The organism is Aliiroseovarius sp. PTFE2010 (assembly GCF_049943335.1).
In the GTDB taxonomy this organism is placed as follows: Bacteria; Pseudomonadota; Alphaproteobacteria; order Rhodobacterales; family Rhodobacteraceae; genus JBNFVY01.
The window spans coordinates 1-110,444 of sequence record NZ_JBNFVY010000001.1 but is presented as its reverse complement, the minus strand read 5'-3'; the positions used below and the strand labels follow the sequence as shown (position 1 = coordinate 110,444).

Genomic DNA, 110,444 nt, shown 5'->3' with positions numbered 1-110,444 from the left:
GGAATGGCAGACGCTTTTACCTCGAAAGCTATTGGTGATGCACCGAAAGATGCGCGCAACCAGACCATTCATGTCCTGGCGCTCAGCGCGACAAAAACCGCCGATGCGCTTATCGATCCAAAGCTGGTGCTTAGCTGGCTAATCAATGCGCTTGGTGCGCCTGGTTATCTCACCGGGGTTCTGGTGCCCATTCGAGAAGCCGGCGCGCTTCTGCCGCAGCCACTTGTTGCGCGTGTTGCCCGCAAGCGCGAAGGACGAAAGCAATTCTGGGCGCTCGCGGCTGGCGCGCAGGGGTTGGCGGCACTGTCCATCGGCGTGTTCGCCTTGACGACCGATGGGGCCGTTGCGGGCTTTGGGATCGTTGCTTCGCTATTGGTATTGGCCTTGGCCCGATCTGTCGCTTCGACAACCTACAAAGACGCCTTGGCCCGCACGGTTGACCAAGGGCAGCGTGGCAAGGTGACGGGCTTGGCCGGGGGGATCGCAGCGGCCGCGGCATTGGCCTATGGGGCCACGATGGCGTTTGGGGTGTTTGGTGACGTCACTGTCGCAGTTGTTGCTGCGTTCATTTTGTTGGCGTGCGTGCTGATGCTGGGTGCCGGCGTGATGTTCATGGGCCTGTCAGAGCGACCGAAAAAGGGTGAAAGTGCGAAACTGGTGTCATGGTCAGACTACCTGACCCCGTTGCGCAAAGATGCCCAATTTCGACAGTTCATTACCGCGCGGGCCTTCCTGACTGCGACGGCGCTCGCCCCTCCGTTTCTTATTGCTCTGACGCATTCCGAAGGCGCAAGCCTGACCAGCCTTGGGCCATTGGTAATTGCATCCGCTGCGGCAGCAACGCTGTCGGCGCCGCTATGGGGGCGCGTGTCGGATGTGTCCAGCCAGCTTTCTTTGGCGGTGGGCGGGTTTGCTGCTGCGGCCGCCTACGCGACTGCCGCTGTGATCGGCTGGGGGGAAGAAACGCAGGTGTCGCTGATTTGGGCATCGGGGATCATGTTCCTGGGGCAAGTTGGATACAACGGCGTGCGGTCCGGCCGGGCGATTTACCTGACGGACATGACGACCGACGCCAACCGCCTGACCTATACCGCTGTCAGCAATATGATTATCGGTCTTGTGCTGGTATTGGGTTTGGGCTTGGGTGTGGTGTCTCACATTGCCGGACCTGCATTTACGCTTGCCGTCTGCGCAGCGCTTTCGATTGTTGGCGCGGCCGTGGCTCTCAAATTGAAACGACTTGAAACAGCCGGCACCTGATCATGACCGAAATTCTACTGACCGCCGGCGAAGCCTATCCGGCCTTTGAACGTATCGTGCGCGACGCGCGCGACGAGGTCGTGATATCGATGCGAATCTTCGACGTCGCGACGCGGCTGTTCGGGGAAACGGATCTGGGCGAAACATGGGCAGATCTGATCGCGGCCAAGCTTGCAGAAGGTGTGCGCTTTGACATCACGATAGCAGATTTCGACCCGGTTGCACGGCCTGCCATGCATCAGTATTCTTGGGACTGCCGCGCACGCCTGAAGGACGCTGCCAAGGCGAACCCGGAAAACTTGACTGCGCGGGTCTTGCTCCACCCTGCCCGCGTCAGCTGGATTCACAGGCTAAGTTTGCGCCCGGTGTCCAAAGCCAAGCTGGTTGAGGAATGTGAACGGCTGAACAACCTGCCCAAAGCTGATCGCGACGCGCAATTGGACCTGATGCCGGGATTTTGCAAATTGGTTGTCAGGGGCAAAACGCTACGCCCCAAGCGCTGGCCGCCGCCGCCCTTGGTCCCCGCTACGCACCACCAGAAGCTGGCCGTCGTGGACGGCGAGGTGCTGTATATCGGCGGGCTGGATTTGAACCCTCGGCGTTACGACACCACCAAACACGATCGTTCGGCTGACGACACGTGGCATGATGTTCAGGTCATCGTGCGCGATGAACGGGCCCAGTCGGCCCTGGTCCACTTGCGTGAATTTGCGCGTAGTTGCGCCGGGGCAAAACCGAAAGCGACGCCGGGTGTGCTGCGCACGTTGTCCTGCCGCGATAATTCCTTTGCGCGTCCCCTGTCCCCGAAAGAAGTTCTGACCGAATTGGAAGACGCCCATGTTGCGATGATTCAGAACGCCCGCGAATTCATCTATATCGAAACACAATTTCTCAGGTCATCCGTGATCGCGGATGCTTTGGTGGATGCTGCGCAGAACGGAATAGAGGTTATTCTTCTTTTGCCATCTGCGCCCGAAGAAATCGCATTTGACCAAAGCCGATCTCTTGATAGCCGGTACGGCGAAAAGTTGCAGGCAGACGCGTTGGATCGGCTTCGCAAAGCATATGGCGAACGGTTGTTTGTCGGCTCACCGGCGCGCCCAGTCGCAGCGGATGGGGATCGCGACACGCTCTATGGCGCTGAAATCATTTACATTCACGCCAAGGTCATGATCGCTGATGGTACATCGGCATTGGTGTCTTCAGCCAATTTGAACGGTCGCTCCATGCGATGGGATACGGAAGCTGGCGTGACCCTGAACGACGTTGAAAGCACAGAGCTTTGGCAGCGCTCAATCGCGCATTGGTTCCGCGGCGCCGCACCGGGCAAAATGACGCGCGCGTCCGAGTGGACGCAAGCCGCGCATGAAAACCAACAGAAACCGCCACAAGAGCGCCCCCATTTCGTCCTGCCACATGACAACAAGCCCGCGCGGGAAACCGGTGTCGGTATTCCGGGGTTCCCTGAAGAGCTGGTTTGATCCGCGGCACGGCCCCTGGAAGGCCCAGTGCAAACGATGCGCACAGCACAGGATCATGAGCATCCAGAAGAAGCGCTTGTCGACCACAATAGTGGAAAATGGTGCCCAGGAGAGGACTCGAACCTCCACGTCCATACGGACACTAGCACCTGAAGCTAGCGCGTCTACCAATTCCGCCACCTGGGCAGGTGTCGTGGAGCCGCGATTTATAGGCGCGTGCGCATGGTGTCAACGTCTGTTCTGCGCGTTTCTTTGCTTTTCATTCGCGACTTGTTCATTCGCACCCGGAAAGCTATTGAAAAGGCTATACAGTGTTGGAGAGACTTATGGCGAATCTGGTCACGATTTATGGCGGTTCGGGCTTCGTTGGTCGCTACATTGCCCGGCGCATGGCCAAACAGGGGTGGCGGGTGCGTGTGGCGGTACGGCGCCCGAATGAGGCGATGTTCGTCAAGCCCTATGGTGCAGTTGGCCAGGTAGAACCCGTTTTTTGCAACATTCGTGACGACGCGTCTGTGCGCGCCGTGATGCAAGGGGCTGATGCAGTTGTGAATTGCGTCGGCACATTCGATGCCTCGGGCGCGAATAATTTCGACGCGGTTCAGCATGAAGGCGCCGAGCGGATCGCCCGCATAGCGGCCGAACTGGGCGTCGAACGAATGGTGCATATATCAGCGATCGGTGCTGACAAGCAGAGCGCCAGCAAGTACGCGAAATCCAAAGCCTTGGGCGAAGAAGGTATTCTGGCGGCTATGCCAGACGCCATGATCCTGCGACCCTCGGTGGTGTTTGGCCAGGAGGACGCGTTTTTCAACCGCTTTGCAGCTATGGCCGGTATGGGGCCTATTTTGCCGCTGATTGGTGCCAAAACCAAATTCCAGCCCGTTTATGTCGATGACGTCGCTAAAGCTGCGGTCATGGGGGTCACAGGCAAGGCGGCTGGCGGTATTTACGAGCTGGGCGGACCGGACGTTTCAACGTTACGGGAACTGGTCCAGCAAATTTTGGATGAGATTCAGAAAAGGCGGCTTGTCGTGAACATGCCATTTTGGGTCGGCAAGATCATTGCCGCTTTGCTGACACTTGTACAAGGCATCACCGTCGGCCTGTTCAAGAATAGGGTCCTTACGCTGGATCAGATCAGACAATTGCGTCAGGACAATATCGTGACCGGCAAGACCAAAACATTCGCTGATCTTGGTATTGTGCCTGTGTCGTCTGAGGCGGTGACGCCTGATTACCTTTGGAAATATCGCCCGTCTGGGCAGTATGCTGCAGTCAAGAACTCGGCGAAAAACCTGCGCAAGTCTGCCTGATGTCCGATCAAACACTGGTTGCGGGCATTCTGGGGCTGCTGGAAGGTCTGACCGAATTCATCCCCGTATCGTCAACCGGGCATGTGCTCTTGGCGGGCCATTTTCTGGGCTTCAATAGCGCGGGCAATACGTTTGAGGTGGTGATCCAACTCGGCGCGATTCTGGCGATATTGGGGGTGTACGCCCGCAAGATCATAGACACGACGGTGACGCTGCCCAGCAGTGCGCAATCAAGGCATTTCGCAGCTTCGGTGATCATCGCCTTTCTGCCGGCCGCCGTCATCGGTGTGATGGCCCACGGGTTCATCAAGAACGTTCTCTTCGAAAGCCCGCGCGTGATTGCGACAGCTCTGATCCTCGGGGGCATCGTCCTATTGTTTGTGGATAAGCTCGTTAAGAACCCGACCCACACAGACGCTGAAAGGTTTCCTTTGCCAATGGCGTTAATCATTGGTTTTATTCAGTGTCTTGCGATGGTCCCAGGGGTATCACGGTCGGGCGCGACCATCGTCGGGGCGTTGGCCCTTGGCGCGGACAAGCGATCAGCGGCAGAATTTTCGTTTTTCTTGTCCATGCCGACAATGCTCGGTGCGTTCACTTACGATCTCTACAAAAATCGCGAGATTTTGGATTCTGCGGCGATGGGGGATATCGCTGTGGGTTTTGCGGCTGCATTCGTGATGGCGCTGTTCGTTGTTAAGGGCCTGTTGGGGTTCGTATCACGCCATGGCTACGCCCTGTTTGGATGGTGGCGAATCGCTGTTGGCTTACTCGTATTCTGGGCGCTTTGATTGAGTTGCACGCTAATACGGAAGCATTGCTGACTTATATTTGCTGTAAAAACAAAGACTGACGACGGTAAATCGTCATTTGTCACATATTATGTCATACATACTGACTTTTCTTTCCGGACCTGCGTGGTAAAAGGCGCGGAGGAATTAGGAGATCTGACATGGCAAAAGAGCCAATGCTCAAGTTTGTGAGCGTGAGCCGCGACATGCCCGAAAAGCGCGACGCCGGTGACCGCAAGCAGGACTTTCACGAGATCTATGCGGAATATGCCCAGGCCAAGGCCGAAGAACAGGCCAGTCGGTGCAGCCAGTGCGGTGTGCCCTATTGCCAGAGCCACTGCCCCCTGCACAACAACATCCCCGACTGGCTGCGTCTGACCGCGACCGGCCGTCTGGAAGAAGCCTATGCCATCAGCCAGGCGACCAACACGTTCCCCGAAATCTGCGGCCGCATCTGCCCGCAGGACCGCCTGTGCGAAGGCAACTGCGTGATCGAACAATCGGGCCACGGCACCGTGACGATCGGGGCGGTCGAAAAATACATCACTGATACCGCTTGGGAAAACGGCTGGGTTCAGCCCGTCAAACCGGTGCAGGAACTGGACCAGTCGGTCGGCATCATCGGCGCGGGTCCGGGCGGTCTGGCCGCGGCCGACATGCTGCGCCGCGAAGGCGTGCAGGTCACAGTCTATGACCGTTATGACCGCGCGGGCGGATTGCTGACCTATGGCATCCCAAGCTTCAAATTGGAAAAAGACGTGGTCATGCGCCGCATCGACCAGCTGGAAAAATCCGGCGTCGAATTCGTGATGAACTGCAACGTTGGCGAAGACATCAGCTTTGACGCAATCCGGGGCAAGCACGACGCGGTGCTGATCGCCACGGGTGTCTACAAAAGCCGTGATTTACAAGGCCCTGGCAGCGGCGCCGACGGCATCGTGCGGGCGATCGACTACCTGGCCTGTTCGAACAAGGTGTCCTTTGGCGACACGGTCGAAGACTATGAAAACGGCCAGTTGAACGCCCAGGGCAAAAAGGTCATCGTGGTTGGCGGCGGCGACACGGCAATGGACTGCGTGCGCACCGCCATCCGGCAAGGCGCGCAAAGCGTCAAATGCCTGTACCGCCGCGACCGGGCCAATATGCCGGGCAGCCAACGCGAAGTGCAGAACGCCGAAGAAGAAGGCGTCGAATTCGTGTGGCTGACGGCGCCCAAGGGCTTTACCGGCGACCAGGTCGAAGGCGTGATGGTGCAACAGATGCGCCTTGGCGCCCCCGACGTGTCGGGCCGGCGCGCGCCCGAGGTTCTGGAAGGCGCCGACTATGTCGAAGACGCCGATCTGGTGATCAAGGCGCTGGGATTTGAACCGGAAGAACTGCCCACCCTGTGGGGCGTGCCGGACCTGGAAGTGACCCGCTGGGGCACGATCAAGGCCGATTTCCACACCCATGCCACCAACCTGCCAGGCGTCTATGCCTGCGGGGATATCCAGCGCGGCGCAAGCCTGGTCGTCTGGGCAATCCGCGACGGACGCGAGGCGGCAGCCGCGATGCTGGACTATATGTCAAACGCCTCGGCCGTGGCCGCGCAATAGGCCGCGCCCGCCTGTCTGCCATTCGTCTGCCATCGGTCGGCAACGCGTCAGCAGGCTGTCGGACATCTGTCGGGCAAAGTGTCGGGCAGAAAAAACCGGATGGGTCAGCGGATCTGACCGGTTATGCGCAAACGTTAAACAAAGGTTACGGCCCACGCGGGCCGGGCCATGGCGAAACCCAGGTCAGCAAAGGACCCATGCCATTGGATACGGCACGACGGATCAGCGAAAGAACCGCACCCGGACAGGTTGACCTGCCGGTCGATCCGCCTTTGCGCATTCAGTACCTGCCGGGCACCAACAAGGTGCTGGTGGTCAGCATGTCCGGGGTCGGAAACCACCGCCAGGAAATGCCCCCGCCAGAATTTTTCGGCACGGCGTCCGACGGGGGCAACCACGTGTTGTTCGTGTCGGACATTTCGCGCAGCTGGATGAACGGGCCGGGCGTGGCCGACCAGATCGTCAGCGCGATCAAACTGACCGTTGGCGCGCACGGGATCGACCGCGTCGTGGCGATCGGCAATTCGATGGGCGGCACCATGGCGCTGATATTGCCAAATCTGACACGGGTTGATGCGGTTCTGGCGATTGTGCCGCAGTTTTCCGCCCGTCAGAGCCGGGTGCCCGAAGAACGGCGCTGGAAGTTCTTTCGCAACAAGATCGAAACCTGGCCGTTCGAAGCGGTCGAAGCACTGCCGGGCCCGCAAACCGAAGTCACCATCCTGCATGGCGGCACCGACGACGAAATCATTCATCTGGACCGCTTTCCGCGGGCCAGCCATGCCAGGCACTACGTGTTTCCCGACGGCAACCACCGGCTTGCCGATTGGCTGCGCAGGCAGGGCCGGCTGGGCCACATTGTGAAATACGCCATCCAGGGCAAGCCCCGCGTCGTGCGCAACGGCGTGGAATCGGTGGGCGGGATAACCCGCAAAGCCTTTGATGACGACAGAAATGACCGCTCTATTCAGGAGACGAGACCATGACCAAATTCGATACAGACTGGGCCCGCCAGGAAGAGGCGAAGCGCAAATGGATGGCCGAGAACAGCCTGTTCCGCGAAGACGATGAACATTCGTCCTGCGGTGTGGGTCTGGTCGTGTCCATTGACGGCAAGAAATCGCGTCAGGTCGTGCAAAACGGCATCGATGCGCTCAAGGCGATCTGGCACCGCGGCGCGGTTGATGCCGATGGCAAGACAGGCGATGGTGCGGGCATTCACGTGCAGATCCCTGTGCCCTTTTTCTACGATCAGGTCGACCGGACGGGTCACAAGCCACGCCGCGACGAATTGTTGGCCGTGGGTCAGGTGTTTTTGCCGCGCACGGATTTCGGCGCGCAGGAAACGTGCCGGACCATCGTGGAAACCGAAGTCTTGCGGATGGGGTATTACATCTACGGCTGGCGCCATGTGCCGGTGCAGATCGAATGCCTTGGGGAAAAGGCGAATGCCACCCGCCCCGAGATCGAGCAGATCCTGATCAGCAATTCCAAGGGTGTCGATCAGGAAACATTTGAGCGCGAGCTGTATGTGATCCGGCGCCGGATTGAAAAGGCCGCCTTTGCCGCCGGCGTGCGCGAAATGTACATCTGTTCGCTGTCCTGCCGGTCGATCATCTACAAGGGCATGATGCTGGCCGAACAGGTGGCCGAATTCTATCCCGACCTGCTGGATGAGCGGTTCGAAAGTGCATTCGCGATCTATCACCAGCGGTATTCGACGAACACGTTCCCACAGTGGTGGCTGGCTCAGCCGTTCCGGATGCTGGCCCACAACGGTGAAATCAACACGATCAGGGGCAACCTGAACTGGCTGAAGAGCCACGAGATCCGCATGGCGTCGAGCACGTTTGGCGACATGGCCGAAGACATCAAGCCGATCGTGGCGCATGGCTCGTCCGATTCCGCCGCGCTGGATGCGGTGTTCGAGGTGTTGGTGCGGGCGGGCAGAAGCGCGCCGATGGCCAAGACGATGCTGGTGCCGGAAAGCTGGTCGAAGACCGCCGAAGAACTGCCGCAGGCGTGGCGCGACATGTATTCCTATGTGAACAGCGTGATGGAGCCGTGGGACGGCCCGGCCGCGCTGGCGATGACGGACGGGCGCTGGGTTTGCGCCGGGCTGGATCGCAACGGGCTGCGCCCCATGCGCTATGTGGTGACGGGCGACGGGCTGGTCATTGCGGGCAGCGAAGTGGGCATGGTCCCGACTGACGAAGCCACCGTTCGCGAAAAGGGCGCGCTGGGCCCGGGGCAGATCCTGGCCGTGGATATGGCCGAGGGCAAGCTCTACCACGACAAGGATATCAAGAACCTTCTGGCCGACAGCCAGCCCTTCAGTGAATGGGTCTGCAAGATCAAGGAACTGGACGACGAACTGACCGGTGTGCCCGAAGAGCCGCTGTATACCGGCGAAGAGCTGCGCAAGCGCCAGATCGCGGCGGGCTATTCCATCGAAGAGCTGGAACAGATCCTTGCGCCGATGGCCGAGGATGGCAAGGAAACGCTGGCCTCGATGGGGGATGACACGCCCAGCGCGGTGCTGAGCGAAAAGTACCGCCCGCTGTCGCATTTCTTCCGCCAGAACTTCAGCCAGGTGACCAACCCGCCGATCGACAGCCTGCGCGAATTCCGCGTCATGAGCCTGAAGACACGGTTCGGTAACCTCAAGAACGTGCTGGACGAAGACAGCAGCCAGACCGAAATCCTGGTGCTGGACAGCCCCTTTGTCGCCAACGCCGAGTTCGAAGCGCTGAAGCGGCACTTCAACGCCCCGATGACGGAAATCGACTGTACCTTCCCCGCTGACGCTGGCCCCGGTGCCCTGCGCGCAGGGTTGGACCGTATCCGCGCCGAGGCCGAGGACGCCGTGCGTTCGGGCGGCGGCCATATCGTGCTGACCGACCAGCATCAGTGCGACGGCAAGGTGGCGATGCCGATGATCCTGGCCACGTCGGCGGTGCATTTCTGGCTGACGCAAAAGGGCCTGCGGACCTTCTGTTCCATCGGTGTGCGCAGCGCCGAATGCATTGATCCGCACTATTTCGCCGTGCTGGTCGGCTGCGGCGCAACCATCGTGAACGCCTATCTGGCCGAAGACAGCCTGGCGGACCGGATCGACCGGGGCCTGCTGGATTGTTCTTTGACCGAAGCGACCCAACGCTACCGCGCGGCGGTGGATGCCGGGCTGCTGAAAATCATGGCCAAAATGGGGATTTCTGTCATATCGTCTTATCGCGGCGGGCTGAACTTTGAGGCTGTGGGCCTGAGCCGGGCGATGTGCGCCGAATTCTTCCCCGGCATGCACAGCCGCATCAGTGGCATCGGCGTGAACGGGATCCAGAACAAGCTGGAACAGGTGCACAAGCTGGGCTGGCTGTCCGGCAGCCAGGTTCTGCCCATCGGGGGGTTCTACAAGGCGCGCCGCTCGGGCGAGACGCACGCGTGGGAAGCCCAGTCGATGCACATGTTGCAGGCGGCGTGTGACCGCGCCAGCTATGAGATGTGGAAGCAGTTCAGCGCCAAGATGCAGTCGATGCCGCCGATCCACCTGCGCGACCTGCTGGCCGTCAAGCCGCTGGGCGACGCGATCCCGATCGAACAGGTCGAAAGCATCACCAGCATCCGCAAACGCTTTGTGACGCCGGGCATGTCGCTGGGCGCGCTGTCGCCCGAAGCGCACAAGACGCTGAATGTCGCGATGAACCGCATCGGCGCGAAATCCGACAGCGGCGAAGGCGGCGAAGATCCGGCGCATTTCGTACCCGAATCCAACGGCGACAACCCGTCGGCCAAGATCAAACAGGTCGCCTCGGGGCGGTTCGGCGTGACGGCGGAATACCTGAACCAGTGCGAAGAGCTTGAGATCAAGGTGGCCCAGGGCGCCAAGCCCGGCGAAGGCGGGCAACTGCCCGGCATGAAGGTCACCGACCTGATCGCGCGGCTGCGCCATTCGACCAAGGGCGTGACGCTGATTTCACCGCCCCCCCACCACGACATCTATTCGATCGAAGATCTGGCGCAGCTGATCTATGACCTGAAACAGATCAACCCGCGCTGCAAGGTGACGGTGAAACTGGTGGCCTCGTCCGGTGTGGGCACGATTGCGGCGGGTGTGGCCAAGGCCAAGGCCGACGTGATCCTGATTTCCGGGCACAATGGCGGGACGGGCGCTTCGCCCGCAACGTCGATCAAGTTCGCCGGGCTGCCGTGGGAAATGGGCCTGACCGAAGCGCATCAGGTTCTGGCCATGAACAACCTGCGTGACCGCGTCACCCTGCGCACCGATGGCGGTTTGCGCACGGGCCGCGATATCGTCATGGCCGCGATGATGGGGGCCGAAGAATACGGCATCGGCACCGCGGCGCTGATCGCGATGGGCTGTATCATGGTGCGTCAGTGTCAGAGCAACACCTGCCCGGTCGGCGTTTGCACGCAAGACGAACGCCTGCGCGCCAAGTTCACCGGCAACGCGGACAAGGTGGTCAACCTGATCACCTTCTATGCCCAAGAGGTGCGCGAGATCCTGGCCAGTATCGGTGCGCGGTCTCTGGACGAGGTGATCGGGCGCGCCGATCTGCTGACGCAGGTCAGCCGCGGGTCGGCCCATCTGGACGATCTGGATCTGAACCCGCTGCTGATCACCGTCGATGGCGCGCATAACATCACCTACGACCGGTCCAAGCCGCGCAATGCGGTGCCCGATACGTTGGATGCGCAGATCGTGTCGGATGCGGCGCGGTTCCTGAACGACGGCGAAAAGATGCAGCTGTCTTATGCGGTGCAGAACACGCTGCGCACCGTCGGCACGCGCACGTCCAGCCATATCGTGCGCCAGTTCGGGATGCGCAATTCGCTGCAATCCGATCACCTGACGGTCAAGCTGACCGGTTCGGCCGGGCAATCGCTGGGCGCTTTTGGCGCGCCGGGATTGAAGATCGAAGTATCGGGCGATGCGAACGACTATGTCGGCAAGGGCCTGTCGGGCGCGACCATCGTGGTTCGCCCGCCGATGCATTCGCCGCTGGTGGCCGATCAGAACACGATCATCGGCAACACGGTGCTGTACGGTGCGACAGACGGGTATCTGTTCGCAGCGGGCCGGGCGGGGGAACGCTTTGCGGTCCGAAACTCGGGCGCGAAAGTGGTGATCGAAGGCTGCGGGTCGAACGGGTGTGAATACATGACCGGCGGCATCGCGGTGATCCTGGGGGCGATCGGGGCCAACTTTGGCGCCGGGATGACAGGCGGTATGGCCTATATCTATGATCCCGATGGCGTGGCCGAGGGTCTGATGAACATGGAATCACTGGTGATTGGCCCGGTGACGGTGGATCACTGGAAGGTACAGCTGCGCGAGCTGATCGAACGCCACGTGGCCGAAACCAAATCAGCCAAAGGCGCCGAAATCCTGTCGCATTGGCAGGGCGAACTGCCCAATTTCGTGCAGGTCTGCCCGAAGGAAATGCTGGTTCACCTGCCGGTACCGCTGACACTGGAAGAAGGGGCTATTCCGGCGGAATAAGGCCTGTTGCACGCGCCGTGACCCAGCCCGCGTCCCTTGTGGATGCGGGTTGGATCGGTTGCACGAACATGTTGACGCATCGCGCCGGATGGTGACTATTTTCACCCGTGGCAAAAACCCCGAGCAAAAAAGAAACAGCCAAGGCAGCGCGCCCCCGTCCTGTGCGCCCCCGACCTGTGCGATGGGCGGTCAAATGGGCCGTGCGCGCGGTGGGGGTGGCAATCGTTCTGGTGGCGCTCTGGATCGGGGCCTATGCGGTGCTGCCGGTGCCTTCGACGCTGTATATCCAATCTGAAGTGCGCCGTTTGGGCGGGGTAGACTATGAATGGGTGCCGGTTGACGATATCGCCCCGGTGATGCTGCGGTCGGTCGTGGCGGCAGAAGATGCGAATTTTTGCAACCATTGGGGGTTCGATGTCGCCGCGATTCGCGAGGCGATAGATGATGGCGGGCGGCGCGGCGCGTCGACCATCAGCCAGCAAACGGTCAAGAACGCGTTCCTGTGGCATGGGCGCAGTTGGCCGCGCAAAGGGCTTGAGGCCCTGATGACGCCGGCCATCGAAGCGGCATGGAGCAAGCGGCGTATCCTGGAAGTTTACCTGAACATCGCCGAATTCGGCGAAGGTATCTTCGGGGTCGAAGCGGCCGCGCGAAACTACTTTCGCGTCGGCCCCGAAGATCTGACTGCGGATCAGGCCGCGCTGCTGGCGGCCATTCTGCCCAGCCCCAAGACCCGCAATGCCGCGCACCCCGGCCGTTTCACGCGCAATCGCGCCATCCAGATCCGTTCCGGCGCGCAGACCATCGCCGCCGACGGGCGCGCCGCCTGTTTCGAGGATTGAAATCGCGGGTGGAAACCGGCATCTAGGGTGCACCTAATTCGCGAGTTGACCCGCATGATACGCCTTTTCCATGTTCCGCTGTCCCCGTTCTGCCGCAAGGTGCGCCTGGTGCTTGCGGAAAAAAAGCTCGAGGTTGAGCTGGTCGAGGAACGGTACTGGGAGAAAGATCCAGATTTCCTGCGTCGCAACCCGGCCGGCAAGGTGCCCGTCCTGCGTATGGATGGCATGACCATGTCGGAAAGCACGCCGATCTGTGAGTATATCGAAGAAAAATACCCCGAACCGGCCCTGATGCCCCCCAATCCCGAAGCCCGGTACGAAGTGCGCCGGCTGGTCAGCTGGTTCGACGACAAGTTTCACCAGGACGTGACGTCGAACCTGCTTTATGAGCGGGTGAACAAGAAGATCACCGGCGAAGGCTACCCGGACTCGCGCAATGTCAAGGCGGGGGCCAAGGCCATTCGCTTTCACATCGACTACATGGCCTGGTTGCTGGACCAACGCCGGTGGCTGGCAGGGGACGCGATCAGCCTGGCGGATTTTTCCGCAGCGGCCCATTTGTCGTCGCTGGACTATATCTCGGATGTGGATTGGCATCGGTCCCAGACCGTCAAAGACTGGTACGCCAAGATCAAATCGCGCCCCGCGTTTCGCGCGGTTCTGGCCGACACGGTGCCGGGATTTCCCCCGCCCGCACATTATGCCGACCTGGATTTCTGATCCCCGGCGCACGCGCAAACATAGGGGTAAACCGTGTCTAGTGCACTGAAAAAGGCACTTTTTCAACGGGCCACCGAAGAAGGCTTTGCCGCCATGGGGGTGTGCCGGCCCGATGCCATTGCCCATGCTGGCGACAGGTTGCAGGAATTCGTAGACGCCGGGATGCATGGCCAGATGGCGTGGATGGGCGAACGCATGGCATGGCGCGGCAACCCCGCGGCGCTGTGGCCCGACGCGCGTTCGATCATCATGTTGGCCGAGCCCTATACACCCACGCACGATCCGATGGCGGTGCTGGGCAAACCGGACAAGGGGGCGATTTCGGTCTATGCGCAGAACCGCGACTATCACGACGTGGTCAAAAAGCGGCTGAAACGGGTGGGGCGCTGGTTGCTGGATGAGGCGGCAAAAAGCGGCTCTGACACGGCGCAAATCAAGGTTTTCGTGGATACCGCACCGGTCATGGAAAAGCCCTTGGGCGCGGCGGCGGGCCTGGGCTGGCAGGGCAAGCACACCAACCTGCTGGGCCGCGAATTGGGCAACTGGTTCTTTCTTGGCGCGATCTTTACCACGCTTGATCTGCCGACCGACCCGCCCGGGATCGAACGGTGCGGATCCTGCACGGCCTGCCTGGATGTCTGCCCGACGGATGCGTTCGTGGCACCGTTTCGGCTGGATGCACGGCGGTGCATTTCGTATCTCACGATCGAGCACAAGGGCCCGGTCGATCCTGCGCTGCGCGAAAAGCTGGGCAACCGGATCTATGGCTGTGACGATTGCCTTGCGGTGTGCCCGTGGAACAAGTTCGCCGTGACCGGGCGCGACGCAAAACTGGCGGCGCGCGCCGACCTTGTCGAACCGGAACTTGGGGCGCTCAGCCGGTTGGAAGATGCCCAATTTCGCAGCCTGTTTTCCGGATCGCCCATCAAGCGGATCGGGCGCAACCGGTTCGTGCGCAATGTGCTCTATGCGATCGGAAATTCCCTGGAACAGAGACTGATTCCGGATGCCGAGGCCCTGTTTGATGACCCGGACCCCGTGGTGGCCGACGCGGCCCGCTGGGCGGCCGGGCGGCTGGGGGACAAGCCATGAAGGGCATCGGGTTCAAACTGATGCAGGTGCTGATGTTCACCATCATGACGGCCTGCGTCAAATGGGCGGCTGCGCGGGGGGTGCCACCGGGTGAAACGGTGTTCTTTCGGTCGCTGTTCGCGGCGCCGGTGATCATCGGCTGGCTGGCCCTGCGGGGCGAACTGGGCACAGGATTGAAAACGGACAATCCGTTGGGCCATGTCTGGCGCGGGCTGGTGGGCACCGTCGCCATGGGCTGCACCTTTGCCGGGCTGGCGCTGCTGCCCCTGCCCGAGGTTACGGCCATCGGGTTCACTGCGCCGCTGCTTGTGGTTGTGTTTGCTGCGATGTTCCTGGGCGAACGGGTCGGGGTGTTCCGGCTGACCACCGTGGCGCTGGGCTTTGCCGGGGTTCTGGTGATCCTGTCGCCCCGTTTTGCGATTGGCGGGGTCGATGACACGCGCGCGGCGCTGGGGGCGATGATCGTGCTGATGGGCGCGATCTTTGCCGCCCTGGCGCAGATTTTCGTGCGCAACCTGACCCGCACAGAAGGCACCGCGACCATCGTGTTCTGGTTTTCGATCACGGCGACCGGGCTGTCGCTGCTGACCTTGCCGTGGGGCTGGGTATGGCCGGGCTGGACCGTTGTCGGGGTGATGATCCTGACCGGTCTGGTGGGCGGGTTCGGGCAGATTTTCCTGACGTCGGCCTATCGCTATGCGGACGCGTCGCTGGTTGCGCCATTTGAATATGCGTCTCTATTGCTGGCGCTTATCGTCGGATATGTCGTGTTTGCCGAATCGCCGACCCCACCCATGCTTGCCGGGGCCAGCCTGGTCATGCTGGCGGGGATCCTGATCATCTGGCGCGAGCGTAAACTTGGGCTCGACCGCGCCAAGCAACGCAAGATCACCGGGGGCCAGGGCTGAGGCGGGCAGGTTTTAAACGGTTAGGATTTAGACGGGCTGGCTGAGACGGCAGGGTTGAAATAAGTCCGGACCGGACCTAAGTTGGATGCACTCCCTGAGTTGGTTGCATTCAAAGGAGAGTCCCATGATGACATCCGACGACAAACCAAACATTCATCTCAAGCGTATGATCGACGCCGAACGGCGGCATGGCCCGGATGGCAGTTCACACGCCAGCAAGGCGGTGTTTCGCAAACCCCGGCAACGTGGACACGCCAGGACCGGGCAATATGCACGGATTGAACGCGGGGTCGAAACCTGAGGTCTAGTCGGCCGTAAGCCGGTCAATCCATGACAGGCTTACGGCTTGGCATTGATCTTGTTTTGCGAATGCCGGGCGGCCATGCGAAACGCATCCGCGGTGGGCCTGATCCCTTCGGCCGCGCGCCGCAGGGAATAAGCCCCGATGCGGCTTTTTCCGACGGTGTAGGTGATCTGAATGCCGCTGCCCGGGTGCGAAGCATAGACGAATTTGCTTTCCAACCCATAGAGATCGAACGCCCGGTTGATCGACGCTTCGAAGTCGGACCGGGACATGGGCAGAGACGCGCCGGCGCCAAGGCGCACCGTGGTGACAATCGGCCCGCCAGACGCGACCAGACCGGCATTAACCAGTTTTCTTTCGGTGATCCCCAGCGGGCGCAGCGTGGGGTCGTCGGTGAGCCAGAACCATGTCAGCATAAAGCTGGCCGGCGTCACGATGAGCGCGGCGGCGATCGACAGGTAGATATTGTCGCGTTGAATCATGATTAGGCCAACCTGCGGTTTTGCGCAGATTGACCTGTTCTTGGTTGAAATTCGGTGAACTCAGGTGCGAACGAGCTTTTCGTAGGCGTCCGAGATTTCCCGTGTCAGGCTGCCGACTTCGAAATTCCAGTCGCCGATCTGACCGACGGGCGTGACCTCGGCGGCGGATCCTGTCAGCCAGCACTGTTCAAAGCTGTCCAGTTCCTCGGGCATGATATGGCGTTCGTGCACGGTGATGCCGCGCTCTTTCAGCATGGTGATCACGGTCTGGCGGGTCAGCCCGTTCAGGATCGCGTCGGGGATGGGGGTGTGCACTTCGCCGTCTTTGACGAAGAAGATGTTCGCGCCGGTGGCTTCGGCCACATAGCCGCGATAGTCAAAGAACATCGCATCCGAGCAGCCTTTTTCTTCGGCCGCGTGTTTGGACATGGTGCAGATCATGTAGAGCCCTGCAGCCTTGGCGGCGGTGGGGATCGTTTCTGGGCTGGGGCGTTTCCATTTGGCTACGTCCAGCTTGGCGCCCTTGTATTTGGCATCGCCGTAATAGCTGCCCCATTCCCATGTCGCCACGGCCATGCGCACCGGATTGCGGCGCGCCGACACGCCCATGTCTTCGCCCACCCCGCGCCAGGCCACCACGCGCACATAGGCGTCGGACATATCGTTGGCGTCCAGAACGGCGCGCTTGGCCGCTTCGATTTCGTCCACCGAATAGGGGATTTCCATGTCCAGCAGTTTGCCCGAGTTCAGCAGACGTTCCGAATGCTTTCGGCTGAGGAACACCTTGCCGTTGTAACAACGCTCGCCCTCGAACACCGACGAGGCATAGTGCAGCGCGTGGCTGAGAACGTGGACATTGGCATCACGCCAATCGACCAATTTACCGTCCATCCAGATCTTGCCGTCGCGATCATCATATCCAGCCATGCGTACCCTCCGATTTTCAGATATTGCGCAAGAATGGTCCACAGCGGACGTATTATTGCGTGAAATCTGCAGATCGCTATCAATTGATTCTTGGAATGTCAACAAGACTGACGTAATGTGCACATATGTTACGCGGTTTGTGAACGAGGTGAAGGGATGGCCGAGGACGGTGGACCAGGCGGTCCAAGTGGCGGAAACCTTCTGTTTCTGACCGACGAGCAATTGCGCAAAGGTATCGAAGCGATGTTCTTTGCGTATCGCGGGTTTACCGCCGATCCGGATCGAATTCTCGAACAATACGGGTATGGCCGGGCCCATCACCGCGCAGTGCATTTCATCAATCGTTCGCCCGGCACGACGGTCAATAACCTGCTCGATATCCTCGGTGTGACGAAGCAATCGCTGAACCGGGTTTTGCGGACGCTGATTGACGATGGTCTAGTTGAAAGCCGTGTGGGGAACAAGGACAAACGCGAACGCCACCTATACCTGACAGAGCGCGGCGCCGACCTGGAGCGCGAACTGTCCGAGGCCCAGCGCAGCCGGATGCGGGCCGCATATCGCACCGTCGGGCCCGACGCCGTGGCCGGGTTCCGCCAGGTTCTTGAAGCGATGATGGATCCCGACCAGCGCCGCCACTTCAGATCGTTCAAGGATCAGTCATGACGGTGCAATCCACGGCGCAATCTACGGTGCAATCTGACGCGCATCTGCTGATCGTCGATGACGACGAACGCATTCGCACCCTGTTGCAAAAATTCCTGATCCGAAACGGGTTCTTTGTGTCTGCGGCAAAAGATGCCGCACAGGCCCGCCGATTGCTTGGCGGTTTGGAATTCGATCTGATCGTGATGGATGTGATGATGCCGGGCGAAACCGGCATTGAACTGACCCGCGTCTTGCGGGCCGATGTGACGACGCCGATCCTGCTGTTGACCGCCAAGGGGGAAACATCGGATCGGATCGAAGGCCTGGAAGCGGGGGCAGACGATTACCTGCCCAAACCGTTCGAGCCGAAGGAATTGTTGTTGCGGATCAATGCGATCTTGCGCCGGGTGCCGCCGGTGCCCCCCGAACAGGCCATTCCCACGATCCTGTCGCTGGGGCCGATCCGTTATGATGTCGAACGATCAGAGCTTTGGCAGGGCGAAGATCTGGTTCGTCTGACGGCAACCGAAAACCAGTTGATGCGCATCTTTTCCGCCACCCCGAACGAACCGGTCAGCCGGACCCAGTTGGTCGAAAAACTGGGCCGCGATCGTGGGCAGGCCCAGGAAAGGGCCGTTGACGTGCAGATCACCCGGTTGCGCCGCAAGCTTGAGGTGGATCCAAAGCAGCCGCGCTATCTGCAGACAGTGCGCGGCGCCGGGTACATGCTGGCGCCTGACTAAACTGATGCCCGCCGAACCCGTTGCCCTCCTAGCCTGCGTCATCCGCCATCGGCACCGTCACAAGCACGACGGTGCCTTTTTCAGACGGCTCGAACGTCAGTTCCGCGTCAATCTGCGCGGCCGACGCCCGCATGACCATCATGCCAATGCCACCCGCCCGTTCCACGTCGCATTCATCCAGCCCGATACCATCGTCGGCGATGCGCACCGTCAGGCGGTTGTCATCGGTTTGAAAACTGATGGAAATCGACCCTGTTCCATCGGGAAACGCGTATTTGACGGAATTGGTGACGAATTCGTTGATCACGATTGCCAGCGCCGTGGCCGCCTGGGTCGGCAGGATGGCCTCACTCGTCGCGCAGGTCAGCGTGATGCCGTTGGGCAAGGTCGCGCTGAGGTTTTCGGTCAACCGCTGGATATAGCGGGCCATCGATACGGTTTCATCCGATCCGGCTTGATACAGTTCGGCATGGATCAGGGCGATGGCGGAAATGCGGTTTTCCGCTTCGTGCAGCGCAGAGCGCACGTTTTCATCTTTGGCGCGCCGCGCCTGGATGCGCAGCAGCGATGTCACCTGCAACAGGGAATTCTTGACCCTGTGATCGATTTCGCGCCGCAGCACTTCTTGCAGTTCAAGCGATGCACGCAGGTTTTCCGCCGCATCTTCGGCTTCGCGCAGCATCTGGCGCAGTTCGATCTGCACCATCACCTGCCGCGAAAGTGTCTCTAACGCGCGCTTTTGGAAGTCATTCAGTTGCCTTGGCTGGCGGTCCAGCACGCACAAGGCGCCCAGCGGCGTGCCGTCTTCGGTTTGCAATGGCGCCCCGGCATAGAATTTCATGTCAACGTCGCCATCGTGCACCAGCGGGTTGTCCGCGGTGCGTCGATCGGTTCGGGTGTCGGGAATTTCCAGCACATCGTCATAGGTCATCGCATAGGCGCAGACCGAATGTTCGATCGGGGTTTCAGACGCCTCAAGCCCGACCTTGGCCTTGAAATACTGCCGATCCGAATCGACAAGCGAAATCATCGCCATCGGTACGTTGCAGATTTCGGATGCCAGCTGGACGATATCGTCGAAATCCTGTTCAGCCGGCGTGTCCAGCAGCCCAAGCGCATGCAGTTTATGCAAGCGCTCTTCGCTTTCAAGCACCTGCGATTGTGAATCTGTCATGAAATACCCTTGTTAGCTGCACGATCATAAGTCGGGAAATCGGGATGAACAGGCATTTATCGCGCCTGACCCCTTGGACATTTCTTCCGCATTCCGCACTCTGGCTGCGATAAGACCGAAGAGGACCCAATGGCAACAGCGTATTACTGGCATGACGATTGCCGACGACACGTCACACCCCAAGGCCACCCCGAACGCGTCGCGCGCCTTGGCGCGGTGGCGGATGCCTTGCAGGGCCTGGCGCTGGACCGGCGCGCCGCCCCGGTTGGCGAAATCGCGGATATCGCGCGTGTGCATCCACAGCGATACATCGACACGATCCGCGCCGCGATTCCGGAAACCGGCAGTTGCGCGCTGGATGGCGATACGCATGTGTCGCCCGGATCATGGGACGCGGCCCTGCGCGCGGTGGGGGGCATTTGCGCGGCGGTCGATGCGGTGCTTGGCGGCGCGGTGCGCAACGCCTTTGTCGGCTGCCGCCCGCCCGGACATCACGCCGAAACCGAGCGCGCAATGGGGTTTTGCCTGTTCGGAAACGTCTCTATTGCGGCGAAAAACGCCTTGGATCACCATGGGCTGGCCCGTGTCGCCATTGTGGATTTCGACGTACATCACGGCAATGGCACGCAGGATCTGCTGTGGGACGAGCCGCGCGCGTTCTTCGCGTCAAGCCACCAGATGCCGCTTTATCCCGGTACCGGTGCGCCGTCCCAGACCGGCGGGCATGGCAACGTGTTGAACGTGCCGCTGGGTCCCAATTCGGGCAGCCGGGCCATGCGGGCCGCGTATGAACGCACCATCCTGCCGGCGGTTGAATCTTTTGATCCCGACCTGATCCTGATTTCGGCCGGGTTCGATGCGCATGAACGCGATCCGTTGGCGCAATTGAACTGGACGACCGAGGATTTCGCCTGGGTCACCGGCGCGATCTGCGATGTGGCGGATCGTGTCTGCGGGGGCAAGGTGGTCTCGACACTTGAGGGCGGTTATGATCTGGAAGGCTTGCGCGACGGGGTCGCGGCACATGTGAAGGTTTTGATGGAGCACGGGGCATGACCGACAAACCGGTGAACGAGATGAGCTTTGAAGAGGCAATGGCCGAGCTGGAGCGTGTGGTCGGGCAACTGGACCGCGGCGACGTGCCGCTTGAGGCGTCGATCAAGCTCTATGAGCGCGGCGCCGAATTGAAAGCGCGCTGTGAGGTCAAGCTGAAGGAAGCCGAAGAAAAGGTGGCCAAGATCACGCTGGACCGCGACGGCAACCCGACCGGAGCGACACCTGTCGAAGGGCTGTGACGTGTTCGAAGACAAGTTGCGCGAATATGCGGCCCTGACCGAAGCGTGCCTGGCCACGTTCCTGCAAGATGTTCAGGGGTCCGAGGTCGGCGAAGCCATGGCCTGGGCCTGCCAGGGCGGCAAGCGTCTGCGCGCCTTTCTGGTGATGGAAAGCGCGGCTCTGCACGATGTGGCGCTGGATCAGGCTGTCTACGCCGCCGCCGCGGTCGAAGCGCTGCACGCCTATTCGCTGGTCCATGACGATCTGCCTTGCATGGACGACGACGATCTGCGGCGCGGTCTGCCCACCGTCCACGTAAAGTGGGACGAAGCGACCGGCGTGCTTGCAGGCGACGCGCTGCAATCGCTGGCCTTTCAGATGCTGACCCGGCCGGATGTGCCCGCCGAGGCGCGTTTGGCCTTGATAGAGTCTTTTTCACGGGCCATCGGCGGCCAAGGCATGGTGCTGGGTCAGGCCCAGGATATTGCCGCTGAAACCGCCGGAACGCCCCTGACGCTGGAACAGATCACGATCTTGCAACGCAACAAGACCGGTGCGCTGATCGGCTGGTCGGCCGAGGCGGGCGCGCGCATGGCCGGTGCAGACGTCACGGCGATGACGCGCTATGCGCAGCCTTTGGGTGTGGCGTTCCAGATTGCCGACGACATTCTGGACGTCGAAGGTGACACAGAAAAAACCGGCAAGCGCGTGGGCAAGGATGCCGACGCGGGCAAGGCGACCTTTGTGTCGCTGATGGGGCTTGACGGGGCCAAGGCACATGCCCGACAGTTGGTTGGCGCGGCCTGCGATGCTCTGGGCCCTTACGGCACCAAAGCGGATAACTTGCGGCAAGCGGCACGTTTCGCTATTGCGCGGGATACCTGACGCGACCGGCCGGAGCCAACCATGAGCGACAAGCCAGCCACACCTCTTTTGGACAAGGTGAGCAGCCCTGCCGATATGCAGGGCTTTTCGAATGCCCAACTGAAACAGCTGGCCAATGAGCTGCGCCAGGAAACGATCTGGTCTGTGTCCAAGACCGGCGGGCATCTGGGCGCCGGGCTGGGTGTGGTGGAACTGACCGTCGCGCTGCACGCCGTGTTCGACACCCCGCGCGACCGGTTGATCTGGGACGTCAGCCATCAGTCCTATCCGCACAAGATCCTGACCGGCCGGCGCCAGCGGATGGGCACCTTGCGGCAAAAGGGCGGGCTGTCGGGATTCACCAAACGCAGCGAAAGCCCCTATGATCCGTTTGGTGCGGCGCATTCGTCGACTTCGATTTCGGCGGCGCTGGGGTTTGCCGCGGCCCGCGATCTGGGCGGTGCGCCCGACCCGGCGCTGGGCGATGCGATCGCGGTGATCGGCGATGGCGCGATGTCGGGCGGCATGGCATTCGAAGCGCTGAACAACGCCGGCCATCTGGGCAAGCGTTTGATCGTGATCCTGAACGACAACGACATGTCGATTGCCCCGCCCGTTGGCGCCATGTCGACCTATCTCACCCGGCTTTATTCCGAAGGCCCGTTCCAGGAACTGAAAGCCGCGGCCAAGGGCGCGGCGTCTTTGTTGCCGCCGCCGTTCCAGCAAGGGGCGAAGCGGGCGAAGGAAATGCTCAAGGGCATGGCCGTGGGCGGGACGTTGTTCGAGGAACTGGGCTTCAGCTATGTCGGGCCGATCGACGGGCACGACATGGACCAGATTTTGTCTTTGTTGCGCACGGTCAAGGCGCGGGCCACCGGGCCGGTGCTGATCCATGCGATCACGAAAAAGGGCAAGGGGTATGCCCCCGCCGAGGCAGCCGATGACAAGGGCCACGCCACGGCCACGTTCGATATGGTCACCGGCCAGCAGAAAAAGGCGCCCTCGAACGCGCCCAGCTACACGTCAGTGTTTGCGCGCACGCTGCTGGACGAAGCCACGCGCGACGACAAGATCGTGGCGGTGACGGCCGCAATGCCCGACGGCACCGGGCTGAACCTGTTCGCCGAACGCTATCCGCGGCGCTGTTTTGACGTGGGGATCGCCGAGCAGCACGGCGTGACCTTTAGCGCCGCGCTGGCGGCTGGTGGTCTGAAACCGTTCTGCGCGATTTATTCGACGTTTCTGCAACGCGGCTACGATCAGGTGGTGCATGACGTCGCCATACAGCGGTTGCCGGTGCGTTTTGCCATTGATCGGGCCGGGCTGGTCGGGGCGGATGGGGCGACCCATGCGGGCAGTTTCGACATCGCATTCCTGTCTAACCTGCCGGGATTCACGGTCATGGCCGCAGCCGACGAGGCCGAGCTGGTGCATATGGTCGCCACCGCTGTTGCGCATGATGATGGGCCGATTGCGTTTCGCTATCCGCGCGGCGAAGGCGAAGGCGTGACCATGCCCGAGCGCGGCGAAGTGCTGGAAATCGGCAAGGGCCGGATGATCCGAGAAGGCGCGCGTGTGGCGATCTTGTCGTTCGGCACCCGGCTGGGCGAGGTTTTGAAAGCGGCCGAAGCGCTGAGCGCCAAGGGCATCACCCCGACGATTGCCGACGCCCGGTTCGCCAAACCGCTGGATGAGGCACTGATCCTGCAGCTTGCGGGTGATCATGAGGCGCTCATCACCATCGAAGAAGGGGCCGTTGGCGGGTTCGGCAGCCACGTCGCGCAATTGCTGGCCGACAATGCGGTGTTCGATCGCGGGCTGAAATTCCGGTCGATGGTCTTGCCGGATACGTTCATCGACCAAGCCAGCCCAGCCGATATGTATCAATCGGCCGGGCTGTCATCTGCGCAGATCCAGAGCAAGGTCCTGGAGGTTCTGGACGTGACGGATTTGGCGTCACGGCAGGCTTGAAATCACCCCCAGGGGCCGGATCACAGAGAGCCTTGGGGGTGCAATTCGATCGATGTGATCCAGGCGCTGGATTGCGCCGGCCACCAGCCGTCGGACACCGCCTGATCCTGCAACGTGGCCGACGTGCCGTTTGCATAGCGCACCAACACGTCAAACACGCCGTTCACACCTGAAATGCCAGCAGTGTCACTGGCGCGCGAAACGGGCGATCCAGAGGTGGCAACATAGCTGCTGGGAACCGTGCCCAGTTCAACCTGCACACCCCAGATGAACACTTCCAGACCGCTCACGCCAAAGCCTTGACCCGAGCGGTTTTCAAGCAGGAACTTGGGCGCGTCCGAGGCCGGCGTTGCCGTGCGCGAGATCCGCGTCCACGAGGTGGTCAGGGCGACGTCTTCGGTGTCTGAACCGGACGTGCCGCAGGCGCGCAGGCCGATGGTGCAGTTCTGATTGGCCTTGACCCAGAACGATGCCGTGTGGGGCACACCCGAAGTGGTGGACATGCCGCAAAAGGCATAGCCCGACCCAAAGTCCCAGCCCCCCACGGCGCTGCCATCGGGCGCGACATCGCTGTTTTGCGACGGGGTAAAGGCGTTCTTGACCCAGGCCGATGTCGACAAATCCGACGATTGCGCGATCAGGTTTGTCGTGCCCCCTTCGACCAGCAGGCCCTTGGCGTCCAGCGTCTGGGGATCATGATCGAAACGTGCGCTGTGCGCAGCGGCCGTCGCAAGTACGCCGGACGCGTTGAAATACGTGGCCGTAGACGCACGGCTGAGCGACACGCCAGCGGGCAGGGTTCCGGCGGTGAAATTGAATACGGTGACTGTCGGGGGCGTGATCGTGCCGTGCGATGCGTGCAGGGCCAGTGTCGATATGCCGAAGCTTGTTCCGATCATTACGACACCATCAATGCATGGATGCCCGAAGCTGTTGTGCCGGTCGCCTGAACGCGCGACACGCCGACGGGCAGGATGGCAAAGTCGGAAACGCTGACGGTGCGCACGGCCCCCTTGACGGTGTTGAACGTGATGGTGCCACCGCTTTCGACATAGAGCGCGACAGCCACTTCCGGCAGATCGGTTCCATCATCGGGGATGACGGGCAAAATATCGTGTGCTGGCCCGTTCAGCGGCAACGCACGGTTTTCGAATGGATTTTTCATTTCAACACTCCTGTTTGGGCGATGGCCGGGCGCCACGCGCTGCATGACCGGGGCCTGTGGCTCGAACTATCGGAGGCAGTTGTAGGGGGTTAACGTTACCAGCCGTTGAGGGCATCGTGCGTTGCGGCCCACAGCGCTGATCGGCGGGCGGTACGCGCGGGCCCTTGTCCCCGTGCGCGCAACCTGAGAAACTGGCGTGCACGATCATGAAAGGGCGCAAGCGAGAATGAACGACACAGAGCAGCTTCCGACGGCGCGGGAAATGGCGGATCGTCTGGTCCGGATTTTGTCAGTTGAACCAGTTGAACGGAATTTTTTCAGTGGCATCGCCACGCCCGACGGCGAAGGCCGTGTATTCGGCGGCCAGATCATCGGCCAAGCAATGATGGCCGCGACCGCGACGATCGAAGACGACCGCGAATGCCATTCAATGCATGCCTATTTCATGCGTCCCGGGGACGCGACGAAACCTGTGCTTTATCAGGTGGAACGCGATTTCGATGGCCGCTCATTCGCAACGCGCCGGGTCATTGCCATTCAGCAGGGTCGGCCCATTTTGAACTTTGCGACGTCCTTTCATACCCCCGAAGCCGGGTTTCACCACCAGGACGACATGCCTGACGTGCCCCCGCCAGAGGATCTGGAAAGCGAAGACCAGTTGGCCGAGCGCTACAAGGACAAGTTGCCCCCCCATCTGTTGCGGTTCATGCGCTTTAACCGCCCCGTCGAATTGCGCCCGACAGAATTGCTTGCGCCATTCGTGACCGATCCGCACCCCCCCGTGCAGCATGTCTGGTTCCGCACCAAGGGGCCGATCGGAAATGATCCCAAGCTGCATCGCGCCGCGTTGGCCTATACGTCGGATATGGGGCTGCTTGGCGCGGTATCCTCGCCCCATGGCAAGACCTTTGCGGATGTGGACATGCAGTTCGCCAGTCTCGATCACGCACTGTGGATTCACCAGGATTTTCGCATGGATGACTGGATGCTCTATGCAATGGACAGCCCGTGGTCGGGCGGGGCGCGTGGCCTTGCGCGCGGGCGCATTTACACCCGTGACGGGCAGCTTGTTGCCAATGTCGCGCAAGAAGGTCTGGTACGGCACACGACGCACAAAGCGTGATCAGCGGCCCAGTTTGGCCTTGGCATCGATCATTGCCCGGCGGAACTTGGGGGCGCGGCGCCGGTTGATGACAGCCTGACAGTAGTAGGCCACCAGATCGGGCCTGTTGCGGGCCTGCAGACGGTCCAGGGTTTCGCGTTGATAGCGCGGCAGGTCACGGCGTTTGCGCACCAGCGTATAGAATTGCGCCGGGGTCATGGTGCCATCGACGCACCCCGCGACCACCGGCTTGAGCGCCCCGATCAACAGCCACAGAGACGCAATCCGGTGCCCCATGAAGCGGCAGGCATATTTCGCGATGTTGTCGCCGCGAAATAGCGCGGCATGCATGGCATCCAGCCCCATCAGCGGGTCGTAGAAGATATGCACTTTGTCCGCCGCCGCGACCATGTCGGGGGCATAGGCGTAGCGGCCGGTAAAATCCCGGCGCCACGCCTTGCGATACCGGGTTTCCCAACTGGCCACGTCGCGCGACAGGGTCGCTTGGGGGGAAATGGCGACGACGGTCGATCCGGGCGCGGCGGCTGAAAACACGCAGGCCGCATAGCCGCCCATCGACGCGCCATAAAAGACCACCCGGTCGAACCGGTCAAAGAACCCTTCGTCGGCCAGCCGATCGAAAAAGTCGTATACCGCGTCATCGCGATACCATGTCCAGTCATGGGCCATCATGCCCAGCATCGACCAGCCCCGGCTTTCGACAAAGCCATAGCCCCATGGCATCCGCGCGCCCTCGTACACGTGGTCGAGGTTTTCGAAACTGACGATCAGGGTGCTGCCCCGATCCACGAACAGGGCCGAATGCTGGTCGCCCAACCGTTCGAAAAAGCCTTCCCTTGCGCCGATTTCGGCAAGCTCAGATTGCCATTCGTCCTGGCTGAGTTCGGCCCCGCCATCCATCATTCGGCTGCATCCAGGTAATGGGCGAACACGGTTGGCGCCGCATCGCGCAGGGTTTGCGCGCAGTCTTTCACGAACTTGGTTTCGACCAGATATTTGCGCGACAATGCCTCGGGCGATGCATCGCTGCTGAGCGCCTCAAGCGCGATCTGGGCGCAAAATTCCGGATCGGCGGTGTTGGGATTTTTCTTGACGATTTTCTTGGGGATCGGCGCGGCATCCGTGTCGATGCCATGTTTGCGGATCAGCGCCTCCATGAACGATCCACGCCGCGGCGTGCCGTTTTCCTTTTCCTCTAGCCGCGGTTTCATGCGCCGGGCCCAGAAATGAACGCCATAGGTGTCGGCCATCTTTTCTTCGGGCTTGAAGCGGGACAGGATCAGGTGGTTTCGTTCCTTGAAGCTGATCGGGTAAAAGGCGCTTTCGGGCAGGGCATGATCAATTTCCCCCGTTTCGATCAGAAAATGCGTGACAGCGGCCGGCCCCGTAAAGCCCCAGTTCTGCGCGGTCATATGCACCGGATTGCCGGCGTCTTTTTCGCCCTGAAGTTCGCGCTGTTGCCAGGGTTTCAGCCACGGGCCAATGGCATATTCGTCTTCGAAAAATTCAAGCATGGCAGTCAGAGCCTTGCTTTCGGGGGGCAGGCCCAGAACAGCGTTGCATACCAACCCCGGCTTTTCCCAGCCGTAGACAAAGGGCGTGTCAAAGGCGAAGGGGCGGTAACAGTACATGTCTGCGTCGACCCAGATGTTGTCGGTCTTTTTCAGCATGTTCAGGCGGAATAGATCCGCATGGATGGCCGGGCTGCCGGTGCGCGCATGTCGGTGCATCGGTGTTGCGGGAAAGATATCATGCGCGCTTTCGTTGATCACACCGTCGGGCGTATTGGCAATGGGATCATAGGAATAGAGCGTCGTTCGGTGACCCGCGTCGGCAAAGCTTTTCAGGCACAACTGCTCCAGCCACGACAGTTGCCCGCCGATCCAGAGGCTTGCAATATTCGGAAGGTCCGCCATTTCGCCGATATCCTGCTCGTTTTTGTCTTTCTACACGTATTTTCGCGCAGTTTCATCACCAAACGCCTAAAACGCCCTAGTGGGCAGTTTCCGTGCGTTCGACCGTGAAAAAGAAATCCTCGTCCGGGTCCTTGGCGACGATGTCGTCGGGCACGGTTTCGGGGCCGCCCAAAAACACGTTCGCGCCGAAATGCTGATGCATGCGGGACAGTTTTTCCATGCGCGGGCTGCACAGTTCCCCATAGAACCTGGCGTAATTTTCCGTGGCGCGCAGGGCGTCGATCTTGGCGCGGTGCTGCGCGACCGAAAACTCATGCGCGGCGCGGATGTCGGGGTCTTGCATCAAGCGGTCAAATTCGGCTTTGGCCGCAGGCAAGGTGCGATGGATTGACCGATTTTCTTCGGCGTTGTTGTTCATGCGAAACCAATAGGCCAGGCCCTGATCGCGATCGACGTGATTGACGCGCCCGCGGTCGCGTTTGACCAGAAAGCTTTCCGCCGACCGGACCGCATAGTGGTTCAGCGTCACCAGGTCATAGCCATAGGTGTCGGTGGTGGAACGCCATGCGTTTCGAAACACCTGGGGCGGCAATTCCTTGCCCGATCCATTGACCCAATGAATTTCCTCCCACCTTTGCGGTTTGAGACCCTTGGGGCGATGCACACCCAGTTTCTTGAAAATGCCGATGTTGCGGAAAAGTGTCTTGAAACCCCATGCCTGATGCGGTTTGCGGGCGAATTGCGGGGCACAGCGGGTAAACTGCTCGCAAATGAACCGATCTTCGAATTCATGCACATCGTTGTTGCCGAACAAGCGCCAGGTCAGCGAAATCATGTTCGCGTCGCCCACCGCGTCATAGAGCGCATTCAGCGTCCCGTCGCCGCAATGAATGGTGATGAATTCATCGACATCCATGCAGATGGCCCAATCGGCGCCGGTAATCGCAGGTTCGCTTTCGGCGGCCTGAAGCGCGGCATGTTGCGGTTTCAGATCGGTGTTGCGGAACGGGTTTTCGCGGTGCTGGACCAGCCTCTTGTCCTGAAGCAATTGCAGCATCGTATCGGTGCCGTCCGTGCAATCGTTCGTATAGACCAAAAAGTCCGACACGCCGATGGCCCGGTGATAGGCCAGCCATTCCATGATGAACGGGCCTTCGTTTTTCATCGTCGTGACAATGGCGGTTTTGCGCGCGTCAGGGTCTGATTTTGCCGCTTTTTCGACGGGCATGCGCACCGGATCAGCATCAAAGTAGCGTTTTTGGAAGGACAACAGCCGGGGGTCTTCGATCAGCGACGACTTGGGCACAATGCGCGAGACATTCGCTTCAGGGTGGCGCAGGGACATGCAGCGGATGAACCCGGCCACTTCGTCGGTCTGCGGCGCGGTGCCGACGACGCGGATCAGGCGCCATACAGACTGGGGCCCAGCACCCGCCGGGGCGACGCACCAGCGGCGCCTGTGCGATGTCGCATCGAACTGTCGGCAGATGTGGTCGGCGAAACCGGGATCATCACCCTTGCGCACCCGCCAGGGATAGACCTGTTGGCCGACCAACTGAACCGCGCCCGACGTTGATCCGACCGCGCAATCGAATACCGTGCCCGATTTGAGCGGCAGGATCAGATCGTAGACATCGATGTTCGCGACCGCGCGCGCGCGATCAAGATACCGGTGACGCAGATATTCATATAGCAGAACATCCGCAAAAGGCGCGCGCCACGGATCGGCGCCGGGGATGTCCATCCGGTCTTTGCCCGGCGCGCCGGGTACGTTGAACGGATGTGCTTCAGGCGGCAAGCCCGGTTGGCCCAGGGGGCAATCAGCATCGATGAGGGCCAGGCGCTTGATCCGGGGATCGGTTTCGGCCAGGTCCTGCAACGCAGCCGCCAGGGCGTCGTTTTGGTCGGGCGCAAGACGGCTGATCAATACTGCCCCGTTCAGCGCATGCGTCTTGGCGTGGTAGTCAAGCCAGCCCCTGATCGTGTCTGCAGTTTCGCCATTCACAACCGCCAGCGCCACGTTCAGCCCGGCAAAAAGATCAGTTTCCGGCGTGTTAGGGTCGATTTCAGCAAGATTACCTTCGACGTGGATCGAAAGCGTGTCGCGAAAGCTGCCCTGCAGATAGGGCGCATTCCCGACCGAACGGATATCGTCGAAACTGACGCCAGGTCCGGGTTGGAAATGGTTGAGCGGATCGCCGGACTTGAAGAACAACCGATAGCCCTGCCCATCGATTTGCGGCGTCGAAAGGGCAGCCAACAGGGTCACCGGGCCGATGGTCCGATGGCGCAAGGTCTCATGTATAAAGACCGGGTGGGTCATCAAGACTGCTCGTTCTTGTTCCGGTATATCCCAGATTTGCGCATAGACTAACGATCCTTGGTGTCAGGTCAATCAACGCGGCAGGCCCGGTCGATCGAACGCGGAATTTCCCTAGAGTAGGCCAAGGTGGTAAACTAGACTTGAACGTTAGGAGGTTCCTTTTGAAACAGGCTGTCGTCGTCATCCACGGCATGGGCGAACAAGTCCCCATGCAAACGCTTTCAACCTTTGTCGATGCTGTGTGGACACATGACAAGTCGCTGATCGCAGCGAACCGGCCGGATGCCGAAACAGGCGGCGAGCGGACCATCAACAAGAGCTGGGGCAAACCGGATCGGCGCAACCGCAGTTTTGAACTGCGCCGGATCACGACCGAAAAAACCGATGGCGGGTATAACACCGACTTTTACGAATACTATTGGGCGCACCTGATGCACGGCACCACGTTTGAGCATGTGCGTGGCTGGATCATGGGCCTGCTCTTGCGCAATCCGGTGACCCGCGTGCCGCCAAGTGTCCGCCTGGCCTGGGTGGCGCTGTGGATCGTGTCGATCATTCTACTGGCCTTTGCAATCGACTCTATCGTTGCCGATTCAGGCCCTGAATCGCCGTTGGGGCGACTGTTCAAGGCGGCCATTGCGGTCATCGGCGGCTGGTTCGTATCCAGCGTGTTGGTCAAGCGTTTTGGCGATGTGGCGCGGTATGTAAAGCCGCTGCCGGTCAACGTCGCCCGCAGGCAGGAAATACGCGAAAAGGGGGTGGAACTGCTCGAAGGGCTTTTGCGCGAGGTCGATGAGGACGACAAGCCGGTCTATGACCGCGTGATCGTCGTTGCCCATTCGCTGGGTACGATTGTTGCCTATGACATCCTGACCCACACCTGGGCCCGGATGAACGACGCGCTTCCGGTCACCACCAAGGCCAAGATGAAGCAGCCGGCGCGCGCCAAGCTGGAACATCTGATCCAATCCGCCGCGGGGCTGCCGGTTGGCGAGGGCGCGGCGCAAGAAGAATGGAGCATCGATGCGTTTCAAGCCGCGCAAGAGTCAGCCGCCAAAGAACTTGCCGCGCAAGGCCATCCTTGGCGGGTGACCGATTTCGTGACCTTGGGATCGCCCTTGACGCACGCGGAATTCCTGATGGCCGAAGATCTGGACGATCTGCGTGCGCAACAGATGCGGCGCGTGCTGCCGACCTGTCCGCCGATCCCCGAACGTGATCGCAAAACCGGGCTGCATCACGTTGGCTATCGCACCGGCCCGATCGCCCGGATCGGCGATGGCAGTTCGCTGGAAGATCCGCGAATACCCCATCACGCCGCGCTGTTCGCCTATACCAAGTGGACGAACCTGTTTTCCCCCCATGAATTCATCATCAAGGGCGACATCGTATCCGGGCCAGTGGGCGAGCAATTCGGGATGCCGATCAATGATCGCGTCGTGTCTGGTGTGCGCGATATCGCGGTGCTGGAAGACGGGTTTGCGACCCATAATTCCTATTGGTCGCTGACGCGCGATTCAGACGATGCCGCCACACCCGAGCATCTGATTGCCCTGCGCGATGCGCTGAACCTTGGCGCCAAGGCGAATTAGGCCTGCGCGGCTTCGATCTCGGCCATCAAACTGGCCAACATGGCCTTGCCCATCGCGGAAAAGGGCTGATCGTTGCGACACAGACGGGCGAAGGTATCCAGATGCTCGCGCGCCGCGGTCAGGTGCGCGATCTGTTCGGGCTCTGACGGGGCGGCGGCAAATCTGTTCAACGCGCTGCGCACTTTGTCGGCCAGATTTCGCAGGGTTAGAGCCTTTCTCATGCGATCTTCGGTCAACCTGCGCCGGTTCAGGCCCAGAACATCGATTGTCGCGCGCCCCCTGATGCTTGCGTCTTTGGGCACCATGGTGACCAAGGGGCCATCGATCCGGAACGTCAGGTGATCTTCGGGATCGGTGATCGTGGGATCCAGCAGCAATGGCTTTTCGCTGGCGATATCTTCGGCCCGGTTGGCCCAAACGCCGTCTTCGGTGGGAAAGGCATCCAGTTTGCCGTGAAGAACCCGGTCATCGTCGCGGATTGCTTCCAGGATTTCTTCTTCGGTCCAGTCGGGGTCGATAATCAGCTGCCGCCGCCCTTGATTGCAATGCATGCAGCTGAGCACCAGATTGCTCCATTCCATCGCCAGCCACCAATACCCGTGGTGTTCGATCCCTGCGGCGTCCGCCTCGCTGATCCCACCCTTGGGGCGATAATGCTCGACATCGACCTGGCTTGAGCCGCCAATCGTACTTTCGCAATAGGCGCATTTGTTGTTGAACAGATCCAACAGCGCGTCGCGTACTTTTTGATGCTTATACGCTTTGTAAAATGACCCGTTGGGCGGTTTTCCGTCGCGTGCAACGATCGCGGTGACCTCGTCCAGCTCTTTCGCGCCGGCTGACAAAGGCGCATTGCTGCCGGGCACATGCGGTTTGAGACGGTCTGGCATGGTATCGGCGCGGTCCACGAAAATCATCATTCAGATCCCGACCTGAAGGCAGAAAGCAAATCCGATACCATCTGATTTCGGCTGCTTCCCTGGATCTTTGCCAGAGGTTCAATAGGGTCTATTGCGGCCTTTTTCAGCGCTTCTGCGACGATCTGATCCTGAATTGTGTCGCCCACGGCCATGCGATCGGACAGGGCGCTGCGCAGCTGGTCAAGCTCGCGCTGTTCTGCATCGCTCAGGTCTTGTTTGCGGGTCAGGTTGTGATACCGCGCCAATTTGGCGTCGGTGTCCGGGTCGGTCGAACCCAGCCCGAAGAACTCCGATGTCAGGATCTGTTCCGCGCGCATTCCCTGGGGGTCGGGCAGGTCGCGCAGGGTTTCGATCATCTGGTTGTCGGTGCTTCGTTGCAGCACAAACACTTCGCCCGCGTACATGCCCTTGAGGCACAGCGGATCATGGGTGGTGGCGATAAACTGAACCCGCGGAAAGGCGCGCCGCAACAGGCCCATGATCCGCATTTTCCACCGCGGATGCAGATGGGTTTCGATTTCATCGATCAACACGACGGCCGACGCGTATTCGAGGTTATCGTAGTGATAGAACATCTCGCGCATGATGTCGGCGGCCATCGCGATGACTGATTTATACCCGACGGACATTTCCGATAGCGGCGTGCGGCCGCTTTCGGTTTCGATTATCACCCTGCCATCGACGCGCGCGAACATGGCCGATCTGTCCAGCATCAGAATTTCACGCAAAGCGCGCGCGGCGGCATCGAATGTTTCGTCATCCAGCGAATTGAGCCAGTCGACCGGGTTCGCGATCACATCCATTGGATCAAAGAGTGATCGAACCCGATAGGCGGGCGCGCGGTAGCGCCGGCGCGGTCTGTTGGTGAAAAAGCGCCGTGGGCCGTATGCCAGCAATATCTTGGCGGTGTCTTGGTCGCCTTGGAATGTCGTCTCCTCTGGCAGCCCCTGGAACCGGGACACCGCGTCAGCAGACGCATAAGTCACATCAACTGTCAGCGGATCGGAACTGACGGTTGTCCAATCTTCGAAATCCTCGCGATGCAGATAGGCGTCCGGGCGGATGTCTTCATCGTCTAAAAGCGTGTCTAACGCGGCCGTTTCCTGCGTGCCCAGCAGGGTCAGGGCCAACGCCTCGAGGACCGAGCTTTTGCCGGTCGCGTTTTCGCCAAGGATCAGCATCGACGGCACCAGAGACGGATCGTCGACCTTTAGAGGCAACTGAAATTCTATGTCCTTCAACGCCTTGAAGTTCCGAATACGGACCGAGCGGATCGGGTTGCTGGCAAGGGGCAGGTTCGCCAGCTTGACGGCGCGCGACGGTCTGGATGCAGGCTTGCCCGAACGTTGTTTCTTGGGTGCTTTGCGCAGGGTCGTGGCCGGCTTGATCGGCATGGTCGAAACCTGGGCCGTGCTGTCGCCAGAATTAAACGCGCGCACAAGGTTTTGACGTTCGTCCGGGGCAAGGCGCGCGAGAAAATCCACAAGCGCGGTGTGATCCTGCCATTCCTTTGCCTCGGGGACGGCGGATTTGCACCAATCAAACAGGGCCAACGTGGCCGCCCCTGCGTGGGGGCCGAAAGTTATGCGCCTTGGGCTGTCCATGCCGTCGCCCGAAACCGGCGACCAGTCGTCGCCCATTTGTTCCGCCAGGGTGCCAAAGACGGTCAATCGCGCGCGGATAAGGTCCTGTCGGTTCAAATCGAACAGGCGAATGGTGGTATCCCCCCGGCGCGATCTGGCTTCGGCCCAGCCGGTCGGCGAAAAGCTGAGATGATCGGACGGATCATCAAGACAGGGATCGATCAATAAGGGGCGCTCGGCGTCGTTCAACTGGGCGATGGATGCGTGCAGTTCGCCCCGCTCGCCGTCCAGTGGAAACATGTTGCCCTTGGCACGTTCGCAAAAGGCGCAGACCGGCAGCATGTTTTGCCATTCGAACGCCAGCCACAGGTAGTGGAGGCGGTGCGTTTGCCCGTCGCCATCGGCTGCGAACCCCGCAGGGCGATGCAGGTGGATGTGGCCGTAGGCGTCATCGTCCAACGATGTTTCGCAATAGGCGCAGCTTTGTTCAAAGATGTGGGCCAGCTGCGGGTAGACATCCGATCCCTTGAGAAACGCTGGGTCATAGGGCGCACGCGTCTGGCGGGCGCCTTCGGACATATAGGCCGATAGTTCAGCGCGCTGCGCGTCGACCTCTTTCGACAACAGCACCTCTGGAATCGGCAAACTATTCCGGTCTACATATTTCAGCGGGCGGCCCTCCGGCTTGTCTTTACCAAGCGTAAAACAATGGCGATCCCGCTTCCAGTAGGCTATTCCTGACCGAGCTACGAGTGGGAGAGGCGCAATGGACGAGTTCGATTATATCATCGTCGGCGGCGGAAGCGCGGGCTGCGTGTTGGCGAACCGATTGAGCGCGCGTCACAAGGTTCTGTTGCTGGAAGCGGGTGGCAAAGACAATTACCACTGGATCCACATCCCGGTCGGGTATCTCTATTGCATCGGAAACCCGCGGACGGACTGGGGATACAAGACCGCCGAAGAACCGGGCCTGAACGGGCGCAGCCTGCTCTATCCCAGGGGAAAAGTGCTGGGGGGGTGTTCGTCAATCAACGGCATGCTCTACCTGCGCGGACAAGCGGCAGACTATGACCATTGGCGCCAATTGGGCTGCATGGGGTGGGGCTGGGACGATGTTCTGCCCTATTTCAAAAAGTCCGAAGATTACGTCGAAGGGCCAACAGATTATCACGGTGCGGGCGGTGAATGGCGCGTCGAAAACCAGCGCCTGCACTGGGACATCCTGGATGACTTCATCAGCGCTGCCGAGCAAGCTGGTATCCCGCGCACCGCCGACTTCAACACCGGCGACAACGAAGGGATCGGATACTTCCGCGTGAACCAACGTAACGGCTGGCGGGTGAACACGCGCAAGGCGTTTCTGCGCCCCGTGGCGACGCGCGCAAACCTGTGTGTCGAAACTCGCGCGCAGGTCGAACGTCTTGAAATCACGGGCCAATCCGTCACTGGCGTGCGCTATCGCAAGAACGGTGAAACCCGGCAGGCGCGCGCGCGGCGCGAGGTCATATTGTCGGCCGGGTCAATCGGGTCGGTCCAGATCCTGCAATTGTCCGGCATCGGGCCGGGCGGCGTGCTGCAGGAAAACGGCATTGACGTTCACCATGACCAACCGGAAATCGGCGCGAACCTGCAGGACCATCTGCAGTTGCGCTGCGCCTACAAGGTTTCGAACGCTTTGACGCTCAACAGCCTTGCGTCGACTTTGATGGGCAAGGCCAGGATCGGGCTGGATTATGCGCTGCGTCGGCGCGGACCGATGTCGATGGCGCCAAGCCAGCTGGGGGCCTTCGCCAGATCGCGCCCGGATGTGGCGACACCGGATCTTGAATACCACGTGCAACCGCTGTCCCTTGGCGCGTTTGGTGGTGCGTTAGACCCTTTTGATGCGATTACGGCCAGCGTCTGCAACTTGCGCCCCGAAAGCCGCGGTGCCGTGCGGATCGCGTCGCCTGATCCCGCGGATCATCCGGTCATACAGCCCAATTATCTGGCGACGGAAGGTGATCGTCAGGTCGCTGCAAACGCAATCCGATTGACCCGTTCGATCATGCAGCAAGCCGCCATGACAAAGTACGCGCCCGAGGAATTTCGCCCCGGCCTTTCCGCACAAAGCGAAGAGGCCTTGCAAAAGGCCGCCGGTGACATCGGCACGACGATTTTCCATCCCGTGGGCACCGTCAGGATGGGCGCCGACGACGGCGCGCCGCTTGATCCGCAGTTGCGGATGCGCGGTGTCAGCGGATTGCGCGTCGTCGATGCGTCGGTCATGCCCACCATCACCAGTGGAAATACAAATTCGCCCACCATCATGATTGCCGAAAAAGCCGCCGACATGATCCTGCAAGCCGGCTGAAAAACAAACAAATTTACCCATTAAGCGGGCGTTCATTTGGGGCTGTTAGACCGGTCTCGGGTGAAATATGAGGTGGTGATATGAGCGCGAAAGCAAACGCGCCCATCATCAAGAAAGTCAAAAAAGTTAGTGCGGAAGGGCACCATGGCGGTGCCTGGAAAGTTGCCTATGCTGACTTTGTTACGGCCATGATGGCCTTCTTTCTTCTGATGTGGCTTTTGAACGCGACGACTGAAAAGCAACGCAAAGGGATCGCGGATTACTTCCAGCCCACGATCCCCGTGAACCGGATTTCCGGTGGCGGCGATGGGTCTTTTGGCGGCGATAGTGTCTTTTCCGAAGAGACATTGGCCAGAAACGGGACCGGCGCCTCGGCTGCCAAGCCGACTGTCGAACGTCAGGCCCGTGGGGACATGGGCATGGCGGATGCGGAAAACGCTGGAAAAGACTCGGAAGATGTGGCCGCAATTGCCGAAGTTCAGGATGCGCTGACGGCCATGAGCGGGGAAAGCATGGTCGCCGAACAATCCCTGCGCCACATCCTCACCAAGGTCACCGACGAAGGGTTGATCATCGAGTTGTTCGACCTGCCAGGAGAGCCCCTGTTCGCCGACGGCACGGCCGATCCAGAGCCGCTTACCGAAGAACTGGGCGCCATGATGGCCCGGGTGTTCGGGTTGGTCAAAAACGAAATTGCGTCCAACGGTTACGTGGCCTCGGCGCCGCTGGTCATCGTCGACAATCCGGTCTGGGATTTGTCATCAAGACGTGCGGATCGGATGCGCCAGTTGATCGAAGACCACGGGGTCAATCCCGCGCGCTTTCAACGTGTAACCGGCTTTGCCGATCGCAAACCTGCGACGCGCAACCCGATGTCAGTTCGCAACAACCGGATCGAACTGATCCTTCTCAGGCAGGGGCTATAGGTGCAAAACAGGTGCAAAACCCTTTCAATTTTATACGTTAGCGGCCTGTTAATTCAGCGTCTGTAGTCCTGATGCGGACCCATTGGGGAAAGCAGCAGAAAGGCGCTAAATTCATGACGATTTCATCATCGCTCAATGCCGGGGTATCAGGCCTCAACGCCAATGCCACGCGTTTGGCTACGATTTCGGACAATATCGCGAACTCGGGGACCTATGGCTATAAGCGGACCGAAGCGGATTTCGAATCCTTCGTGATCAGCGAAGCGGCGGGAACCGGCCAATACTCGGCCGGTGGCGTTCGGGCCTCTACGTCGCGACTCATCGATGAACGCGGTGCATTGGTATCGACGGCCAATGCGCTCGATCTGGCGGTGGCCGGACGCGGCATGTTGCCTGTCACGACCGCGGTGTCGTTGGACGCGTCAACGGGTGACCGTCCGATGATGATGACCACGACCGGGTCGTTTCGCACCGATAGTGACGGCGTTCTGAAAACAGACAGCGGTATTGTCCTGCTCGGATGGCCGGCGGACGCAGACGGATCCATCCCGACCTTCCCGCGCGACACTATCGCCGGCCTCGAGCCCGTTGTGATCAATTCGAACCAGACCGCGGGTGACCCGACCACGGTCATGAATCTGGGCGTCAACCTGCCCGCGACCGAGACCGAGGCGGGCGCGGCCGGGGATACCCTGCCGTTGTCGGTCGAATATTTCGGCAACCTCGGGACGTCTGAAACCCTGGATATCACATTCACACCCACGGTGCCCGCAACCGCATCTTCCAACACGTGGACGATGGTGATCCGGGACTCAGCCACACCGGATGACGCCGGGACCCCTGGCGTCGATGAGAGCATTATCGGCGAATACACCCTGGTGTTCGATGACACGCGCGGCAATGGCGGTACCTTGGCTTCCGTCACGGCGGTGTCAGGTGGCGCCTATGATGGGTCTGACGGCACCTTGGACCTGACGGTTGCGGGCGGTCCGCTGACCATGACCATCGGCAAACTGGGCGATCCAAACGGGCTGACCCAGTTGTCCGACAGTTTTGCGCCGACGCAAATAACCAAAGACGGTTCGCCCGTTGGTAACCTGACCTCGGTAGAGGTGGATGACGACGGTTACATGACGGCGACCTATGACACCGGGTTTACCCGCGTGATCTTCCAGATTCCGCTGGTAGATGTTCCGAACCAGAACGGTCTTCTGTCGCTCAACAACCAGACATATCAGGTTTCGCCTGACAGTGGTTCGTTCTTCCTTTGGGATGCTGGGGATGGCCCGACAGGCGCTATTGCAGGTTATGCCCGCGAAGGGTCGACAACCGACGTGGCTGGCGAATTGACCGATTTGATCCAGACGCAGCGGGCCTATTCGTCCAATGCCAAAGTCATCCAGACCGTTGACGAGATGTTGCAGGAGACCACCAACATCAAGCGATAACCATGACTAGGGAAAGGGCATGACGCATGAGCATTTCAGGTTCGCTCAACAACGCATTGTCAGGGTTGGCAGCGGCCAGCCGCGCTGCGGACATCGTTTCGTCAAACGTCGCGAATGCGATGACCGATGGATATGGTCGGCGCGAACTTGAACTCAGTGCCCGAACCGTGGCGGGCAATGGCGCGGGCGTCGACGTCGTCGGCGTCACCCGCCATTCCGATCCCCAATTGCTTGGGGAACGCCGGGCGGCGGACGCGGAAGTGGCCATGAATGCCGAGCGGCTCGAATTTTTCGAACGGATGGAGCGCGCCATCGGCATCCCGGGCGACGAAAGTTCGCTTGCAAATCAAATCAGCCACTTCGAAAGTACGCTGGTCGAAGCATCTTCCTCGCCCGAAAGCGATACGCGCCTGGGGGCGGTTCTGGATGCGGCCCAATCCATCGTCAAGCATCTCAACGCGACGTCGGACGAGATTCAGACGACCCGCATGGAAGCAGATCAGGCCATCGGACGGACCGTCGACACACTGAACGAAAACCTTCAGAAAGTCGTCGACCTGAACGTTGAAATTCAGCAGCAATTGACCTCGGGGCGCGATGCTACGGCGTTGATGGATCATCGCCAGGTCCTGATCGACAGCATCGCCGAGGTGATTCCCGTAAAGGAGGTGGCCAAGGAAAACGGCAAGGTATCGCTTTACACGCCCGGCGGCGCAATCCTGGTAGATAGCAAAGCTGCCGAAATCGGTTTTTCCTCGGTCGGCGTGATCACCGCAGACATGACTTTGGCCTCGGGCGCTTTGTCCGGCCTTACGATCAATGGACAACCCACGACCACCAGTTCCAGTCGCAGCCCGATCGAAGGGGGCCGCCTTGCCGCGCTCTTTGAGGTTCGGGACGAATTGGCAACCGGTGCGCAGGCGCAATTGGATGCGGTTGCCCGTGATTTGATCGAACGTTTCGAAGATCCCGGTGTCGATCCCAGCCTGTTGGCCGGGGATCCGGGTCTGTTCACAGATGCCGGCGCCGCCCTTGACGTGTTGGACGAAGTTGGGCTGGCAGGCCGCCTGAGCGTGAACGCGGCGGTTGATCCATCGGCAGGCGGTGCCCTTTGGCGCCTGCGGGCCGGTGTCAACGCGGCCAGTGCCGGTGAAGTGGGCGATTCGACCCTGTTGAACGCCATGCAGGATGCGATGAGCGCCACGCGCACCCCTGCGTCCGGCGGGTTTTCGCCCCTTGCGCGATCGGCATCGCAGCTTGCTGCCGATTTTCTTTCAAACATCGAAGGGTCGCTGTTGTCGGCGCAATCGGAGTCCAGCTACGCGACGGCGAAATCCGACAGCCTCAGGGATCTTGAGTTGAAGGAAGGCGTGGATACTGACCAAGAAATGCAAAAACTCTTGCTGATTGAGCAGATGTACGCCGCGAATGCGCGGGTTGTGTCCACGATCGATACATTGATCGGTCAGTTGTTGGAGATTTGACGATGAAGATGAGTTCCGTAGGTGATATGTCGAGCTACTTTCAAAACACGCGTTACAACGCACAATTGAAAGAGACGATGGAGCGTTTGTCGTATGAGCTGACTTCGGGTCAGAAGAGCAATGTGGCCGCCGCGGTTTCAGGTGACTTTGCCCCACTTGCGTCCATCGAACATTCGTTGTCGTCGATCAAAGCGTACAAGACCGCAACGAATGAAACGGCCCTGTTCTTGAGCAGCATGCAGACCGCACTGGACAAGATACAAACCGATGTTTCGGAATTGTCGACGGGTATGCTGACCGCCGGAAATTCGGGTTCATCTCAGATGATGGGCACAGCCGCGCTGGACGCTTTTCAGCGCTTCGAGAGCACGGTTTCAGCCCTCAACACGCGCGTTGGGGGTAAATCGCTTTTTGCGGGGCGGTCCACGGATCAACCCGCGCTGGCACCCAGTGAAGACATTCTGGCGGATCTGCAAATCGCCGTCTCTGCCGCAACAACCTCGGCAGGGGTCATCGCGGCTGTCGATGCCTATTTCGACGATGTCGGCGGTGGGTTTGAAACTTCGGGCTATACCGGGTCTGCCAACACGATGACTGATGTACGCATCGCCCAGGACCAGACCGTCAGTATCGACGTCAAAGCAGACGACCAGGAAATTCGCGATACCCTCAAGGGGATGGCCTTGGGCGCCTTGATCCATCAGGGCACATTCGCGGGCGATTTGGATTTGCAGTCCGATCTGTTGCGCGAAGCGGGCACACGGATGCTTGAGGTCGATGCGTCATTGGCGAGCGTTCGTGCGAACCTGGGCTTGACCGAAGGGCGTGTCGAAACCGCCTCGGTTCGAAACGACAGCGAAGCATCGGCGCTGGAAATTGCACGAACGGACATGTTGTCTATCGACCCTTACCAAGTGGCCACCGAATTGACCGAAACGCAAAGTCAGCTTGAAGCGCTCTACACCATGACAGCGCGGCTGTCGCAACTTTCATTGGCGGATTACATCTGATGAACCGAATTCTGGTGGCAATTTTCCTGACGCTCTTCACCACGATGGCCAGTGCCTCGCAGGTGCGTATCAAGGACCTTGTCGAATTCGACGGGGTGCGGGGGAACGATCTTGTCGGGTATGGCCTGGTCGTGGGGCTGAACGGAACGGGCGACGGAATTCGCAACGCGCCCTTCACCGAAGAAATCATGACCAGCATTCTCGAACGGCTCGGCGTCAATGTGACGGGCGAGCAATTCGGCCCCAAGAACGTCGCTGCGGTGTTCGTCACAGCGACCCTGCCGGCATTCGCGCGCGCAGGCGGGACAATCGATGTCACCGTATCGGCGATCGGCGACGCGAAGAGCCTCTTGGGCGGGACGCTGATCATGACACCTTTGAATGCGGCCGATGGACAGATCTATGCGGTTGCGCAGGGTACGATCATCGCCGGCGGGATTGCGGCCGAAGGTGACGGCGCGTCCGTGGTCCGAGGGGTCCCGACTGCGGGTGTCATTCCATCGGGCGCGCGGGTCGAACGAGAGATCGATTTTGATTTCTCGCAACTCAATTCTATCCGCCTTGCATTGCGAAATCCGGATTTCACGACCGCCGGCCGGATCGAAAACGTGATCAACCAGAAATATGGGCGGGCTGTGAGCCAAATGCTGGATGCCGGCACGGTGTTGCTGGATATCGCATCGATGCGCGCGCCTTCGCCGGCACACGCGGTCGGTCAAATCGAAAACCTGCCAGTTCGGCCAGAAAACAAGGCGCGGGTCGTCGTGGATCAAAGTTCAGGGACAATCGTCATGGGGGCCGACGTGCGCATTTCCCGGGTCGCAGTCAGCCAAGGCAATCTGACACTTCGGATCGAAGAGGAACCGATTGTGGTTCAGCCAAACCCGTTTTCCCAAGGGGAAACCGTCGTCGTCCCGCGAACCACGGCTCAAATTGAAGAAGACCCGGGGATCGGGCTGGCAGAGATACCTGATGGAACGACACTGTCCGAGGTCATCGCTGGCCTGAATGCCTTGGGTGTCGCGCCGCGCGACATGATCGACATTCTCAAGAGCATCAAGGCGTCAGGGGCACTCCACGCCGAATTCCTGGTGCGCTGAGGTTTGCATGGCAAGCGCGCCGGGCATCAGAAATAGCTTCTGACCAACGCGCCTGAAATAAGCGTCCATCCATCGGCGACAACAAAGAACGCCAATTTGAATGGAAGCGATACGATTGCTGGTGGGACCATCATCATACCCATCGACATCAGGATAGCGGCAACCACCAAGTCAATGATAAGAAACGGCAAAAAGATCAGAAAGCCGATCTGAAATGCGCGCTCGATTTCGCTCAGCAGGAAAGATGGAACCAGGATCGACAAGGGCGCTTGCGGCCCCAGGGTCGCTACAGGTTCCGTTTCGCGCAGTTCCGCAAGATGCGCAAAGGTCTCGGGGTCTATCCGGTTGCCCATGAAGCCGCGGAACGGTTCAATCGTCGCGGTAAACGCGGTTTCAACAGTTGTTTGGCCGTCGATCAGGGGCTGAACGCCAGAAGCCCACGCCTGGGTGAACACAGGCTCCATCACGAAGTAGGTCAGAAAAAGAGCCAAGCTGACGATCAGCATATTCGGCGGGGCCTGTTGCAGACCGATCGCTTGTCGAAGGATTGACAGAACGGTCACGATGAATGGGAAACAGGTGATCATGATGGCCAGCCCGGGCACGATGCTGAGCAAGGTGATGACCAGAAAAAGTTGAATCGAACGGGCGGTCAAAGACCCTTCGTCGCCCAACGAAATCGACAGATCCTGCCCGAAACCCGGAAGGGTCGACAAGATCAGCACCAGCGCCGCAAATCCAAGCTGTTTCATGTCCCGTTACAGCCCATTCTTCAAATCGGCCACTTCCGTCAATCGCACAGCAAGCCGTCCGGTTTCGTCGCCTTCCATTTCTTCGAGCTGCCCGCGCGCGATGAGCTTGTCGCCAACGTAGAGTTCGACCGGATCTTCGATTTTCTTGTCCAGCGGCAAAACCGAATCATTTTGTAGTTTCAGCAGGTCGCTGACCAAAGGCCGGGCCTTGCCGACCGATATGGTGATTTCGATCGGGACCTGAGTGAACGGGTTTGCGCTTTGCGTGGTGTTTTCATCCATGAGTCATTGCCTTATCGTTCAATTCATAGACCGCCTGGATCGCGTGCCCGATCTTGTCGACGGTGGTCGTCATGTCGATGTGCCGCTCGATGCTGCCCATGCGCAGGTAAACTTGGCCGTCTGCCAGCGTTTCCTCTTCGACGATGGTCATTGGCACGGCGATGTTTTCGTCCAACAGCGTTTCAAGAGACGCGCGTGAACCCGGTGCGATGAGGATTTCAATCGGGGTATCCGAGGCGGTTTCCGCCAGAGGCAATAGTTCTTCGATGATGGTTTGCCCGATCGTTTCGGACACGACCGACGGCAGCACCTTGGACACGATCTCGGACAAGAGCGGCTCCATTGCGCGCATCACGTGATTGCGCGCTTCGTGGAATGTGAAGCCAAGGTCCTGGAAGTTCCTGGCGAACTCAGCCCCGATCCTGCTGTCGTCGTTAGATTGCGCTGCAGCAGCGTCGTCCCATCCAGCCTTATAGCCTTTTTCATACGCAGCCATTTTTTCCGCCTGGTGGTCGACCGCCATCGCAGGGGGGGGCTGTTGGGCAGGCGCGGCCGGTTCGGGCGCCTGCTTCTTTGGTTTAGAGGCGCCGAAATCCTCAAGCGGAAACAACGAGGACATCAAGCTTCCTCCTCATTGGATTCCATCCAGTTTCGCAAAATCTCGACGGTTTCTTCTTCGCGATTTTCGATCAGTCTTTTCAGGCGCTTGACTGGGTCATCGGACATGTCGTCAAAGCCGTCCCCTAAGTCAAAATCCGAGACAACGGCCATCTGCGGCGCGGCAAAGTCCCCATCGTCGATCTCGCCGCTCAGGGCGGGCAGGCCGCCGTCTGGCGCGGCCGCTGAAAGGGGCGCCGGCGGATTTGCCGGGATTGGAATGGCGCCGCCGGATGCGGGCGCCGGACCCTGATCGGACTCTGCGGACGGCGGGGAAAGGGCTGGCGCGGTGCCTTTTGCGCGCTCTTGCGACAAGATCGGCCGCACCACAAACAGGCCCAGAACCAAGGACACAATGGCAAGCACCGCCATTTGAATGATGCTCATCACATCCAGGTGCAGGCGCTGAAGAAATCCCTGAGCGCCGACCGTGCCTTCTGCCACAATCGGTTCGAATTCCAACGTTTTGATGGTGAGTGTGTCGCCACGGGTTTCGTCAAGCCCGACTGCTGACGCGACCAGATCGCGCAAATCGTCCAATTCGCTTTGCGCGCGCGCTTCCCAGACCGGCTCACCCGAATTTGGATCGACAGTTCGAATGCCATCCAGCAGCACTGCAACCGAAAGGCGCTTGACCGCGCCAGGCAGGCGCGAAATCTCGCGTTTGGTTTCCGACACCTCGTAATTGATGCGCTCGCGGGTTTGGCTGTCCTGCGCGTTTGATTGACCGCCTGCACTTGCATCGCCGTCTGGCAGGTTCGATGCAACGGTCACACTGTTGCTCCGGCTATCTGTGGACGAATTTGATCGTTCTTCGGTCTCGGAACTGATCGCGACACGGCCTTCGGGGTCAAAACGGCGTTCGAAGATCTGTTCAGATTCCGTGACGGTTTCGACATTCACTTCGACAATGGCGTTGCCATAGCCGACGCGTGCTTCGAGCAGGCGTTCGACGTTACGCTTCAGTTCCGCCGCCCGGTCGTCGCCAGTCGCACCGGCGGAAAGCGCTTCGTCGCCGCTCATGATGACCCCACCGCGCGAATCGATTACGGCGACATCCTCAGTGGACAGGCCAGAAACGGCCGACGCGACAAGGTATTTCAGTGCTTTCGCATGTGATGGTGACAGCGATCCATCGCCCGTGGTCACGGTGACCGAAGCGGTCGCACGGCCCTGACGCGAAAATGTGCCGCCGGTCGGATTTCCCAGGTGAACCCGCGCCGAGCGGATATTGGGCGAGGACATGATCGTGCGGGCCAGTTCGCCTTCCTTGGCGCGCCAGTAAGCGGCATCGAACATCTGGGACGTTGTTCCAAAGCCGGTCAACCCGTCCAGCAATTCGTAGCCCTTGGCCGAATTCGTTGGCATTCCGTCGCTTGCGAGCGTCATGCGCAATTCGTCGCGTCGACTTGAATCGACGAAAATCGACTGACCGCGAATCTCATATGCGGCGTCGGATGCTTCCAGGGCCTGAACCACTTCGCCGGCGGGCCCAGGTTCGAGCCCGGCATAGAGCAAGCTCATCGTGGGGCGCGATGCCATGCTGGAAACGCCGATGACCGATGCAAACATCGCAACTGTCGCCAAGACAACAATAACCCGTCGCCTCACGTCGAGATTCGACCACGCTGCAAGAACCTGTTCCAAGATCCGCTCCTTTTTCGCGATGGCTTCTGCCAGCGCTCTTGTCTCGTTCTTGGACGATTGGCCTTAACATTCGGTTAGCCACCTTGCTGTAGAACAAAGGAAATTTCACAAGCCGGGCATGCAGATGGCGGACGAAGAAGAAACAGAAGGCGAAGAACCGAAAAAGGGGTCGAAAAAACCGCTTTTGATCGGTCTTGTCCTTGCGCTCGTGTTGGGCGGCGGGGGCTTTTTTGCCGTTTATTCGGGTATGTTTCTTGCGCCCGATTCTGTGGTTGCAGACGGTTCTGCCAGTGAAGATGTCGACATAGAGCTGCCAGATGTCGCTTTCGTTGCGCTTGATCCGCTGATCATCAACACGGGGGCAAATGGCGGGCGCCAACACCTGCGGTTTCAGGCCCAGCTTGAAGTTTCCCCGGTCTACGTCCCCGAGGTTGAGGTTATGCTGCCGCGCATTATCGACATATTGAACGGGTATCTTCGGGCTGTCGAGATCCGCGATCTGCAAGATCCGATGTCGCTCATTCGGCTGCGTGCGCAAATGCTGCGGCGCATTCAGGTTGTCGTTGGGGAAGGTCGCGTGCGCGACCTTCTGATCATGGAATTCGTACTCAACTAGAAGGGTCGGGCATGGAACTGATCGCAGATATTCTTCTTGCCGCAGGTGCTTTGGGCGCCGGGTTCTATTGTATCGTTCTGTCGCGTCGCCTCAGCCGGTTTACCGATCTTGAACAAGGCGTCGGCGGGGCGATTGCTGTTTTGTCGGCGCAGGTCGATGACATGACCAAGACACTGGTAGAGGCACAAAAGACGGCGGCGTCATCCGGGGCAAAGCTGGGTCAGACCACCGAGAGAGCCGAGGCCGCAGCCAAACGGTTGGAGCTGCTTATCGCCTCGATGCACGACTTGCCCGAGGACCCGGTTGCGACCGAGCAACCCGCACCACGCTCTGATCGGCCAACCCAGCCGGATCCGGCGGTAGCGGCCGACGATGACAAAGATGCCGTGGCCGAGACCGTTTTTCTTAGCCAGCGTTCCCGTGTGGAGGCTGCGGAATGACAAAGGCCACAAAACAAAAGGCAACCAAGCCCAAGGCGAAAATGCCGAAAAAAAAGTGGGGATCCGGCCGTGGTGCCCTGTGGATCGTGGCACTTGTGCTGATTTCATCGGCGGGGCTTCGCCTTGGAAGTGGAACCGGCTCTGCGATCGCCAAGGGCGTTGCGGCCATGCAAGGGGATGAATCGGTATCTGACGATCTGGTTTGCGAAGCACAGGGCGACCCCAGCGCCATTTTGTTGGCCCTTCGCTCGCGTGAAGCCGCGCTTGAGCAGCGCGAAGCCGATTTACAACAGAGATCAGCCGCCCTGGATCTGGCGCGGCAGGAAATCATGACGAACATGGCCGCCCTGGAACAGGCCGAAGAGGATCTGAAATCCACATTGGTGATCGCGGAAACTGCGGCCGAAAATGATCTGGCAAAGCTGACATCGGTCTATGAAAACATGAAACCCAAAGAAGCCGCTCCGTTGTTTGAGGCTATGTCGCCTGATTTCGCCGCTGGGTTCCTGGGGCGTATGAGACCGGATGCCGCGGCAGCCGTCATGGCCGGGCTGCAGCCGGAAACTGCGTATACAATCAGCGTCATCCTTGCGGGGCGCAATGCGCGCGCTCCTACCGAGTAACGCAATCACTCTTTAACCCAAAAGTGCAACTCTCTGGGCGGGCATTTGTCCGTGGACTTGATAGGGGTCGAAAATGATCGGCATCGTTGGCATTGCGCTTATCTTCATCATGGTATTCGGCGGATACATTGCAGCCGGCGGCAAGCTGGGGATCATCATGAAGTCGCTTCCGTTCGAATTCATGATGATCGGTGGCGCGGCGGCAGGCGCCTTCGCGATCTCAAATGATATGGCCGGGATCAAACACACGCTGAAAGATATCGGCAAAGTGTTCAAGGGCCCAAAATGGTCACCTGCGGATTACCGGGATCTGCTGTGTCTTCTGTTCGAATTGATCCGCTTGGCGCGGTCCAATCCGGTCGGGTTAGAGGAACATATCGAAGCGCCTGAAAACTCGGCCATCTTCACCAAGTACCCCAAAATCCTCACCGATCGGGAAGCTGTCAATTTGATGTGCGATACGTTGCGGTCGGCGTCGATGAACTACGACGATCCACATCAGGTCGAAGAGGTGCTGGAAAAACGGATGGAAACCAACCTTCATCACGCAATGCATTCGACGCACGCGCTTCAGGCAGTCGCTGACGGACTGCCCGCGCTGGGGATCGTTGCTGCTGTGCTTGGGGTCATCAAGACCATGGCGTCGATCGACCAGCCCCCTGAAATTCTCGGCAAGATGATTGGTGGCGCGTTAGTGGGTACGTTTTTGGGCGTGTTCCTTGCCTATGGATTGGTGGGGCCCTTCGCGGCAAAAGTGAAAACCGTGATCGAAGAGGACTCGCATTTTTATCAGTTGATCCGAGAGGTTCTGGTGGCCAACCTGCACAATCATGCGACCAATATTTGCATCGAAGTGGGACGGCAGAACACGCCGGGTCACTACCGACCCAGCTTTTCTGAACTTGAGGAAGCTCTCAAGGAAGTCAAATCGGAGGCAGCCTAGTGCTTCGTGTTCTTGCAGTCGTCCTGTTGCTGATCCCCCAACTGGCGCGATCCGAAACGGTCAAGGTTCTGTCCGGAGAACACGCGGATTTTTCGCGACTTGTCTTTCAATTCGAAGATGCGACGAATTGGGAAGTGGGGCGCTGGGATCGGGGATATGAACTGCGAATTGATCGGGCCGATGTCTTGTTTGACGTGTCTTCGGTCTTCAATCTGATTCCACGGCAACGGATTTCGGCCTTTGTAGAATCGGCCAACGGCCTCAGGTTGGTTGTCAACGAAGGGTTCCATGCTGATGCATTTGAAATACGGCGCAACAGGTTGGTACTGGATATCAAGGATGGCGCACCGCCACAGGGCGCGCCATTTGAAGGCGTGCTAGACGAGGCGAAAACGGCAAACCTGCCTCAGGCACCGGTGTCACGACCGCAATTGCCAGAACAGAAAAAACAATTCCCCAATCCTCCGGTCCAGCTACCTTTGGTTCAGAGCGCTCAGGTCCACCAAGATGCGCCAGATTTCCCTATCGAAATTGTAGAAGAGCCGGCGCTCAGCGATAGCGCGCGGGCGTTCGAACAAAACCTGATCGAGCAACTTAGTCGCGCAGCGTCGCAAGGCCTTCTGGAGGCGAACCTGCCAACCACAGATGAACTGCCTGAGTTGCCGACGCAGGCAGAGCCCGAGCCGCGGCCGCAGCCGGACGAGGCCGCCAGTAATCAGCCGCATGAAAAAACCCATGTCAAAGTGCGCACCCGGGTCGATATCGATGCGCAATCCGCCCGGGATTCAAAACCGACCACGACATTTGGCAAGACCTGCCTGCCCAATGATAAGTTCGCGATCGATGAATGGGGCGGTGAAGGGTCAGGGTTTGATGTGCCAAGTTTACGATCGGCCCTACTGGGCGAATTTGACGAAGTCGAACCCAAGACGGTCCGAGATCTGGCGCGGCACTACATCTATCTGTCATTCGGAGCAGAGGCAAAAGCGGTCATGAGAGATCTTGGCGTGATCGTGCCGGACGCTGATATCCTGATGGCGATGGCAAATGTCATGGACAATCAACCGGCTGTTCCAGGTCGGATCGCGGGGCAAGAATCCTGCGATGGCGATGTCGCGATGTGGGCGGTGTTGGTTTGGGATAACGAAGCGGCGCTTGAAGAGATCAACGAAGAGGCTGTCAAAACTGCGTTCTCTACGCTGCCGGTGCGGTTGCGAAAACACCTTGGCCCACAACTGAGTGCGAAGCTTGTTGAATTGCAAGAGGTCGAGCTGGCACTGGCCGTTCGTAGTGCAATTTCCAGAATTCCAGGAGACACCGACGCCAGCTTTGATCTTCTCGATGCGCGCATTGAACTGGCCCTTGGGAACGAAGATCAGGCGTGGCAAGCGTTGGAGGGGGTTTCGGATAAAGGCAGAAGCTTGTCTGCCGAGGCGACACTGGAGTTGCTGAACTCAAAAATCGACGCAGCGGCTTTTGTTGAGGGCAAGAGGATTGCTGATGCCGAATCCTATGCATTTGAGCGGCGCGGGACTGACATGGGCCACGCATTGGCCGCAGCCGCGATCCACGCAACGATTTCCAATGGGTCCCCTGGCGACGCGCTGAAGAAGCTTGATGAAACCTCAAGCGCAATGCCTCTGTCCGAAGAGGATACCGTGCGCCTGACCGATTTGGCTTATGATGGCTTGGTCGCCGTGGCTGAGGATATCGTGTTCCTGGAACATACCGTCGGCCCGACCATGAGAAAGAAGTTGGCCAAGGTGAACAAGGAAATACGTACCAAAGTGGCATCGCGTTTGGTTGATTTGGGTTTTCCGGATGAAGCGCGTGCCGTCTTGGATTTAAACACCGATGTTCCCATGGATTATGAGCGGTTGGTGCTTGCGCGCGCGGCGCTGGCCGCAGGCGATGTCCAAATTGCCATGGGATACGTTGCTGGGTTGACCGGCGCCGACGCCGATCGTTTGCGCGCAGATGCTTTGGCAGAGATAAGAAATCACGCGGACGCAGCGCGGCTCTATTCAGAGTTGGGGTTGAACCCGGATGCCCTGCGCGAAGCCTGGTTGGCGCAGGATTGGCTGCGCGTCACGGAACTTGGGGCGGGTTCACAGCAAGAAATCGCGGCGTTGCTTTCTGCAGAAGTGAAGACTCCGGATGACACACCGCTAGAGAGCCATCGCGCCTTGATCAAGCGCAGTGCCCGCATGCGGGATTTGTTGGACACCCTTACACAGTAAAGCGTGAAGACGGTTACGATATCTAAAGACAATCTCAATAGCGTAGTGCGGCAAGTAGCAGCAAGAAATGCGCTCAATGACTGGATTTTTCTTTAGCCGTTTTCCATTTTGCTCGCCGTTCCAAGGCGTGCCGCGGTATTTCATCGGCGCCGTTTGGGTGTGCCTGTCGGTATGTGTAATCGGCTTTCCCGCCTTCGGTAGTTCCCGGTGTGAAGAGGCGGCCCGTGTGGCGTCTGAAACGACCGGCGTTCCGCTATCAGTGCTTAGGGCAATATCGCTGACAGAAACCGGGCGCAGCGTAGATGGGCAAGTGTCGACTTGGCCATGGACGATCAATGTTCAGGGCAAAGGCTATTGGTTTGATACGCGGCTGGATGCCGAAAGTTTCGCACGTAAAACGTTAAGTACCGGTGTATCAAATTTCGACTCAGGGTGTTTCCAACTCAATTACAGGTGGCATGGCCGGCATTTCAAACGGGTTGAAGATTTGTTTGAACCGGTGGCGAACGCAACTTATGCCGCGCAATTCCTCGCAGATCTGCATGCAGAATTCGGCGCGTGGTCGAAGGCCGCTGGTGCGTTTCATTCGCGCACTCCGAAATACGCGGCGCTATACCGGAAAAAGTTCGACACAATCCTGTCGACACTCACCGAGCTGGACGCCCCGATGGAAATTGCAGCGCCCCGGGTCAATACGTTTCCACTCCTGATCACCGGTGCCCGTCCGGTCAGTTTGGGTTCATTAGTCCCAATCGCAGAATCCGGTGCCAGCAGGTTGATCGAGTTTCGCTAAATGACTTTTGACCTCCGCCAGATATTTCACCCGACGATTTTACTCGCACTCGCGTTGATGGCGGTCATTGTAATGATGATCTTACCGATGCCGGCGTGGGTTCTGGATATGGGATTGGCGGCGTCTTTTGCCCTGGCCATTCTGATGTTCACGGTGACTTTGTTCATCGAACGGCCTTTGGATTTTTCGGCATTCCCGACCGTGCTTTTGGCATCGTTGATGTTGCGCCTGTCGCTCAATGTAAGCTCGACAAAGCTCATCATCGGTCAAGGTCACACCGGCACTGCGGCGGCAGGAAATGTGATCGAAGGGTTCGCGAACTTCGTCATGAGCGGGTCTGTGTTTCTGGGGCTAGTCGTATTTTGCGTTCTGCTGATCGTCAATTTCATCGTCATCACGAAGGGCGCGGGCCGCATGGCCGAAGTTGGCGCGCGCTTTGCGCTGGACGGCATGCCGGGCAAGCAGTTGGCCATCGACAGCGATATGTCGGCCGGAGCAATCGACCATGCCGAGGCAAAGCAAAGGCGTGAACTGGAACTGGCCGAAACCACATTCTTCGGATCTCTGGATGGCGCGTCAAAATTCGTCAAAGGGGACGCGATTGCCGGGTTGCTGATCACCTTGATGAATTTGCTCATGGGCTTGGTGATCGGCGTTGCGCTTCACGACATGCCCATTGGGCAAGCATTTGAAACCTATGCCATCCTGACGGTCGGCGATGGGCTGGTGAGCCAGATCCCAGCGGTGATCATTTCGATTGCCTCTGCCCTGCTTCTGGCCCGTGGCGGCGCGACGGGATCGGCTGATGCGGCGTTTTTTCAGCAACTTGGGAAATACCCACCGGCTTTGTACACAGTGGCGCTGTTGATGGGACTTTTCGCTTTGGTTCCGGGCCTGCCATTCATTCCTTTCGTTCTGGGCGGGGCGGTCTTGGCGACAGCGGCCTATATGGCCCAAAAACAGGCTCGGGCCCTCGCCAAAGATGCTGCGGCTATCGCTCCGAAAACCGAAGAACCCCAGAAATCCGAATCGATGGGCGACGTCTTGGACCTTGATGAGATCCACGTCGAATTCGCGCCCGATTTGGTGTCGATGGTTCTGGATCCACAAACCGGCCTGGATGCGCGCATTTCCAATATGCGCAATCACGTGGCCACGCACTTTGGATTGCTTCTGCCCGAAATTCGCCTGACTGATGATCAGTCATTGCCGCCGGGGTCATATGTTGTGCGCATACACGGGGTGCAACAGGCGCGCGATACCCTTCGGCCAGATCAGGTCCTTGCGCTCTTGACTGGAAACGACGCCGGTTTGATGCCGGGCGAAGATGTCAAAGAACCGGTCTATGGGGCGCCGGCACGATGGGTCGATCCTGCGCGGAAAGAAGAATTGGCAATCGCCGGATATACGGTCGTGAATCCGTCTGAGGTTCTGGCAACGCACTTGCTGGAAGTCATGAAAAAGAACTTCGGCCGTTTGCTGACGCTCAAGTCACTGCGTCGTCTGCTGGAAGAAATGACCAACCTGTCGGATACGGTTCGGGCAGATGCCAACAAACGACTTCTGGATGAACTGGTACCGGACAAAGTCCCGTTGGATATTTTGTTATCTGTCTTGCGGCTCTTACTGGAAGAGCGGGTGTCGATCCGAAACCTGCCGATGATCCTCGAGGCGATTTCCGAAGCGCGCGGCGCAGCGGCAACGCCTGAAGCGATCTGTGAATATGTCCGCCAGCGATTGGGTTTTCAGCTTACGGCCGAACTCAAACGCCCAGACGGGACGTTGCCATTGGTGCAATTGGCGCCCGAATGGGAAGAGCGTTTCACGACATACCAGTTGGACAATGAACGTGGCATCGGGGACATCGCGCTGCCGCCCGAGGAATTCAACAAGTTGGCCAATTCCGTTGCCGAAAAGATCGCGGCTGCCGGTGAAACGGGGGTTTATCCAGCTGTTGTCACATCGACCAGACGGCGGCGATTCCTGCGAACCGTTTTGTCTGCCAAGGGTATCCAGAACCCGGTGTTGTCTTTCGAGGAAATCGGCGCAGATGCCAAGCCGTCACTGGTTGGTTTGGTGCGCGCTTGATGGAGGCAATTGATGCCATTTTGGACCTTGTGCAGGTGCAGGGCACTGTGGGGTTCATCGTCTTTTTGCGCGTGGGCGCGGCGATGGCTTTGTTTCCTGCCTTCGGCGAACGGACAATCCCCGAGCGCCTGCGCCTTGTCCTGGCCTTGGCCTTCACGGCAGTCGTCGCGCCCGCGCTGGGCCCCGAAATTTCCGAAACCTTGTCGTCTGGTGCACGTGTGTTCACCTTCCTGATCCCTGAGGTCCTGATCGGTTTGGCGATTGGGATCATCGTGCGACTGTTCATTTTCGCCCTGCAAACTGCGGGGTCGATTGCGGCGCAGTCGACATCCTTGTCGCAAATTTTTGGCGGCAGCGCCTTGGATCCGCAACCGGCAATCGGCCATTTGATGTTGGTTTCTGGACTTGCCTTGGCGGTGATGACCGGTCTCCATGTGCGGCTGGCCGAATACCTGATCCTGTCGTACGACCTTTTGCCAGCCGGGCAGTTTCCGGATGCAGGTATCCTGGGGCAATGGGGCATCGGGCAGATCGCGCATTCCTTTGCGTTGGCGTTTTCCCTGGCTGCCCCGTTCGTGATTGCATCGCTGATCTACAATGTCGCGCTGGGGGTCATCAATCGCGCGATGCCTCAGTTGATGGTCGCGTTTGTCGGTGCGCCGGCGATCACGCTTGGTGGGCTTTTGTTGCTGTTCTTGTCCTTGCCAATCCTTTTGGGGATCTGGTCGGAAGCGTTGACCGGCTTCCTGGACAACCCGTTTCGGGGGCGCTGATGGCCGAGGGTGAAGACGAAGACAAGCAATATGAACCGTCCCAAAAGAAACTGGATGACGCGCGGAAAAAGGGCGAGGTTCCGCGATCGACTGACCTGACGACGGCAGCAGCATATGGCGGGTTCATCATTGCCGCGGCCGCCTTGGGGCAAAGCAGTATGATGTCTTTGGGATCGGTCTTGCAGGGGCTCGTTGGCAAGGCAGACTCGGCTGCGCAGCTCATGTTCGAAGGATCAGGGCAGGTTCTGGCAGGGGGGATCATGCTGGATGTGCTTTGGGCGATTGCCCCGCTTTTTTTGATCCCCGCGCTCTTCGCCTTGGTTTCGACAATTGCCCAAAAATCCTTCGTTGTAGCGCCGCAAAAACTTGCCCCCAAACTATCGCGCATATCGGTCCTGTCGAATGCCAAGAACAAGTTCGGACGATCGGGCCTGTTCGAGTTCGCAAAGAGCTTTTTCAAACTATCGATCTACGGTTTGGTGCTGGGCGTATACCTTTGGACCAAGATACCCCAGATCTTGGCGACCCTGTCCCTGAGCCCTGGCATGGTGACAGTGGTCTTGCTGAAGCTGGTGATGAATTTCCTGTTGATCGTATTGGCAATTGCCGGCGCGATCGGCGCTGTTGATTTCCTCTGGCAGTACTCTGAGCACATGCGCAAGAACCGCATGTCGCGCAAGGAAATGACCGATGAGCAAAAGCAGGCGGAAGGCGATCCGCATGTGAAACAGCAGCGCCGCCAGCGTGGCTACGAGATTGCCATGAACCAGATGCTGGCCGACGTTCCGACGGCCGATGTCATTGTCGTCAACCCAGAACATTACGCGGTTGCGTTGAAATGGGATCGCGGCGCCGGATCAGCCCCGGTTTGTGTGGCAAAAGGCGTAGATGAGATCGCCGCCCGAATTCGCGAACTGGCCAACGAAAATGGCATCCCGATCCATCGCGATCCCCCCACAGCGCGGGCGCTGCATGCCAGCGTCGAAATCGGACAGGAAATTCACCCTGAGCATTATGCCGCCGTCGCTGCAGCAATCCGTTTCGCAGAAGACATGCGCAAGAAAATGGGTCACACCGTGCGAGGGTTCAGATGAAGAAGAAATTGCATTCGCTGAAAACCGTCAGTCAAATGGTTCTCGATACCGAATTGGCGAAACTGCGTGATCTTACTGAGCAGTTGGCCGCCAAATCGGATGAGATTTCCGCCCTGCGTCAAGCAGGCCGCGACAGGGTGGATGGGTTGAGCCATGGTAGCGGCGACGACCTGGCGTTCGTAACCGGGCAAGATCAACGTTATGGCAAATGGCTCGAGGCCCGGATCCGCGAGATCAACACCGATATCGCCAATCTGGCAGCAGCGCGCGAACACCAGTTGGCGCTGACGCGGCGTGCGTTCGGGCGGACAAGCGCATTGGACCAGCTAGCCAAAAAGGCACACAAGCCTTAGCGATCAGCCTATGTCCTGGCGAACGATATCGATGATCAGAACATCAAGAACCTTGTCGCCGACAGTCTTTTGCGCGACCTCGCGCAGCGCGTTGCGCAGGTCAGTCATGTTGCGACTATCTGTAAAAGTACCGCGAAAACCGCCGGCATTGGCGTGATCGAACAGAACCTGCAGAAAGACGTCGCGCAGTTTCGGCTCTTGCTGGTAGACCAGCTCGCGCCCGCCAGATTCGACTTCCAGGCTGAGCGCCACCACGATCATGGCCGTAACGCGTTCGTCCTGGACGTCTGGAATGACAAACTGGTTGTTCAGTTTGACGTATTCATTGCCTGTCTTTTCCGCGGTGGCTTCCCCTGTGTCGGTCGCGGCCATCTGGACAGGAACCTGTCCGTCACCACAGGGGTTCAGTTCAACCACTTGGTGAGGTGGTTGCAGCATTTTACCAACGCCGATACCGCCCCCCAATCCAATGAGGGCAAGAATGACTGGAAGGAGTTTCTTGATCATGTCGAACCTCAGAACGGCAGAACGATATCGGCGATCTGCTGGCCATAGCGGGGCTGCTGGACCTGCGAAATCTGCCCGCGTCCGCCATAGGAAATCCGCGCCGACGCGATCTTGTCCGACGAGATGTCATTCTGGCGGGATATGTCCTGCGGACGCACATAGCCATCAAGAAGCAACTCGCGGATTTCAAAGTTCACGCGAACTTCCTGATTGCCCTGAATGTGCAAAATACCGTTGGGAAGCACTTCGATCACAGTGGCTGCAATCTTCAGTTCGAGTTTTTCATTCCGCCGAACGGATCCGGTTCCTGCGGACGAAGATTTCGACGTCGTGCTTACGCCGTTTTCCAGATCAACCAGCGGCAAGACATCGTCGATCCTTTGGGGAATACCCAAGAGTTGCGGAATCTGCATGCTTTCCGAGCCGCTGCGATTGCGCGCACTGGAATTGGATATTTCGGCGCTTTCGTCGATTTCGATGACAACCGTAAGAATGTCGCCCTTTTTCGCAGCACGGCGGTCCCCCAACAACGATGTCTGCTCGGACGTCCAGAGCGACGCATTGTCGATCGTCCGCCGCCGGTCGATCTGTGTCGGCAAACTGGGGGTGAGCATGGCGTTGTATTCCGAGGTTGAACGCGTGGGCGTGAATTCGGGCGCGCGCCCAACCTGATCCAGGTCACTACATGCGGCCATGAGGCCCAAGGCCATCGACGAAAAGAGTACAGGAAAACGCATGGTGTATGTCCTATTTGAAAGCTGCGCCAAGCTGGCCCACCTGGACCGAACCGTCAGGGGCCACAATTCCGGTCACCGTGGTGCGAGAAGACAGGTTCATGACCCGGATGCTGTCCCCGATTCCCCCGCGGGCCAGCGCACGCGCATCGGTTTTTAGCGTGAGAGTTGCATTGCGATACACCAGCGGAACGATCTGATTGCGCTCGACGATGGCGGGTGGGCCGACGTCTTCGACCCGGATTGGGCGCCCCGCATAGAGCACGACCCGCGCCTCTTGCCCGACCGCTTCGCGGGTATCTATCAGCATGCCGGGAATATCCCCCTGGATCGCCTTGACGTCGGCGGCGCTCAGAATCTGCTGCGCGCGAATGGTCCGCGTCGGCACCAGAACATCGGCACATACAGCCGTTGGCAAAAGCGCAAACAAGAGAGGAAATAACCGTTTCATCAGCGGATCTGTGTGGTCGAGGACAACATTTGGTCCGCCGCGGTGATGACCTTCGCATTCAGTTCGTACCCGCGTTGCGCTTCGATCAGTTCGGTGATCTCGCGCACAGCGTCAACAGAACTGTCTTCCAAGTAACCCTGGCGCAACGACCCCAGCCCATCCTGGCCGGGGGTGTTCACCAACGGCGGACCGGATGCGTTTGTTTCGAGAAACAGGTTTCCGCCAATCGCTTCGAGACCCTTGGCATTGGTAAAGCTGGTCAGGGTGAATTGACCTAGTTGCTGGGGTTCCACCTGATCGCGGAAATAGGCCCATACTTCGCCATCGGCGTTGATCGCCAACGACAGCGTGTCGTCGGGGATGGTGATCTCGGGCTGGACCGGATGTCCGTCCGAGGTGACAATCAGCCCGTCGGGCGACCGTTTCAGCGCGCCATCGCGGGTATAGCCAGACGCGCCCGACGGCAGCGTGACTTCAAGATAGCCTTTGCCTTCGATGGCCACGTCCAGATCGCCGCCGGTTGACCCGAGCGAGCCTTGCTGAAGCTCGACGGTCACGGAAGACGGGCGCACGCCCAAGCCCAACTGAACCCCGGTCGGCAGCACGCGCCCATCCGTGGCATTGATCGCACCGGCGCGCGTGAATTGCTGATAGTGCAGGTCCGCAAATTCGGCGCGGCGGGCGTTGTAACCCGTCGTGCTCATGTTTGCGAGGTTTTGCGAAATGGTTTCGACCCGCATGGACTGGGCGTTCATTCCGGTGGCGGCAATGGATAAAGCGCGCATGGGGTCTCCTTACTTCGACAAGGTCGTGAGGACATTGCGAATACGTTCGTCCTCTTGTTCGAGAAACTTCTGGCCCAGCTCATAGGCGTGCTGGACCTCGATCATCCGGGCAATTTCGGTGATCGCGTTGACGTTCGAGGATTCAAGAAACCCCTGAACGATGTTGGCGTTTTCGACAGGGTCGACCCCGCCGGGCACTTCAAAGCGGACACCGTCGCGGTGCTGCATGTCAGTCGGATCGGTTGGTGTGAACAGACCTATCTGTGTCAGCGGCCGCCCATCGGCCGACAGTGTTCCGTCGGAAGCAACGGAAATCGACTGCGCGTCAGGCGGTATGAATATCGGTGCGCCGCCCGCATCCAAAAGCCGCGCCCCATCGTAGGTGACAAGCTCGCCCGTTTCGTTGGGTGTGAAACCCCCGGCACGCGTCAGCATCGGGCCTGCGTCGCTTTCGACCTGAAAGAAACCATCGCCTTCGATGGCAAAGTCGAAAGTCCCGCCTGTGGGTTTCAGTGTACCTTGAACATCCGAGGGCGAACGCACATTGGCATAGGCCATCGAAAGCGAGGCTTCTTGCGGTTCGAGCGCCGAGACATATTCGGAAAAAATCAGTCCTTCGCGCCGAAATCCCGTTGTGGACAGGTTTGCGATATTGTTCGCGACGCTTTGCATCTCGCGCATGAGGCCCGACTGGCGGGTCAGCGACGTATATCCGGGGCTATCCATCAGACACCTGCAATCAGAGGGACGATTTCAGTGACAAAAAAGCTGGTCAGAGTATCGGTCATGAAGCTCATGGTGACCCAGAACACCGCCAGGATTGCGGCCAGTTTCGGCACGAATGTCAGGGTCATTTCCTGGATGGATGTCAGCGCTTGGAACAGGCCCACGATCAGGCCGGCCACAAGCGCCACAACCAGGATTGGCGTTGACACGGTCACCGCGATCCAGAGGGCGTGACGCAGGGTGTCGTAGAAGACGATTTCTTGCATCAGACCGGCATCCGCAGGATTTCCTGGTACGCTTCGACTACTTTGTCACGCACGGTGACGGCAGTTTCGACGGCCAGTTCCGTTTCTGCCAGCGCCGTGACCAGCGCGTGGGGATCAGCGCCGCCGACCATGGCGGATTTGGCGATCTCTTCGGTCTGGGCAAGCTGTTCGGCAAAACTGCCAGCTGCCGATTTGAACGGATTTTCCGCGCCTGCGTTTTCGCCAGGCTTGGGGGTGGTTGCGGAACGGGTGGCGGCATAGCCCTGATTGGCAAGCGTGCTGCGAATATCCATTGGCGGGCTCCTTAACGACGCAACAGTTCAAGCAAGGATCGCGACATTTGGCGCGATTGGTCGAACATCTTGAGGTTGGCTTCATAGCTGCGCTGAGCTTCGCGCGCGTCGGCGATTTCGATCACCAGATCGACGTTCGTGCCGTCGTAGTGGCCCGTGTCGTCGGCCATCGGATGGCTTGGGTCATAGATGCGTTCGACTTCGGTCTGGTCCAATTCGACACGCCCGGTTTGAACTGCGCCTGATGGCCGCCCATTTTCCAGGACCTGCTCGAAAGGTGCTATTTTGCGGCGGTAGCCGGGTGTGTCTGCGTTGGCTATGTTTTCGGACACGTAGCGCAGGCGATTTGCCTGTGCCTTCATGCCGGAAGCGGATAGCGCGCGGCTGGAAAGAAATTCATCCATTCGTCATCTCCTATCGGCCAATTGTTGTACGAAGAATGTTCATTGAAGACCGGTAGACCGCCAGCGCGCGATCATGCGCCGATTTCACGTCAGCGGACTTGAGCATCTCGGTCTCAAGCGAAACGGTGTTGCCGTTTGGTGTGGACGGACCCGGCTCATCGATAATGCGCGGACTGACAGCAGTGCTGCCCGTCGCCTGCAGGTGGCCTGCGCGGGTGGCACGCAGTTGCGTGTGATTCGTAGCCTGGAATGTTTCCTGGAATGAGGCGACATCGCGAGCGCGATAGTTCGGCGTATCCGCATTTGCGACGTTCTGCGCAATTGCGTTTTGACGCGCCTCAGAGTGGGCGGCAAGGCCCCGCGCCATCGCGAGGATGTCCAACTTTTCGTACATCGGGGCTTCTCCCTCGATCCATTTCAACCAAGACTTAACCCCGATTCCTTTAGAAACGGTTTCAACGCGAATGGGCCGGAGAATTTCATGAACTTTGCAGGGTTTGACCAGTTGAAGGCCGAAATTGCGTCGGTCAAATCCGTCAGGTCGGTCGGTCGGATCGTTGAATTATCCCGGGGCACCTTGACGGTGTCGGGGTTGTCCGGTGTTGCCGCCTTGGGGGATCTTGTGGAAATTGAAACCCCTTCGGGTCGGCGCAAAGGCGAAATTCTTCAACTCGCGCCCGAGTTCGTCGTCATTCTACCTGACGGCGCCACGAACGGTCTGTCTATCGGCGCACGGGTTTTCCATTTGGGTGGCGATACGATCGCACCTGATGATACTTGGATTGGCCGCGTGATCGATCCTTTCGGGCAGCCGCTCGACGGGCTCAAAATCCTTCGCGGTGCGACGCCTCGACCTTTGCGCGGCGAGCCTTTGAATCCAACCCAGCGTCGCTCGCTTGGGACGCGTCTGGAAACCGGAATGGCAGTGTTCAACACGCTGTTGCCGATCGTCAAAGGCCAACGCGTGGGCCTTTTTGCCGGGTCAGGGGTGGGCAAATCCACTCTGTTGGCGAAATTGGCGCTGGGTTTGCAAGCCGATGTGGTTGTCATCGCGATGGTGGGCGAGCGCGGGCGCGAGGTGCGTGAATTCGTTGATCGCGTTCTTGGGCCTCGCGGCATGCAAAAATCCGTCATTGTCGCGGCAACGTCGGACCAGTCGCCACTGGTGCGCCGCCGTTGCGCTTGGACCGCCATGGCTGTCGCAGAGCATTTTCGGGACAAAGGCAAACACGTGCTTTACATGGCCGATAGTGTGACCCGTTTTGCAGAGGCGCATCGCGAGGTTGCTTTGGCAAGCGGCGAGGACGGCAGTTTGCGTGGTTTCCCACCATCGACAACGCATCTGATTACGTCGCTGTGCGAAAGGGCGGGCCCAGGGATGAACAGTTCGGGTGACATTACGGCAGTCTTGTCTGTTCTGGTAGCGGGGTCTGACATGGAAGAACCCATTGCCGACATCCTACGCGGTGTCTTGGATGGTCACGTTGTGCTTGATCGTGAGATCGCCGAGCGTGGACGTTTTCCGGCAATTGACTTGCTCAGATCAGTCAGCCGGGCATTACCGCAAGCTGCTTCAGACAGCGAAAATGCTCTGATTGCCTTGGCGCGCCAGCGCTTGGGTACCTATGCGCGTTCGGAAATGATGATACAAGCTGGCCTTTATTCCAAGGGATCCGATCCAACCATTGACGCATCGATTGACGCTTGGCCCAAATTGGACGCCTTTTTGACCGAAGATGAAATCGAAGGGACAGATGCCAGTTTTGAACGTCTGGCTGCGTGCCTGTCTTCCTGAGACTATTAATAGAATGTAGCGCTGCTTTGCAGCAAAGTGAGCGCGGCAGAGGCTGAACTATACCCTGTATAGCCCGCGTTGATTTGTGACTGCATCAAAAAGCGCTGAACAAGATCTTCGCGCTTTTCAGCATCTGCGAACTGCGCAACGTCGCTTGACCCGAACATGGCTTCTGCGCGTTCTTGAAAAATCTCGAGTTGTTTGTCGACATTCAGCGCGCCGACACTTGTTGGCAGGTTCAATGCGGTTTCAAACACAGTTCTTACCGGGGTATTGCCCATCACTGAAAACCACATTCCTGCTTCTGACGTATCCAGTGATGCGATATCGCTCAATTCGCGGTCCAGTCCCAATGCAAGCCGCATGTCCGCGTCCTGGTTGCCGACGGCAATTTCGAATTGTTTGTCCTTGTAGGCAGAGAGGATTTCGTCTGGGAACTCGCTCAGAGTCGTTCTGGGAGTAGAGAAATCCCCGAATCCAAAGGCCTGTGTGAAGGCCAGATAGCGCTTGTCTGTCAGCTTGTTGGCGAGAGCGTCGTCATCAAGCGATCCGTCCTCAAGTATTTTTTGAATGAAATACTTGTTGTCGATATCTTCATCCAGGCCGAAAGCGCCCAAAGCGACCTCGAGCAACTGGCGGTCCGAAACCAGTTGTTCAGCGGACGTGACTTCCGCGATATTCTCGCGGAAGTACTCTTCGTTTCTTTGCACACTGGCCGATTGGTCGAACGCTTCTTGTTGTGCTTCGCGCGTGCGGTTCAAGAACAGCCAGCCGGAATACCCGTTAAATGGTACGACGGGTTGATAAGTCATTGTGGACTCGCTGCGAATAGTCTTTCTTCCCGAGGAAGCAGCCCGCGCAGAGATTTCAACACCTGATAGTATTGACCGTCAGATACCGCCTCGGTCGCCGAGGTCAAAAGCTTCTTGCTATCGACGTCCGTCAAGACCTGACTGAGTTGTTCGATTCCACGGAACAGTTGAATTTTCGCTTCATCGCCATCTGCGTCGCCAGACAGCACGAGCTGCGCAATGTAACAAACGCGGCGGACCGGCGTGTTGACTTCTTCGGGATGGATCGCGTCGCGCAACCGTAGGATATTTGCGTTGGGCGTTACGATTGAAAGGCGGGACCTGCGATCGCCATTCTCGATAACCGCGCCATTGATCAGGACACGTTCCTTTGGCCCAAGCTTGAGAACCAGACCGCTCATGCTGCATCTCCTTTTTGCTGCAGGCCACGCATCACGGCAGCGTTGATATCGATAAGGGCAGTGACATCTGCCTTCCCAGCAAGGACTTTCGATGTGTGTTGGATTGTGAATTCAGCCAAATAAAACAATTGGGCGCGCAACTGTTGGGGCAGTTGGTTTTTTTCGTCAGCCAGATCGGATGCAAAAATTGTCCAAAGACGTCTGTTGGCGGCCAGGGCCTCGACGAATGCAACGTAGTCTTGTTTTTGTTTCGCAGCGCAATCGCGCAGCCGGTATGTAACACGGCCCAAAACTTCGTATTCGGTTCCGCGATGAGTTCGGATCGGGGCGGATTGTGGTGAGGTGGAAGAATAGGCCGTTCGGGCCATTTCGAGAGCGTTCACGTCGTGTCCTTCCAAAGACAGGGTCATCTTTTATGCGGATTTTCCGCAGTGGAAAGGGGCGCCCTTCGTGGGCGCCCCAAAGGCTTCCCGTCTTAGCGGAAGAGCGACAGGATTGACTGCGGTGCCTGGTTGGCAATCGACAGCGACTGAATGCCCAGCTGCTGCTGAACCTGCAGAGCCTGAAGACGGGCCGAAGCTTCTTCCATGTCTGCGTCCACCATGGTGCCGATACCGGACTTGAGCGCATCGGTCAGACCTTCGATGAAGTCTTTCTGCGTTTCGATACGGCCTTGTGCCGAACCGAAGTTCGCCGCAGCGTCAATCGAATTGGTGATCAGCGTCTCAATGTTGTCCAGAGCAGCACTTGCCCCTTCGTTGGTAGAAACGTCGAGGTTGTCCAACCCGAACAGGCCGCCCGAAGCCTCGCCGCCAGTCGTCACGGCCAACGAGAAAGCCTGCCCGCCGGTGCTATCGTCAACCGCCAATGACCATTGACCTGTGGCTTCGTCGTACATGGTTTTGGTCGTCACGCCATCCGGAGGGTTCGAGTCGATGGCGGTCTTGAGGCCTTTGGCCACATCTTCCATCGTTTCGCCCTTGCCCGCGACATAGTTGAACGAGCTGGACCCCACGGTCACCTTGAAAGTGTCGCCTTCCGAAATACCGGCAGACGTATCGAAATCAAGGGTTTGAGCGCGCTGTTCGATAGACCCACTGGTGGATGTCAGGCCGGTTTCAGCGTTGATCGCTGAAATGTTCATCGTACCGCCCGAGCTGGGCTGGACGATGGAAATATCGAAGTCCTCGAACGCATTGGTGTTTGAAATCACCAATTCGCCTGTACCACTGCCATCCGTTGCTGTGAGGCCGTCGATGCCAAGCGCGTTGATCTGACCTTTAATGGCATCGCGAATTGCATCGTCATCGTCACCGCCGCTAACATCAGCGACGTAATTGACAGAATACCCTTCGATGTTGAGGGTATATACGTTGCCGTCGGCAGCCGTGCCCGCGAAATCAATCTGGGCTGTGGACCCGGTTGCTGGCGTAGTTGTGGTGGCCGTCGCACCAGTGCTGTCGGTGATCGTGCCATAGTTGGCCGCAGTGACGCCGCCGGTCAGCGCGGTTGTGCCTGCGACACCGGCCGAAGTGGTCAGATCCTGGCGGCTGACCTTGATGTCCGACGCAGTCACCGATCCGTCCGAAGACCGGTCAAGCGACGACAGAATGTTCACATCTTCCGTACCCTGGACCAGGTTCAGGCCGTTAAATTGCGCAGCGCCAACCACGGATTTAATCTGGTCGGTCAGGGCATCGATGTCGGTCTGAATTTTCTCACGGTCGACGTTCGATTCCTGCGCCGCAACGATTTTACCTTTGATATCCGTCAGAAGATCCGTGACGGTTTCGGATGCGTTCGCGGCAACCGAAAGGGTCGATTCGCCGAGCGACAGACTGTCCTGGATACCGTTGAAACCTTTGACATCAGCTTCCATCACTTTCGAGATGGCCCAAACCGACGCATTGTCTTTCGCCGAGGCGATAGACTTGCCGGTTGAGATCATGGACTGGGTATCAGACAGATCTTTGTTAATTCCCTTAAGGGTTTGAAGCGCGACCATCGCGCTGTTGTTTGTCAGAATGCTGGACATTTTATCTTCCTTTGACTTCGACGCTTTGCGCCGCGTTACAAGAAACCGACCGAAAATCGGACGGGCTCAGGTCGTCTTTCTGACGGATACGGAGGCCGGTTCCCGGCGCGCCGTGCCACCCCCTCGGGATGCGCACTGAACATGTGGTTTGAGGTATGAATTCTTTCCTAAACCACCCCCAAATGTTTGATCGCATTTGAGGCAAAATTCGGGCAGATGGTCAGGCTTTTCTTTCGATGGTTAACGCAGGGCGACCCAGTTCATTTCGCTCCCCCAGCGGACCGTATGTTTGCAAGGGTTTAGGGCTGGCCTGCATATCGCCGATATAGTTAACGGCCGATTTTATCCCACGCGCTGCACTATCGAGTAGCGCATTGTTGGCCGTCAGTTTTTGCTGAAGCTGCCTTAGGGAATCAGCCTCGTGGCATTCGACGGCAACACGTTTGAGCAATGCTTCTTTCTTGTCGCCCAGCTTTGAAAGTGTTTGGAAATCAGATTCCAAAATTGCATCGCGCTCTTTGACCAGCATTTTTTCAAGCGCACTGACCGCCGATTCCTTTTCAAACAGAGACATCGTCGCTCTCCTTTAATGCTTCGAAAATTTGCTCGGCCAATCCGATACCGCCCGCTTTCGCAAGTTCATCGGCCTGCGCTTTTACCAGGAAGCTGCCGAACTGATCTTCGCCAACGCCGCCGCCAAACGCCGCGCTGGTTTTGTGCAGGCCAGCGGTTTTCAACATCTCGGCCAGAAAGGTCGCCTCAAGCTCCTGAGCGACTTGTCGCAAGTCCTGGTCTGCGCGGGGTGGTTGTTTTTGCGCGGATTGGGTGTGAATGGGAATTCCGATGTCGGTCACGCCAGATCCTTTCAATTGGAATGGTTTTTCTGCATCTATCTCATCACCGGTAAAGAACCGGTAACTTCCTGCTGCGATACCTGACTGTGCAATCGGAGAGAGAATTCCCGGACGACATGCAGGTAACAGTTCCCTTCCTGGGCCCGGATGGCCCGCCCGCTTCGGGCCAGACCGTTTCAGACGCGCAGCCTGACACTGCGGGCGCCATCCGTTTTGTGGATGCGCTTGCGCATGCCGCGCCTCTTGGTCAGAGCACGGGTACGGTTCTTGCCGCGATCGACAAAAACCACTGGCCCGACGCAGTAAATACACCGATGCCCGCATCAAGTGCCCCGATGCCCGCATCGCAAAGGGTGATTGGATTTGAAATGCCAGTCGCGGAAACTGCGATTGATGTCGTGTTCGCGCCGCCCTCTGGCAGTTCCGAACAAACGGATTTGCCCGACGCCCCTTTGATCGACGAACTTGGCGCGGAACAAGCGCCCACGCTTGCGCCGGCCAATCTACCTGGCGTCACTGAAGTGACGATCGACCAAAAACCTGTACGCGGCGCGGAAACAGCGGGCGCTGACCTGGCACCGCAGGACGAATTGACCACGCGTGTTTCGCTTGCATTGCCGGGCGTCGATCATGCCCAACCGCCGTCAAAAGAACAAAGTCAGCCCGATCTGCCCAAGGGCCAGGCACGCGTCGAAACGCTCCTGTCATTGGCGGGTGAAAAAGAACTGCCTGTGCATCAGGTTGCACCAGAAGATGCCCGCATGGGACGCGAATTTCGGGTGCGCTCCGAAGCGTCGCCAATTCCAGTCCACAACGACCCGAATACCGTGAATGGGCGGAACGAACAGCCGCAATTGGCGCGCTTGTCACCCCAGCACACGGCGATCACTGCCGCTGTGCAATCAGGACCGGCCCCCGCGAATTCCGAAGCGATGCCTGCAGAGCAGGATTTCATCGCCCCGGGCGCCGATGCTGATGTTGAACGTCGAATTCAATTTGAAACTCGCCCGCAAAATGCAGGCAAACCAGAATGGGGAAATCCCATGAAACCTGCGGCGGAAACCGCCGTGGGCCACGTAGCGCAGACCGGGAAAACCCAAGCGCGCGCTACGACAGAAGACCGGATTCCCGCGCCGGATCCAGAGGCAAAAGCTTCTGTTCCGGTGCGGGAACCACAAGAGGCGAAATCGCCACCTGCAATCGCCACGATGGCAGCAGCGTTCGCCGGCAATGCGCCCAAGCAGGACCGGGCGACAGAGCTACCGGCCCGGATGCGCAGGCCAGAGCCTGAAATTCAGGCCCCGTCCGTTGATACCGCGGCGCGCACCCCTGACAAAACGCCCCAAAACCGTACACAGCCTGCTGATGCTGCCACAGAGATGATGGCGCAGCCGCCCATTCAAACGGCCAGTGTGCAGGCCGGAATCGACGCGGTTGAGGTGTCGCCATTTGATGATGCCTTGCAAATGGGCGCTGGCGCTTCGCCTACGGCCCCCCAAACCAGCGCAACGGCTATCGCCAGCATGATGCGGATGCCGGAACTGCCCGTCGCAATCGCCAGCCAGCTGGCTGAGGCGGCCCGCGCGATGACAGAGCGCCCGCTAGAGTTGACGCTCAGCCCGGAAGAGTTGGGCAAGGTGCGTATGACCATGAACGCCCAGGACGGCGCGATGTCTGTCGTGCTGGCCGTCGAACGGCCCGAAACGCTTGATCTGATGCGCCGCAATATATCGGCTCTCGAAGCCCAGTTCCGCGACCTTGGGTATCGGGAGGTCACATTCAGTTTTAGCCATCAAGGTACGGGGCAGGGCGGATCGGATCAGGGGGCCGAAGAGCAGGGCGCGTCGTCCTTTGCCACTTCCAGCCAGTCGGCATTGGATAATACCGATCAAGAGGTTACGCCGCTAAGCCTTGATCTCGGGGCGTCGCGCGGCATGGATATTCGGGTTTAAGGCGAGAGAAGAAACATGGATGTAACGTCAACCACCAGCACGACGACAACAGCAACGGCGAACTCGACCAGCCAAAGTACGGCGATCAGTTCGGATTTCGAAACATTTCTGACCATGCTGACCGCGCAGCTCAAAAACCAGGATCCGTTGAACCCGATCGAATCGACCGATTACGCGGTGCAGTTGGCAACATTTTCGAATGTTGAACAGCAGGTCCGCACCAACCAATTGCTGGAAGAAATGGCGTCGCAGAATGGTACGGTCGGCATGAGCCAGGTTGCCAATTGGGTCGGAATGGATGCGCGGGCGGCAGCGCCGGCCCGGTTCGATGGCACGCCGATTGCCGTGACGCCCGATCTGGTGTCCGGGGCGGATGCTGCTGAAATGGTGGTTCGCGACAGCTATGGCGCCGAGGTTCAACGCTTTGAAATTGATCTGACTGGCGAACCGCTGACATGGGCGGGCGTGCTGGACAACGGCTCGCCGGTGGCCAACGGGACCTACCGGTTCGAAACCGTCAGCTATGCCGATGGCGAAGTGACTGGCACCAACCTGGCCGAAACCTATTCGCGGATCGTCGAGGCCCGTGTATCGGGTACGCGGACCTTGTTGGTGCTGGACAGCGGGACCGAGATCGAAGCAGGCGAAGTCAGCGCCCTGCGCGAAGAATAGATCCGGGCGTTTTCACAGTAATTCGAGCAGGGCGAAGACGCCTGATGCCAGCAGAACCCCAAGGATGAACACCCCGCCGTTGCGCCAGTAGCTGCCATTCGATTCGGGCTGAGGATTTTCTTCCTGCGACAGTTTGATCAGCATTTGTTCGGCCAGTTCCGGCAGGCGCGGGCCGACGCGTGCCAGAATTTGCGCTGTTCGTGCCAGGTCGCGGGCCATCGCCTTGGGGCCGATGTTCTGTTTGACATAGCTTTCAACCACGGGGCGAGAGACCTCCCAGATGTTGATATGCGGGTCGAGTGAGCGCGCGACCCCTTCGACCACGACCATGGTTCGTTGCAGCAGGATCAGTTCGGTGCGTGTTTCCATACCGAAACGCTCGGTCACCTCGAACAGGTAGCTCAGCAGCCGCGCCATTGAGATATGCGAGGCATCCATGCCGAATATCGGCTCGCCCACCGCATGCAGGGCCCGCGCGAATTCATCGACATCCCGGTCGGCCGGTACGTATCCGGCTTCAAAGTGCACTTCGGCCACGCGGCGGTAATCGCGCTTGATGAAGCCATACAGGATTTCTGCATAAACTCGGCGGGTGTAGGCGTCGATCCGGCCCATAATCCCGAAATCGAGCGCGATGACATCCCCGTTCGGCGCGATCTTGAGGTTGCCGTGGTGCATGTCGGCGTGAAAGAACCCATCGCGCAGGGCGTGGCTGAGGAACATCTGCAGGATGCGCGCGGCAATCTGGGGCCGGTTGTGCCCGGCGGCCGAAACAGCGGCCAGATCATTGGCCGGGATACCTTCGGCCCATGCCAGCGTCATGACTCGTTTGCTGGACAAATGCCATTCGACCGATGGGACGCGAAAACCTGCGTCGTCCTGGGTTTTCGCGGCAAATTCGGCGGCGCTGGCGCTTTCCAGCCGCAGATCCAGTTCGCCCATGACCACGCCCTCGAAATGTTCGATCACGTCCGTCGGCCGCAAACGGCGCGAGGCGGGGGAAAGGCGTTCAATCACATTGGCGGCGAAGTAAAAGGCGTCGATATCGCGGCGGAAGGCGCGTTCGATCCCTGGGCGCAACACCTTGATCGCCACGTCCTGACCGGTGTCCAGGCGGCGGGCGCGGTGAACTTGCGCGATGGACGCGGCAGCAACCGGCTCGGAAATGTCGGTGAACAGGGTGTCGGCCTTGGCCCCCAGTTCATGCTCAATAGTCTTGATGGCAGTGTCGCGCGAAAAGGGGGGCAGCTTGTCCTGCAAGACCTGGAGCTGCAGTGCCAGATCTTCGCCGACCACGTCGGGGCGCGTTGACAGGATCTGGCCGAACTTGATGTATGCCGGGCCTAGGGCGGTCAGGGCGCGTGTCACCGGCGGTTGCGCCGAATCCCCCTTGTAGCCCACCCATTGAAACGGCCAGCCAAGGATGCGGGCGGCGATGCGCAGGGGAAGCGGTGCGTCCAATGCTTCGAGCACCACGCGCATCGCGCCGGTGCGCTCCATCGTGGCACCGGTGCGGATCAGCCGCCAGATATTGTGGGGACCGCGCATCGCTCAGAGCTTCCAGCCGGAATGCAGGGCGGCGATGCCCATGCTCAAATTCCGGTATTTGACCTGCCCGAACCCGGCAGATCGGATCATATGCGCGAACGTTTCCTGATTGGGGAACTTCCGGATCGATTCCACCAGGTACTGATAGCTGTCGCGATCGCCGGCAATGGCCTGACCCATGCGCGGGATCACGTTGAAACTGTACAGATCATACAGCTTTTGCAGCCCTTCGTTGGGCAGTTGGCTGAATTCCAGCACCATCAGCCGCCCGCCGGGTTTGAGCACACGAAAGGCTTCGTCCAGCGCGTCTTGAACGCGCGTCACATTTCGTATCCCAAAGCTGATCGTGTAGACGTCGAACTGGTTCGCTTCGAACGGCAGGGCCATGGCATCGCCCACCACCCAATCCAAATGATCGGACATCTGCCCGGCTTCGGCCCGTTTGCGCCCTTCGATCAGCATGCTTTCGGTCATGTCCAGCACGGTTGCGCTGGCGCCCGGGGCGCGATCAAGAAAGCGGAAGGAAACGTCGCCGGTGCCGCCGGCCACGTCCAACAGGCGTTGACCGGGGCGCGGCGCCAGCCAATCCATCATCGCGTCTTTCCAGACCCGGTGGATGCCCATGCTCATCACATCGTTCATGATGTCGTATTTCGACGCCACCGATGTGAAGACCCCATGCACCATGCCGGCCTTCTGATCTTCGGCCACGTCCTTAAATCCAAAGTGCGTCGTCTTCTCGGTCATGCCCGTGGTCCGCCATAATCTCTGCAAAGTCTCGATATAGTGTCACGATGAAAGAGACAAACACCCAAAGTGACGCGTTATGAAAGTTCTGGCCCCTCTTGTCCCCTATCTGCTGATCGGTTTGGGGCTGTGGTACGTGTTGAACTTGCGTGGAATGAAGTATTTCCGGCAGGCCATGTACGGGTCCGGCGATCTGATGAATCAGGCGTGGACAGGGCTGGCCACGATGGGCCAGGACGAACCCACCGACGGCAGCATGACGCATGAGGTGTTTCCAGCCACATTGGGTCTGCGTGCCGTTTCGACCGCTTTGGTCACGTTGCTTATGGTTTTGCTCTGTCCTTACCCGATCTTGTCGGACGGTGTGCCGTTTGTCGGGCGCTTCGCCATCGAAGAATACGTGCTGGCCTGGGTGATCGCCGGGTACTACCTGTTCTGGATTCACACCTATAAGGTGGAAATCCATGGTCATTGGCTGATCTATCGCAATTTCTGGATGATGACGCGCAAGCTGGATCTGCGCCGTCTGGAAGATGTTGAGGACAACAGGCAGTACAGCCTGGTGCTATTCTTCGATGACGGGAAGCGCGGCGAGGTCTTCAAAACTGTCCGGGGCAGCCTTAAGTTGAAGCGAAAGCTGGTTCGCTGGCTTGAAATCAACACAAGGCTCTGAATGCCCGAACTGCCCGAGGTTGAAACCGTGCGCCGTGGCCTTGCCCCGGTGATGGAAGGCGTGCGTATTGCGCGCGCCGATGTGAACCGCCCCGATCTGCGCTGGCCGTTTCCGCCCGATATGGCCGCGCGTCTGACGGGCGCGTGTGTCCTTCAGTTGCGCCGCCGGTCCAAGTATATTCTGGCCGATCTGGACACAGGGGAAAGCCTGCTGATCCACTTGGGCATGTCGGGGCGCATGTTGATTTCCGGGGCCAAAGTTGGCGCTTTCTTTCATGATCATCAGCCGCCGCAAAAGCACGATCATGTCGCGCTTCATATGGAAAGCGGCGCGCGCATCACGTTCAACGATCCGCGCCGGTTCGGCGCGATGGACCTGCTGCCAAGTAACGCCGAAAACCAGCACAAGCTGTTGGCCGGTCTGGGCCCGGAACCGCTGGGCAACGCTTTTGACGGGCCATATCTGGCAGCGCGCCTGAAGGGGCGCAGAACGCCAATCAAATCCGCGCTTCTGGACCAGAGCATCGTTGCGGGCCTGGGCAACATTTATGTGTGCGAGGTTTTGCACCGCGCCGGCATCCACCCGGCTCGCCATGCCGGGCGGATTGCGGTCCGGCGCGCCGAAGCGCTGGTGCCACTGATCCGCGAGGTGCTGAGCGAGGCGATCGCGGCAGGCGGATCGTCGCTGCGCGATTACCGGCAGGCAGATGGCGAACTGGGCTATTTCCAACATGCCTTCGCTGTCTATGGCCGCGAGGGCGCAGCCTGCACGCGGCCCGGATGCAACGGGCATGTCGCGCGCATCGTGCAATCGGGCCGGTCGTCATTCTATTGCCCAGGCTGCCAAAGATAGCTTGATTGCCGGGTCCGGGCTGATAGGAGTAGGGGCAACAAGTTACCAGGGGGCGCCAAATGGCTTACAAAACACTTCTCCTCGATACGCAGGATTCGGTGACAACGATTACGCTGAACCGGCCCGATGCGCTGAATGCTCTTAACAAGCAGCTGCTCACGGAATTGGGCAGTGCCCTTGCCGAAGCCGACGCTGACGACAAGGTGCGCTGTATCATTCTGACCGGGTCTGAAAAGGCCTTTGCTGCGGGTGCCGACATCAAGGAAATGGCCCCGCTGTCCTTTACCGATGTGTTCCTGTCGGACATGTTCGGCCCCGAGGGCGATGCGATCAACAAGTTCCGCAAACCGATCATCGCAGCCGTGTCGGGCTATGCGCTGGGCGGCGGCTGTGAACTGGCGATGATGTGCGATTTCATCATTGCGGCCGACACGGCCAAGTTCGGCCAGCCCGAGATCAATCTGGGCGTTATTGCCGGCCTGGGCGGCACCCAGCGCCTGACCCGCTACGTGGGCAAGTCCAAGTCGATGGAAATGCATCTGACCGGGCGCTTCATGGACGCCGAAGAGGCCGAGCGGGCCGGGTTGGTCAGCCGGGTGGTCCCGGCCAAGAAGCTGATGGAAGACGCCAGGGCCACGGCCGAGAAGATCGCCGAGAAATCCATGCTGTCTGCCATTGCCGCGAAAGAGGCGGTGAACAAGTCGTATGAGATGACGCTGCAAGAGGGGCTGGTCTGGGAGCGGCGCGTGTTCCACGGGCTTTTCGCGACCGAGGATCAAAAAGAAGGCATGGATGCCTTCATGGAAAAACGCCAGCCGCAATTCCGCGACAAATAAGGGCTTCCCAAGGGGGGTGATTCCCCCTATATGCCACCTCTACATGCGCGCGTAGCCCGCTCAGGCTTGAGTCGAACCGGCCGTTTTGCCGCCCGGGCCCTGTTGCGCAAACGAAATGTAACAGACCCGAGAGAGGGAACCGACAATGGCAAATTCGCCCCAGGCCAAGAAGCGCGCACGTCAGAACGATCGCCGCGCCGCCATCAACAAGAACCGCCGTTCGCGCATCCGCACCTTTGTTCGCAATGTCGAAGAAGCTATCGCATCGGGCGATCAGGCTGCCGCTGCCGCCGCGCTCAAGGTTGCTCAGCCGGAAATCATGCGCGGTGTGTCCAAGGGCATTACGCACAAGAATACTGCAGCGCGGAAAATCTCGCGCCTTGCCGCACGGGTCAAAGCGCTGGGCTGAACCGTCGCTTTCAAACCGCCTAAAAAACGCGCCCTGCGGCGCGTTTTTTTGTTGGTGATGTGGCGAATCTGACGCGGCCGGTTGGCGCTTTTCAGGGCCTTCCGGGATTCGTCTGGCCAATCTTAGAGTCAAGTTAAACGTTTCATTGCGCCGGCATCTGACAGGTTGCTAGCTTGCATATGCGATTCACGTCGTCTTGGGGGGGACATGCGATGACAACCGACTTAGGTTCGGGCGTCGGCGAGGTTAATCCAGCCGAAGCTTGGGAGATTTTGAAATCTGATCCGAAGTCAGTGCTAATCGATGTCAGGACAACCGCCGAATGGGGTTTCGTCGGTGTGCCTGATCTCTCGGGGCTGGGAAAATCACTCGTGTGTGTTGAGTGGGCCCAGTATCCGAACATGTCTAAAAATCCGCTGTTCGCGGAGCAGCTTATGAACGAATTGGGGGATGAGGTCCCTGATTGTGTGTTGTTCATATGCCGTTCCGGGGCCAGATCAATGCACGCGGCACGAGCCGTCGCTGCCGAACTGTCCGCTGCTGGCCGTTCGGTGCGATGTCTCAATGTGGCTGAGGGCTTTGAAGGCGACTTGGATGAGCAGAACCATCGGGGGGCCGTAAACGGCTGGAAAACCCGGGGGCTGCCCTGGAGGCAGTCCTGAACAACAATTAAAATCTGGGTCGAAGATAAAAATGACGAATGACACTTGGGGACGCGTCCGAGAAGAGCTGCTAATATCAGTAGGAAAGAACAACTACACAAACTGGATTGAACCTCTGGAATTTCGCGATTTGGCGCAAGGCGTGGCAACGTTCCACGTTCCCACCAACTTCATGGGCAACTGGGTAAGGCGCAATTTCGGGGAACAGATTCTGCAGCGCCTGAACGCGACCAACAAGTCGATCAACCGAGTCGATTTCGTCGTTCCGGCCATGGGGGCCGCCGTGCCGAAAAACGTCGCTGCTGCGGCGGTGGCACCTGCCGAGTCGCCCAAGACCTACAGCGCCGCCAAGCCTGCGCCCGAAGCGGGTCCTGAAATCGGTGCGCCACTGGATCCGCGCTTTACGTTCGATAATTTCGTCGTCGGTAAACCGAACGCCTTGGCCCATGCGGTCGCGCGCCGTGTTGCGGAAGGCGGCCCGGTCACGTTCAACCCGCTGTTTCTGTATGGGGGTGTCGGATTAGGCAAAACGCACCTGATGCACGCCATCGCGCACGAACTTCAGGCGTCCTGCCCTGAATTAAAGGTCGTTTACCTGTCGGCCGAACAATTCATGTACCGCTTTATCCAGGCACTGCGCGACCGCACCATGATGGATTTCAAGCAACTGTTCCGCTCGGTCGATGTGCTGATGGTCGACGACGTGCAGTTCATCGCTGGCAAGGACAGCACGCAAGAGGAATTCTTTCACACGTTCAACGCGCTTGTGGATCAGAACAAGCAGATCATTATTTCCGGTGATCGCGCGCCCGGTGAAATCAAGGACCTTGAAGAGCGGATCAAATCGCGGCTGCAGTGCGGCCTGATCGCGGATTTGCACCCGACCGACTATGAGCTGCGTCTTGGCGTGATGCAAAGCAAGGCCGAAGCCTTTGCGGCGCAGTACCCTGATCTGAAAATCGCCGATGGCGTTCTGGAATTTCTGGCCCATCGCATCAGCACCAATGTGCGCGTACTGGAAGGCGCGCTGATGCGGCTCTATGCTTTCGCGTCGCTGGTGGACCGAGAAATTTCGCTGGAATTGGCCGAAGATTGCCTGGCCGATATCTTGCGCGCCTCGGAACGCAAGGTCACGGTCGAAGAAATTCAGCGCCGCGTGTCCGAGCACTACAACATTCGCCTGTCCGACCTGTTGGGCCCCAAGCGGGTGCGCAATATCGCGCGTCCGCGCCAGGTCGCCATGTTTCTGGCCAAGCAGCTGACGTCCCGGTCGCTGCCGGAAATCGGCCGCCGGTTCGGCGGGCGCGACCACACCACCGTGATGCACGGGGTCAAGCGGATCGAAGAGCTCCGCGCCAAGGACAGCCAGATTGCCGACGATCTGGAAATGCTCCGCCGGTCACTGGAAGCTTGAAGGCGGTGAGCGTGGCCTTGACGCCGCGCTCGCAACCGCAGAATGTCTCCCTTAACAAATCAACTTGCCAGGCGCGCGCGATGCGGTAATCTCGCCGCCCCGGAACATCTGAACGAGGGTGGCATGAAGTTCAGCATCGAACGTGCGGCATTATTGAAGGCCGTAGGCCAGGCGCAGTCAGTGGTCGAGCGGCGAAACACGATCCCGATCCTGGCCAATGTGCTGATCGAAGCCGAAGGCAACGAAGTGCAGTTCCGCGCGACGGACCTGGATATCGAAGTGGTCGACAAGGCCCCGGCCATGGTCGAGCGCTCTGGCGCCACGACGGTCTCTGCGGTCACGTTGCACGAAATTGTGCGAAAGCTACCCGATGGCGCGCTGGTCACCTTGATCGATGATGGCGCTTCGGGGCGCCTGTCGGTCGAAGCAGGGCGATCCAACTTTTCGCTGGCGACCCTGCCGCGGGAAGATTTCCCGATCATGGCCAGTTCGGAATATACGGCCAACTTCAGTGCGCCCGCGCCAGTCTTGCGCCGCCTGTTCGACAAGTCGAAGTTTGCGATTTCCACCGAAGAGACGCGTTATTACCTGAACGGTGTCTACATGCACGTGGCCGATGCCGAAGGGGGCAAGGTGCTGCGCTGCGTGGCGACAGACGGCCACCGTCTGGCCCGGATTGATGCGGACCTGCCCGACGGCGCCGAAACCATGCCCGGCGTGATCGTGCCCCGCAAGACGGTGGGCGAATTGCGCAAGTTGTTGGACGACGACGATATGCAAATCGCCGTGTCGGTGTCTGAAACCAAGATTCGGTTTGCCACGCCGCAGATCACTTTGACATCCAAGGTGATTGACGGAACCTTCCCGGATTACACCCGTGTCATTCCCACCGGAAACACCCGCAAGCTGGAAGTGGACGCGGCCGAATTTGCCAAGGCCGTCGACCGCGTGGCCACCGTGTCGTCCGAGCGGAGCCGCGCCGTCAAGCTGAGCCTTGAGGAAGACAAGTTGACCCTGTCGGTCAACGCCCCCGATGCGGGCGCAGCCGAAGAAGAGCTGATCGTGGCCTACGCCGACGAACATCTGGATATCGGCTTTAACGCCAAGTACTTGCTGGAAATCGCCAGCCAGGTGGATCGTGAAAACGCGGTCTTCCTGTTCAATTCGTCTGGCGATCCGACCCTTATGCGCGAAGGCAATGACACCAGTGCCGTCTATGTCGTTATGCCGATGCGTGTCTGATGGTCTGCAGGTAGGTGATGTGGAATGAGCCGGCTTGTGATCGACAGGCTGGCTCTTTCGCATTTTCGGTCCCACCGACGGGTTGATCTGACGCTGGACGGGCGCCCAATTGCGATCTGGGGGGCGAACGGGGCTGGCAAGACCAATATTCTTGAAGCGGTGTCGATGTTGTCACCTGGCCGCGGGCTGCGGCGGGCCCGGCCGGACGAGCTGATGCGAAGACCGCAAGCCTTGGGCTGGAAGGTCAGCGCCGAGCTGACATCGCTGACCCAGTTGCACGAGGTGGAAACCTGGGCCGAACCGGGCAGCACCCGCAACGTGCGGATTGATGGCAAAGCGGCTGCGCAGGTGGCGCTAGGGCGCATCGCGCGGATTGTCTGGCTGATCCCGGCGATGGACCGGCTGTGGATCGAGGCGGCCGAGGGCCGGCGCCGGTTTCTTGACCGTATGACCATGAGTTTCGAGCCGCGCCATGCCGACGCCACCCTGGCCTATGAAAAGGCCATGCGTGAACGCAACCGGTTGCTCAAGGATGACGTGCGCGATGCCCATTGGTACGCTGCGCTGGAAGCACAGATGGCGCGCGAAGGGGCCGCGATCATGGCCAACCGCAACCAGGCGCTGGCGCGCGTCGCCGCCGCGCAGCACGATGCCGCAACGGCGTTTCCGGTCGCCGATCTGACGCTTGAGCCGCCCGAAGGCGGTACGCTGCCCGACACCGAAGACGCTCTGGCCGAAGCCTTGGCGCAGGACCGCCCGCGGGACATGGCCGCCGGGCGCACACTGACCGGCCCGCACCGGGCAGATCTGGGCGCCATCTATGCCAGGAAATCCATGCCCGCCGCGCAATGTTCGACGGGCGAGCAGAAAGCGCTGCTGATTTCCCTGATTTTGGCAAATGCACGGGCCCTGGCGCAGGATTTTGGCGCCCCGCCCATCGTTCTGCTTGACGAAGTCGCGGCCCATCTGGACGGCGACCGGCGCGCCGCGCTCTACGATGAAATCGCCGCCTTGGGCGCGCAGGCCTGGATGACGGGCACCGGGCCTGAACTGTTCGAAGACTGGGGAAATCGCGCCATGCAGATCGAGGTGCGCGAAGGCGCGGACGGGTCCGAGGTTCGGGTGATTTGACGATAACGATCGCCGATATGGCACTCTATGCGCTGGCGTTGCTGATCCTTTTCCTGACGCCGGGCCCGGTGTGGATGGCGCTGATGGCGCGCGCGCTGTCGGGCGGGTTTCACGCCGCCTGGCCGCTGGCTATCGGGGTGGCGGTGGGCGATGCGCTCTGGCCACTTCTGGCGATCCTTGGACTGGGCTGGGTGGCAAGCGAATTCGACGGCCTGACCTATGTCCTGAAATTCGTGGCCAGCGGGTTTTTCCTGTGGCTGGGCGTCACGATCATCCGCCATTGTGACCGCCAGATCGCCGCCGACAGCCGCCTGACGCGGCCCGGTATGTGGGCGGGGTTCGTGGCGGGCGTCATCGTGATTCTGGCCAACCCCAAGGCGATCCTGTTCTACATGGGCATGTTGCCGGGTTTTTTCGATCTGCGCGCCCTGACCGCGCCGGATATCGCCGTGATCGTGGCCCTGTCGATGGCGGTGCCTTTGCTGGGCAACGTCGTCATGGCCGGGTTCGTGGGCCTGGCGCGCAATTTGATGAGCTCGCCCAAGGCGCTGCGACGGCTGAACATTTCCGCCGGGATCATGTTGATCGTCGTTGCGGCGATCATTCCATTCACATGATACTTGAAGACCCGTCACGACATCCGTTTGATCCAACAGCCCATCACCCTGCGCAGTGGCGATGACGCCGCGCCGGCGACGTGCCCGGATCATCAGCGCGACGGATAAGGCAGCATCGATTTACAGAACGATCATCGCGACGGGCTTTGGCAGACCGGCGTGAAAGGTATCCCCCGCCGCTTGGGCTATCGTCACCAAGGGATACACCGGTCAATCAACCGCCAGTGCGCGCGGCTATTCGGTGTTGGCAGCGCGGCAGATCGCGGCATTTTTGGTGACCGCCACGGACGCCGCACAAACCACCAAATCTTGTGTCAGGCGCGTGACAATCCCCCCAGAACTGCGTATAAAATCGACAGGTAATAACGGGACAATCCGAATGGCAGACGACGCGCAGCAGCCCGCCGAATATGGCGCAGATTCCATCAAGGTTCTCAAAGGCTTAGAGGCAGTCCGCAAGCGGCCGGGCATGTATATCGGCGATACCGACGATGGGTCGGGGCTGCACCACATGGTTTACGAGGTCGTGGACAACGGCATTGACGAAGCGTTGGCCGGTCATGCCGATTATGTGACCGTGACAGTCCACGCGGATTCCAGCGTTTCGGTGCGTGACAACGGGCGCGGTATTCCCGTGGGTATTCACGAAGAAGAAGGCGTGTCGGCGGCCGAGGTCATCATGACCCAGCTGCATGCGGGCGGGAAATTCGACAGCAATTCGTACAAGGTGTCGGGCGGTCTGCACGGCGTCGGCGTGTCGGTGGTGAACGCACTGTCGGTGTGGCTGGAACTGCGCGTCTGGCGGGATGGCAAGGAACACTACGCCAAATTCGAACATGGCGAAACGACAGAGCATTTGCGCGAAGTGGGCGATGCGAACGGCGAAAGCGGGACAGAAGTGCGGTTCCTTGCGTCGACCGGCACGTTTTCGAACCTGGACTACAATTACGAGACGCTGGAAAAGCGCCTGCGCGAACTGGCGTTCCTGAATTCGGGTGTGAAAATCATCTTGCGCGATGAACGGCCCGCCGAGGCGCGCGAGGTGACGTTGTGCTATGAAGGCGGCGTCAAGGAATTCGTCCGCTATCTGGATCGCTCGAAGTCTTCGGTGATGGAAGAGCCGATCTTCGTGACCGGCGAAAAGGACGGGATCACCGTCGAGGTGGCGATGTGGTGGAACGACAGCTACCACGAAACGGTGCTGCCCTTTACAAACAACATCCCCCAACGCGACGGCGGCACGCACTTGGCGGGCTTTCGCGGCGCGCTGACGCGAACGATCAATCTCTATGCCAATTCCACCGGAATTATGAAAAGGGAAAAGGTTACCTTTACCGGGGACGACGCGCGCGAGGGCCTGACGGCTGTGCTGTCGGTCAAGGTGCCCGATCCCAAGTTCAGTTCGCAAACCAAGGACAAGCTGGTCAGTTCCGAAGTGCGCCCTGCGGTTGAAAACCTGGTGAACGAAAAGCTGGGCGAATGGTTTGAAGAGCACCCGAACGAAGCCCGCATCATCGTTACCAAGATCGTCGAGGCCGCGCTGGCCCGCGAAGCTGCCCGAAAAGCGCGCGAAATGACGCGCAAAAAATCTGCGCTGGACATAGCGTCACTGCCCGGCAAGCTGGCCGATTGCCAGGAACGCGATCCAGCCAAACGCGAAGTTTTCCTTGTCGAAGGGGACAGCGCAGGCGGGTCGGCCAAACAGGGCCGGTCCCGAAACAATCAGGCTGTGCTGCCCCTGCGCGGCAAAATCCTGAACGTCGAACGCGCGCGGTTCGACCGGATGCTGTCCAGCCAGGAAATCGGCACGCTGATCACCGCGCTCGGCACCGGTATCGGACGCGACGAATTCGACATTTCCAAGCTGCGCTACCACAAGATCGTCATCATGACCGATGCCGATGTTGACGGCGCGCACATTCGCACGCTGCTGCTGACATTCTTTTTCCGTCAGATGCCCGAAATCATCGAAGGTGGGTACCTCTATATTGCGCAGCCGCCGCTCTACAAGGTGTCGCGCGGTCGCTCGGAAGTGTACCTCAAGGATGTGCCGGCACTGGAAGACTATCTGATCCAGCAGGGCATCGACGGGGCGGTATTGCGGCTTGAAAACGGTGAAGAAATCGCGGGCCAGGATTTACACCGCGTGGTCGAAGCGGCCCGCAGTTTTCGCCGTATTCTGGATGCCTTTCCAACGCATTACCCACGCCATGTGCTGGAACAGGCGGCGCTGGCCGGGGCGTTCGATCCGGGCCGCGCGGATGCCGATCTGCAGCAAGTCGCTGACCAGGTGTCGGCGCGTCTCGACCAGGTGGCCGTCGAATATGAACGCGGCTGGCAGGGGCGCATCACCCAGGATCACGGCATTCGTCTGAGCCGCGTTCTGCGCGGCGTGGAAGAAATCCGCACGCTGGATGGGGCGGTGCTGCGCTCGGGCGAGGCACGGCGCCTGTCCGAGGTGTCGCAGGGCACGCGCGATCCGTTCCAGGAACCGGCGCAACTGGTCCGCAAGGATCGCGAGCAGATCATTCACGGCCCGACCGAGCTGTTGAACGCGGTTCTGGCCGAAGGCGAAAAGGGCCTGACGCTGCAACGCTACAAAGGGCTGGGCGAAATGAACCCGGATCAGCTGTGGGAAACCACGCTGGACCCCGAAGCGCGCACGCTGCTGCAGGTGACAGTCGATGACATGGTCGAAGCCGATGATCTGTTCACCAAGCTGATGGGCGACGTGGTCGAACCGCGCCGTGAATTCATCCAGCAAAACGCGCTCAACGTGGAAAACCTGGATATCTGATCACGTGTCGGGAAGCGGATAAATTTGCACGGCGCGCAAAACTTTGCGCGTCGCAAATGGTATCATAATATCTTAAGTCATTTTTAATCAGTATCTTACGTGATTTTCGCCAAGATTCCCGACTTTGCGGCATGCGCCAAGTTCGCCGCTTTCCTTTCAATTCCCGGCCATATGTATCACACGCACCAAGTGCGGGATGCCCAGGTTGGGTTTTGCAGCCAGCAAGGAAAACGGACCCGCTTCCAATGGCTTGTTACACCCATTTTGTTCTCATGCGGGGTGTAGGTAAAAAAACCCCATTCCCCCAAAGAACTTAGATCGTGAAATTTTCTTGGATGTTTCGGCGCAGTCTATGGCCGCGTGTTATGAGGTGTCCAACCGAGCCACAAAGCAAGCGGCAAAAAATGGCTTCCGCCACGTTGGCTGCGAGATATCATAGCTCGAATTCATAGACACCTATCCCGCCAAGGCACTGCAACAGAAACGCAGCGCTAAACATTCTGCGTGACAGCTTGTTGCGCAGGTTCGGCTCTTTGCTGCAGTTTGCCCAAGGGCCAGGCGCATCCCGTGGACGGCATCTTGATGGATTCATAAGGCGTGCGGCGAGCACCTTTGGGGCGCTCGCCGCGTTGGTTCAGAATGTTGCTGCGATGGATATTTTGAATGTTCGCCCCGGCGCCGGGCGGGTTGCAAGGTGCGGGGTGTAGTCCAGGTCGAAGAGGTTCTCGACACCCAGGCGGAACTCGACCCCATTCAATGCGCGCTCTTGCGGGCGGTAGGTGGCGCGCAGGTTGTGGACGACGCTAGACGGCGTTGGGGTGGCGGACCGGGACATGGACGAATCGGCGACCGCTTCCCATGAGAAGTCATATTCTTCGCCGAAACGCTTCCCCAAGGTAAGACGCGTTTGATCGGCGGGGATGCCGGACCAATCCATCTTGGTGCCGATTGCGTCCTTGCCGGTCCCCCGCTGGACGTTGGCGTTGATGTCCGTGTAGAACCCGCTGGCCGTCGAGTACGAGCCTTCAAGTTCGAATCCACGCAGCGAGACGTCGGTAATAGGGCCCATCGCAGCGGTCGTATAAGAGGTGACGTCCCAAACAGAGGTTTGGTAGCCGCTGGCCTTCAGGCTCAACTGGTCGCCACTGGCAAAAACCGATGGGCGGTCGAAGCTTGTGCCGATCTCGAAGCTGCGCGCTTTTTCCGATTGTTTCATGTAGGCGGGGTTCGTCAGGTCGTCCATGATCGGCAAGTTCTCGGTGTAGGCCGCGCTGCCGAAGATCGCAAAGCCTGAACTGCCGAATCCGTAGCGCGCCGTGACACCGCCCATCAGGGCGTCGTTGTCGTAATAGGCATAGGCCGGGCCGCCGACCCGCTGGTGTTCATAGCGCACAGCGGGCGTTACCGTCAGCCCGCCCCATGTCAGGTCGTCCACGGCGAATACGGCAAGGCGCCGATCCGTGCCGCCTGGGGCCGAAGACGCATCCAGGCGTTCCTTGTAGATGCTTTCGACGCCGACGCGCAGGTCATGCTGGACACTGCCCGTGGCGAAGAGAGCCTGGTTTTTCACCGTCCGTTTGGTTGTCTCATAACGGTGGTCCGCATCGACGAGCGGCAGCAACGAGCCAAAGGTCGGTGTGCCTTCGAGCGGCGACGAACCGGGGATATAGGCGCTGTCGATCTGTTGGTCGGCATAGCTGAGATTGGCCGTGATATTCACCAGATCCGTTGTTGGGCTATCGAATGAATAGCGCAGGGTTGCCGTGCGCGACTGCACTTCGCGGTCGACATTGCCGAAGCTCCCGCTGGACAGGCCGAAGCTGTCGTAGGGGACGTCTTCTTCGGACGACGTCGTGTCGGAATAGGTGGCGCGCAATTCGTGCTGGTTGGCGTCCCCAAAGGTATAGAGCGCGCCGACATGGTAGCTGGGCAGAGACGCGGACTGTGCGTTGATCGGATTACCGGACCCATCGACCAGGATATCCTGCATCCGGTAGGTGTAGTTGCCGATCACCCCGAAATTCTCGGTCGGTTGCCAGGCGAGGATGGTCGAACTGGCAAACTGGTCGCCGTTGGTGCCGTATTGGGCGGTCTGGCGCAGGTTGAAGCCGGTGTCACCCCCCGTGATGTCAATGGCGTCTTTGGTTTCTGCGCGGATCAACCCGCCGATGATGCCAGACCCGTATTCAAAGGTTCCGGCGATACCGCGGATCACGTTGACCTCTTTGTAAAGCTCGGGATCGGTGTAGAGCTGCGTTCCGATCCGGTAGAGCTCCTCGGAGCCGACGCTCGCGCCGTCGGTCTGCACGGCGACCTTCTGGTCGGTGCCATAGGTGCCGTTCGCGCCAAAGCCGCGGATGTTGATACCGGACCCCTGGGCCGTGTTGCCATTGATCAGCCGGACGCCGGGGACGGTGTCGACCAGTTCGGCGATGGTATCGGCCTGACGATCCTCGATCTCTTCAAGATCCACGGTCGTTTCGGCGACGGCGGTCTCGGTCGCCACTTCGCGTTTGCTTTCGGCGAGGAAGACGGTGTCGAGTTGAAATGTTTCCTGCGCCTTAGCGGGCAGGGCGATGATGAGTGCGGCGCTTGACAGCAAAGCCGCGCGCATCGCGGGTTGCGCGTTCATGGGTATCCCCTTCCAGATTTTTTTGATGTCTTGCGAGCTGGCGGTGCGCTGGCTTGGCTGCGGGCCGTTTCCGGGCCGCTGCACGATCGGTCGTGCAAATGACTTGCATCGGATAAAGTACATGAGTATTTCAGTCAACAATTAGAGTGCAGAACTCGCCCCCACCCAGCAAGCGCGGCCAAATGGCCACGGCGCCGCCAGGTAATCACTTAAAATCAAAAGAAAAAGGAGCATCCGTATGTCGGATACCGCTTCCCTGTCACCGCGTGACATTCGCGAAAATCAAGCTGAGAATCACGCGCTTCGTGCCCGTGATCTTTCCGAGACGCTCGGGATTTCCGAAGCGCAACTGGTGGCCGCACAGGTCGGGCATGGAACGGTGCGCCTGTCTGCTAACCCGGACGATATCATGGCCGCCGTCCCGGCCCTAGGCGAGGTGATGGCGCTGACCCGCACCCCCTCTGTCGTGCATGAAAAAGTTGGCAGCTATGACAATTATCATTCCGGCAAACACGCGAGCATGGTGCTTAACGAAAACGTCGACTTGCGGATATTTCCGCAGCACTGGATTTCGGCCTTTGCGGTAGAAACCGTCGTCGATGATACGCCGCGCCGGTCGATCCAAATATTCGATGCTGCCGGTGATGCCGTCCACAAAATCCACCTGCGCAACGGCTCGAACCACGAGGAATGGGCCACTCTCGTCAAAACCCTTGCTACCCCCGAACAATCCGACAGTCTCGACGTCGCGCCGCGGCCCGCCCCGACGGGCGCCCGCAGTCGCGAGGACAAGGCCGAGACCTTGCGCAGCGAGTGGGACCGGATGACCGACACGCACCAGTTCCTGCTAATGACCCGCAAGCTCAAGATGAACCGCTTGGGCGCCTACCGGATCGCGGGCGCGCCCTACGTGCGGCGGTTGGCCCCGCAGTCCGTCGATCTGTTGCTGGCCAAACTTGGCGAAAGCGGCGTGCCGTCGATGGTTTTCGTCGGGAACCACGGCTGTATCCAGATCCACTCGGGCCCGATCAAGGCGGTGAAACAGGTGGGACCGTGGAACAACGTGATGGACCCCGGCTTCAACCTGCATCTGCGCTCGGACCATGTCGCCGAGGTGTACGAGGTGCGCAAACCGACCAAACGCGGCATGGCGATTTCGGTCGAAGCCTTCGACGAGCACGGCGAGATCATCCTGCAAATCTTCGGAATGCGCAAAGACGACGCTGACCACGTGCCCGCCTTCGAAGCCCTGGTGCTGGACCTTCCCGAAGTCGCAGAGGTGGACGCATGATCCGCATTCTCGCCACATGTGCCCTTGCGATTCTTCCCGGGCCACTCTTGGCGGACCGGGTTCTTTCACTGGGCGGATCGGTCACCGAGATCATCCATGAACTCGGTGAAGTGGACCGTCTCGTCGGTCGCGACAGCACGTCGACCTATCCTCCGGACGTGACCGCCTTGCCCGACGTTGGTTACATTCGCCAGCTCTCGCCCGAGGGCGTGCTCTCTGTGAACCCGGACCTCATCATCAGCGAAACCGGCGCGGGGCCGGTTGAGGCGGTCGATCTGTTGCGCCAGGCCGCAGTTCCCTTCGTCGAAGTGACCGATGGCTACACCGAGGATGCGGTCATCCAGAAAATCCGCGACGTGGCTGCGGCGCTTTCCGTGCCCGACAAGGGCGAGGCCCTCGCCGCGTCGGTCGCGGCAGATCTTCAGGCTGCGCGCGATGCGGTTGACCCGTCCGACCGCCCCCGCGTCCTGTTCATCCTTTCGACCGCCGGAGGCCGCATCACCGCGGCGGGGGCCGACACATCGGCCGCAGCGATTATCGAAATGTCGGGGGGCGTGAATGCTGTCGAAGGCGTCTCGGGATACAAGCAGCTCTCGGACGAGGCCATTTTGCGCGCCGCGCCGGACGTGATCTTGATGATGGACCGCACCGCGGACCACGCGATCACAAACGACGAGCTGTTCACGCATCCGGCGCTTGCCTCAACTTCGGCGGCCCGGACGCAGAGCGTTGTGCGGATGGACGGGTTGCTTCTCCTGGGGTTCGGCCCCCGTGTCGGAGAGGCAGTGCGGACCCTTGCCGTGGCGTTGGCGGACGCTGAAAGCTGATGGTCGCCATGGCAGATACATCCGCCGGGTCGCGCAGCTTTGCGGACCGGGGTCAGTTGGCCCGCCGGGTCATGCTGGCACTGGTCGCGGCACTGGTCCTGGTTTGCGGTCTTAGCCTGTTCGTGGGCGCGACCGGGGTATCGCCCCTTGCGTTTTTGGGCGACGTTATCGCGGGGCGCGAGATCGAACTGCGGGCCCGCGTGGTCATTGTCGACATCCGTCTGCCACGTCTGGCAATGGGGCTGATGGCCGGTGCGGCGCTTGCCGTGTCGGGCGTGGTGATGCAGGGCCTGTTTCGAAATCCGCTGGCTGACCCCGGCCTCGTGGGGGTGAGCGCGGGGGCCGGACTCGGTGCGATCTTGGCTATCGTGCTGGGCGGGTTGCTTCCGCCTGCCTTGGGGGCGGCGATGGGATACGCCCTTGTGCCCATTGCGGCCTTTGTCGGTGGCTGGCTGTCGGTGATCGCGCTCTACACGATCGCTACGCGCGGCGGGCATACCTCGGTCGCGACCATGCTTCTGGCGGGGATCGCGTTGGCGGCCCTGGTGGGTGCGGTGTCCGGGATCATGATTTACCTTGCCGACGACGCGCAGCTTCGCACCCTGACCTTCTGGGGGCTTGGCTCGCTCGCCGGGGCGACCTGGGGAAAGGTGCTCGCCGCTGCGCCGCTCATGCTGATCGGGATTTTCGGCGCGCCGTTTCTGGCACGCGGGTTGAATGGATTGGCGCTTGGCGAAGCCGCCGCGCGGCACATGGGCGTGGATGTCGAACGGCTCAAGCGTCTTGCGATCCTGCTGGTTGCCGCGGCTGTCGGGGCCGCCGTTGCGGTATCGGGCGGGATCGGGTTCGTGGGCATCGTCGTGCCGCATCTGCTGCGTCTGTCGACGGGGCCAGATCACCGCTTTCTTCTGATTAACTCGGCCCTTCTCGGTGCGATCATTCTGGTTCTCGCGGACATGATCGCACGCGTTATCGTCGCCCCCGCCGAGCTTCCGATCGGGATCGTCATGGCGCTCATCGGGGGGCCGTTCTTTCTTTGGATCCTGCTGCGGCGTCGCGGTTTGATGGAGATATAAATGCTTGAAGCCAAGAACCTGAGCGTCCGTTTCGGCCGGCGCGATATCCTGCATGGGTTGAGCTTCGCGGCGAAACCCGGCGAAATCACTGCCATCGTCGGACCCAATGGCTCGGGCAAGACCACCCTTTTGCGGGCCTTGACGGGGGATGTCCCCTTCACGGGTGCCGCGCACCTGGAAGGGATCGACGTCGCGCGCGCGAAGCCTTGGGAACTAGCCGCGCGCCGCGCCGTGCTGGCGCAATTCACTGGCGTCGCCTTTCCATTCACCGTGGCAGAGATCGTCCGGCTTGGACAGGCGTCCGGCCTTCGCGCCGGGCAGGGCGATCTGACCGAACGCGCCCTTGCCCGGGTCGGGCTGACCGGCTTTGGGCCGCGCCATTACCATGACCTGTCGGGCGGTGAGCAACAGCGCGTTCAACTCGCGCGCGCGATTGCCCAGATCTGGGCGCCCGTGGGCGAGGCCGGTGCGAACTGGCTTATCCTCGACGAACCCGTGGCGAGCCTGGATATCGCGCACCAGCTAGAGGTCATGGGCGTCGCCCGCGACTTCGCCCGCGACGGCGGCGGGGTCGTCGCGGTGATGCACGACCTGAACCTGACCGCGATGTTCGCGGGCTCCGTGGCGTTGATGGCGCAGGGGCGCGTCGTGACCCAGGGATCGGTGGATCGGGTTTTCACCGACGCGCATCTCTCTTCCGCCTACGCCTGCGAATTGCGCGTGAATACCACGCCCGCCCGCGGTCCTTTTCTACTGCCGCATACGGCGATTGCCTGATGGAGACGATTATGGGCGACAAACTTGGCCCCCTTCTTGATGTGATGGAACGAGGCGGCGCGGCGATCTGGCTGCTTGCGGGGTTGGCCGCGCTGACAGCCGGGGTGATCGTGTGGAAGATACTGCGCCTCACGGTCATGCGGGCTTGGCGCCCGGGGCTGGCCGAACGCGCGATCGCCGACTGGACCTCGGGCAACCGGTCCAGCGCACGCGACAGGATCCGGCGTGCGCGCGGTCTATACGTGGCACCTGTGGCGACGACGTTGGAGTTGTTGGAGCATGGGGGGCACGACGGCGCGAGCATGCGCGAAGAGATCGCCCGCGTCGCCGCGATCCAGCTGGGACAGGCCCGTGCCGGGCTGCGCAGTCTGGAACTGGTCGCGACAATTGCCCCGCTCGTCGGTCTCTTGGGGACCGTGCTGGGTATGGTCTCGGCGTTCCAGGCGCTAGAGGCCGCCGGCAGCCGCGCCGATCCCTCGGCGCTTGCAGGGGGCATTTGGGAAGCGCTTCTGACCACCGCGGTCGGCATGGCCGTGGCAATCCCGGCATCGGCGGCGCTGACGTGGTTCGAAAGCGTTGCCGACCGGGCGCAGGCGCGGATCGAGGACATGGTGACGCGCCTGTTGCTGTCGGCCGACGTGGCCCCGTCATCACACCGCTTGGCGGCAGAGTAACCATGACACTTGCCCTTGCCCCGCGCCGTCGTTCCCGTCAGCCCAGCCTGACCCCGATGATCGACGTGGTGTTCTTGCTCCTCGTCTTCTTCATGCTCGCCTCGCGGTTCGGAGCCGATGCGAGCATCCAGATCGAGGGCGGCGCAGCGCGCGCGGGCAACTACGAAGGTCCGCCCCGACTGGTGGACGTTTACCCCGAAGGGGTGCGCCTGAACGGCAGCGACATCCGAGAGCCGTCACTTGCCAAGCAGCTACGCGACCTGATGCGCGGGCCCTCGGACGTCATTGTGTTGCGCGCGCGCGACAACGCGGATGTGCAGCGGGTGGTCACGGTCATGGAAGCTTTGGGCGCGGCCGGGTTCACCGGCCTCGTGATGGTGGAATGAATGCGCCTTGCAGTTGGTTCCCGGCGGGACAGGTCGAGCGAAAACGTGATCCCGATGATCAACGTCGTGTTCCTGTTGTTGGTCTTTTTCCTCATGACTGCGCGGATCGCGCCGCCGCTACCGGTTGAGATCGAAAGCCCCGTGGCTGCGGGCAAGCCGTTCGAACCGGGTTCGGATGTGCTGATCATCGACGCAGACGGCACGCCCTATTTCAAAGGGCGCACGGGGGTCGAGGCGTGGGATGCACTCGCCACAGGGACCGCGTCGGACGTCTTGGAATTGCGCATCGACAGACACGCACCCGGCGCGCTGCTGGCCCAGAGCCTGGCCCGGATCAACGCGGCGAGCGATGCGACCGTGTCGCTGGTGGTTGAGGACTGACGGATGAAGGATACGGCGGAAATCCTGGGCGCGTCGGTCTTCGTTTCGGTGCTGGCCTTGATGCTTGTACCCGACATCCCGAAGCTGGGCGAAACCGGTGCGGGCGACGGCGGCAACACGACGATCAGCGTGGCAGCCGCCCCCGCCTCGGTCGAAACCATGGTCGAGGCCTGGACCCGCCCGCCCGAGACCGCGACCGAGGTCGCATTGGCGCCGCCAACCCCGATGCCGCCGAAAGCCCTGACGCGCTTGCCTGAGGCGACCCCCGTTGCGCCAAGACAACACACGGCCCCGCCCGCACCCCGCATGGCCCCGGCAACCTCGCCGCGTCCGCCTGAACGCCCGGCGCGTGCCGAGCCCATTCCGCGGCCCGAGGAGAAGGGCTCAAGCAGCAGCGCCCCAAGGGTCGAGCGCAAAGCGCGCGGCGCGGGCGGAGGCGCTACACAAGGCCGGGCGCAAGCCAGTGAACAGGCAAGCCTGAGCCCGTCGCAGCGCTCTACCCTCATGAGCCGATGGGGCGGTCGGATACAGTCGCACCTGGCCCGTCGTGCCCCGCGCGGCGCAGGTCGAGGAACCGCCGTCGTGACGATACGCGTGGCCGGGAACGGCGCCTTGCTCGGTGTCTCGCTTGCCCGCAGTTCCGGGAATTCACAGATTGACCGACTGGCCGTCCAGGCCGTCCGTGCGTCTGGTAAGTTTCCCAATGCACCAGCGGGTCTTGGCCCCGGCCCCTTCAACTTTTCGGTGCCCATCGCCAGCCGATAGCCCAATGCCATATCGTATCCAGGTCAAAAGGATGGGGCAGAGCGAATGGGATGAACTGCCGTCCCACCAAGCCGCTGATATTGTCGCGAACATAGGTGGAGATAGGCGCATCCGATGGACATCAAGGTTTTGGGCATTGATCGGGTGAAAGATATGCAGCCCAGCTGGGCTGGATGAAGCAAGAGCGGTCGTGTTTCGCAAATGCCCCCCGCGTCTACGCATGCGTTTTCAGAGTATTTCGCGCATTGTCGTCACTCTGGGTCGCGTTGTGCTGAAGAACCGTATGGCGCTGCTGGTCTATCCCGCCAAATCTCGGAAAGTGCTTTTGATCCCAATGACCAAGATCGACTGGGGCAGTTGTATCCATTTCCAAGAATTTCCGGCGGCTACACGGCGTATCACTGGTTGCACCCGAACGTTCGGATATCGCGTCGATCCGCAACGGTTGATCGGTGCAGCGCTAACGTGATCGCACTGCCGTTCGGGCAATCGCCGGTCCAATGGCTCAATGGCTTGGGGTGCATCCTGTACGGCGCTGCGCGCGAACCGAAACATCAATCCTTGCGCGGGCCCAGATGCTTTTCGCCGCGGGCTTTGGCCAGCGCGATCTGGCGCTGACGTTCGCGAAAACGTTCGCGCCGCGCCTCGTCGTAGTCGTCAATACAGAGATGGCACGACACGCCTTCTTCATATTCGGGGCGCACCCGGTCGGCGGGCAACAGCGGCCGGCGGCAGGCATGGCACATTACGTGCGGGCCTTCCTCCAACCCGTGACCAACCGATACGCGCCCGTCAAAGACAAAACATTCCCCGTCCCAAAGGCTGTTATCGCGTGGCACCTCTTCCAGGTATTTCAGAATGCCGCCCTTGAGATGATAAACTTCATCCACGCCCTGAGCCATCAGGTAATTGGTGGATTTTTCACACCGAATACCGCCGGTACAAAACATCGCAATGCGCTTATTGTGAAAGCGATGTTTGTTTTCTTCCCACCATTTGGGAAACTCACGGAAAGAACTTGTTTCGGGGTCAATCGCCCCGCGAAATGATCCGATCGCAACTTCGTAATCGTTGCGTGTATCGATGATCGCAACATCTTCGGCAGAAATCAGCGCATTCCAGTCGGCCGGATCCACGTAATGGCCGACGCGGGCCTTGGGATCGACATCGGGCTGGCCCATGGTCACGATTTCCCGCTTTAGCCGGACTTTCATGCGCCCAAAGGGCTGCTCGGCCGCCTCAGACAGCTTCCATTCTAAATCGGCGCAGCCCTCAAGGCCTTGAATATGGGTGATAACTTTTTCGATTCCGGCGCGGGATCCGGCGATGGTTCCGTTGATCCCCTCGCGGGCCAAAAGTAGCGATCCGGTGATTCCCTCAGCCTCGCACAGGGTCAAGAGCGGGCCGCGCAGAGCCGCAGGGTCGGCAAAGCGGGTAAAGTGATAAAGGGCGCAGACAGTATACATATCGGCCATTTATTCCCAAACCGGCCCGACAGCAATGCTTGCGTGATTGACGCAAGCGATTTAAACGCCCCCTATAGTTGACTGGTGAATGGTTCGATCAGGCCACCCAATAACAACAAGGAAATACATCATGAAAGTTGAATCGCTCGGCGCAGCCGAATTGGCCGAACTGGAAGCGGCGATCGTGCAGCGCAAAAAGGAAATCGAAAAAGAGCGACTGGCAAACGCGGCCAAGGATATCACCGCGGCCCTTGCGACCCATGGCGTCAGCCTGGACGAGGTATTGCCTTTGCTGGGCAAACGCGCGGGCAAATCCACCAAGGCCCCGGCCAAGTATCGCAATCCCGATGATGCCACCCAGACCTGGACGGGGCGCGGGCGCAAACCCAACTGGATCGTCGAAGCATTGGCCAAGGGCAAGTCGCTGGACGATTTCGCAATCTGAGGATCCCCCATGCGCGCAGCAAACGACGCCCTGATTGTTATCGACGTGCAAAACGATTTCTGTCCGGGCGGCGCATTGGCCGTCGATGGCGGGGACCAGATCGTCGCGGGGATCAACGCCCTGATGGGCGACTTTTCCTGTGTGGTGATGACGCAGGACTGGCACCCAGCCGACCACGCGTCCTTTGCGTCGAACCACGCGGGGGCCGATCCCTATTCGATGCTCGATATGGCCTATGGTCCGCAGGTGCTGTGGCCCGATCACTGCGTCATCGGATCGACCGGGGCGCAGTTCCACGCTGACCTGGATGTGGACCAAGCCCAGATGATCGTGCGCAAGGGCTATCGGGCGGGGATCGACAGCTATTCGGCCTTTTTCGAAAATGACCACAAGACGCCGACCGGGCTGGACGGCTATCTGCGCACACGCGGGATTGACCGGCTGACCATGGTGGGGCTGGCCACGGATTTCTGCGTGAATTTCTCGGCGCAGGACGCCGCCGGTCTGGGGTATCAGGTCACTGTGGAGCGGGATCTGTGCCGCGCCATCGATCTGGATGGATCGCTGGATGCGGCGCTGGATGCCATGGCCAAGGCCGGCGTGACGATGGCCTAAGGTGTCGACTTTCTAAGGTGCCGCGGGTTCGCCCACGCGAATGATCAGCTTGCCGGGAATGTCTCCGCGCGCCATACGGGCAAGGGCCTTGGGCGCCTCGTCCAGTGGCACGGTCGCGCCGATCTTGGGTGCCAGTTCCCCTGCCATGACCTGACGCATCAGGCCGGGCAGATGTTCGGGCCCTTGGTGGACGCTCAGCACGCCCATGCGGCGATACCGGCCATAACGGCGCGTGATGGCCGCCAGCGTGATGCTGCCGATAACGCGCATCGGCCCGCCGACCAGCATGTACCGCCCGCCCTGCGCCAGAACCGGGGCGATGTCACGCGCTTTGCGTGTGCCCCACAGATCAAGGATGACGTCCCATGTTTCGTCCAGCGACTGGGCGAAATCTGTCTGGGCATAATCCAGCACAACATCGGCACCGGATGCGGCCATGACATCGGCCTTGGTGGCATTGTCGACGGCGGTGACATGGGCCCCGCGCACCTTGGCCATCTGGATCGCCAGCGGCCCCGACCCGCCGCCCGCGCCATTGATCAACACGCGTGCGCCGGGCGATACGCCTTCCATCCCTTCGGCGGCTATGACGCCCGATTGGGGCAGCGCGGCCGCAATATCATCGGGGATTTCATCCGGGACCGGGACCCATTGGTCGGCCTTGGCGACGGCGTATTCGGCAAAACCGCCAAAGGTGCCGAACGTGTCGCCGACCACGCGGGTGCCCACGGCAAGGCGCACGTTTGCCCCGACGGCGTCGATCACACCCACCACGTCTGATCCCAGGATACGCGGATAGGGCCGCCTGGCGCCGTAGATGCGGGCATAGGCGGGCGTGCCGGTGGCAAATTCCCAGTCGCTGGCATTCGCCCCGCAGGCCAGAACCCGCACCCGGACGTCGTTTTTGCCGGGCACCGGCATGGCGACCCCGTCCAGCGACAGGCTTGCCAGCCCCTCGTACCCTGCCTGAACCAGTGCTTTCATACCCACCTCACTTGCCAACCCCCACGCGCGCCTGCTTTAACCGCTTGGCAAGCACGGAGCGCGCCATGGTCGATATTGCCACACGAGTCCACAACCACAAATGGAAGATCGACCCAATCGTTCGGTCTCTTATCGATACCGACTTCTATAAGCTATTGATGTGCCAGTCGGTCTTCAGAAACAAGCCCGACACCACAGTTACCTTCAGCCTGATCAACCGGTCCAAGCATATCCGCCTGGCCGAGATGATTGACGAAGGCGAATTGCGCGAACAGCTTGACCATGTGCGGTCCTTGCGGCTGACCCGCGGCGAAAGCACCTGGCTGCGCGGCAACACCTTTTACGGCAAGCGCCAGATGTTCCGCCCCGACTTCATGGAATGGTTCGAAGGGCTGCAACTGCCCCCCTATCATCTGGAAAAGCGCGACGGCCAGTATGAGCTGACCTTCGAAGGCAGTTGGCCCGAAGTGATGCTGTGGGAAATCCCCGCCCTTGCCATCCTGATGGAACTGCGATCACGCGCCGTGCTCAATACCATGGGCCGGTTCGAGCTCAAGGTTCTCTATGCGCGCGCGATGACCAAACTGTGGGAAAAGGTGGAACGGCTGCGCCCGCTCGAAGGGCTGAAGATCGCCGATTTCGGCACCCGGCGGCGCCATTCCTATTTGTGGCAGGACTGGTGCGTGCAGGCGATGACCGAAGGGCTGGGCGACAAGTTTTCGGGCACCTCGAACTGCCTGATCGCCATGAAACGCGACCTTGAGGCGGTCGGCACCAACGCGCATGAACTGCCCATGGTCTATTCCGCGCTGGCCGAAACCGACGACGCCTTGCGCCAGGCGCCCTATGACGTGCTTGCCGACTGGCAAGAGGAACACGATGGCAACCTGCGCATTATCCTGCCCGACACCTATGGCACACGGGGCTTTCTGGACCGCGCGCCCGACTGGCTGGCCGGCTGGACGGGCATCCGCATTGATTCAGGCGATCCGGCCACCTGGGCCGAGGTGGCGATCGATTGGTGGAAATCCCGCGGCGAGGATCCGTCGAAAAAGCTGATCATCTTTTCCGACGGGCTGGACGTGGACAAGATTGTCGAACTCCACGCCCAATTTGCCGACCGCGTGCGCATCAGCTTTGGCTGGGGCACGCTGTTGACCAACGATTTCCGTGGCCTCACCGAAAATGACGCCTTGGCCCCGTTCAGTCTGGTTTGCAAAGCCATCAGCGCCAACGGCCACCCCACGGTCAAACTCAGCGACAACCCCAACAAGGCCATGGGCCCCGCGGACGAAGTTGCGCGGTATAAACGGGTGTTCGGCGTCGGCGAACAGGTGGGGATGGAGGTTGTGGTTTAAGTCAGCGGATGAACTTTGCCTTGGCTGGCCCACACGTTGGCAAAGGCCTGCGGCGGACGTAGTCGCGCCGCAACCGGCGGCGCATGGGCAACCCGCGCGCGATCTGATGCAATTCCAAAGACGCCCCGGTCCGGTCTTCCCGGTGCTCAGATCATTCGGATGGCATCACGCGGGACGGACAGCATATAGCCTTTGCGCGCAATGTTCTTGACCAACAGCTCGCTCACGATCTGATTCCCCAGCGCGTCGCGAAGGCGTTTGATCCGCATCGTGCCGGTTGCTTCATCGCAATCGGACGGATCGCGGCCCGATATCATCGCGTCGATCTGCAGACCCGACAGGATATCTTCGTCCATCCGCGCTTCGGCCAGAACGGCCAGCGTCTCGACGGCGGCTTCGGTCAGCTTTAGTTCGATGTTGTTCAAATAAACCGTGTTCTCTTCGCGTGAAATCAACAGCGATGATATCTGGATGCCCGCCCGCTCTACCTCGCCCATGCGGCGGTTCAGCGACACGATGGTCACCAGGAAAATCAGCGCGGCCATCAAAAGGGCGCATGAGAACACCAGCAACACGAAAATGATCACGCGATACGAGGCCAAGACGTCGGAAAACGCAGCACCGGAATCGGCCAGGATTCCCAACAACCGACCCACCGTTTCGGGTTCCTGACTGCTTGAGGTCAAATCGTATTCGACAAATATCCTGTCGACACGTTCGCTGAATGCTGTGCCGGTCGGCAGGTTCACGAACAACAGGATCGCCGCCAGCGCCAGAATAAAGACAACGGCCAGCACGCCATAGGTGACAATCCGCGACCCGGCACGGCGCACGCTGGTCGGATCTGTTGCGGCTTTGGGAAAACGCATGCGCCCGATCACCTGCTGACTTTGACAATCGTCAAGAGCGTCCAGCCGGATTTGGCCAGTTCCTCTTGCACGTAGGGGCGGGCGTCAGCCGGCGAACACATCGCGTCCGGCACCGTCATTGCGGCGTGCCTGTATTCCGTCGGATTGGTTCGCTTGGCCTTGTATTCCACAAGGCACGCCGCCGAAGCCGCCGAAGCCGCCGAAGCCGACAGCCCGATACACAAGCCGACACACATGGCCGCCGCTGGGATCAATGATCTGAATTTCATGCCAAAACCCTGCCTAACTGTGCGGTGTTATTCAATAGCAGGTGGCCGTTATGGACTATCAAGTCGCTGTTATTGATAAATTTTTTCTACCGACGCGATGCTGGTTGCATTGATTTGGACAGATGCGGAAAGGAAATAACATGATCCGGACACTTCAGGCGATCGCCCTTACAACTTCGCTGGCCCTTGGCGGGCTTGCCCCGGGGCAGCTGCGCGCCGCGGATTCCCAGGACATTGCCCGCGCTGCCTTAGGCGCTTTTGCAATCCTGGCCATTGGCAGCGCCATTTCGGGGTCCACTCGCGCCAGCAGCTCGTATAGCCAACCCAAATCCACACAGGCGCCACCGATCGTTCGTGAACCGCAATACAACAGCCCGGCCGTCCAGCGGCGTCTGGCCACGCAGATGGCCATCCCGCGCAATTGCGTGATCACCCGCGCCGGCCGTCAGCTCAGCTACATTCCGGCGAACTGCCTGAGCCGCGCGATGCCCCACAAGGGCAAGCTTCCCCAAACCTGCCGCGTCCGTCTGAAAACGCAAAGCGGGCTGCAGCCTGCCTATGCCACGGCGTGTCTCAAACGCAATGGCTACCGGGTCGCGCACTGAAATTTCTGAATAACGAGCAGCCAGCGCGCAGGTCCCCATATTCCGATGGTGCGCTTGGTGAACTGGGCGGGCAATTTCAGCCCGCCCTTTTTTCTTGCATTTCCGCCCCTAGCATGGTCCGCAGAGCTATGGCGACGATCCCGAATTTCGATCTTGAAACTGCAGTCAGACTGGCCGGCGCGCGCAATGTGGCGGGCGTGGACGAAGTCGGGCGCGGTCCGTGGGCCGGGCCTGTTGTCGCGGCTGCGGTGATCCTTGATCCCCAGGCCATTCCAGACGGGCTGAACGATTCGAAACAGCTGAGCGCCAAGCGCCGGGCCGATTTGGCCAACCAGTTGCAGGACTGCGCCCAGATTGGCATCGGGCAGGCCAGCGTTGCCGAAATCGACGATCTGAATATCCTGCGGGCCTCGCATTTGGCGATGGAGCGCGCCGTGGCCGCCCTGCCGACCGCGCCCGATCACGTGCTGGTCGACGGCAACCAGATCCCACGCGGGCTCAACCACAGGTGTGACGCCGTTGTGAAAGGTGACAGCATCAGCGTGTCGATTGCCGCTGCGTCCATTGTTGCAAAAATATGGCGCGACCGGCTGATGGTGGACTTGGCGCAACAGCATCCCGGTTACGGCTGGGACACGAACGCCGGATATGGGACAAAACTGCATCAGGATGGGCTGCGCAAATTCGGCGTGACCCCACACCATAGACGTTCGTTCAAACCTATCCACAAGATATTGTATCAAGAAAAATCATAACCCACTGATTCAAATAAAATATTTGACCACGAATCGGTCGTGACTCATCTTTGTCCACAAGCAAACAGCGCAAAAAGCGCGGCACGAGGCAGAGTATGAAAACGAAAACGACGGCCAAAAAGGCGGCGGCGACGCTGCCGTTGAACCAGATATTGCCAGGCGACTGCATCGACGTGATGAACAGTCTGCCAGAGGCGTCCATCGACCTGATTTTCGCCGATCCGCCCTACAATCTTCAGTTGCGCGGCGATCTGCATCGCCCCGACAATTCCAAGGTGGACGCGGTCGACAACGACTGGGACCAGTTTTCCAGCTTTCAGGCCTATGACGATTTCACCCGCGAATGGTTGACGGCCGCGCGCCGCCTGCTGAAACTCAACGGGGCGATCTGGGTCATCGGGTCTTATCACAACGTGTTCCGGATGGGCGCCGAGTTGCAGAACCAGGGCTTTTGGATCCTGAACGATGTCGTCTGGCGCAAGGCGAACCCGATGCCCAATTTCCGCGGCAAACGCCTGACCAACGCGCACGAGACGCTGATCTGGGCCAGCAAGTCGGAAGGTGCGAAATACACGTTCAACTACGAAGCGCTGAAGGCCCTGAACGAAGGTATCCAGATGCGCTCGGATTGGGTGCTGCCGATCTGCAATGGCAACGAACGGCTCAAGGACGATAACGGCGACAAGGCCCACCCGACCCAGAAACCTGAATCCCTGTTGCACCGCGTTCTGCTGGGCACCACGAACCCTGGCGATGTGATCCTCGATCCGTTCTTCGGCACGGGCACCACCGGGGCGGTGGCCAAGATGCTGGGTCGCGAATTCATCGGGATCGAACGTGAACGCGCCTATCGCGAAGTGGCTGAAAAGCGGCTGTCCAAGGTGCGCAAGTTCGACAAGGAAGCGCTGGAAGTCAGCACATCGAAACGTGCCGCGCCGCGCGTGCCCTTTGGTCAATTGGTCGAACGCGGCCTGCTGCGTCCGGGCGAAGAGCTGTATTCCATCGGCAATCGCCACAAGGCCCGCGTGCGCGCCGACGGCACGTTGGTGGGGCAAGACGTCAAGGGGTCGATCCACCAGGTCGGCGCCCACCTGGAAGGCGCACCCAGTTGCAACGGCTGGACCTATTGGCACATCCGCCGTGATGGCAAGACGCTGCCGATCGACGTGTTGCGCCAGCAAATCCGCTCGGAAATGAACTGATCACTATACCGCCGGTGCCTGTGGCCTGACTTCCACGGCATCACCTTTGCCCCGCCCTTTGTGGCGGGGTTTTTTTTAGCTGCCCGTGGGCATCGGATTGGTCCCGGCCTTATAGGGCGACCAATCATCGATATGGGGGTAGTGCTGCTTGCGCCAGGCGCGCACTCTGGGGTTCATCACGCGCCGCCAGATCGGCGGGATCATCGCGATACTGCCCATCAGCGGATAGCCAAAGGGCAGCTGGGGCGCGTCGTCGGGGGCGTGGTTCTGAAGCAGCGGAAAGCGCCGATCCGGCTTGTAGTGGTGATCGGAATGGCGCTGCAGATTGATCAGCAACCAGTTCGTCGCCTTGTGCGCTGCATTCCACGAATGGCGCGGCTTGACGTGTTCGTAGCGGCCATTTTCAAGATATTCGCGCGTCAGCCCGTAGTGTTCGACATAGTTGGTCAATTCCAGCTGCCACACCGCCACCAACGCCTGGAACAGGAACAGTGCCAAGCCGGTCCAACCGCCGATGACATAGGCCAGCGCCAAGGCCAGCAATTGCAGCGCGCCATAGCGCCAGAACGGATTGCGCCGGTGCAGCGGCCCCAGTTTTCGGCGCGCCAGCATCGCCGTTTCCGCCCGCCAGGCTGATCGCGGACACTCTCTCAGGACACGCAGGAAATATCTGTGAAACCCTTCGTTGTAGCGCGCGCTTACCGCGTCGCGCGGTGTTGCGACGTGCACGTGGTGGACCAACAGATGTTCAGATCGAAAGTGCGAATAGAGCACAGTCGCCAGCAGCAAATCACCCAACCAGCGTTCCAGCGGGTTTTTCTGGTGGAGCAGTTCATGGGCATAGACGATCCCGATCGACCCCGACGCGACACCCACGCCAAAGAACAGCACGATCGTTTCCACCAGCCCCAGATGGTCCGATCGCGTGACCCACCAGATCATCCCGTAAATCAACGCCACCTGCACCGGGAACCACAGGATCGTGATCGCGCGGTGCCAAAACAGATCGCTTTGCGGGGTGTGGGGGTCGGCGTTGCCCGCATCCAACCCCAGGATCGCATCGAGCAAGGTAAACAGCCACCAGCCGTATGCGGGCAGCAAGACCACCGTCCAGCCGCCGTACCACGCCCCGATCACGGCCATGGGCACCATGCCCAATGACAGCCAAAACGGCAGGGCCGGGGACGGACGATAGGAAATGGTTGTGCTCATGTGATCGGGTCAGTCTTGGGTCTGGGCCAGAACGTATGCCTTTTTCATCACGGTCGGAAGGGACGAAGCGGTCACAGGTTCGAACCGTCCGTCCGCGTGATCCGGCGCCGGGGCCGCCATCACGGTCAATTCCAAGTGGAAATGGGTGAAGGTATGCTTAACGCCGCCGATATTCCGCCAGTCTGCATCGAAGGGTGGCGCATGTGCGGGATCGTCGGTCCAGTCGGTTCCCGGAAAGCCCAGCATGCCGCCCAGCAGGCCCGAACCGGGCCGTGTTTCAACCAGCCAGCCCGGGCCACGGTGGGCCAAATAGACATAGCCCCTGCGCACCGGCTTGGGCTTTTTGGCGGTCTTTTTCGGCAGCTCGGCGGCGATGCCCTTGGCGCGGGCCGCGCAAGGCGCCTGCCACGGGCAGATCCCGCATGACGGGCTGCGCGGGGTGCAGACCGTCGCCCCAAGGTCCATGACCGCCTGAGCATAGTCGCCCGCCCGGTGTTGCGGCGTCAGCCGGGCGGCCAGATCGCTCAGCTTGCGTTTGGCGCCGGGCAGGGGATCGCGCACGGCAAAGACGCGTGCCATCACGCGCTCGACGTTGCCATCCACCACCGTTTCGGGCTGCTCAAAGGCAATCGCGGAAATGGCCGCCGCCGTGTAAGGGCCAATGCCGGGCAAAGCGATGAGCCCGTCGCGCGTGTCGGGGAACCGCCCGCCGTGATCCTGAACCACCGCGCGCGCGCATTTCAAAAGGTTGCGCGCCCGTGCATAGTACCCCAGCCCGGCCCATTGCGCCATCACATCGGCATCTTCGGCTGCGGCCAGATCGGTGACCCTTGGCCAGCGCGCGGTAAACCGGTGGAAATAGTCGCGCACCGCGGGCACTGTCGTCTGCTGCAGCATCACCTCGGACAGCCAGACCCGGTAGGGATCGGGCACCACGCCCTGCGCACGATCCTGCGGCGATACCCGCCATGGCAGATCGCGCGCATATTGGTCGTACCACGCCAGCAAGGCGTCGCTCATGTCTGTTTCACGCAATCTTTATACCTCTGCCCTGTGCTTTATGCTGGCCCCGGGCCCTGCGCCGCCTAAAATAGGCCCGGAAACTGGATAGGCCACCCATGACCGGCGATGCAAAGGATCACAATCGGAACAGAAAGAAGCGCGGCTTTCAACGCGCCTCGTCGCTGTTGCAAACGCGCATCCGCAAAGCCGGGGAAACACGCGGCTTTGCCGTGACCCGGTTGCTGACCCACTGGCCCGAGATCGTGGGCGAACAGACCGCGTCGATCGCCCGCCCGGTCAATGTCAGCTATTCCAAGGGCGGTTTCGGGGCCACGCTGACGGTGCTGACGACAGGCGCAAACGCCCCGATGCTGCAGGCCGAACTGCCCAAGATCCGCGACAAGGTGAACGCCTGCTATGGCTATGCCGCCATTGCCCGCATCCGTATCACCCAGACCGCCCCCACCGGTTTTCACGAAGGGCGCGCCAGCTTTGAACACGCGCGCAAGCCATCGGTGGACAAATCCCCGGAAATCACACAGGCCGCGCGCGAGCTCAGCGCCGACACCCGCGATGACAAATTGCGGAGCGCCCTTGAAATACTTGCCGCGAATGTGCTCTCTCGCGCCAAGTCATCGGAGTAGAACATGAACAAGAAAATCATCCTTGCGGCCATCGCCGCTGTCATCTTTGCGGGCGGCGCTGCGATTTATACCCGCCAGAGCGCCGCCCCGACCATGTCACAGATCGTTCCTGCGGCCGGCGAAGACGCGGCAGAAATCGACACCTCGGGCATCGTGGAAATGAGCCTGGGCAACCCCGACGCGCCGGTCACCGTGATCGAATACGCGTCCTTCACCTGCCCCCATTGCGCCGATTTCCACCAGGACCAGTTTCAGCAGATCAAAGAAAGCTACATCGACACCGACAAGGTGCATTTCATCTACCGCGAGGTGTATTTCGACCGCTACGGTCTGTGGGCCGGGATGGTCGCGCGCTGTGGCGGTGAAATGCGCTATTTCGGGATCGCGGACATGATTTTCGAACAGCAAAAAGACTGGCTGGGCGCGGGCGATCCGCTGCCGATCAGCCAGGCCTTGCAGAAAATCGGCAAGACCGCCGGCCTGACGGACGACCAGTTGGACCAATGCCTGAACGATGGTGACAAGGCGCGCGCGCTCTATGCGCTGTTTCAAAAGAACGCAGAAGAACACGATATCACCGGCACCCCCAGCTTCATCATAAACGGCGAAAAGTATTCGAACATGGATTACGCCAAATTCGCTGCTGTCCTTGACGAGAAGTTGGCGGAATGACTGGTCCGCTCGCGGGTGTCAAAGTCATTGAAATGGCACGAATTCTGGCCGGTCCCTGGTCGGGTCAGACACTGGCCGATCTGGGCGCGGATGTGATCAAGATCGAAAGCCCGGCAGGCGATGACACCCGCCGCTGGGGTCCGCCCTTTGTCACCCGTGATGACGATGTGTCGGCCAGTTATTTTTATTCGTGCAACCGGGGCAAGCGGTCCATCGCGGTGGATTTTTCCACGCCCGAGGGTCAGAAAACCGTGCGCGATCTGGTCGCCGATGCCGATATCCTGATCGAAAATTACAAGCTGGGCGGGCTGGCAAAATACGGGCTGGACTATGACAGCCTGTCCAAGGTGAACCCACGGCTTATCTATTGTTCGATCACCGGATTTGGTCAGACCGGGCCCTACGCCCATCGCGCCGGGTATGATTTTATCATCCAGGGCATGTCGGGGCTGATGTCGGTGACCGGCGCGCCCGAGGGGCAGCCGCAAAAGGTCGGCGTGGCGGTGACCGATCTCTTTACCGGTCTCTATGCCACGACCGCGATCCTTGCGGCGCTGCATCAGCGCGACAGCTCCGGCAAGGGCCAGCATATTGATATGTCGCTGCTGGATACGGCCGTGGCGGTGACCGCCAATCAGGGCATGAACTATCTGGCGACAGGCACGCCGCCGGGGCGGATGGGCAACGCACACCAGAACCTGACGCCCTATCAGGTGTTCGATTGCGCCGACGGCTGGATCATCATCGCGACGGGCAACGACGCGCAGTACCAGCGCCTGTGCGCGCTGCTTGGTGTCGACGATATGGCGCGCGATCCTGATTTCCTGACCAACGCCGACCGAATCGCCAATCGCGCCGAACTGACCCGTCGTCTGACCGAGGCCACCTTGCGCTTTGCCAAGGACGATCTGCTGGCCGCCTGCGAGGCACAGGGCGTTCCCGCCGGGCCGATCAACGACTTTGCCGAAGTGTTCGACGACCCGCAAGTGAAAGCCCGCGGCATGCAGCGCGAACTGGACGGCGTGCCGTCGATTGCCGCGCCGTTCCGGTTTTCCGATGCCGACATGGTGATCGAACGGACCGCGCCCAAGCTGGACGAACATGGCGATGACATCCGCGCCGGGCTGGCCAGGACCAAGGCAGAAAGCGTGGCGGATTAGGGCAGCAAACGCGCAAGCAAGGCGTCGATGGCGGACCAGTCCTGGATGTCCAGGCGAACCGGCAAGGTGATGACCTTGGCGCGGAAGCTGGCTGGCAAGCGCACCGCATCCTTTTCCGTGGTGACCAGCTGTGCGCCCAGGCTGGCGGCATGCTGTTCCAGCCGTGCCATCAGCGCGGGGGTCAGGGGCTGGTGATCGTCCAGTGATTCGCCATGCACCAGTTCCGCGCCGGCCTCGCGCAGGGTTGCAAAGAACTTGGCCGGGCGCCCGATCCCGGCAAAGGCCAGCACCCGCAGCCCGTCCCAGTCCATGCCGGTCTGCAACGGCGCCAGATGCCCGTCGACAAGGGGCAGGCCCAGCCGGTCGCCATAGCGCGCGGCAAAGGCCTGCCGTTGCGCCGGCGGCCCGATGACCACGCCAGCATGCGCGCGCTGCGCGCCCGCCTCGATCGGTTCGCGCAGGGGGCCAGCGGGCATCACCCGTTCGTTGCCGAACGCCTGGCCGGCATCAATCACCAGCAGGCTGAGATCCTTGTGCACGCCGGGGTTCTGAAACCCGTCGTCCAGCAGAATGACATCGGCGCCCGCATCTTCGGCGGCCCGGACGCCGGCGGCCCGGTCCTTGGCGACCCAGGTCGCGGTAAAGGCGGCAAGTAGCAGTGGCTCATCCCCGGTCTGATCAGCCGTGTGGCGCGTTTCATCCACCCGGACCGGGCCTTCAAGCCGCCCCTTGTAACCGCGCGTGACGATATGGACAGCGCGCCCGCGACCCATCAGATGCTGCGCCATGGCGATTGCGGTGGGCGTCTTGCCCGTGCCCCCTGCGTTCAGGTTGCCGATACAGATCACCGGCACACCCGCCCGGTAGCCCTGATTGGTCTGACGGCGCGCGGTTTCGCCAGCGTACAGCGCGGCTAAGGGGGCCAGCAGACGCGCCTGCCAACCGGGGGCATCGGGGCTGTTGAACCAGAATCGGGGGGGCTGCATCACATGGCTCCTTTTCGTGCCAGCGCATCCAGCAACACCGCGCAAATGCGTTCCCGCACCTCGGCGCCGGCGGATGCGACGGTCCAGGCGGCATGGGCGATGGATGCGACGCGATCAGGGGCTTGCAGGCTTTCGATCACCTGGGCCAGATCGTCAGCGCTGTGCACTTCGACTGACGCATTGGCATTGCGCAGCAACTGGTAGGCGGCCTTGTGACATTGCACATCGGGCCCGTGAATGATCGCCGATCCGAGCGCCGCGGCGGCCAAGGGGCTGATACCGCCGCCGCCTTGAAAAGACGTGCCCAGGAAGCTGACCGGGGCAAGCCGATACCACATGCCGTCCTGATCGTGATCGGATGCGACCACGACCTGCGCGTCGGGGCTGTTGTCGAACTGGCTTGCCTCAACCCCGATCAGCCCCATCGCGGTCACCTTTTCCAGGATACGGTCCACGGCGCCGGTGTTGGCCGGAACGACGAACATCACAAGCCGGTGCGCCCGGCGCAGCGAATACCGGAAAGCATCGAGTAGCAGGTCTTCTTCCTGCGCCGAAACCGACATCGCCAGGAACCGGGGCCGCACCCCGACCAATGCGGCCATCGCTTCGCGCGCGCCAGTTTCGCAATCGGGCGGGTCCGCGTTGGGTTCCAGAAAGCCGATTTCTTCCACCGTCCAGGACCGCGCGCCCATGCGCACACGCTCGTCGTATTTGCGGTCGCCGACAAAGATCTTTTCGAACCGCCCCATCAGATCGCGCCGCAACTGTGGGGCAAAGCGCCACGGAATACGGGGTCTGCGTTCTTCGGGCCCGTCGGCGGCAAAAATCGGGATCGAACGCGCATCGGCCAGATCGATCAGGTTCGGGCGCAGGTCATAGCCGATGAATAGCCCAAGATCGGGCCGCCAGAAATCAAGAAAGGCGCTGACTGCGGCGGGGGTGTCATCGGGCACCACAATGACCTGAACGTCGGCATCAAAGGGCAGCTCGGCGATTGTCAGATCGGCGGTGGTGACCACAAAGCTGAGTGTGCCGTGCGCTTCCTCTAGTTTCAGCGTCATATCGACAAGGGCCAGCGCCGCATTCGCCGATGGCACGTGGACCCAGATCAACGCCCCCCTGGGGCGCACGCAGCTGTCATAACTGCCAAGATGCTGATCATCGATGCCCTGCTCAATCTTGTCTTGGGCCTGCGCGGCCTGTGCCCGCGCGGCAATCTGCGCGCGCGCGGAAGGCACCCCAAGCGCTTGCGGGCCAAGGCCGGGCACGCGCCCACGGGTCAGGGCCCGATAGGTTTTCAGGAACATAGATTGCGCCATGGCTTGGGCAGCGATCAGGTTGGTTCAGTGTCTGCCGAGGTGTCTTTTTCCTCGTCCAGCAAACGGTGGATGTTGGCGATGAAATACCGCATGTGCGCATTGTCGACCGTGCGCTGTGCCTGACTTTTCCAGGCGTCGTAGGCGGCCTCGTAACTTGGGAAGATCCCGACCAGATCAATCGCTTCGGGGTCCTTGAATTGCGTGCCGGACGGGTCGGTCAGTTCACCCCCGAACACAAGGTGCAGACGCTGGGACATGGGACCTCCGAAAACTGGTTGGATGCTGCGCAGCGTAGACCATGGACCCGGTGGGTCAAGCAAGTCGCGAAAGCCGTTTGCTAATCTTTCCGCAACGCGGCAAAGTTGGGTAAACAATGCAAAGGCGGGCAACCAGGTGACCAGATTGATCGTGTTTTCGGATCTTGATGGCACACTTCTGGATCACGAAACCTATTCCTACGCGCCGGCCCAACCGGCCCTGGACCGGCTGCGTGCACAGGCGATCCCGCTGGTGCTGGCCACGTCGAAAACGGCGGCCGAAGTTGTCGATCTGCGCGCTGACATGGGCTTTGCTGACTATCCTGCGATCGTCGAAAACGGCGCAGGTGTGTTGCCGGCCGGGGCCACAAAGGCTGCGACAGATGCCAGTGCGGATGACCACGCGCGCCTGATCGCGGTCCTGGATCAAATCCCCGATGCGCTGCGGGCCGGCTTTGCGGGGTTTACCGATTGGGGCCCTGACGGGATCGCCGAAAAGACCGGCTTGTCGCCCGATCAGGCCGCCAAGGCCGGGCAACGGCAATTTTCCGAACCGGGCATCTGGCACGGGGCGCGCGCCGACGAAGACCGTTTCATCGCCGAACTGGCCAGGCACGGCGTGGCGGCCCGGCGCGGCGGGCGGTTCCTGACCTTGTCGTTCGGGGCCACCAAGGCCGGGCAGATGACCGCCATCCGCGATGCAATCGCGCCGGGCGCGCGCATGATGGCGCTGGGCGATGCACCAAATGACGCTGAAATGATCGCCGCGGCCGATATCGGTGTGGTCGTGGCAAACCCAACGGCGCCGGATTTCACCGATCTTCTGGGCGATGCGGCCGGCACTGTGCGCCGAACGACACGTGCGGGACCTTCCGGTTGGAACCAAGCCGTACTGCAAGTAGTTAACCAAACGGAAGCCTCGTAACGCGCGCGGGGCAATTGAAGGAGTAGACCTTGGCTGATTTCCACCAGAGCGGATCTGTCGCGACGTTGCATAACCTGCGGACCTCATCGGTTGACGATCTGAACCGCGAACTGGCCAGTATGAGCGCAACGCGCCCGATCACTTTGATCCTGCCATCGCTCTTTTCCGAACTGGAAGGCGACGCGCTGCCCGCCATTCTGGACCACCTGTCCAATGTGCCCTATCTGCACCGGATCGTGATCGGTCTGGATCGCGCCGACGAAGCCCAATTCCGCCACGCCAAATCCTTCTTTTCGCGCCTTCCGCAAGATCACGTGGTTTTGTGGAATGACGGGCCGCGCCTGCAGGCGGTGGACAAGCGGCTCAAGGAACTGGAACTGTCGCCGTCCGAGCCGGGCAAGGGCCGCAACGTGTGGTTCTGCATGGGCTATGTTCTGGCACGCGCCGATACGGCGGTCGTTGCCGTGCACGACTGTGACGTGCTCACCTATGACTCGGAAATGCTGGCCCGGCTGGTCTATCCGGTCGCCAACCCCAACTTCCCCTATCAGATGTCCAAGGGGTTCTATCCGCGTGTCGCAGACGGCAAGCTGAACGGGCGCGCGTCGCGGCTGTTGGTGTCGCCGTTGCTGCAGGCGATGAAGCGGGTGCTTGGGCCGCGCGACTATCTCGATTTCCTGTCCGAATTCCGCTACCCGCTGGCGGGGGAATTTGCCATGCGCACGTCGATCCTGCCCGATATGCGGATCCCGTCGGATTGGGGGCTGGAAATCGGGCTGTTGTCCGAAGCATGGCGCAACCTGTCGCCGCGCTCGGTGTGCCAGGTTGATATATCGGACCGGTACGACCACAAGCACCAGACCCTGTCCGCCGACGATGCCAGCACCGGGCTGTCGCGTATGTCGGTCGATATCTGCAAGGCGATCTATCGCAAGCTGGCCGCGGATGGCACGGTGTTTTCCGAAGAGATTTTCCGCAGCATCAAGGCCACCTATTTCCGCACCGCGCTGGATATGATCGAAACCTATTACAACGATGCCAAGATGAACGGGCTGCACGTCGATCGCCACACCGAAGAAGCCACGGTCGAACTGTTCGCGGCCAACATCATGAAATCCGGAGCGGTGTTTCTGGACAACCCGATGGAAACGCCCTTTATCCCGAACTGGAGCCGCGTGCACGCCGCCGATCCCGACATCATGCGCGCCATGGTCGAAGGCGTGGCGGCCGACCACGAACAATACGCCTGACGGTTACGGCGTTCGCAAGCGGGCGCTCATGTCGCCGACCAGACCAGCGCTGCCGGCCAACATGCCGGGCAGGGCGGGGTGGGGATTGTTGAACGCCACGCGGTGGCCCAGCCGGTCGCGCACCACGGCGCCGGCCTCTTCGACCAGCAGCGCGCCGGCGGCCACGTCCCATTCCCAGGTGTCGCGAAAGGTGATCATCGCATCAAAGCGCCCCTGTGCGACCAGGGCCAGCCGATAGGCCAGCGACGGGCGGAAATGCCGGTTCATGGCCGGAATCCCGCCCGGCCAGTGCACCGGATCAAAGTTCGTCTTGGCCCCCAGAACCGCCGCGCCATCTGCCGTGGGGTTTTGGGCCGCAGTGATCGGTTCGCCGTTCAAGAACGCCCCGCCGCCTGCCGACGCTGAAAACAACCGCTTGAGAACGGGCAGATACACCACCGCCGCGGTGATTTGCCCGTTGTCGACCACGGCCAAAGAATGCGCCCAGTGGTTTTCGCCCGCGATAAAGGCGCGTGTCCCGTCGATCGGATCGACAATGAACACCCGCTGGTTGCTCAGCCGTGCGTCGCTGTCTTCGGTTTCTTCGGACAGCCAGCCATAGTCCGGGCGCGCCCGCAAAAGACCCTTGCGCAGGTCGGTGTCCACGGCCAGATCCGCTTCGGTCACGGGGCCGGCGCCGTCGGGCTTTTCCCACACGTCGGGATCGTCCTGCCAGTAGCTCATGGCGATTTCGCCAGCCGCACGGGCCGCGTCGATCAGAAGGTCCAGATCATGCGCCGGCAAGGGTCATCCTTTCCACCAGAAGCGATGGCACCACGCGCGACAGATGGGTGCGCGCGTCATTGGCCGCAACGATGCTGCCCAGCATGTCGCGCAGGTTGCCCGCGATGGTGCATTCGTTGACCGCATACTGGATTTCGCCGTTTTCCACCCAATAGCCGATGGCGCCGCGCGAATAATCGCCCGTGTTGTCATTGATGGTCGACCCGATCAGCGACGTGACCACCAGCCCGGTGCCCATCTGCGCAATCAGCGCGTCCTTGGTCACATCGCCCTGTGTCAGCGCCACGTTCCCCGCCGCGGGCGAAGGCGGAGCGCCCGGCCCGCGCACGGCGTTGGCCGTGCTGTCCATGCCCAACTTGCGCGCTGTGGCAAGATCCAGCGTGTACCCTTGCAGCACGCCGTCCTGCACGATGGCCCGTTTGCGCTTGGGCAGGCCTTCGGCGTCGAACAGACGCGAGGATGCGATGCGCGGGCGAAACGGGTCTTCGGTCAGCGACAGGGCAGGCGGCAGCACCACCTCGCCCACGGCGCCGCGCAGCCAACTGGTGCCGCGCACGATTTTCGTGCCGTTGATGGCCTGCAACAGGTGGTCGATCAGGCTGCTGGATATCCGTTCGTCAAACAGCACCGGATAGGTTCCGGTGGGCGGTTGGCGCGCGCCCGATCGTGCCAGGGTGCGCTGGGCGGCGGTTGTCCCGACAAATTCAGGCGTTGGCAGATCGGACTGAAAGGTTCGGCTTTCGCCATAGTGATCACGTTCCATCCCGGTGCCCGTGCCGGTGATGGCAACGCAGGACATGCCCCGTTCGCTGCGCGTATAGCCGCCGTCAAAGCCGTTGCTGGCCGCAAGGTGGATCCGGCGCAGCGCATAGCCCGCGCTGGCCGATTGCACGGCGGAAATCCCTGTCTGCGCCATGGCGGCCGCTTCGGCGCGCCGCGCGTCTTCCTGCAAGACCGCGACATCCGGTTCCGGCGCCGGGTCGTGCAATTCCAGCTTTGCGACATCCCGATCCTGCGCAAGCTGAGATGGATCGGCCAGCCCCGCAAAGGGGTCGTCGGGCGCGTGCCGGGCCATGGCCACGGC

At 60.2% G+C, this 110,444-nt stretch carries 113 protein-coding genes and 1 tRNA gene; 69 read left to right on the top strand and 45 right to left on the bottom strand.

Features of this window, described 5'->3' with window-relative positions:
- The first annotated feature begins 3 nt into the window (after positions 1–3).
- Positions 4–1,260, top strand: a complete 1,257-nt coding sequence (locus ACP2AV_RS00570; RefSeq protein ID WP_426370706.1) for an MFS transporter — start codon at positions 4–6, stop codon at positions 1,258–1,260.
- A gap of 2 nt (positions 1,261–1,262) precedes the next feature.
- The gene (locus ACP2AV_RS00565; protein ID WP_426370705.1) at positions 1,263–2,741 is read left to right on the top strand and encodes a phospholipase D family protein; all 1,479 of its coding nucleotides are present in this window, start codon (positions 1,263–1,265) and stop codon (positions 2,739–2,741) included.
- Positions 2,742–2,840: 99 nt separating this feature from the next.
- On the opposite strand, the gene ACP2AV_RS00560 is transcribed toward ACP2AV_RS00565, so the two are convergent.
- Positions 2,841–2,927 (bottom strand) — tRNA-Leu (locus ACP2AV_RS00560).
- 140 nt (positions 2,928–3,067) lie between these two features.
- Between ACP2AV_RS00560 and ACP2AV_RS00555 the strand changes: the two genes are divergently transcribed.
- From ACP2AV_RS00555 to ACP2AV_RS00510, 10 genes are all read left to right on the top strand, one after another.
- A complete protein-coding gene (locus ACP2AV_RS00555; protein ID WP_426370704.1) occupies positions 3,068–4,057 on the top strand; it encodes a complex I NDUFA9 subunit family protein in 990 nt (329 codons plus the stop codon).
- Positions 4,054–4,848 (top strand): undecaprenyl-diphosphate phosphatase, encoded by a 795-nt coding sequence (locus ACP2AV_RS00550; protein ID WP_426371329.1) that lies wholly within the window; start codon positions 4,054–4,056, stop codon positions 4,846–4,848. Before ACP2AV_RS00555 ends, ACP2AV_RS00550 begins: the two co-directional genes overlap by 4 nt.
- Positions 4,849–5,009: 161 nt before the next feature.
- Positions 5,010–6,443: an NAD(P)-dependent oxidoreductase gene (locus tag ACP2AV_RS00545; protein ID WP_426370703.1), complete on the top strand. Its 1,434-nt coding sequence runs from the start codon at positions 5,010–5,012 to the stop codon at positions 6,441–6,443.
- A gap of 197 nt (positions 6,444–6,640) precedes the next feature.
- Positions 6,641–7,429 (top strand): alpha/beta fold hydrolase, encoded by a 789-nt coding sequence (locus tag ACP2AV_RS00540; RefSeq protein ID WP_426370702.1) that lies wholly within the window; start codon positions 6,641–6,643, stop codon positions 7,427–7,429.
- Positions 7,426–11,964 (top strand): glutamate synthase large subunit, encoded by a 4,539-nt coding sequence (gltB, locus tag ACP2AV_RS00535; RefSeq protein ID WP_426370701.1) that lies wholly within the window; start codon positions 7,426–7,428, stop codon positions 11,962–11,964. Before ACP2AV_RS00540 ends, gltB begins: the two co-directional genes overlap by 4 nt.
- Positions 11,965–12,071: 107 nt before the next feature.
- Positions 12,072–12,806 (top strand): monofunctional biosynthetic peptidoglycan transglycosylase, encoded by a 735-nt coding sequence (gene mtgA / locus ACP2AV_RS00530; protein ID WP_426370700.1) that lies wholly within the window; start codon positions 12,072–12,074, stop codon positions 12,804–12,806.
- Between the two features lie 54 nt (positions 12,807–12,860).
- A complete protein-coding gene (locus tag ACP2AV_RS00525) occupies positions 12,861–13,526 on the top strand; it encodes a glutathione S-transferase family protein (protein WP_426370699.1) in 666 nt (221 codons plus the stop codon).
- A 33-nt stretch (positions 13,527–13,559) separates the two neighbouring features.
- Entirely contained in the window at positions 13,560–14,618 is a 1,059-nt protein-coding gene (queG, locus tag ACP2AV_RS00520; protein ID WP_426370698.1) for a tRNA epoxyqueuosine(34) reductase QueG, read from the top strand.
- Positions 14,615–15,526 carry a DMT family transporter gene (locus ACP2AV_RS00515; RefSeq protein WP_426370697.1) on the top strand — a complete coding sequence of 304 codons (912 nt, stop codon included), beginning with the start codon at positions 14,615–14,617 and terminating at the stop codon, positions 15,524–15,526. Before queG ends, ACP2AV_RS00515 begins: the two co-directional genes overlap by 4 nt.
- Positions 15,527–15,650: 124 nt before the next feature.
- Positions 15,651–15,827 carry a hypothetical protein gene (locus tag ACP2AV_RS00510; protein WP_426370696.1) on the top strand — a complete coding sequence of 59 codons (177 nt, stop codon included), beginning with the start codon at positions 15,651–15,653 and terminating at the stop codon, positions 15,825–15,827.
- A gap of 38 nt (positions 15,828–15,865) precedes the next feature.
- On the opposite strand, the gene ACP2AV_RS00505 is transcribed toward ACP2AV_RS00510, so the two are convergent.
- Together ACP2AV_RS00505 and ACP2AV_RS00500 are read right to left on the bottom strand one after the other, a co-directional pair.
- On the bottom strand, positions 15,866–16,312 hold the full coding sequence (locus ACP2AV_RS00505) for a hypothetical protein (RefSeq protein WP_426370695.1): 447 nt from the start codon (positions 16,310–16,312) through the stop codon (positions 15,866–15,868).
- Between the two features lie 60 nt (positions 16,313–16,372).
- Positions 16,373–17,239 (bottom strand): branched-chain amino acid aminotransferase, encoded by an 867-nt coding sequence (locus ACP2AV_RS00500; RefSeq protein WP_426370694.1) that lies wholly within the window; start codon positions 17,237–17,239, stop codon positions 16,373–16,375.
- Positions 17,240–17,395: 156 nt separating this feature from the next.
- On the opposite strand from ACP2AV_RS00500, the gene ACP2AV_RS00495 reads away from it, so the two are divergent.
- The gene (locus ACP2AV_RS00495; protein WP_426370693.1) at positions 17,396–17,905 is read left to right on the top strand and encodes a MarR family winged helix-turn-helix transcriptional regulator; all 510 of its coding nucleotides are present in this window, start codon (positions 17,396–17,398) and stop codon (positions 17,903–17,905) included.
- Complete coding sequence (locus tag ACP2AV_RS00490; RefSeq protein ID WP_426370692.1) at positions 17,902–18,630, top strand: response regulator; 729 nt, start codon at positions 17,902–17,904, stop codon at positions 18,628–18,630. Before ACP2AV_RS00495 ends, ACP2AV_RS00490 begins: the two co-directional genes overlap by 4 nt.
- A 28-nt stretch (positions 18,631–18,658) precedes the next feature.
- Here the strand turns inward: ACP2AV_RS00490 and ACP2AV_RS00485 are convergent, their stop codons facing one another.
- Entirely contained in the window at positions 18,659–19,804 is a 1,146-nt protein-coding gene (locus ACP2AV_RS00485) for a histidine kinase dimerization/phosphoacceptor domain -containing protein (RefSeq protein WP_426370691.1), read from the bottom strand.
- Between the two features lie 129 nt (positions 19,805–19,933).
- On the opposite strand from ACP2AV_RS00485, the gene ACP2AV_RS00480 reads away from it, so the two are divergent.
- From ACP2AV_RS00480 to dxs, 4 genes are read left to right on the top strand one after another with little or no spacing between them, the layout of a single operon-like run.
- Positions 19,934–20,860 (top strand): histone deacetylase family protein, encoded by a 927-nt coding sequence (locus ACP2AV_RS00480; RefSeq protein ID WP_426370690.1) that lies wholly within the window; start codon positions 19,934–19,936, stop codon positions 20,858–20,860.
- Positions 20,857–21,099, top strand: a complete 243-nt coding sequence (locus ACP2AV_RS00475) for an exodeoxyribonuclease VII small subunit (protein ID WP_426370689.1) — start codon at positions 20,857–20,859, stop codon at positions 21,097–21,099. Before ACP2AV_RS00480 ends, ACP2AV_RS00475 begins: the two co-directional genes overlap by 4 nt.
- Before the next feature lies 1 nt (position 21,100).
- Positions 21,101–21,964 carry a polyprenyl synthetase family protein gene (locus ACP2AV_RS00470; protein WP_426370688.1) on the top strand — a complete coding sequence of 288 codons (864 nt, stop codon included), beginning with the start codon at positions 21,101–21,103 and terminating at the stop codon, positions 21,962–21,964.
- A 21-nt stretch (positions 21,965–21,985) separates the two neighbouring features.
- Positions 21,986–23,914: a 1-deoxy-D-xylulose-5-phosphate synthase gene (gene dxs, locus ACP2AV_RS00465; protein WP_426370687.1), complete on the top strand. Its 1,929-nt coding sequence runs from the start codon at positions 21,986–21,988 to the stop codon at positions 23,912–23,914.
- Positions 23,915–23,934: 20 nt separating this feature from the next.
- Here dxs and ACP2AV_RS00460 read toward each other — a convergent pair whose 3' ends face one another.
- Positions 23,935–24,813, bottom strand: a complete 879-nt coding sequence (locus ACP2AV_RS00460; protein ID WP_426370686.1) for a phage head spike fiber domain-containing protein — start codon at positions 24,811–24,813, stop codon at positions 23,935–23,937.
- The gene (locus tag ACP2AV_RS00455) at positions 24,813–25,079 is read right to left on the bottom strand and encodes a spike base protein, RCAP_Rcc01079 family (protein ID WP_426370685.1); all 267 of its coding nucleotides are present in this window, start codon (positions 25,077–25,079) and stop codon (positions 24,813–24,815) included. Before ACP2AV_RS00455 ends, ACP2AV_RS00460 begins: the two co-directional genes overlap by 1 nt.
- Positions 25,080–25,305: 226 nt before the next feature.
- Here ACP2AV_RS00455 and tesB point away from each other — a divergent pair, with 226 nt between their 5' ends.
- Positions 25,306–26,202 (top strand): acyl-CoA thioesterase II, encoded by an 897-nt coding sequence (tesB, locus tag ACP2AV_RS00450; protein WP_426370684.1) that lies wholly within the window; start codon positions 25,306–25,308, stop codon positions 26,200–26,202.
- Here the strand turns inward: tesB and ACP2AV_RS00445 are convergent, their stop codons facing one another.
- The 3 genes from ACP2AV_RS00445 to ACP2AV_RS00435 form a co-directional block, all read right to left on the bottom strand.
- Positions 26,203–27,105: a phosphoadenosine phosphosulfate reductase gene (locus ACP2AV_RS00445; protein WP_426370683.1), complete on the bottom strand. Its 903-nt coding sequence runs from the start codon at positions 27,103–27,105 to the stop codon at positions 26,203–26,205.
- A complete protein-coding gene (locus ACP2AV_RS00440; RefSeq protein ID WP_426370682.1) occupies positions 27,102–28,118 on the bottom strand; it encodes a hypothetical protein in 1,017 nt (338 codons plus the stop codon). Before ACP2AV_RS00440 ends, ACP2AV_RS00445 begins: the two co-directional genes overlap by 4 nt.
- A 76-nt stretch (positions 28,119–28,194) precedes the next feature.
- Positions 28,195–30,441: a glycosyltransferase family 2 protein gene (locus ACP2AV_RS00435; RefSeq protein ID WP_426370681.1), complete on the bottom strand. Its 2,247-nt coding sequence runs from the start codon at positions 30,439–30,441 to the stop codon at positions 28,195–28,197.
- A 161-nt stretch (positions 30,442–30,602) separates the two neighbouring features.
- Here ACP2AV_RS00435 and ACP2AV_RS00430 point away from each other — a divergent pair, with 161 nt between their 5' ends.
- On the top strand, positions 30,603–32,033 hold the full coding sequence (locus ACP2AV_RS00430; RefSeq protein WP_426370680.1) for a hypothetical protein: 1,431 nt from the start codon (positions 30,603–30,605) through the stop codon (positions 32,031–32,033).
- Here the strand turns inward: ACP2AV_RS00430 and ACP2AV_RS00425 are convergent.
- Together ACP2AV_RS00425 and ACP2AV_RS00420 are read right to left on the bottom strand one after the other, a co-directional pair.
- Positions 32,030–32,953 carry a hypothetical protein gene (locus ACP2AV_RS00425; RefSeq protein ID WP_426370679.1) on the bottom strand — a complete coding sequence of 308 codons (924 nt, stop codon included), beginning with the start codon at positions 32,951–32,953 and terminating at the stop codon, positions 32,030–32,032. The genes ACP2AV_RS00430 and ACP2AV_RS00425 overlap by 4 nt on opposite strands.
- Entirely contained in the window at positions 32,950–35,181 is a 2,232-nt protein-coding gene (locus ACP2AV_RS00420; RefSeq protein WP_426370678.1) for an AAA family ATPase, read from the bottom strand. The genes ACP2AV_RS00425 and ACP2AV_RS00420 overlap by 4 nt, the downstream gene beginning before the upstream one ends.
- 121 nt (positions 35,182–35,302) lie before the next feature.
- Between ACP2AV_RS00420 and ACP2AV_RS00415 the strand changes: the two genes are divergently transcribed.
- The 6 genes from ACP2AV_RS00415 to ACP2AV_RS00390 all read left to right on the top strand — a co-directional run bounded on the left by ACP2AV_RS00415 (position 35,303) and on the right by ACP2AV_RS00390 (position 42,857).
- Positions 35,303–36,889: a GMC family oxidoreductase gene (locus ACP2AV_RS00415; RefSeq protein WP_426370677.1), complete on the top strand. Its 1,587-nt coding sequence runs from the start codon at positions 35,303–35,305 to the stop codon at positions 36,887–36,889.
- Positions 36,890–36,969: 80 nt separating this feature from the next.
- Positions 36,970–37,815 (top strand): flagellar motor protein MotB, encoded by an 846-nt coding sequence (locus ACP2AV_RS00410; protein ID WP_426370676.1) that lies wholly within the window; start codon positions 36,970–36,972, stop codon positions 37,813–37,815.
- A gap of 113 nt (positions 37,816–37,928) precedes the next feature.
- On the top strand, positions 37,929–39,263 hold the full coding sequence (locus tag ACP2AV_RS00405) for a flagellar hook protein FlgE (protein ID WP_426370675.1): 1,335 nt from the start codon (positions 37,929–37,931) through the stop codon (positions 39,261–39,263).
- A 26-nt stretch (positions 39,264–39,289) separates the two neighbouring features.
- Entirely contained in the window at positions 39,290–40,747 is a 1,458-nt protein-coding gene (flgK, locus tag ACP2AV_RS00400) for a flagellar hook-associated protein FlgK (protein WP_426370674.1), read from the top strand.
- Between the two features lie 2 nt (positions 40,748–40,749).
- Positions 40,750–41,757, top strand: coding sequence for a flagellin (locus ACP2AV_RS00395; RefSeq protein ID WP_426370673.1), 1,008 nt, complete (start codon positions 40,750–40,752; stop codon positions 41,755–41,757).
- The gene (locus ACP2AV_RS00390) at positions 41,757–42,857 is read left to right on the top strand and encodes a flagellar basal body P-ring protein FlgI (protein WP_426370672.1); all 1,101 of its coding nucleotides are present in this window, start codon (positions 41,757–41,759) and stop codon (positions 42,855–42,857) included. Before ACP2AV_RS00395 ends, ACP2AV_RS00390 begins: the two co-directional genes overlap by 1 nt.
- 26 nt (positions 42,858–42,883) lie before the next feature.
- Here the strand turns inward: ACP2AV_RS00390 and fliP are convergent, their stop codons facing one another.
- The 4 genes from fliP to fliF are packed head-to-tail and all read right to left on the bottom strand — an operon-like array spanning position 42,884 to position 46,195.
- A complete protein-coding gene (fliP, locus tag ACP2AV_RS00385; RefSeq protein WP_426370671.1) occupies positions 42,884–43,609 on the bottom strand; it encodes a flagellar type III secretion system pore protein FliP in 726 nt (241 codons plus the stop codon).
- A 6-nt stretch (positions 43,610–43,615) separates the two neighbouring features.
- Entirely contained in the window at positions 43,616–43,891 is a 276-nt protein-coding gene (locus ACP2AV_RS00380; protein ID WP_426370670.1) for a FliM/FliN family flagellar motor switch protein, read from the bottom strand.
- The gene (locus tag ACP2AV_RS00375; RefSeq protein ID WP_426370669.1) at positions 43,884–44,510 is read right to left on the bottom strand and encodes a flagellar biosynthesis protein; all 627 of its coding nucleotides are present in this window, start codon (positions 44,508–44,510) and stop codon (positions 43,884–43,886) included. The genes ACP2AV_RS00380 and ACP2AV_RS00375 overlap by 8 nt, the downstream gene beginning before the upstream one ends.
- Positions 44,510–46,195: a flagellar basal-body MS-ring/collar protein FliF gene (fliF, locus tag ACP2AV_RS00370; RefSeq protein WP_426370668.1), complete on the bottom strand. Its 1,686-nt coding sequence runs from the start codon at positions 46,193–46,195 to the stop codon at positions 44,510–44,512. The genes ACP2AV_RS00375 and fliF overlap by 1 nt, the downstream gene beginning before the upstream one ends.
- A 124-nt stretch (positions 46,196–46,319) precedes the next feature.
- On the opposite strand from fliF, the gene ACP2AV_RS00365 reads away from it, so the two are divergent.
- The 10 genes from ACP2AV_RS00365 (at position 46,320) to ACP2AV_RS00320 (ending at position 56,158) form a co-directional block, all read left to right on the top strand.
- Positions 46,320–46,811, top strand: a complete 492-nt coding sequence (locus ACP2AV_RS00365) for a flagellar basal body-associated FliL family protein (RefSeq protein ID WP_426371328.1) — start codon at positions 46,320–46,322, stop codon at positions 46,809–46,811.
- 11 nt (positions 46,812–46,822) lie between these two features.
- On the top strand, positions 46,823–47,251 hold the full coding sequence (locus tag ACP2AV_RS00360) for a hypothetical protein (RefSeq protein WP_426370666.1): 429 nt from the start codon (positions 46,823–46,825) through the stop codon (positions 47,249–47,251).
- 41 nt (positions 47,252–47,292) lie between these two features.
- Entirely contained in the window at positions 47,293–47,874 is a 582-nt protein-coding gene (locus ACP2AV_RS00355; protein WP_426371327.1) for a MotE family protein, read from the top strand.
- Positions 47,875–47,947: 73 nt separating this feature from the next.
- Positions 47,948–48,817 (top strand): flagellar motor stator protein MotA, encoded by an 870-nt coding sequence (motA, locus tag ACP2AV_RS00350; protein ID WP_426370665.1) that lies wholly within the window; start codon positions 47,948–47,950, stop codon positions 48,815–48,817.
- Positions 48,817–51,057 (top strand): hypothetical protein, encoded by a 2,241-nt coding sequence (locus ACP2AV_RS00345; RefSeq protein WP_426370664.1) that lies wholly within the window; start codon positions 48,817–48,819, stop codon positions 51,055–51,057. Before motA ends, ACP2AV_RS00345 begins: the two co-directional genes overlap by 1 nt.
- Positions 51,058–51,133: 76 nt before the next feature.
- Complete coding sequence (locus tag ACP2AV_RS00340; RefSeq protein ID WP_426370663.1) at positions 51,134–51,850, top strand: lytic transglycosylase domain-containing protein; 717 nt, start codon at positions 51,134–51,136, stop codon at positions 51,848–51,850.
- Positions 51,851–53,938, top strand: coding sequence for a flagellar biosynthesis protein FlhA (flhA, locus tag ACP2AV_RS00335; protein ID WP_426370662.1), 2,088 nt, complete (start codon positions 51,851–51,853; stop codon positions 53,936–53,938).
- The gene (locus tag ACP2AV_RS00330; RefSeq protein WP_426370661.1) at positions 53,938–54,711 is read left to right on the top strand and encodes a flagellar biosynthetic protein FliR; all 774 of its coding nucleotides are present in this window, start codon (positions 53,938–53,940) and stop codon (positions 54,709–54,711) included. Before flhA ends, ACP2AV_RS00330 begins: the two co-directional genes overlap by 1 nt.
- Positions 54,711–55,805, top strand: coding sequence for an EscU/YscU/HrcU family type III secretion system export apparatus switch protein (locus tag ACP2AV_RS00325; RefSeq protein WP_426370660.1), 1,095 nt, complete (start codon positions 54,711–54,713; stop codon positions 55,803–55,805). The genes ACP2AV_RS00330 and ACP2AV_RS00325 overlap by 1 nt, the downstream gene beginning before the upstream one ends.
- On the top strand, positions 55,802–56,158 hold the full coding sequence (locus ACP2AV_RS00320; protein ID WP_426370659.1) for a hypothetical protein: 357 nt from the start codon (positions 55,802–55,804) through the stop codon (positions 56,156–56,158). Before ACP2AV_RS00325 ends, ACP2AV_RS00320 begins: the two co-directional genes overlap by 4 nt.
- Before the next feature lie 3 nt (positions 56,159–56,161).
- Here ACP2AV_RS00320 and ACP2AV_RS00315 read toward each other — a convergent pair whose 3' ends face one another.
- The 9 genes from ACP2AV_RS00315 to ACP2AV_RS00275 are packed head-to-tail and all read right to left on the bottom strand — an operon-like array spanning position 56,162 to position 60,706.
- The gene (locus ACP2AV_RS00315) at positions 56,162–56,665 is read right to left on the bottom strand and encodes a flagellar basal body-associated FliL family protein (protein ID WP_426370658.1); all 504 of its coding nucleotides are present in this window, start codon (positions 56,663–56,665) and stop codon (positions 56,162–56,164) included.
- Between the two features lie 8 nt (positions 56,666–56,673).
- A complete protein-coding gene (flgH, locus tag ACP2AV_RS00310; RefSeq protein WP_426370657.1) occupies positions 56,674–57,402 on the bottom strand; it encodes a flagellar basal body L-ring protein FlgH in 729 nt (242 codons plus the stop codon).
- A 10-nt stretch (positions 57,403–57,412) separates the two neighbouring features.
- Positions 57,413–57,850 carry a flagellar basal body P-ring formation chaperone FlgA gene (gene flgA / locus ACP2AV_RS00305; protein WP_426370656.1) on the bottom strand — a complete coding sequence of 146 codons (438 nt, stop codon included), beginning with the start codon at positions 57,848–57,850 and terminating at the stop codon, positions 57,413–57,415.
- Positions 57,850–58,635, bottom strand: coding sequence for a flagellar basal-body rod protein FlgG (gene flgG / locus ACP2AV_RS00300; protein ID WP_426370655.1), 786 nt, complete (start codon positions 58,633–58,635; stop codon positions 57,850–57,852). Before flgG ends, flgA begins: the two co-directional genes overlap by 1 nt.
- A gap of 9 nt (positions 58,636–58,644) precedes the next feature.
- On the bottom strand, positions 58,645–59,361 hold the full coding sequence (locus ACP2AV_RS00295; protein ID WP_426370654.1) for a flagellar hook-basal body complex protein: 717 nt from the start codon (positions 59,359–59,361) through the stop codon (positions 58,645–58,647).
- On the bottom strand, positions 59,361–59,630 hold the full coding sequence (locus ACP2AV_RS00290) for a flagellar biosynthetic protein FliQ (RefSeq protein ID WP_426371326.1): 270 nt from the start codon (positions 59,628–59,630) through the stop codon (positions 59,361–59,363). The genes ACP2AV_RS00295 and ACP2AV_RS00290 overlap by 1 nt, the downstream gene beginning before the upstream one ends.
- A complete protein-coding gene (fliE, locus tag ACP2AV_RS00285) occupies positions 59,627–59,920 on the bottom strand; it encodes a flagellar hook-basal body complex protein FliE (RefSeq protein ID WP_426370653.1) in 294 nt (97 codons plus the stop codon). The genes ACP2AV_RS00290 and fliE overlap by 4 nt, the downstream gene beginning before the upstream one ends.
- An 11-nt stretch (positions 59,921–59,931) precedes the next feature.
- On the bottom strand, positions 59,932–60,324 hold the full coding sequence (gene flgC, locus ACP2AV_RS00280) for a flagellar basal body rod protein FlgC (protein ID WP_426370652.1): 393 nt from the start codon (positions 60,322–60,324) through the stop codon (positions 59,932–59,934).
- Positions 60,325–60,334: 10 nt separating this feature from the next.
- Positions 60,335–60,706, bottom strand: coding sequence for a FlgB family protein (locus ACP2AV_RS00275; protein WP_426370651.1), 372 nt, complete (start codon positions 60,704–60,706; stop codon positions 60,335–60,337).
- A 99-nt stretch (positions 60,707–60,805) separates the two neighbouring features.
- Here ACP2AV_RS00275 and ACP2AV_RS00270 point away from each other — a divergent pair, with 99 nt between their 5' ends.
- Positions 60,806–62,119, top strand: coding sequence for a FliI/YscN family ATPase (locus ACP2AV_RS00270; RefSeq protein ID WP_426370650.1), 1,314 nt, complete (start codon positions 60,806–60,808; stop codon positions 62,117–62,119).
- A gap of 5 nt (positions 62,120–62,124) precedes the next feature.
- Here ACP2AV_RS00270 and ACP2AV_RS00265 read toward each other — a convergent pair whose 3' ends face one another.
- From ACP2AV_RS00265 to ACP2AV_RS00240, 6 genes are all read right to left on the bottom strand, one after another.
- A complete protein-coding gene (locus ACP2AV_RS00265; RefSeq protein WP_426370649.1) occupies positions 62,125–62,931 on the bottom strand; it encodes a DUF1217 domain-containing protein in 807 nt (268 codons plus the stop codon).
- Entirely contained in the window at positions 62,928–63,332 is a 405-nt protein-coding gene (gene flbT, locus ACP2AV_RS00260; RefSeq protein ID WP_426370648.1) for a flagellar biosynthesis repressor FlbT, read from the bottom strand. The genes ACP2AV_RS00265 and flbT overlap by 4 nt, the downstream gene beginning before the upstream one ends.
- Positions 63,329–63,715, bottom strand: coding sequence for a flagellar biosynthesis regulator FlaF (gene flaF / locus ACP2AV_RS00255; RefSeq protein WP_426370647.1), 387 nt, complete (start codon positions 63,713–63,715; stop codon positions 63,329–63,331). Before flaF ends, flbT begins: the two co-directional genes overlap by 4 nt.
- Positions 63,716–63,807: 92 nt before the next feature.
- Positions 63,808–65,367: a flagellin gene (locus tag ACP2AV_RS00250; protein WP_426370646.1), complete on the bottom strand. Its 1,560-nt coding sequence runs from the start codon at positions 65,365–65,367 to the stop codon at positions 63,808–63,810.
- 220 nt (positions 65,368–65,587) lie between these two features.
- Positions 65,588–65,941: a hypothetical protein gene (locus ACP2AV_RS00245; RefSeq protein ID WP_426370645.1), complete on the bottom strand. Its 354-nt coding sequence runs from the start codon at positions 65,939–65,941 to the stop codon at positions 65,588–65,590.
- The gene (locus tag ACP2AV_RS00240) at positions 65,928–66,212 is read right to left on the bottom strand and encodes a rod-binding protein (RefSeq protein WP_426371325.1); all 285 of its coding nucleotides are present in this window, start codon (positions 66,210–66,212) and stop codon (positions 65,928–65,930) included. The genes ACP2AV_RS00245 and ACP2AV_RS00240 overlap by 14 nt, the downstream gene beginning before the upstream one ends.
- Positions 66,213–66,337: 125 nt before the next feature.
- Here ACP2AV_RS00240 and ACP2AV_RS00235 point away from each other — a divergent pair, with 125 nt between their 5' ends.
- Complete coding sequence (locus ACP2AV_RS00235; protein ID WP_426370644.1) at positions 66,338–68,173, top strand: flagellar hook-length control protein FliK; 1,836 nt, start codon at positions 66,338–66,340, stop codon at positions 68,171–68,173.
- Between the two features lie 15 nt (positions 68,174–68,188).
- The gene (locus ACP2AV_RS00230) at positions 68,189–68,845 is read left to right on the top strand and encodes a flagellar hook capping FlgD N-terminal domain-containing protein (protein WP_426370643.1); all 657 of its coding nucleotides are present in this window, start codon (positions 68,189–68,191) and stop codon (positions 68,843–68,845) included.
- Between the two features lie 12 nt (positions 68,846–68,857).
- Here ACP2AV_RS00230 and ubiB read toward each other — a convergent pair whose 3' ends face one another.
- Both ubiB and ubiE read right to left on the bottom strand, forming a co-directional pair.
- The gene (gene ubiB, locus ACP2AV_RS00225) at positions 68,858–70,393 is read right to left on the bottom strand and encodes a 2-polyprenylphenol 6-hydroxylase (RefSeq protein ID WP_426370642.1); all 1,536 of its coding nucleotides are present in this window, start codon (positions 70,391–70,393) and stop codon (positions 68,858–68,860) included.
- Between the two features lie 3 nt (positions 70,394–70,396).
- Positions 70,397–71,140, bottom strand: coding sequence for a bifunctional demethylmenaquinone methyltransferase/2-methoxy-6-polyprenyl-1,4-benzoquinol methylase UbiE (gene ubiE / locus ACP2AV_RS00220; RefSeq protein ID WP_426370641.1), 744 nt, complete (start codon positions 71,138–71,140; stop codon positions 70,397–70,399).
- A gap of 79 nt (positions 71,141–71,219) precedes the next feature.
- On the opposite strand from ubiE, the gene ACP2AV_RS00215 reads away from it, so the two are divergent.
- The 10 genes from ACP2AV_RS00215 (at position 71,220) to gyrB (ending at position 81,773) form a co-directional block, all read left to right on the top strand.
- Positions 71,220–71,813: a hypothetical protein gene (locus tag ACP2AV_RS00215; protein ID WP_426370640.1), complete on the top strand. Its 594-nt coding sequence runs from the start codon at positions 71,220–71,222 to the stop codon at positions 71,811–71,813.
- The gene (mutM, locus tag ACP2AV_RS00210) at positions 71,814–72,665 is read left to right on the top strand and encodes a bifunctional DNA-formamidopyrimidine glycosylase/DNA-(apurinic or apyrimidinic site) lyase (RefSeq protein ID WP_426370639.1); all 852 of its coding nucleotides are present in this window, start codon (positions 71,814–71,816) and stop codon (positions 72,663–72,665) included.
- Positions 72,666–72,724: 59 nt separating this feature from the next.
- Positions 72,725–73,501: an enoyl-CoA hydratase gene (locus tag ACP2AV_RS00205; protein WP_426370638.1), complete on the top strand. Its 777-nt coding sequence runs from the start codon at positions 72,725–72,727 to the stop codon at positions 73,499–73,501.
- A 145-nt stretch (positions 73,502–73,646) separates the two neighbouring features.
- The gene (rpsT, locus tag ACP2AV_RS00200; protein ID WP_426370637.1) at positions 73,647–73,910 is read left to right on the top strand and encodes a 30S ribosomal protein S20; all 264 of its coding nucleotides are present in this window, start codon (positions 73,647–73,649) and stop codon (positions 73,908–73,910) included.
- Positions 73,911–74,122: 212 nt separating this feature from the next.
- Entirely contained in the window at positions 74,123–74,572 is a 450-nt protein-coding gene (locus ACP2AV_RS00195) for a rhodanese-like domain-containing protein (RefSeq protein ID WP_426370636.1), read from the top strand.
- 31 nt (positions 74,573–74,603) lie between these two features.
- Positions 74,604–75,986, top strand: a complete 1,383-nt coding sequence (gene dnaA / locus ACP2AV_RS00190) for a chromosomal replication initiator protein DnaA (protein WP_426370635.1) — start codon at positions 74,604–74,606, stop codon at positions 75,984–75,986.
- A 123-nt stretch (positions 75,987–76,109) separates the two neighbouring features.
- Complete coding sequence (gene dnaN, locus ACP2AV_RS00185; protein ID WP_426370634.1) at positions 76,110–77,228, top strand: DNA polymerase III subunit beta; 1,119 nt, start codon at positions 76,110–76,112, stop codon at positions 77,226–77,228.
- A gap of 24 nt (positions 77,229–77,252) precedes the next feature.
- The gene (gene recF / locus ACP2AV_RS00180; RefSeq protein ID WP_426370633.1) at positions 77,253–78,359 is read left to right on the top strand and encodes a DNA replication/repair protein RecF; all 1,107 of its coding nucleotides are present in this window, start codon (positions 77,253–77,255) and stop codon (positions 78,357–78,359) included.
- Entirely contained in the window at positions 78,356–78,976 is a 621-nt protein-coding gene (locus ACP2AV_RS00175; protein WP_426370632.1) for a LysE family translocator, read from the top strand. The genes recF and ACP2AV_RS00175 overlap by 4 nt, the downstream gene beginning before the upstream one ends.
- 379 nt (positions 78,977–79,355) lie before the next feature.
- Positions 79,356–81,773, top strand: coding sequence for a DNA topoisomerase (ATP-hydrolyzing) subunit B (gene gyrB, locus ACP2AV_RS00170; RefSeq protein ID WP_426370631.1), 2,418 nt, complete (start codon positions 79,356–79,358; stop codon positions 81,771–81,773).
- 433 nt (positions 81,774–82,206) lie between these two features.
- Here the strand turns inward: gyrB and ACP2AV_RS00165 are convergent, their stop codons facing one another.
- Positions 82,207–82,365, bottom strand: coding sequence for a DUF6471 domain-containing protein (locus ACP2AV_RS00165; protein ID WP_426370630.1), 159 nt, complete (start codon positions 82,363–82,365; stop codon positions 82,207–82,209).
- 42 nt (positions 82,366–82,407) lie between these two features.
- Positions 82,408–84,405, bottom strand: coding sequence for a TonB-dependent receptor plug domain-containing protein (locus tag ACP2AV_RS00160; protein WP_426370628.1), 1,998 nt, complete (start codon positions 84,403–84,405; stop codon positions 82,408–82,410).
- 238 nt (positions 84,406–84,643) lie between these two features.
- On the opposite strand from ACP2AV_RS00160, the gene ACP2AV_RS00155 reads away from it, so the two are divergent.
- From ACP2AV_RS00155 to ACP2AV_RS00115, 9 genes are all read left to right on the top strand, one after another.
- Positions 84,644–85,696, top strand: coding sequence for a hemin-degrading factor (locus ACP2AV_RS00155; protein ID WP_426370627.1), 1,053 nt, complete (start codon positions 84,644–84,646; stop codon positions 85,694–85,696).
- Positions 85,693–86,523 carry a heme/hemin ABC transporter substrate-binding protein gene (locus tag ACP2AV_RS00150; protein WP_426370626.1) on the top strand — a complete coding sequence of 277 codons (831 nt, stop codon included), beginning with the start codon at positions 85,693–85,695 and terminating at the stop codon, positions 86,521–86,523. Before ACP2AV_RS00155 ends, ACP2AV_RS00150 begins: the two co-directional genes overlap by 4 nt.
- Entirely contained in the window at positions 86,523–87,599 is a 1,077-nt protein-coding gene (locus tag ACP2AV_RS00145; RefSeq protein WP_426370625.1) for a FecCD family ABC transporter permease, read from the top strand. Before ACP2AV_RS00150 ends, ACP2AV_RS00145 begins: the two co-directional genes overlap by 1 nt.
- Positions 87,600–88,376 carry a heme ABC transporter ATP-binding protein gene (locus ACP2AV_RS00140; protein ID WP_426370624.1) on the top strand — a complete coding sequence of 259 codons (777 nt, stop codon included), beginning with the start codon at positions 87,600–87,602 and terminating at the stop codon, positions 88,374–88,376.
- Between the two features lie 11 nt (positions 88,377–88,387).
- Positions 88,388–89,050, top strand: a complete 663-nt coding sequence (locus ACP2AV_RS00135) for a MotA/TolQ/ExbB proton channel family protein (RefSeq protein WP_426370623.1) — start codon at positions 88,388–88,390, stop codon at positions 89,048–89,050.
- A gap of 2 nt (positions 89,051–89,052) precedes the next feature.
- Positions 89,053–89,436 carry an ExbD/TolR family protein gene (locus ACP2AV_RS00130; protein WP_426370622.1) on the top strand — a complete coding sequence of 128 codons (384 nt, stop codon included), beginning with the start codon at positions 89,053–89,055 and terminating at the stop codon, positions 89,434–89,436.
- Positions 89,437–89,817 carry a biopolymer transporter ExbD gene (locus ACP2AV_RS00125; RefSeq protein WP_426370621.1) on the top strand — a complete coding sequence of 127 codons (381 nt, stop codon included), beginning with the start codon at positions 89,437–89,439 and terminating at the stop codon, positions 89,815–89,817.
- 3 nt (positions 89,818–89,820) lie between these two features.
- Positions 89,821–90,582, top strand: a complete 762-nt coding sequence (locus tag ACP2AV_RS00120) for a TonB family protein (protein ID WP_426370620.1) — start codon at positions 89,821–89,823, stop codon at positions 90,580–90,582.
- A gap of 220 nt (positions 90,583–90,802) precedes the next feature.
- On the top strand, positions 90,803–91,051 hold the full coding sequence (locus ACP2AV_RS00115; RefSeq protein ID WP_426370619.1) for a hypothetical protein: 249 nt from the start codon (positions 90,803–90,805) through the stop codon (positions 91,049–91,051).
- 85 nt (positions 91,052–91,136) lie between these two features.
- Here ACP2AV_RS00115 and ACP2AV_RS00110 read toward each other — a convergent pair whose 3' ends face one another.
- A complete protein-coding gene (locus tag ACP2AV_RS00110) occupies positions 91,137–92,048 on the bottom strand; it encodes a rhodanese-related sulfurtransferase (protein WP_426371324.1) in 912 nt (303 codons plus the stop codon).
- A 130-nt stretch (positions 92,049–92,178) separates the two neighbouring features.
- On the opposite strand from ACP2AV_RS00110, the gene ACP2AV_RS00105 reads away from it, so the two are divergent.
- Both ACP2AV_RS00105 and pncA read left to right on the top strand, forming a co-directional pair.
- Positions 92,179–92,493, top strand: a complete 315-nt coding sequence (locus ACP2AV_RS00105) for an H-NS family nucleoid-associated regulatory protein (RefSeq protein WP_426370618.1) — start codon at positions 92,179–92,181, stop codon at positions 92,491–92,493.
- Positions 92,494–92,502: 9 nt separating this feature from the next.
- Entirely contained in the window at positions 92,503–93,108 is a 606-nt protein-coding gene (gene pncA / locus ACP2AV_RS00100; RefSeq protein WP_426370617.1) for a bifunctional nicotinamidase/pyrazinamidase, read from the top strand.
- A 12-nt stretch (positions 93,109–93,120) separates the two neighbouring features.
- Here pncA and ACP2AV_RS00095 read toward each other — a convergent pair whose 3' ends face one another.
- A complete protein-coding gene (locus ACP2AV_RS00095; RefSeq protein ID WP_426370616.1) occupies positions 93,121–94,092 on the bottom strand; it encodes a quinone oxidoreductase family protein in 972 nt (323 codons plus the stop codon).
- Between the two features lie 65 nt (positions 94,093–94,157).
- Here ACP2AV_RS00095 and pncB point away from each other — a divergent pair, with 65 nt between their 5' ends.
- On the top strand, positions 94,158–95,450 hold the full coding sequence (gene pncB / locus ACP2AV_RS00090) for a nicotinate phosphoribosyltransferase (RefSeq protein WP_426370615.1): 1,293 nt from the start codon (positions 94,158–94,160) through the stop codon (positions 95,448–95,450).
- A 146-nt stretch (positions 95,451–95,596) separates the two neighbouring features.
- Here pncB and ACP2AV_RS00085 read toward each other — a convergent pair whose 3' ends face one another.
- The gene (locus tag ACP2AV_RS00085) at positions 95,597–96,319 is read right to left on the bottom strand and encodes a winged helix-turn-helix domain-containing protein (protein WP_426370614.1); all 723 of its coding nucleotides are present in this window, start codon (positions 96,317–96,319) and stop codon (positions 95,597–95,599) included.
- A gap of 8 nt (positions 96,320–96,327) precedes the next feature.
- Entirely contained in the window at positions 96,328–96,588 is a 261-nt protein-coding gene (locus ACP2AV_RS00080) for a hypothetical protein (protein WP_426370613.1), read from the bottom strand.
- 140 nt (positions 96,589–96,728) lie between these two features.
- Here ACP2AV_RS00080 and ACP2AV_RS00075 point away from each other — a divergent pair, with 140 nt between their 5' ends.
- From ACP2AV_RS00075 to ACP2AV_RS00065, 3 genes are all read left to right on the top strand, one after another.
- On the top strand, positions 96,729–97,193 hold the full coding sequence (locus ACP2AV_RS00075; RefSeq protein ID WP_426370612.1) for a hypothetical protein: 465 nt from the start codon (positions 96,729–96,731) through the stop codon (positions 97,191–97,193).
- A 113-nt stretch (positions 97,194–97,306) separates the two neighbouring features.
- The gene (locus tag ACP2AV_RS00070; protein ID WP_426370611.1) at positions 97,307–97,948 is read left to right on the top strand and encodes a ribonuclease HII; all 642 of its coding nucleotides are present in this window, start codon (positions 97,307–97,309) and stop codon (positions 97,946–97,948) included.
- A 95-nt stretch (positions 97,949–98,043) separates the two neighbouring features.
- A complete protein-coding gene (locus ACP2AV_RS00065; protein ID WP_426370610.1) occupies positions 98,044–99,150 on the top strand; it encodes a site-specific DNA-methyltransferase in 1,107 nt (368 codons plus the stop codon).
- 75 nt (positions 99,151–99,225) lie between these two features.
- Here ACP2AV_RS00065 and ACP2AV_RS00060 read toward each other — a convergent pair whose 3' ends face one another.
- A complete protein-coding gene (locus tag ACP2AV_RS00060) occupies positions 99,226–100,362 on the bottom strand; it encodes an alkane 1-monooxygenase (RefSeq protein WP_426370609.1) in 1,137 nt (378 codons plus the stop codon).
- 9 nt (positions 100,363–100,371) lie between these two features.
- Positions 100,372–101,382, bottom strand: coding sequence for an A/G-specific adenine glycosylase (mutY, locus tag ACP2AV_RS00055; protein ID WP_426370608.1), 1,011 nt, complete (start codon positions 101,380–101,382; stop codon positions 100,372–100,374).
- Positions 101,383–101,480: 98 nt separating this feature from the next.
- Between mutY and ACP2AV_RS00050 the strand changes: the two genes are divergently transcribed.
- From ACP2AV_RS00050 to ACP2AV_RS00040, 3 genes are read left to right on the top strand one after another with little or no spacing between them, the layout of a single operon-like run.
- Entirely contained in the window at positions 101,481–102,008 is a 528-nt protein-coding gene (locus ACP2AV_RS00050; RefSeq protein ID WP_426370607.1) for a DUF721 domain-containing protein, read from the top strand.
- Between the two features lie 3 nt (positions 102,009–102,011).
- Entirely contained in the window at positions 102,012–102,680 is a 669-nt protein-coding gene (locus ACP2AV_RS00045; RefSeq protein WP_426370606.1) for a DsbA family protein, read from the top strand.
- On the top strand, positions 102,677–103,840 hold the full coding sequence (locus ACP2AV_RS00040; protein WP_426370605.1) for a CaiB/BaiF CoA transferase family protein: 1,164 nt from the start codon (positions 102,677–102,679) through the stop codon (positions 103,838–103,840). The genes ACP2AV_RS00045 and ACP2AV_RS00040 overlap by 4 nt, the downstream gene beginning before the upstream one ends.
- On the opposite strand, the gene lpxK is transcribed toward ACP2AV_RS00040, so the two are convergent.
- Genes lpxK through ACP2AV_RS00025 form a run of 3 tightly spaced genes read right to left on the bottom strand, consistent with a single transcriptional unit; the run spans position 103,837 to position 106,402 of the window.
- Positions 103,837–104,826, bottom strand: coding sequence for a tetraacyldisaccharide 4'-kinase (gene lpxK, locus ACP2AV_RS00035; RefSeq protein WP_426370604.1), 990 nt, complete (start codon positions 104,824–104,826; stop codon positions 103,837–103,839). The genes ACP2AV_RS00040 and lpxK overlap by 4 nt on opposite strands.
- Positions 104,826–106,133, bottom strand: coding sequence for a 3-deoxy-D-manno-octulosonic acid transferase (locus ACP2AV_RS00030; protein WP_426370603.1), 1,308 nt, complete (start codon positions 106,131–106,133; stop codon positions 104,826–104,828). Before ACP2AV_RS00030 ends, lpxK begins: the two co-directional genes overlap by 1 nt.
- Before the next feature lie 26 nt (positions 106,134–106,159).
- On the bottom strand, positions 106,160–106,402 hold the full coding sequence (locus ACP2AV_RS00025; protein ID WP_426370602.1) for a DUF4170 domain-containing protein: 243 nt from the start codon (positions 106,400–106,402) through the stop codon (positions 106,160–106,162).
- Between the two features lie 136 nt (positions 106,403–106,538).
- Here ACP2AV_RS00025 and ACP2AV_RS00020 point away from each other — a divergent pair, with 136 nt between their 5' ends.
- Together ACP2AV_RS00020 and ACP2AV_RS00015 are read left to right on the top strand one after the other, a co-directional pair.
- A complete protein-coding gene (locus tag ACP2AV_RS00020; RefSeq protein ID WP_426370601.1) occupies positions 106,539–107,327 on the top strand; it encodes an HAD-IIB family hydrolase in 789 nt (262 codons plus the stop codon).
- A 29-nt stretch (positions 107,328–107,356) separates the two neighbouring features.
- Positions 107,357–108,577 carry a glycosyl transferase gene (locus ACP2AV_RS00015; protein WP_426370600.1) on the top strand — a complete coding sequence of 407 codons (1,221 nt, stop codon included), beginning with the start codon at positions 107,357–107,359 and terminating at the stop codon, positions 108,575–108,577.
- Between the two features lie 3 nt (positions 108,578–108,580).
- Here the strand turns inward: ACP2AV_RS00015 and ACP2AV_RS00010 are convergent, their stop codons facing one another.
- Positions 108,581–109,360: a 3'(2'),5'-bisphosphate nucleotidase CysQ gene (locus ACP2AV_RS00010; RefSeq protein ID WP_426370599.1), complete on the bottom strand. Its 780-nt coding sequence runs from the start codon at positions 109,358–109,360 to the stop codon at positions 108,581–108,583.
- Positions 109,347–110,444, bottom strand: a 1,098-nt coding sequence (locus ACP2AV_RS00005; protein WP_426370598.1) for a TldD/PmbA family protein, incomplete at its 5' end; no start/stop codon positions are given. The genes ACP2AV_RS00005 and ACP2AV_RS00010, both read right to left, overlap by 14 nt.

Excerpts from the sequence above, each read along its gene's own strand:
- ACP2AV_RS00570 (WP_426370706.1), top strand. The coding sequence starts at position 4 with ATGGCAGACGCTTTTACCTCGAAAGCTATTGGTGATGCACCGAAAGAT.
- ACP2AV_RS00565 (WP_426370705.1), top strand. The coding sequence starts at position 1,263 with ATGACCGAAATTCTACTGACCGCCGGCGAAGCCTATCCGGCCTTTGAA.
- ACP2AV_RS00555 (WP_426370704.1), top strand. The coding sequence starts at position 3,068 with ATGGCGAATCTGGTCACGATTTATGGCGGTTCGGGCTTCGTTGGTCGC.
- ACP2AV_RS00545 (WP_426370703.1), top strand. The coding sequence starts at position 5,010 with ATGGCAAAAGAGCCAATGCTCAAGTTTGTGAGCGTGAGCCGCGACATG.
- ACP2AV_RS00540 (WP_426370702.1), top strand. The coding sequence starts at position 6,641 with ATGCCATTGGATACGGCACGACGGATCAGCGAAAGAACCGCACCCGGA.
- gltB (WP_426370701.1), top strand. The coding sequence starts at position 7,426 with ATGACCAAATTCGATACAGACTGGGCCCGCCAGGAAGAGGCGAAGCGC.
- ACP2AV_RS00525 (WP_426370699.1), top strand. The coding sequence starts at position 12,861 with ATGATACGCCTTTTCCATGTTCCGCTGTCCCCGTTCTGCCGCAAGGTG.
- ACP2AV_RS00515 (WP_426370697.1), top strand. The coding sequence starts at position 14,615 with ATGAAGGGCATCGGGTTCAAACTGATGCAGGTGCTGATGTTCACCATC.
- ACP2AV_RS00510 (WP_426370696.1), top strand. The coding sequence starts at position 15,651 with ATGATGACATCCGACGACAAACCAAACATTCATCTCAAGCGTATGATC.
- ACP2AV_RS00505 (WP_426370695.1), bottom strand. The coding sequence starts at position 16,312 with ATGATTCAACGCGACAATATCTACCTGTCGATCGCCGCCGCGCTCATC.
- ACP2AV_RS00500 (WP_426370694.1), bottom strand. The coding sequence starts at position 17,239 with ATGGCTGGATATGATGATCGCGACGGCAAGATCTGGATGGACGGTAAA.
- ACP2AV_RS00495 (WP_426370693.1), top strand. The coding sequence starts at position 17,396 with ATGGCCGAGGACGGTGGACCAGGCGGTCCAAGTGGCGGAAACCTTCTG.
- ACP2AV_RS00490 (WP_426370692.1), top strand. The coding sequence starts at position 17,902 with ATGACGGTGCAATCCACGGCGCAATCTACGGTGCAATCTGACGCGCAT.
- ACP2AV_RS00485 (WP_426370691.1), bottom strand. The coding sequence starts at position 19,804 with ATGACAGATTCACAATCGCAGGTGCTTGAAAGCGAAGAGCGCTTGCAT.
- ACP2AV_RS00480 (WP_426370690.1), top strand. The coding sequence starts at position 19,934 with ATGGCAACAGCGTATTACTGGCATGACGATTGCCGACGACACGTCACA.
- ACP2AV_RS00475 (WP_426370689.1), top strand. The coding sequence starts at position 20,857 with ATGACCGACAAACCGGTGAACGAGATGAGCTTTGAAGAGGCAATGGCC.
- dxs (WP_426370687.1), top strand. The coding sequence starts at position 21,986 with ATGAGCGACAAGCCAGCCACACCTCTTTTGGACAAGGTGAGCAGCCCT.
- ACP2AV_RS00460 (WP_426370686.1), bottom strand. The coding sequence starts at position 24,813 with ATGATCGGAACAAGCTTCGGCATATCGACACTGGCCCTGCACGCATCG.
- ACP2AV_RS00455 (WP_426370685.1), bottom strand. The coding sequence starts at position 25,079 with ATGAAAAATCCATTCGAAAACCGTGCGTTGCCGCTGAACGGGCCAGCA.
- tesB (WP_426370684.1), top strand. The coding sequence starts at position 25,306 with ATGAACGACACAGAGCAGCTTCCGACGGCGCGGGAAATGGCGGATCGT.
- ACP2AV_RS00445 (WP_426370683.1), bottom strand. The coding sequence starts at position 27,105 with ATGATGGATGGCGGGGCCGAACTCAGCCAGGACGAATGGCAATCTGAG.
- ACP2AV_RS00440 (WP_426370682.1), bottom strand. The coding sequence starts at position 28,118 with ATGGCGGACCTTCCGAATATTGCAAGCCTCTGGATCGGCGGGCAACTG.
- ACP2AV_RS00435 (WP_426370681.1), bottom strand. The coding sequence starts at position 30,441 with ATGACCCACCCGGTCTTTATACATGAGACCTTGCGCCATCGGACCATC.
- ACP2AV_RS00425 (WP_426370679.1), bottom strand. The coding sequence starts at position 32,953 with ATGATGATTTTCGTGGACCGCGCCGATACCATGCCAGACCGTCTCAAA.
- ACP2AV_RS00415 (WP_426370677.1), top strand. The coding sequence starts at position 35,303 with ATGGACGAGTTCGATTATATCATCGTCGGCGGCGGAAGCGCGGGCTGC.
- ACP2AV_RS00410 (WP_426370676.1), top strand. The coding sequence starts at position 36,970 with ATGAGCGCGAAAGCAAACGCGCCCATCATCAAGAAAGTCAAAAAAGTT.
- ACP2AV_RS00405 (WP_426370675.1), top strand. The coding sequence starts at position 37,929 with ATGACGATTTCATCATCGCTCAATGCCGGGGTATCAGGCCTCAACGCC.
- flgK (WP_426370674.1), top strand. The coding sequence starts at position 39,290 with ATGAGCATTTCAGGTTCGCTCAACAACGCATTGTCAGGGTTGGCAGCG.
- ACP2AV_RS00395 (WP_426370673.1), top strand. The coding sequence starts at position 40,750 with ATGAAGATGAGTTCCGTAGGTGATATGTCGAGCTACTTTCAAAACACG.
- ACP2AV_RS00390 (WP_426370672.1), top strand. The coding sequence starts at position 41,757 with ATGAACCGAATTCTGGTGGCAATTTTCCTGACGCTCTTCACCACGATG.
- fliP (WP_426370671.1), bottom strand. The coding sequence starts at position 43,609 with ATGAAACAGCTTGGATTTGCGGCGCTGGTGCTGATCTTGTCGACCCTT.
- ACP2AV_RS00380 (WP_426370670.1), bottom strand. The coding sequence starts at position 43,891 with ATGGATGAAAACACCACGCAAAGCGCAAACCCGTTCACTCAGGTCCCG.
- ACP2AV_RS00375 (WP_426370669.1), bottom strand. The coding sequence starts at position 44,510 with ATGTCCTCGTTGTTTCCGCTTGAGGATTTCGGCGCCTCTAAACCAAAG.
- ACP2AV_RS00365 (WP_426371328.1), top strand. The coding sequence starts at position 46,320 with ATGGCGGACGAAGAAGAAACAGAAGGCGAAGAACCGAAAAAGGGGTCG.
- ACP2AV_RS00360 (WP_426370666.1), top strand. The coding sequence starts at position 46,823 with ATGGAACTGATCGCAGATATTCTTCTTGCCGCAGGTGCTTTGGGCGCC.
- ACP2AV_RS00355 (WP_426371327.1), top strand. The coding sequence starts at position 47,293 with ATGCCGAAAAAAAAGTGGGGATCCGGCCGTGGTGCCCTGTGGATCGTG.
- motA (WP_426370665.1), top strand. The coding sequence starts at position 47,948 with ATGATCGGCATCGTTGGCATTGCGCTTATCTTCATCATGGTATTCGGC.
- ACP2AV_RS00340 (WP_426370663.1), top strand. The coding sequence starts at position 51,134 with ATGACTGGATTTTTCTTTAGCCGTTTTCCATTTTGCTCGCCGTTCCAA.
- flhA (WP_426370662.1), top strand. The coding sequence starts at position 51,851 with ATGACTTTTGACCTCCGCCAGATATTTCACCCGACGATTTTACTCGCA.
- ACP2AV_RS00330 (WP_426370661.1), top strand. The coding sequence starts at position 53,938 with ATGGAGGCAATTGATGCCATTTTGGACCTTGTGCAGGTGCAGGGCACT.
- ACP2AV_RS00325 (WP_426370660.1), top strand. The coding sequence starts at position 54,711 with ATGGCCGAGGGTGAAGACGAAGACAAGCAATATGAACCGTCCCAAAAG.
- ACP2AV_RS00320 (WP_426370659.1), top strand. The coding sequence starts at position 55,802 with ATGAAGAAGAAATTGCATTCGCTGAAAACCGTCAGTCAAATGGTTCTC.
- ACP2AV_RS00315 (WP_426370658.1), bottom strand. The coding sequence starts at position 56,665 with ATGATCAAGAAACTCCTTCCAGTCATTCTTGCCCTCATTGGATTGGGG.
- flgH (WP_426370657.1), bottom strand. The coding sequence starts at position 57,402 with ATGCGTTTTCCTGTACTCTTTTCGTCGATGGCCTTGGGCCTCATGGCC.
- flgA (WP_426370656.1), bottom strand. The coding sequence starts at position 57,850 with ATGAAACGGTTATTTCCTCTCTTGTTTGCGCTTTTGCCAACGGCTGTA.
- flgG (WP_426370655.1), bottom strand. The coding sequence starts at position 58,635 with ATGCGCGCTTTATCCATTGCCGCCACCGGAATGAACGCCCAGTCCATG.
- ACP2AV_RS00295 (WP_426370654.1), bottom strand. The coding sequence starts at position 59,361 with ATGGATAGCCCCGGATATACGTCGCTGACCCGCCAGTCGGGCCTCATG.
- fliE (WP_426370653.1), bottom strand. The coding sequence starts at position 59,920 with ATGGATATTCGCAGCACGCTTGCCAATCAGGGCTATGCCGCCACCCGT.
- flgC (WP_426370652.1), bottom strand. The coding sequence starts at position 60,324 with ATGGATGAATTTCTTTCCAGCCGCGCGCTATCCGCTTCCGGCATGAAG.
- ACP2AV_RS00270 (WP_426370650.1), top strand. The coding sequence starts at position 60,806 with ATGAACTTTGCAGGGTTTGACCAGTTGAAGGCCGAAATTGCGTCGGTC.
- ACP2AV_RS00265 (WP_426370649.1), bottom strand. The coding sequence starts at position 62,931 with ATGACTTATCAACCCGTCGTACCATTTAACGGGTATTCCGGCTGGCTG.
- flbT (WP_426370648.1), bottom strand. The coding sequence starts at position 63,332 with ATGAGCGGTCTGGTTCTCAAGCTTGGGCCAAAGGAACGTGTCCTGATC.
- ACP2AV_RS00250 (WP_426370646.1), bottom strand. The coding sequence starts at position 65,367 with ATGTCCAGCATTCTGACAAACAACAGCGCGATGGTCGCGCTTCAAACC.
- ACP2AV_RS00245 (WP_426370645.1), bottom strand. The coding sequence starts at position 65,941 with ATGTCTCTGTTTGAAAAGGAATCGGCGGTCAGTGCGCTTGAAAAAATG.
- ACP2AV_RS00235 (WP_426370644.1), top strand. The coding sequence starts at position 66,338 with ATGCAGGTAACAGTTCCCTTCCTGGGCCCGGATGGCCCGCCCGCTTCG.
- ACP2AV_RS00230 (WP_426370643.1), top strand. The coding sequence starts at position 68,189 with ATGGATGTAACGTCAACCACCAGCACGACGACAACAGCAACGGCGAAC.
- ubiB (WP_426370642.1), bottom strand. The coding sequence starts at position 70,393 with ATGCGCGGTCCCCACAATATCTGGCGGCTGATCCGCACCGGTGCCACG.
- ubiE (WP_426370641.1), bottom strand. The coding sequence starts at position 71,140 with ATGACCGAGAAGACGACGCACTTTGGATTTAAGGACGTGGCCGAAGAT.
- ACP2AV_RS00215 (WP_426370640.1), top strand. The coding sequence starts at position 71,220 with ATGAAAGTTCTGGCCCCTCTTGTCCCCTATCTGCTGATCGGTTTGGGG.
- mutM (WP_426370639.1), top strand. The coding sequence starts at position 71,814 with ATGCCCGAACTGCCCGAGGTTGAAACCGTGCGCCGTGGCCTTGCCCCG.
- ACP2AV_RS00205 (WP_426370638.1), top strand. The coding sequence starts at position 72,725 with ATGGCTTACAAAACACTTCTCCTCGATACGCAGGATTCGGTGACAACG.
- rpsT (WP_426370637.1), top strand. The coding sequence starts at position 73,647 with ATGGCAAATTCGCCCCAGGCCAAGAAGCGCGCACGTCAGAACGATCGC.
- ACP2AV_RS00195 (WP_426370636.1), top strand. The coding sequence starts at position 74,123 with ATGACAACCGACTTAGGTTCGGGCGTCGGCGAGGTTAATCCAGCCGAA.
- dnaA (WP_426370635.1), top strand. The coding sequence starts at position 74,604 with ATGACGAATGACACTTGGGGACGCGTCCGAGAAGAGCTGCTAATATCA.
- dnaN (WP_426370634.1), top strand. The coding sequence starts at position 76,110 with ATGAAGTTCAGCATCGAACGTGCGGCATTATTGAAGGCCGTAGGCCAG.
- recF (WP_426370633.1), top strand. The coding sequence starts at position 77,253 with ATGAGCCGGCTTGTGATCGACAGGCTGGCTCTTTCGCATTTTCGGTCC.
- gyrB (WP_426370631.1), top strand. The coding sequence starts at position 79,356 with ATGGCAGACGACGCGCAGCAGCCCGCCGAATATGGCGCAGATTCCATC.
- ACP2AV_RS00165 (WP_426370630.1), bottom strand. The coding sequence starts at position 82,365 with ATGAATCCATCAAGATGCCGTCCACGGGATGCGCCTGGCCCTTGGGCA.
- ACP2AV_RS00160 (WP_426370628.1), bottom strand. The coding sequence starts at position 84,405 with ATGAACGCGCAACCCGCGATGCGCGCGGCTTTGCTGTCAAGCGCCGCA.
- ACP2AV_RS00155 (WP_426370627.1), top strand. The coding sequence starts at position 84,644 with ATGTCGGATACCGCTTCCCTGTCACCGCGTGACATTCGCGAAAATCAA.
- ACP2AV_RS00150 (WP_426370626.1), top strand. The coding sequence starts at position 85,693 with ATGATCCGCATTCTCGCCACATGTGCCCTTGCGATTCTTCCCGGGCCA.
- ACP2AV_RS00145 (WP_426370625.1), top strand. The coding sequence starts at position 86,523 with ATGGTCGCCATGGCAGATACATCCGCCGGGTCGCGCAGCTTTGCGGAC.
- ACP2AV_RS00140 (WP_426370624.1), top strand. The coding sequence starts at position 87,600 with ATGCTTGAAGCCAAGAACCTGAGCGTCCGTTTCGGCCGGCGCGATATC.
- ACP2AV_RS00135 (WP_426370623.1), top strand. The coding sequence starts at position 88,388 with ATGGGCGACAAACTTGGCCCCCTTCTTGATGTGATGGAACGAGGCGGC.
- ACP2AV_RS00130 (WP_426370622.1), top strand. The coding sequence starts at position 89,053 with ATGACACTTGCCCTTGCCCCGCGCCGTCGTTCCCGTCAGCCCAGCCTG.
- ACP2AV_RS00125 (WP_426370621.1), top strand. The coding sequence starts at position 89,437 with ATGCGCCTTGCAGTTGGTTCCCGGCGGGACAGGTCGAGCGAAAACGTG.
- ACP2AV_RS00120 (WP_426370620.1), top strand. The coding sequence starts at position 89,821 with ATGAAGGATACGGCGGAAATCCTGGGCGCGTCGGTCTTCGTTTCGGTG.
- ACP2AV_RS00115 (WP_426370619.1), top strand. The coding sequence starts at position 90,803 with ATGCGTTTTCAGAGTATTTCGCGCATTGTCGTCACTCTGGGTCGCGTT.
- ACP2AV_RS00110 (WP_426371324.1), bottom strand. The coding sequence starts at position 92,048 with ATGTATACTGTCTGCGCCCTTTATCACTTTACCCGCTTTGCCGACCCT.
- ACP2AV_RS00105 (WP_426370618.1), top strand. The coding sequence starts at position 92,179 with ATGAAAGTTGAATCGCTCGGCGCAGCCGAATTGGCCGAACTGGAAGCG.
- pncA (WP_426370617.1), top strand. The coding sequence starts at position 92,503 with ATGCGCGCAGCAAACGACGCCCTGATTGTTATCGACGTGCAAAACGAT.
- ACP2AV_RS00095 (WP_426370616.1), bottom strand. The coding sequence starts at position 94,092 with ATGAAAGCACTGGTTCAGGCAGGGTACGAGGGGCTGGCAAGCCTGTCG.
- pncB (WP_426370615.1), top strand. The coding sequence starts at position 94,158 with ATGGTCGATATTGCCACACGAGTCCACAACCACAAATGGAAGATCGAC.
- ACP2AV_RS00085 (WP_426370614.1), bottom strand. The coding sequence starts at position 96,319 with ATGCGTTTTCCCAAAGCCGCAACAGATCCGACCAGCGTGCGCCGTGCC.
- ACP2AV_RS00080 (WP_426370613.1), bottom strand. The coding sequence starts at position 96,588 with ATGAAATTCAGATCATTGATCCCAGCGGCGGCCATGTGTGTCGGCTTG.
- ACP2AV_RS00075 (WP_426370612.1), top strand. The coding sequence starts at position 96,729 with ATGATCCGGACACTTCAGGCGATCGCCCTTACAACTTCGCTGGCCCTT.
- ACP2AV_RS00070 (WP_426370611.1), top strand. The coding sequence starts at position 97,307 with ATGGTCCGCAGAGCTATGGCGACGATCCCGAATTTCGATCTTGAAACT.
- ACP2AV_RS00065 (WP_426370610.1), top strand. The coding sequence starts at position 98,044 with ATGAAAACGAAAACGACGGCCAAAAAGGCGGCGGCGACGCTGCCGTTG.
- ACP2AV_RS00060 (WP_426370609.1), bottom strand. The coding sequence starts at position 100,362 with ATGAGCACAACCATTTCCTATCGTCCGTCCCCGGCCCTGCCGTTTTGG.
- mutY (WP_426370608.1), bottom strand. The coding sequence starts at position 101,382 with ATGAGCGACGCCTTGCTGGCGTGGTACGACCAATATGCGCGCGATCTG.
- ACP2AV_RS00050 (WP_426370607.1), top strand. The coding sequence starts at position 101,481 with ATGACCGGCGATGCAAAGGATCACAATCGGAACAGAAAGAAGCGCGGC.
- ACP2AV_RS00045 (WP_426370606.1), top strand. The coding sequence starts at position 102,012 with ATGAACAAGAAAATCATCCTTGCGGCCATCGCCGCTGTCATCTTTGCG.
- ACP2AV_RS00040 (WP_426370605.1), top strand. The coding sequence starts at position 102,677 with ATGACTGGTCCGCTCGCGGGTGTCAAAGTCATTGAAATGGCACGAATT.
- lpxK (WP_426370604.1), bottom strand. The coding sequence starts at position 104,826 with ATGCAGCCCCCCCGATTCTGGTTCAACAGCCCCGATGCCCCCGGTTGG.
- ACP2AV_RS00030 (WP_426370603.1), bottom strand. The coding sequence starts at position 106,133 with ATGTTCCTGAAAACCTATCGGGCCCTGACCCGTGGGCGCGTGCCCGGC.
- ACP2AV_RS00025 (WP_426370602.1), bottom strand. The coding sequence starts at position 106,402 with ATGTCCCAGCGTCTGCACCTTGTGTTCGGGGGTGAACTGACCGACCCG.